The sequence below is a fragment of the Luteimonas sp. gir genome (assembly GCF_037198055.1).
Lineage (GTDB): Bacteria > Pseudomonadota > Gammaproteobacteria > Xanthomonadales > Xanthomonadaceae > Luteimonas > Luteimonas citri_A.
Map to the genome: position 1 here is coordinate 109,652 of NZ_JBBAXQ010000002.1, position 115,343 is coordinate 224,994.

The window sequence follows — 115,343 nt, forward strand, 5'->3', positions numbered from 1 at the left end:
GACCATGACCCACGCCCTGGTTGCCAACAGCCTGCCGATCCCCAGCCCGCTCGGTTCGCTCGATGCCTATATCGGCGCCGTGCACCAGATTCCGGTGCTGACGGTCGAAGAGGAGCAGGCGCTGGCGCAGCGGTATCGCGATCATGACGATCTCGATGCCGCGCGCGAGTTGGTCCATTCGCACCTGCGCTTCGTCGTCCATGTGGCCCGCGGTTACAACGGCTACGGATTGCCGCTGGGCGACCTGATCCAGGAAGGCAACATCGGCCTGATGAAGGCGGTCAAGCGCTTCGATCCGGACGTCGGTGTGCGCCTGGTGAGCTTTGCCGTGCACTGGATCCGCGCCGAGATGCACGAGTTCATCCTCAAGAACTGGCGCATCGTGAAGGTCGCCACGACCAAGGCGCAGCGCAAGCTGTTCTTCAACCTGCGCAAGAGCAAGACCCGTCTGGGCTGGCTCAATGCCGAGGAAGTGCGCACCGTTGCCGCCGATCTCAACGTCTCCGAGCGCGAAGTGCTGGAGATGGAATCGCGCCTGTCGGGCCGCGACATCGGTTTCGATGCGCCCGCGGGCGAGGACGACGACAATGCGCCACCGGCGCCGGTCGCCTACCTCGTCGCGCAGGACGAGGACCCGGCGCAGGCCTACGAGCGCAGCGACAGCGAGGCCGACCAGCTCGAACTGCTGCGCGAAGGCATGGCCAAGCTCGACGCCCGCTCGCGCGACATCATCCGTCGCCGCTGGCTCGACGACGAGCACAAGGTGACGCTGCAGGAACTGGCCGACGAGTACGGCGTGTCCGCCGAGCGGATCCGCCAGGTCGAGGCCAACGCGTTGAAGAAGATGAAGGCGTTGTTCGCGGCCTGAGTGCCGCAGTAGCCACCGCTGGATACAGACCGGCGGCCCGCGCAAGCGGGCCGTTCCGTTTAGCTAACGTCTTCAGTATCCGACGCGCTTGGTTAGGACACAGGCGACATTTCTGAAATTAGTTCCTTCAGCATATTCATAGCCTGTGTACACGTCGGAGCCGTTGCAGATACTTCGACGCCCGTGCCCCCAGGAATGGAGACGGTGGCGGTAACAGTGCACGATTCGCTATTTATGCCTGCTTCGAGGCCCGCCGCGCTTTTGCGAGAAACTTTGATATCCCTCAATGTCAGATTGCGGACTTCTGCATAGTTCTGCAAGTCTTGAACTATCATGGATGCGCTCTCGACCGAAGGACTTGCAGAAGCAATCGGAGCTCCAGAAAACGCCATTGCGAGAATCGCGGAACACAGAATCTTCGACGTCATGTCTCACCTCTTCCTTGCGAATGAAGCTTGAACATGGACTGGGGACGCGAAGCTCGATGTGAAAAAAAGGTTAGGCGATCGTGAGCCATAACGATGCCCGGCTTTCTGGGCATCGGGTTTTCACGCGGCATGTGTGAGTCACCACTTGAACAGCACCAGGCTCAACGCCAGGGCGGCCATGCCGGTGACCAGCCCGTAGACGGTTTCGTGGCCCTTGGCGTAGCGCTTGGCGGCGGGCAGCAGTTCGTCGAGTGCGAGGAAGACCATGACGCCGGCGATGAGGCCGAACACGGTGCCGAACACCGGTTCGGACAGGAACGGGCGCAGCAGGGCGTAGCCGATCAGCGCGCCCAGCGGCTCGGCCAGGCCCGACAGCAGGCAGGCCAGGAAAGCGTAGGTCTTGTTGTTGGTCGCGAAGTACACCGGCACCGCGATCGCGATGCCTTCGGGGATGTTGTGGATCGCGATGGCGAACGCCAACGGCAGGCCGACGCCGGGGTTCTCCAGCGTCGCGAAGAACGTCGCCAGGCCTTCGGGAAAGTTGTGCGCGGTGATCGCGATCGCTGTCAGCAGGCCGACGCGTTTGACGTAGCTGGCGTTGTGCTCGCGGAAGTAGGGGTCGTCGACTTCGAGCCGCTCGTGCGGGTTGGGCACCAGCTTGTCGATGGCGACGATGAAGAGCAGGCCACCGAGGAACGCGAACGTCCCCCAGGTGAAACCGAGCTGCGGACCGTAGGCGTCGGTGAAGGCGAGGATCGACTTGTCGAGGATCTCGGTCAGCGACACATAGACCATCGCACCGGCCGCGAATGCGAGCCCGAATGCGAGCAGCCGCGCATTGGGCTGCTTGGCGAAGATCACCAGCAGACTGCCCAGGCCGGTGGCCAGGCCCGCGGCGGTGGTGACCGCGAGTGCGATCAGGAAGTGCTGGCTGGAGATGTCGAGCATGGAAATGGCCGGATCGAAGAGGCTCAGTCCGGCGCCGTGTCGGGCGTCGACGGATGAGCGGCCATGCTATCCGAAGCCTGCAGCGAACGGTCCTGCACCGGCGCTTCGGGACCGACCTCCGGTGCCGGCCCGAAGATGATCCGCGCCGCGCGCCGGTGGGTCCAGTAGGCGAGCGTCCAGTTGAGCAGCACCACGACGCGGTTGCGGAAGCCGATCAGGAAGAACACGTGGGCGACCAGCCAGAACCACCAGGCGGGCGCGCCCGAGAGCTTGATGCGCCCCAGATGCGCGACGCCGGCCATACGGCCGATCGTGGCGAGGTTGCCGTAGTCGCGATAGAAGAACGGGGTCCTGGGCTGGTCGCGCAGGTCGGCGAGCAGATTGGTGGCTGCGTGCTCGCCCATCTGCTTGGCGGCGGGCGCCACGCCCGGCACCGTGCGTCCCTCGCTCTGGACCGCGACCATGTCGCCGATGGCGTAGATCTCGGGATGGCCGGGCACAGTGAGGTCGGGGGCCACCTGCACACGGCCGGCGCGATCGCGCGGTACGTCCAACAGCGTGCCCAGCGGCGAGGCCGCGACGCCGGCAGCCCAGATCACGGTCCGGGCGGCGATGCGACGCTCGCCGATCCGGTAGCCATCGGCATCGATCTGGGCGACGGGTTCGCCGGTGAGCACCTCCACGCCGAGCTTTTCCAACTGGCGACGGGCCTTGGCCGACAGGTCCTCGGGGAACGAGGCGAGCACGCGCGGCCCAGCTTCGATCAACCGGACCTTGGCCAGTGCCGGATCGATATGCCGGAACTCGCTGCGCAGGGTGTGGCGCGCGATTTCGGCCAGCGTCCCGGCCAGTTCGACGCCAGTCGGACCGCCGCCGACGATCGCGAAGCTCAGCCACGCGGCGCGGGCGTCGGGATCGGTTTCGGCCTCGGCGCGCTCGAAGGCGAGCAGCATGCGGCGGCGCAGGTGCAGCGCGTCGTCGAGCGTTTTCAGGCCTGGCGCGTGCGGCGCCCAGCGGTCATTGCCGAAATAAGCGTGGGTGGCGCCGGCGGCGAGGATCAGGCGGTCGTAGCCCAGTGTCATGCCGCCATCGAGGGTGAGCGTGCGGGTCTCGGGCTCGATGCCCTCGACCTCGGCCATGCGCACCTCGACATTGCGCTGGCGTCGCAGGATGTGACGCAACGGCGCGGCGATGTCCGGCGCCGACAGGCCGGCCGTGGCGACCTGGTAAAGCAGCGGCTGGAACAGGTGATGGTTGCCGCGGTCGATCAGGGTGATGCGCACCGGGGCGCTGGCCAGAGCGCGCGTGGCCCAGAGCCCGGCGAAGCCGCCGCCGACGATGACGACGCGAGGAAGGTCGGAAGCGGCGGGCATCGCGGCCTCTCGAAGCGGGGACGCTCGATTCTAGGTCGAACGCCGTGCACACACACAAACCCGGGGTCAGAGTCGAATTTTCAAGCAACCGGGGGCAGCGTCCACTGGATTCGCCGCGGCCTGATGGATGCGGGCGAATAATCGACTCTGACCCCGGTTTGGATCGCGCGAGTGCTTGCGGTCACAGGCGGGCGCGTTGTGCGGCGAGGGCGTCGCGTTGCGCGGTCCAGTCGGCCAGGCGTTGACGTTCCTGTTCGACCACCGTCATCGGCGCGTTCTTTACAAAGGTCTCATTCGACAGCTTGCCGTGGCATTTGGCCAGTTCGCCTTCGACGCGCTTGAGTTCCTTGTCCAGGCGCGTGCGTTCGGCATCGAGGTCGACCAGACCTTCGAGCGGGACGTACAGCGCGAACTCGCCGACCAGGGCCGTGGCTGCCGGCGGCGGGTCGCCTTCGAGGCGGTCGATGCGCTCCAGGCGGACGAGGGAGCGCAGCTGCGAGTCGAAGCGACGCAGCCGCTCGGTCGACAGCGGGTGGTCTTCCCGAGTCAGCAGCACGATCTGGCGCGACGGCGACACACCCAGTTCGCTGCGGATGCGGCGCAGGGCGCTGACCATCTGCTTGAGCCATTCGACATCGGCGTCGGCCTTCGAGTACGCGGCCACGGCCTGCGCGTCGGCCTGGGGATAGGGACGCAGCGAGATCGTCGTGTCCGCGATGCCCAGCCGCGGCGCGACCTGGCGCCACAGTTCCTCGGTGACGAACGGAATCAGCGGATGCAGCAGTCGCAGCAGCGATTCGAGCACGTGCAGCAGGGTGCGGCGGGTGCTGTCGGCGGCCGCTTGGTCGGTGCCCAGCAGCGCGGGCTTGGCGAGCTCGACGAACCAGTCGCAGAATTGGTTCCAGGCGAACTCGTAGAGCGTCTGCGCAAGCAGGTCGAAGCGGTAGCTCTCGAAATGCGTGCGGGCTTCGTTGGCGGCCTGATCGAGTCGCGACAGGATCCACTTCTCGGTGTCGGTCACCGGCCAGGCGGTATCGGCCGTGGCAGCGTCGAAGCCCTCGGTGTTCATCAGCACGAAGCGTGTGGCATTCCACAGCTTGTTGCAGAAGTTCTTGTAGCCTTCCGCGCGGCCGAGGTCGAACTTGATGTCGCGACCGGGGCCGGCGAGCGCAGCCATCGTGAAGCGCAGCGGATCGGCGCCGTGCGCGGCGATGCCGTCGGGAAATTCCTTGCGCGTGGCCTTTTCGATCTTCGGCGCATCCTTGGGCTTCATCAGCCCGGTGGTGCGCTTGGCGACCAGATCCTCGATCGTGATGCCGTCGATGATGTCCAGCGGGTCGAGCACATTGCCCTTGGACTTGGACATCTTCTGGCCGTCCTTGTCGCGGACCAGGCCGGTCATGTAGACATCGCGGAACGGCACCTGGCCGACCAGGTGATCGGTCAGCATGATCATCCGCGCGACCCAGAAGAAAATGATGTCGAAGCCGGTCACCAGCACGCTCGACGGCACGAAGTGCGCGAAGCCGCGCGCGTCCATTGCCGCCGCATCCGGCCAGCCCATCGTGCCGATCGGCCACAGCCCCGATGAGAACCAGGTCTCGAGCACGTCGCTGTCCTGGGTCAGCGCCACGTCCGGCCCCAGGCCCGCCTTCTCGCGCGCCTCGGCTTCGGTGCGGGCGACATAGATATTGCCGGCGGCGTCGTACCAAGCCGGGATGCGGTGTCCCCACCACAGCTGGCGGCTGATGCACCAATCCTGGATGTTCTCCATCCAGTGGCGATAGGTGTTGGTCCAGTTCGGCGGGACGAACTTGACGGCACCGCTTTCCACGAGCGCCAGGCCGCGCTGGGCCAGGCCGTCCATCGCGACGAACCATTGGTCGGTCAGATACGGCTCGATGACCTGGCCGGTGCGGTCGCCACGCGGCACCTGCAGCTTGTGCGGGCGCGCCTGCAGCATCAGCCCCTCGGCCTCGAGTTCGGCGAGCACGGCCTTGCGCGCCTCGAAGCGGTCCAGGCCGCGGAAGCGTTCGGGCGCGGCGTCGTTGAGCGCGGCGTCGGGCGTGAACAGGTTGATCGTCGGCAGGCCGTGGCGCTGGCCGACCTGGTAGTCGTTGAAGTCGTGCGCCGGGGTCACCTTGACCACGCCGGTGCCGAACGCACGGTCGACGTAGGCGTCGCCGATCACCGGGATCGTCCGGCCGGTCAACGGCAGGGCCACGGCCTTGCCGATCAGGGCTGCGTAACGCGGGTCCTCCGGGTGCACCATCACGGCGGTGTCGCCGAGCATCGTTTCCGGCCGCGTGGTGGCCACAACCAGGTGGTCGCGCGTCTCACGCAGTGTCTCGTGGCCGTCGGCGTCGATCTCGATGTGCTCGTAGGTCGCACCGTCGGCCAGCGGGTAGCGGATTTCCCACAGGAAGCCGTCTTCCTCTTCGCTGACGACCTCCAGGTCGGAGATCGCGGTCTTGAGCACGGGATCCCAGTTGACCAGACGCTGGCCACGGTAGATCAGGCCCTGCTCGTGCAGGCGCACAAAGGCCTCGACCACGGCCTGCGACGGTTGCGGGTCCATCGTGAACGTCGTGCGCGACCAGTCGCCCGAGGCGCCCAATCGGCGCATCTGGCGCTCGATCGTGCCGCCCGACTCGGCCTTCCATTCCCACACCTTCTCGATGAAACGCTCGCGCCCCAGCGAATCGCGGGTCTCGCTGCTGCCGGCCAGCTTGAGGTTGCGCGAGACCACCATTTCGGTCGCGATACCGGCGTGGTCGGTGCCCATCTGCCAGAGCGTGCGGTAGCCGCGCATCCGGTGATAGCGCACCAGGGCGTCCTGCAGCGTGTGCTGGAACGCATGCCCCATGTGCAGCGTGCCGGTGACGTTGGGCGGCGGCAGCAGGATCGTGTAAGCCGGGCCGTCACCCTGCGGCGCGAACACGCCGCCGGCCTCCCACTCGGCGTACAGGCGGGCTTCGAAGGAACCGGGGTCGTAGCTGGGGGCGAGAGGCATGGTGGGAGCGCCGTGATTCGTGATGGGTGATTCGTGATGGGAGCGCGGATACACAGGGCGGGGTGGGCGGCATCGCTCGACGCCCAAGCCCCGATCCCGATGTTCGGCCTTACCCTCACATGTCGTGCTTGGAGACCTCGAGTCCGGCGGCCTTGTAGTGGCGCCAGCGCTCGCGCAGAGGTTCACGGGCCGAGTCGTCGGCGGGGACGACTTCGAGTACGCGTTCGAAGCCGCCGTCGACCGCTGCATCGCGCAGGTTGATCACCAACGCGCGCATCGGGGTGTCGGTGTCGGGGGCTGCGATCAGCACCGGCGCCTCGTCGTCTTCGTCGTCGGTACCAGCGATCTGGTGCGGGATGTAGTCGTCCTCGCCCATGTCCCAGAGCATGTCGTCGAGCATCTCGGCTTGCGCCATGTCGCGCGCCAGCACCAGCGTCCACTGCTGCGCGGCATAGGCCTTGCGCACCAGTTCGCAGACCAGCCGGAGCGGCTCATCGCGGAAACGGGGCTTGGCGATCAGATAGAAGTCGGCGCGCATGGAAAAGGCAGAGAAAGAGGTCGTCTCAGCAGGGATCAGTCGAGCGGGCTAAACCGGGATCAGAGTGCAATTCGACGCGGGGTCAGAGTGAAATTTCGCCTTGCGAAATTGCACTCTGACCCCGGTTTTCATGCGGCAGTGCGATCGAGCAGCCACTGCGACAGCAGGCCGACGGGGCGGCCGGTGGCGTAGGCCATCTTGCCGCTGCCGCTGGCGCTGCCGGCGATGTCCAGATGGGCCCAGCGCTGTCCTTCGGTGAAGCGCGAGAGGAAGCAGCCGGCCGTGATCGCGCCGCCCCAGCGGCCGCCGATGTTGTAGACGTCGGCGAAGTTGGAATCGAGCATCGACTGGTACTCGTCCCACAGCGGCAGGCGCCAGGCGCGGTCGAAGACGTGCTCGCCGGCGGCCAGCAGTTCGGCGGCCAGGTCGTCGTGCTTGCTCATCAGGCCGGTGGCCTGTGTGCCGAGTGCGACCATGCAGGCGCCGGTCAGCGTGGCGACGTCGACCAGGGCGGCCGGCTCGAAACGCTCGGCGTAGGTCAGCGCGTCGCACAGGATCAGCCGGCCCTCGGCGTCGGTGTTACCGACCTCGATCGTCTTGCCCGACATGCTGGTGATGACGTCGGACGGGCGATAGCTGTTGCCGTCGATCGCGTTCTCGACCGCCGGCACCACGACGTGCAGATTGATCGGCAGGTCCAGGCCGACCGCGGACACGAACGTGCCCATGACCGTCGCCGCGCCGCACATGTCGAACTTCATTTCCTCGATGCCGCCCTGGGTCTTGAGGTTGACGCCGCCGGTGTCGAAGGTGATGCCCTTGCCGACCAGGACATAGGGCTTGGCGTCGCCGCCGTTCTTCCAGCTCAGCACGACCAGACGCGGGCGGTTGGCCGAGCCGCGGGCGACGGCCAGCAGCGAGCCCATGCCCAGCGCTTCCATCTGCGCTTCGTCGAGCACTTCGCACGAGGCCTTGTCGAAGCGGTCGGCGAACGTGCGCGCCTGCTCGGCGAGGTAGGCCGGGTTGCAGATGTTCGGCGGCAGGTTGCCCAGTTCGCGCGCGAACTTCACACCTGCCGCGATCGCCTTGCCCTGCGCCAGTGCCTGGTCGTCGTCGCCGACGATGGCGATCGAAGCCAGCTTCGCCGGCTCGCGCTTCTTGTTGCGCGCGCCCAGCGTGGCGACATAGCGATAGGCAGCGTGATCGGCGGCGATCACCGCCTGGCGGATCGTCCACGCGGTGTCGTGGCCGGCGACCTCGAGGTCGGCCAGTGCCAGCGCCGCGTTGGCGATGGTGCCGTCCTTGAGGGCGCGGATCGCATCGCCTACGGCGCGCAGGTACTGGGGCGCACCGAACTTGGCGCGCTCGCCCAGGCCGACGGCCAGCACGCGTGGTGCGGTCACGCCGGGCAGGTCGTGCAGCAGCGTGGTGCGCCCGGGCTTGCCGGGCAGGTCGCCGCGCTGGGCGAGCGCCGACAGGCGACCGCCGCTGGCGGTGTCGATGGCGGCCGCCGCGCCCGACAGCGGACCGTCGGCGAAGACGCCAACGACCAGGCAGTCGCTCGACAAAGTGGGGGGCGCGTCGCGGTTCAGGGAGAATTCGAGGGTCATCAACCAGATTCCATGGGGTGATCGGTACACTTCACGGTCCAGCGGGCGTGGCCTGTGACAGGCTCGCCATCGCAGATGCGTCGTGAAGGCGCGGCTGGACGAACCCCCAAGTCTAAAGCAAAGCCCCCGCGCCCGATGCCGAAGCTCGACCGCTACCTGTTCCGCGAATTTGCCCAGGCGACCTTCGCGGCGCTGGTGGTGCTGATGATCGTCAGCCTCGGTGGGGTGTTCGCCGATGTGCTCGGCGACATCGCGCGCGGCCGGGTGCCGGCCGGCCTGATGCTGGCCCAGCTGGGCCTGCAGGTCGTCAACTATCTGCCGTTGATCCTGCCGCTGGGCCTGATGCTGGGCCTGATGCTGGCGTTCGGACGCCTGTACCGCGATTCGGAAATGCCGGTGCTGACCTCGGTCGGCGTCGGCCCGGTGCGGCTGTTGCGGCCGCTGGCACTGGTCGTGGTGCCGATGACGCTGTTCATCGGCGCCTGCTCGCTGTGGCTCGGCCCGTGGGCTCGTGGCTACTCGCAGCAGATGATCGAAGCCGGCCAACGCAGCCTGCTGGTCTCGGGGCTGGAGGCCGGCCGGTTCGTCGAGTTCCCCGGCGGCAACGGCGTGGTGTACGTCAATGCGATGTCCGACGACGGCAGCCGCCTGGGTCGGGTCTTCGTCTATCGCCAGGACGACGGGCGCATGGACGTGACCACCGCGCTGAGCGGCGAATTGAGTGTCGAGGCGGCGGGGCGCTTTCTGCGGCTCGATGAGGGCTTCCGCGTCGAAGGCCCGCTCGATGCCGGGCTCGATTACCGGCTGATGCGCTATGCCAGCAACGAGATCCGGTTGCCGGCTGCCGATCTGGGCGCCGATGCCGATGATCCAGCGCTGCAGCCGACGCTGACGCTGTTGGGCGACGACCGCCGTGAGGCCCGCGCGCAGCTGCATTTCCGGCTGGCGCCGCCGCTGTTGGCGTTGGCTTTCGCGCTGCTCGCCGTGCCGCTGGCCCGCAGTCCGCCGCGCCAGGCCCGCTACGGCCGGATGATGATGGGCTTTTTGGCCTACGTCATGGGCATGAACCTGATGATGCTGGGTGCAGACTGGGTCGGTGAGGGCCGGATTCCGGTCGCCCTGGGCCTGTGGTGGCTGGTGCTGCCGTTGCTGGGCTTCGGCGCCTGGCTGTATTTCCGCGATGGCCGGGTGGTCGCGCCGAAGTGGAGGCGTGCGCGATGAGGCCGTTGGTGCGGATCCATGATCTCTACGTCGCCCGCATGGTCACCATCGCAGTGTTCGCGACCTGGGTGGTGCTGGTCGGGCTGGATGCGCTGATGGCCGGTGTCAACGAGATCGGCGCGGTCGGGCAGGGCAACTACACCTATATGTCGGCGGTGGCCTACATCCTGCAGACGCTGCCGCGCCGCGCCTATGTGATGTTCCCGACGGCGGCGGTGATCGGCTCGCTGATGGGCCTGGGGCAACTGGCCGCGACTTCGGAACTGATCGCGATGCGTGCGCTGGGCCTGTCGCGCACACGTCTGGCCATCTCGGTCGCTCTGCCGCTGCTGGTGCTGACGGCCCTGATGGTGGTCAACGGCGAGACCCTGGGGCCGATGGCCCAGCGCAGCGCCGACAGCATGAAATCGGCCCAGCGCTCGAACAACATGGTGGTCGGCCGGTATTCGGGCCTGTGGGCGCGCGAGGGCGACACCTTCCTCAATGCGCAGAACGGCAGCGAAGTCGCCGAGGCGGGCGGCAGCCGGATCCAGTTGCAGGACGTGCGCCTGTTCGAGTTCGCGAGCGACGGCCGCCTGGAGTCTGTCGCCCACGCCAAGACCGCCGAGCACGGCGCCGACGGCTGGCTGCTGCGCGACGTGCAGCGCACCTGGTTCGAGCCGCGCGCAGTGACGCGGACCGAGGCGCTGGAAGAGCACTGGGCCTCGCAACTCGACGCGTCCACGCTGGCGGCCAGCGCCAGCAGCATCTGGCGGCCGCGCTACATGCCGGCCAGCGAACTGCGCGCGGGCATCGAGTATCGCAAGCGCAACCAACTCGACGCCGGCGAGTTCGAGGAGCATTACTGGGGGCGCTGGTTCTACCCGCTCAATGTGCTCGCGCTGTGCCTGGCTGCGATTCCGTTCGCGTTCGGCTCGCTGCGCAGCGGCAATGCCGGTAAGCGGCTCTTCATCGGCGTGGTGTTCGCGCTCGGCTTCTGGCTCATGCAGATGCAGGTGGTGAAGTTCGCCGCCGTCTACCGGATCGATTTCCGCCTGGCCTACCTGCTGCCACCCAGCGTGATGCTGCTGGTGTCCTGGCTGCTGTTCCGTCGACGCAGCGCCTGACGGGCGGCGGCGTCGGGCGGCGCTTGCCGGGCCGCGAACAACGATGGCCGGCGGCGGGTGTGCACCGTCATTTTTCGACGTGGCATGCGGTCGGCTGCGCCCGTGGCGCCCCGGGCAGCGCAGGACCTCTCAGCGCGCAGACCGCTTGGGGTCGCGCACGATCCGGGTGCCGCTCGCCCGGTCGTGCCAGGTCAGGCGGTCGCGATCGAACCAGGCCCACCAGAACCCCAGGCCGCCGGCCAGCAGCGACACCGTCCCGATCGCGAAACGCAGCCACAACGCGCGTGCCGTCGGCTGGCCGCCATCGTGCCCGCGCACCCGGATGCGCCAGGGCCGCATGCCCAATGTCTGGCCGCCGTGGCGCCAACTCACGACCGCGTAGGCACCGGTCGCCAGCCAGCAGCACAGCCACAGCAGCCACTGCAGCGTGCTCAGCGGCGCGATGTTCTCGTGCGGGTCGTGATGCCCGGCGAAGGTATAGCCCGCGGTGAACAGGGCCGACAGCAACAGCCACAACGCGAGCGCCGGCCAAAGATCGTAGACCAGCGCCAGCAGTCGCCAGCCTATCCAGGGGCGGGCAGGGACGGCTGGACGGGAGGGCGATGCGGACATCGCGACAGGATAGCGTCAGCGCCCGGCGTTGCGCTGCGCAGGCGCGACGATGACGCCTGCGTTCGGCGGCGGATGTCAGGCCGACGGTGTGGGGTCGGCCGTCAGGCTCTAAGCTGCGCACGATATGCCGACCACCGCCACACCCGCCGAACGCCGCGCCCTCGTGGTCGGCCTGCCGCCGTTGCGCGACGATGACCGCGCTGCGATCGAAGGGTTTCTCGACGCATTCTGGGCCGAGACCGGCATCGCCACGCAGACCGGTACGGCCTACCGGCGCGATCTGGAAGGACTCGCGCGCTGGCGCGATGGTCGTGACGGCGGCATCGCCAACGCGGACCGTGCCGCGCTGTTCGACTACCTAGCATGGCGCACCCGCCACGGCTGGTCGCCGCGCAGCAATGCGCGGCTGTTGTCGGCGCTGCGCGCGTTCTACGCGGACCGGCAGCGGCGGCATGGCCGCGCCGACGACCCGACCGCCTTGCTCGAACCGCCGAAGCTGCCTCGGCCGCTGCCCAAGGCCTTGGGTGAATCGCAGATCGAGGCCTTGCTCGCCGCACCGGATGTGACCGCAGCCGATGGCCTGCGCGATCGCACGATGCTCGAGCTGATGTACGCCTGCGGCCTGCGGGTCAGCGAGCTGACCGGCCTGCCGGCCAATGGCGTCAATCTGCGCCAGGGCGCACTGCGGGTCACCGGCAAGGGCGAACGCACCCGCCTGGTGCCGCTGGGCGAGGAGGCGCAACACTGGTTGCAGCGGTATCTGGCCGAGGCCCGCCCGGTGCTGGCCGGCGGCAAGCCGCTGCCGGCCGACGCCCAGGGCGGTACGCCGCTGTTCCTGACCGCCCGGCGCCTACCGCTGTCCCGGCAGCAGTTCTGGGGCCTGGTCAAGCGCTATGCCGCGATCGCAGGCATCGACCCGGCCCGGATCAGCCCACACGGCCTGCGCCACAGTTTCGCCACCCATCTGCTCAACCACGGCGCCGACCTGCGCGCGCTGCAGATGCTGCTCGGCCACAGTTCCCTGTCGACGACCCAGATCTACACCCTCGTCGCCCGCGAACACCTCAAACGCCTCCACGCCACCCACCATCCGAGGGGGTGAGCCCCCGTCGCTCACGCGGCATGCCGCGTGACGGGGGCGAACGCCCCGCGCGCTGCGCGGGGCCGGGCGTGCGCCGAAACAAATAGCCGACACCAATCCGACGCCGACCGCGCGGGGGCGAACGCCTCGCGTGCTTCGCGAGGCCGGGCGTGCGCTGGAATCAATAGCCGATAGCAACCCGATGCCGACCGCGCATGCGCGAACGCCCTGCGTGCTACGCGGTGCCGGCCAGCCGGGCCGGGCCGGGCCGGGCCCTCATCGGGCGACCAAGCATCGCCATGGATGGCGGCGGGGTGTCGACGCCGAGACGGCACTGCCGCGCGGCTGGGCGAACGCCCCGCGCGCTGCGCGGGGCCGGACGTGCGCCGAAACAAATAGCCGACAGCAATCCGACGCCGACCGCGCATGCGCGACCGCCTCGCGTGCGGCGGAAGGGAACAGCGTGCCCGGTGGTCTCAATGCCCTCCCCGCGAGGAGGTCGGCGCCTTGGGCTTGCCGCTAAATGCGCCCCTATCCCAGCCTTCCACCCGTGAAGGGTGCAATGCCCCGCGGTGCGGGGAAGGGGCCGAACACGATCACTGCGGGAGATCGCCGCCCGCGTGTGGGTCGCGTGTTGGAAGTGATGCAGGGCAGGGCGTCGCGTCTGGCGCAGTCGCTGCGAGTCCCTCCCCCGCTTGCGGGGGAGGTCGGCGCCATCGGCGCCGGGTGGGGGCAGCGCGGATCTCCATGCGCTTCGCAGTCTATCGCCGTTGCCACAGTGCGTCCGAACGTTTGTCCTGGCGCCACCGACCCTGGTCCGGGAAGGCGCTCCCAGCATCCGCGCACCGCACCCAGCCCCAGCCTCATGCGCCTGCCCGCCGCCGTGAACGAGAACGGGCCCGTGAAGGCGGTCGGGGGCGTTCCGGTCCCGGCTTCGTGCCAGAATCGCCGGTCCTGGAGTTTCTCCGTCCGCGGTAGCCCGATGCGATGAAGCGATACCTGTTCGCCCTGTTGAGCGCCTTCAGCCTGTCCGCCTGTGCCCAGGGCACGAGCACCCCTGATGCGGCGGCCAACCCGGCCGCACCGACCTCGGCCGCGAGCGCTGCCGCCAATGTCCCGCCGCCGCCCCCGGGCACGCCGGCCGCGATCGCGCGCAACGCGATCCTGTCGATCAACCCGCAGGTCTCGATCGAGAGCATCCACGACGCGCCGCTGCCGGGGTTCCAGGAGGTGATCGTTGCCGGCCAGGTGCTCTACGTCAGCAATGATGGCCGCTACGTCATGCAGGGCAGCCTGTTCGATGCGCAAGAGAAGCGCGACCTGAGCCAGTCCGGGCTGTCGCAGCTGCGCAAGCGCTTGCTGTCGGAGGTGCCCGAGGAGCAGCGGATCATCTTCGCGCCGGCCAACCCCAAGTACACCGTGTCGGTCTTCACCGACGTCGAATGCGGGTACTGCCGTCGTCTGCACGACGACATCGCCGAGTACAACAAGCGCGGCATTGCGATCGAATACCTGGCCTATCCGCGCATGGGGCCTGGCAGCGAGGATTTCCGGTTGATGGAGTCGGTGTGGTGCGCGGCCGATCGCCGCAAGGCGCTGACCGATGCCAAAGCCGGGCGCCGGGTGACCTCCCAGCCCTGCGCCAATCCGGTGGCGGCGCATTACGCGCTGGGCCAGCGCGTGGGTCTGACCGGCACCCCGATGATCGTGGCCGAGGACGGCACTCAGATGCCGGGCTACATGCCCCCCGACCAGTTGCTCGCCGCGCTGCAACGCCTGGCTGGCGCCGCCGGCGGCCGCTGAGCCGACAGTGAGTGCGTGGCCGGGCGGCAGGCCCGGCCATTGGCTACAATGGGCGGCCCTGAATCACGGTTTGCCCGGACATGATCGTCCTCGAGGGCCAGCAGGCCCTGTCGCCGTTCCGACGTGAGCGGCTTGAAGCGCGTCTGCAAGCGGTCTCGCCGGCGCTGCGCGTCGCCGATGCCTGGCACGTCTACTTCGTCGAGGCCGAACCGGGCCGCACGCCAGACGACGCCACGCTGCGTCGCCTGCTCGAAGTCGATGCCGGTCCGGGACCTGCGTCTGCGCCGGATACGGTGTCGCGCATTGTGTCGCCGCGGCTGGGCACGATGTCGCCTTGGGCGAGCAAGGCCGGCGAACTGCTGCGCGGTGCCGGGCTGCCGATCCACCGCGTCGAGCGCGGCCTGCGCATCGACCTGCTTGGCTGGTCCGATTCGGCCGTCGAGCGTGCGGCGGTGGACAAGCTGCTGCACGACCCGATGACCGAGTCGTTGCTCGACGACGTCGACGCGGCGCAGGCGCTGTTCGCCGTGCCGCAGCGGGGCGTGCTCGAGCGCATTCCTCTCGACGCGCTCGAGGCGGCGAATGCACGCTTGGGCCTGGCGCTGGCCGACGACGAGATCGCCTACCTGCGCGAGCGCTTCGGCGTGCTCGGACGGGCGCCCTCGGATGTCGAGTTGATGATGTTCGCGCAGGCCAATTCCGAGCACTGCCGACACAAGATCTTTAATGCCACGTGGACCATCGATGGTGAGGCGCAGCCGCAGTCGCTGTTCCGGATGATCCGCCATACGCATGCGCAGACGCCCGAGCACACGCTGTCGGCCTACAGCGACAACGCCGCGGTGGTAGAAGGCTATCCGGCGCGCCGCTTCCGACCCGATCCGGTGTCGTTCGAGTACCGCAGCGAGCCGCTGCTCGACAGCGCGTTCTGCATCAAGGTCGAAACCCACAACCACCCGACGGCGATCTCGCCGTTCGCCGGTGCGGCCACCGGTGCGGGCGGTGAGATCCGCGACGAGGGTGCGACCGGACGCGGCGGCAAGCCCAAAGCGGGCCTGACCGGCTTCACGGTCTCGCACCTGCGCATTCCGACGTTGCCGCAGCCGTGGGAGGGCGTGCGTGCGCTCAACCCGCGCATGGCGCCGGCGCTGGAGATCATGCTCGACGGGCCGCTCGGCGGCGCGGCGTTCAACAACGAATTCGGTCGGCCCAATCTGCTTGGCTATTTCCGCAGTTTCGAACTCGCCGAAGGCGATGACGGTCTGCAGCGTGGCTACGACAAGCCGATCATGCTGGCTGGCGGACTGGGCGCGATCGACCGCACGATGGTCGAGAAGAAGCGCCTGTCGCCCGGCGATGCGGTCGTGGTGCTGGGCGGACCGGCGATGTTGATCGGGCTGGGCGGCGGCGCCGCCAGTTCCGTGGCCTCGGGCGAAAGCGCCGAGGACCTGGATTTTGCCTCGGTGCAGCGCGACAACCCCGAGATGGAACGGCGCTGCCAGGAAGTGATCGACCGCTGCGTCGCGCTGGGCGAGCGCAATCCGATCCTGTGGTTCCACGACGTCGGCGCCGGCGGCTTGTCGAATGCGATTCCCGAGCTGCTGCACGACTCGGGCGTGGGCGGCATCATCGATCTGGATCGCGTCCCCAGTGACGACCCGTCGCTGTCGCCGATGCAACTGTGGTGCAACGAGTCGCAGGAGCGTTACGTCCTGGGCATTCCGCAGGACCGGGTCGACGAGTTCACTGCGATCTGCGCGCGCGAGCGCTGCCCGTTCGCAGTCGTCGGTGTGGCGACTGCCGAAGAACACCTGACTGTCGGTTATGGCGTGCTGCCGCAATCGCTTCCCCCGCATGCGGGGGAAGGTGCCCGAAGGGCGGAAGGGGGCGAGACCGCAAGTGGCGGCAATGCGTCGCAGCACCCGATCGATCTGCCGATGGATGTGCTGTTCGGCAAGGCGCCGAAGATGCACCGCGACAGCGCACGGCTGGCGCCGCATCGCTGGCCGGCCGTCGATACCCGCAGCATCGACCTGCACGAAGCCGGCCTGCGCGTGCTCGCGCATCCGACCGTCGCGGCCAAGCAGTTCCTGGTCACGATCGGCGACCGCTCGGTCGGCGGGCTGACCGCACGCGACCAGATGGTGGGGCCATGGCAACTGCCGGTGGCCGACTGCGCGATCACCCTATCGGACTTCGATGGCTTCACCGGCGAGGCGATGGCGATCGGCGAGCGCACGCCACTGGCGCTGATCGACGCCGCCGCCGCGGCGCGCATGGCCGTTGGCGAGGCGATCACCAACCTGTGCGCGGCGCCGGTGGAGACGCTCCACCGGGTCAAGCTGTCGGCCAACTGGATGGCCGCCGCTGGTCACCCTGGCGAGGACGCGCGTTTGTTCGATGCCGTGCGCGCGGTCGCGATGGAGTTGTGTCCGGCGCTCGACCTGTCGATTCCGGTCGGCAAGGACTCGCTGTCGATGCAGGCGCAGTGGCAGGAGACCGCCGGCGCTTCCGCGTCGTCGAGCGCCCCGTCGCAAAGCGCCGACGACGTGACCCACAAGGTCGTCTCGCCGGTCTCGTTGATTGTCAGCGCATTCGCGCCGGTGCCGGACGTGCGCACGCAGCTGACCCCGCTGCTGGCGCGCGCGCCGGGCAGCGAGCTGTGGCTGATTGGCCTGGGCGCTGGCAAGCAGCGGCTCGGCGGCTCGGTGCTGGCGCAGTGTTTCGATGCGTTCGGCGGCCCGTGCCCGGACGTTGACGATCCGGCCCGATTGAAGGCGTTCTTCGAGCTGATCTGCGAGGCTCGCGAGGCCGGCCTGCTGCTGGCCTACCACGACCGTTCCGACGGCGGCGCATTCGCCGCCCTGTGCGAGATGGCGTTCTGCTCGCGGCAGGGTCTGGACATCGATCTGGAGGGCTGGGGCGAGGCGCGTCAGCGCGATGCCGTGCGCACGCTGTTCTCCGAGGAGCTGGGCGCGGTGGTGCAGATCGCGTCGGAGAACCGGGCCGAATTCGCCGATCTGGTCGAACGGCACGGTCTGATCGAATGCGCGCAGCGCATCGCCCGACCGACGTCCTCGCCGACGATCCGTGTCGTCGATGGCGAGGACGCGTTGGCCGAGTGGAAGTGGGAGGCGCTGTTCGACGCGTGGTGGTCGGTGACGCATGCGATGCGGGCGCTGCGCGACAACCCCGAGTGCGCCGACGAGGAGCGGGCGTCCGCGCGCGACTTCGCCGCCCCCGGCCTGCGTCCCGTGCTGACCTTCGATCCGGCTTCGGCGCCCTCGATCGTTACCGGTGCGCGTCCGCGGGTGGCGATCCTGCGCGAGCAGGGCGTCAACGGCCAGATCGAGATGGCCGCGGCTTTTGATCGTGCTGGATTTGCTGCGATCGACGTCCATATGAGCGACCTCATCGAAGGACGCGTGGACCTGGCGACCATGCAGGGCCTGGCGGCCTGTGGCGGCTTCAGCTACGGCGACGTGCTCGGCGCGGGGCGTGGCTGGGCCACCTCGGTGCTCGAGCGGACGCAGCTGCGCGACGCGTTCGCAGCGTTCTTCGAGCGCGGCGACACCTTCTCGCTGGGCGTGTGCAACGGCTGCCAGATGCTCTCTCAGCTCAAGGCGATCATTCCGGGCGCAGCGCACTGGCCGCGATTGCTGCGCAACCGCAGCGAGCGCTTCGAAGGCCGGGTCGGCCTGCTCGAGGTCGTCGAATCGCCGTCACTGTTCCTCGCCGGCATGACCGGATCACGGATCCCCGTCGCGATCTCACACGGTGAAGGGCGCGTGCAGTTCGACGATGCACAGGCGCGCTCTTCGGCGCGCGTGGCACTGCGCTATGTCGAGGGCGATGGCACGCCGGCGGTGCGCTATCCCGCCAATCCCAACGGCTCGCAGGATGCGATCGCCGGGCTGTGCTCGGACGACGGGCGCGCGACGATCCTGATGCCGCACCCCGAGCGCACCCAGCGCGCCGTCAACTTCAGCTGGGCGCCTGCCGACTGGTCGGACGCCAGCCCATGGATGCGAATGTTCCACAACGCGCGCAGGTCCTTGGCCTGAACTGACGCGATTCGTCACTTTCGCGCAAACCTGTCCCGATCGGGACTTGGCCGGACGGCCAGGTCCCCTCTCCGTGTCCGTCATCCCGCTGTCGCCTAGCAGCGGGGGCTGCCTCCAAGTCCACAATCGGCTGTGAGAAAACCCAATCAATTCATTGGGTTGAAGCCGCATGCCGTGCCGGCATAGATGCGAGCACAAATCGTCAGCAAAAAGCACCCTTCGTTACCGTATTGACCTTCTGCGGCAGTGCCTCTTGACGCGGCGCGTCAGTCTGGAGAGAGTCGGCATCCGGTCGGTCGTTTGGGGACGATTCAAGTTGCGTACACTCGCCATTCATGAAATTCGCGCTGCCAAGCGCGTGTCCGCGCCCGGCGCGGGTTCCCAGCCCCACTGAATTCCATCGCAAAGCCGCTCGGTCGATCGTCGACCTGCGGCTTTTTTTTCGCCCGTATTCCATCAGCCCAAACAAGCACTCCGAGGGGAAGCCCATATGAACCGGATCTATCGCAAGGTGTGGAACAAGTCGCTCGGCCAGATCGTCGTCGCCTCCGAACTGGCGACCGGCGACGGCGTCGGCGCGACCGTCACCGTCGGTCGGAGTGCACGCCCCGCACTGCTGGCGCTGGCGCTACTGGCCGCCATGCCTGCTGCCTGGGCACAGGTCGCCATCGGCGAGCTCGCTGAGTGCACGGTTGGCGGCGTGACCTACGAATGCATCGTGCCGGGGGGCGCGAGTGCTGCGGTGGGGGCGGTCGCCATTGGTGGTGCAGCGCAGGCCGGCGGTGTGACGTCCACCGCCGTGGGCACGCAGACGGTCGCCACCGGGTTCGCCTCGGGTGCCTTCGGCGCGTCGGCGCGCGCCACGGCCCTCCAGGCGCTCGCACTCGGTGCGAATGCGCGCGCGATCGCCGCCGACAGTGTCGCGCTGGGTGCCAATTCGCGCGCGAACCGCGCCAATACGGTGTCCGTAGGTGCCGAAGGCGAGGAGCGCCAGATCGTCAACGTGGCCGCGGGCGTAGAGGCCACCGATGCCGTCAACCGCGCGCAGCTCGATGCCGTTGCCGCCGTCGCGGATGTGACCGCGCAGTACGTCGCGGGGACCGGAGAAGGTGCGGCGGCTGCCGACGGCGATGTCGCCTTCGCCGCCGGCTCGGATGCGACGGCCGGTGGTGATGGCAGCGTCGCCGTCGGCGCGGACAGCAGCGCTTCCGGGCTCGAAGCCACGGCGGTGGGCTATGGCAGCGATGCGTCGGGCGAACTCGCGAGCGCGATCGGTGCCGAAAGCATTGCCAGCGGCGGCATGTCGGCCGCACTTGGCTTCCAGGCGGCGGCCGAGGGCGAGTGGTCGACCGCAGTCGGCGCGCTGGCGTCTGCGAGTGCACAGGAAGCCACGGCGCTCGGCAATGGCAGCGCGGCCAGTGGTGTCGCCTCGACCGCCGCCGGCACCGGCGCTGTGGCGTCGGCTGACAACAGCGTCGCGCTGGGCGCGAACTCGGTGGCCGATCGCGAAGACAGCGTCTCGGTGGGCGCTGAAGGTGCTGAGCGCCAGATCACCAACGTTGCCGACGGTACCGAGACGACCGACGCCGTGAACCTGGGCCAGTTGCAGGAGGCGACCGCCTACACCCAGTACTTCCGCGCAACCGGCGATGGTGAAGCCTACGCCGAGGGCGAGCAGGCCACGGCCTCAGGCTCGAATGCGATTGCCGAAGCGGACTATTCGACTGCGGTCGGTTCGACCACCTACGCCTCGGGCGTCGGGTCGTCGGCCTTCGGCAGCGGCGCGAGCGCGAGTGGTCAGTACGCGACGGCCTCTGGTTACAACGCGGTTGCCGAAGGCGACTCGAGCACGGCAGTCGGTGGCTGGCTGTACTACGAGGATGAGAACGGCGACGTGCTGCTGGACCAGACCACGACCGCCAGCGAGGTCGGCGCGTCGGCACTGGGTGCGGGTGCGCAGGCGCGCGGTGCGTTCAGCACGGCGACCGGTGCGGCTGCCAACGCGACGGGCGTGCAGTCCACCGCGCTGGGCTACAGCAGCAGCGCGGTCACTGATAGGTCGAGCGCATTGGGCGCGTTTTCTGAAGCAACCGGTGGTTCCGCCACGGCGGTGGGCTACGGCAGCGTGGCCAGTGGCGACTACGGCCTGGCGGTCGGCGGCATCGCCGACTACGGCGCGCTGGTCTTCGGCTTCCCCGGCTTGATCCTGCAGGCGACCGAGGCCAGCGGCGTGGCCTCGACCGCGTTGGGCAACGGCGCCTTGGCGACCGATGTGGGCGCGACCGCGGTCGGCACGCTGGCCGAGGCGACCGGGGTGCAGGCGACCTCACTCGGCACGCTGGCCTACGCGACCGCGGACGGCGCGTCGGCGCTGGGCAGCGGCAGTTCGGCCAGCGGTGTCGATTCGTCCGCGATCGGCTTCCTGGCAGACGCGTCGGCCGACAATAGCGTGGCGCTGGGCGCGAACTCGGTGGCCGATCGGGCGGATAGCGTGTCGGTCGGTGCGGCGGGCAGCGAGCGGCAGATCACAAATGTCGCGGCGGGCGCCGAGGCGACTGACGCGGTCAACGTCGCGCAACTCGAGGAAGCGACCCAATACAACAAGTACTTCGCCGCATCGGGTGGCGAGGACAGCGACAACGGTGCCTATGCGGACGGCGACTACGCCACCGCCGCAGGTGAATCGGCACTGGCGTCGGCGCAGGGCGCTTCGGCGTTCGGCAGTGGGGCGTTTGCGCTTGCGGACAATGCGACGGCGGTCGGCTTCAACGCGGTGGCCGATGGGCAGAACAGTGCGGCCTTCGGCGCAGGCGCCGAGGCGCATGGGCCGGCAAGCGTGGCGGTCGGCGGCAATGCGGTCGACGAGAATGGCGAGCCGCTGCTGACCCTTGGTGGTCAACCGGTCGAGACCTCGGCCACCAGCGCAGGCGTTGCCGGCACCGCGGTCGGCGCGAGCGCGGAGGCCACGGGCTTCGCGTCATCGGCCTATGGCGTGGGCGCATCGGCGCTGGGCGCGCAGTCGTCGGCGTTCGGTGCAATCGCCACGGCCTCGGCGGACTACGCGACGGCCGTCGGCACGCAGGCGATTGCCAGCGGTGCGAGCAGCGTCGCGGTGGGCGGGCCGGCGGATCTGATTCCGGGCCTGGGCCTGTTGGTTTCCACTCGCGCCTCGGGCGACGGTGCGGCGGCCTTCGGTAGCGGTGCAGTGGCCTCGGGCACGAATGGCACCGCAGTCGGCACGCTGACCGAGGCCGAAGGCACAGGCAGCGTGGCGCTGGGCTACTTTGCCTATGCGCCCGGCACCAACGCCGCGGCACTGGGTGCCGAGTCTTGGGCCAGTGGCGAGAACAGCACCGCGGTGGGTTACTACAGCACGGCTCTGGCCGACAACAGCGTGGCGCTGGGTGCGAACTCCGAGGCCGACCGCGACAACACAGTGTCGGTCGGTTCAGTTGGTGAGGAACGTCAGATCACCAATGTCGCCGACGGTACCGAGACGACCGACGCAGTGAATCTGGGCCAGTTGCAGGAAGCGACGGCCTACAACCAGTACTTCCGCGCAACCGGTGACGGTGAAGCCTCCGCCGAGGGCGAAGATGCAACCGCGTCGGGCTCGAACGCGATTGCCGAAGCGGATTATTCGACCGCGGTCGGTTCGACCACCTACGCCTCCGGCGTCGGGTCTTCGGCCTTCGGCAGCGGCGCGAGCGCGAGTGGTCAGTACGCGACGGCCTCTGGTTACAACGCGGTCGCCGAAGGCAACTCGAGCACGGCCGTTGGTGGTTGGCTGTACTACGAGAACGAGAATGGCGAGGTCGTGCTCGATCAGACGACGACCGCCAGTGAAGTCGGCGCATCGGCCCTGGGCGCCGGTGCGCAGGCACTCGGTGCGTTCAGCACGGCCACTGGCGCGGCGGCCAGCGCGACGGGGGCGCAGTCGACCGCACTGGGCTACAGCAGCAGTGCCATGACGGATGGGTCGAGCGCGCTGGGCGCGTTCTCTGAGGCGACCGGTGGCTTTGCCACGGCCGTGGGCTACGGCAGCGTGGCCAGCGGCGAGTACGGCTTGTCGGTTGGCGGCATTGCCGACTACGGCGCGCTGGTCTTCGGCTTCCCCGGCTTGATCCTGCAGGCGACCGAGGCCAGCGGCGTGGCCTCGACCGCGTTGGGCAACGGCGCCTTGGCGACCGATGTGGGCGCGACCGCGGTCGGCACGCTGGCCGAGGCGACCGGGGTGCAGGCGACCTCACTCGGCACGCTGGCCTACGCGACCGCGGACGGCGCGTCGGCGCTGGGCAGCGGCAGTTCGGCCAGCGGTGTCGATTCGTCCGCGATCGGCTTCCTGGCAGACGCGTCGGCCGACAATAGCGTGGCGCTGGGCGCGAACTCGGTGGCCGATCGGGCGGATAGCGTGTCGGTCGGTGCGGCGGGCAGCGAGCGGCAAATCACCAATGTCGCGGCGGGCGCCGAGGCGACTGACGCGGTCAACGTCGCGCAACTCGAGGAAGCGACCCAGTACAACAAGTACTTCGCCGCATCGGGCGGTGAGGACAGCGACAACGGCGCCTATGCGGACGGCGACTATGCAACCGCGGCTGGCGAATCGGCACTGGCGTCGGCGCAGGGCGCTTCTGCGTTCGGCAGTGGGGCGCATGCGTCTGCGGTTAACAGTGTGGCCATCGGCTTCAACAGCTTCGCCGCAGCGGAGGGGGCCGTCGCAGTCGGTGGCCTTGGGCAGGCGTACGATGAGTTCAATTCGCCGATCTTCGATGAAAATGGTGATGCTGTCCTCGTCTCCACGCAAGCAGAGGCTGGCGGTACTGCCGTTGGTGCGGGGGCACTTGCGACAGGACAGAACGCCACAGCTTTGGGCAACGGGGCTCAGGCGCTTGGCGACGAAAGTTACGCCGGTGGCGTGAAGTCACGTGCGACTGGATCATGGAGTACAGCGATTGGTAGCAATGCGTGGGCTGGTGGCAGCGAAACCACCGCTGTAGGCGCGTACGCATGGGCCACCAAAGACGGCGCAACCGCGTTCGGGACATCGGCATGGGCAACCGAAACAAATGCGTCTGCATTCGGCTACGGTGCCTGGGCCGCCGGCTCGGGATCCATGGCACTGGGTATGGATTCCTGGGCAGATGGCGCTAACGCCATCGCAGTGGGACGTGGCGCTCTCAGTACTGATGACCGTGCCATTGCGATCGGTGCGACTTCACTCGCCGATGGCGCCAATGCAGTCGGTATTGGCCAAGGCTCGCTGAGTTTGGCGAGCGGTGCGGTGGCTTTTGGCGCTCGCGCCACTGTGGAAAGAGACGCGAATGGCGGTCTCGCGCTCGGCGCCAATGCAAGTGTTGCAGCCGAGAACAGCGTGGCCCTGGGTTCGGGCGCGCGTGCTGATCGAGCCAACACTGTATCTGTCGGCGCTTCGGCCGAATGGACTGACGAGTACGGGGTCACCCACCCGGCTAATGAGCGCCAGATCACTAATGTTGCTGCGGGCACCGAGGACACCGATGCGGTGAATCTCGCGCAGCTCAACGCCGCCGCGGACGGCGCGCTGCTCGCGGGTCGCTACTTCCGTGCCACCGGCGACGGCGAGGCGTATGTCGAGGGTGAGGACGCGATCGCGGCGGGCTCGAATGCGATTGCCGAAGCGGACTATGCGACCGCGATGGGCTCGACGACCTATGCGTCGGGCGTTGGGTCTTCGGCCTTCGGCAGCGGCGCGAATGCGAGTGGCCAGTACGCCACGGCATCGGGTTACAACGCGGTCGCCGAGGGCGATTCGAGCACGGCGGTTGGTGGCTGGCTGTACTACGAGAACGAGGACGGCGAGGTCGTGCTCGACCAGACGACGACCGCCAGCGAAGTGGGGGCATCGGCCTTTGGCGCGGGTGCGCAGGCACTCGGTGCGTTCAGCACCGCGACGGGCGCAGCGGCCAACGCGACGGGTGCGCAGTCGACTGCACTGGGTTACAGCAGCAGTGCCATGACGGATGGGTCGAGCGCGTTGGGCGCGTTCTCGGAAGCGACTGGTGGCTTCGCGACTGCGGTAGGTTACGGCAGCGTGGCCAGCGGCGAGTACGGCTTGTCGGTTGGCGGCATTGCCGACTACGGCGCGCTGGTCTTCGGCTTCCCCGGTTTGATCCTGCAGACGACCGAGGCCAGCGGCGTGGCGTCGACCGCGCTGGGCAACGGCGCTTGGGCAACGGATGTTGGCGCGACGGCAGTCGGCACATTGGCCGAGGCGACCGGCGTGCAGGCAACGTCCGTCGGCACGCTGGCGTACGCGACCGCGGACGGCGCGTCGGCGTTGGGCAGCGGCAGTTCGGCTAGTGGCGTCGACTCGACCGCGATCGGCTTCCTCTCCGGTGCGTCGGCCGATAACAGCGTCGCACTTGGCGCGAACTCGGTGGCCGACCGCGCGGACAGCGTCTCGGTCGGTTCGGAAGGCAGCGAGCGGCAGATCACCAACGTCGCGGCGGGTACACAGGCGACCGACGCGGTCAATGTCTCGCAGCTCGAGCAGGCAACCCAGTACAACAAGTACTTCGCCGCGTCGGGCGGTGAGGACAGCGAGAATGCAGCTTACGCGGATGGTGACTACGCGACCGCGGCGGGCGAATCGGCGCTGGCCTCGGAGCAGGGCGCTTCGGCATTCGGCAGCGGGGCGTTCGCACTTGCCGAGAACGCAACGGCGACGGGCTTCAATTCCGTGGCTAGCGCGGCCAACGCCTTGGCGGCCGGCGCATCGGCGGAAGCGTCGGGCGAGTATGCCGTCGCTGTGGGCGCCGAGAGCCTGGCTTCGGGCGAACTCGCCACTGCCACTGGTGCCGCCGCGGTCGCCAGTGGCGATGGCAGCCTCGCGTCCGGCGCACTGGCCGAAGCCGGCGGTGTCGAATCGACGGCGGTCGGCTTCTATGCAGCTGCGACCGGCGATGGCGCAACCGCGGTGGGTGCTGAGAGCGTTGCCGAGGGCGCGACCGCCGCGGCCTTCGGTTTCGGCGCAATGGCCGCTGCTGACTTCACGACAGCACTCGGTGCGCTAGCGACAGCTTCCGGCCTGAACAGCACCGCGGTGGGCAACTTCAGCTTTGCGAGCGGCGCCAACGCGCTGGCGGTAGGCGCCGACAGCGCAGCGACAGGCGCCGACAGCACCGCCGTGGGTCAGGGGGCGACCGCGTCTGGCATCAACAGCGTTGCATTGGGTTCGGGTTCGATCGCGGATCGCGAAGGCAGCGTGTCAGTCGGCTCGGCAGGCAATGAGCGCCAGATCACGAATGTCGCCGCCGGTACCGAGGACACCGATGCGGTGAACCTCGCGCAGTTGCGCAGCATGTCCGATGGCGTCGGCGGCAAGCTGCAGGACGCGATGCAATCGGCGGCCGACATCTTCGGCGGCGGCGTCACGATGACGGCCGCCGGCACGCTGAGCATGCCGAGCTACGCGATCCAGGGCGCCAGCTACACCTCGATCGGCGACACCTTCGCCGCACTCGACAATCAGATCACCGAGCTCAAGACGCGTGTGGGCCAGGTCGAGACGGTGATCGAGTCCGGTGCCGGCACCAACGACCAGGTGGCGGTGGGTGGCGATACGCCGGCGACGATCGCCGACGGCACCAACGGGGTCGCAGTCGGCGATGGTGCGCAGACGGGCGGTCAGAACGGCGTGGCCATGGGCGGCGACGCCTACGCGCATGGCCCCAACGACACCGCGGTCGGCGGCAACGCCAAGGTGTACGCGGACGGCAGCACGGCGCTCGGCGCCAACACGACGATCACCGCCGAGGCGACCAATGCAGTGGCCGTCGGTGAGGGGGCGAGTGTGAGTGCGGCCTCGGGCACGGCGTTGGGGCAGGGCGCTTCAGTCACTGCGGAAGGTGCGGTCGCACTGGGACAGGGCTCGGTCGCAGACCGCGCCAACACGGTCTCGGTCGGCAGCGCGGGCAGTGAGCGTCAGATCACCAACGTCGCGGCCGGTACTGCTGCGACCGACGCCGCCAACGTCGGCCAGGTCAATGCCGGTGTTACCGAAGCCAAGGCCTACGCCGATACCACAGCGACGCAGGCGGTGGCCACCTCCAAGGCCTACACCGACCAGAAGTTCGCCGCCTGGAACGACAACTTCGAGACGTTCAAGGGCGATGTCGATCGTCGGTTCTACGACACCGACCGCCGCATCGACCGTCAGGGCGCGATGGGGGCGGCGATGTTGAACATGGCCACCAGTGCCGCCGGCATCCGCACCCAGAACCGTGTCGGCGTCGGTGTCGGTTTCCAGGGCGGCGAAAGTGCGCTGTCGCTCGGCTACCAGCGTGCGATCAGCGAGCGCGCCACGATCACCGTGGGCGGCGCGCTCAGCGGCGATGAGAAATCCGTGGGTCTGGGTGCCGGCTTCGGCTGGTAATCCCGCAAGGACCGGCGGGCGCTGCCTGCCGGTCCGCGGTTCGATGGCACTGGGGCCGCCCGATGCCATCCATGCGACGTCCGTCGGAACGGTGGCCTTGTGCTGTCGTGCCGACGCTTCCGAGGTCCAATACTCCAACGAGGGTCCAAAATGAAGAACAGCATCATCCCCAGCGCCCTGGCCATCGCGGTCGGTGCGGTGCTCGCCACCGGCGCCGTCCATGCGGGCAAGACCCAGCGCCCGGCCGATAAGGTGGGGACCCAGGCGCCATTGCAGCAATCGGACGCGACCCCGATCCGGCGTTTCATCGTCGAGTACCGGGACGGCGCGCGGGAGCGGCAGGACCAGCAGGCAGCGGTTGCGGGCGTCCGCACCGCGCTCGCCCGCTCGGGCATCGTGCGCGGTGCCACCAAGGCGAACAACGTGCAGTACCTGCGCACGCTCGCGACCGGGCACCAGGTCATGCGCCTGGCCCAGGGTGTGGATCGCGTCTCGGCCGAAGCCCTGATGCGGCAGATCGCCGCCGATCCGAACGTCAAGTCGGTCGCACCTGACCGTCTGCGCCAGATCGCGGCGGTCCAGCCGCAGGCGGCCTACGTGCCCAACGATCCGGGTCTGGAATGGCAGTGGCACATGCTCGCACCCGACGGCACGGTGACCGGCGACGGCGGTCCCAACCGCGGCGGTATCAACGCGCCGGCCGCCTGGGACCTCACCGATGGCGACGGCATCACGATCGCGGTGCTCGATACCGGCATTACCGAGCATCCCGACATCGACAGCTCGCTCGGCGACGCCGGTTACGACTTCATCTCCGACAAGTTCGTGTCGGGTCGCGCCACCGATGACCGCGTCGCGGGCGGTTGGGACCTGGGTGACTGGACAATCGGCTACCCCGGTGCGGAAACCTGCCAGCAACGCCCGAGCAGCTGGCACGGCACCCACGTCGCTGGCACCGCAGGCGCGCAGCGTACCGACAACGGCATCGCGGTCACCGGTGTCGCCTATGGGGCCAAGATCCTACCGGTCCGTGTGCTTGGCCATTGCGGTGGCTACGATTCGGACATCGTCGACGCCATCATCTGGGCGGCCGGCGGCGACGTGGATGGCGTGCCGGCCAATGCCAACCCCGCGCAGGTCATCAACCTGAGCCTGGGCGGCACCGGCGCCTGTTCGGCAGCCGAGGCCGACGCCATCGCGCAGGCGAATGCGCTTGGCGCGACCGTGGTGATCGCGGCGGGCAACAGCAATGCCGACGTGGCGAACTTCTCGCCGGCCAACTGCCCAGGCGCGATCGCCGTCGCCTCCAACGGCATCACCAGCCGCCGTGCGTACTACTCCAACTATGGCACCGGCATCGATGTTTCGGCCCCGGGTGGCGGCGTTTACCCCAATGACGCGAGCTCAGGCTCGCAGATCGATGACGGCTTCGTGTGGCAGGCGGTGAATCCGAGCACGACTGCGCCCACGCCACTGGCCAGCTTCACCAACGTGCCGACTGGCGGTACCGCTGGCACCTCGCAGGCCTCGCCGCATGTCGCCGGCGTGGTCGCACTGATGCAGGGCGCACGCCTGGCCGCGGAGCTGCCGCTGCTCACCCCGGAGGAAGTGCTCGATGTGCTCAAGCGCACCGTCACGCCCTTCACGGTGGCGCCGTCGACCAGCCAACCGATCGGCCCGGGCATCGTCAATGCCGGCGCCGCGGTGATGAAGGCCATCGAGCCGCCTTGCGATCCCGAGGTCGAGACCTGCGCACCGGATTCGACGCCGATCGGCAATGGCGTGCCGATGCGCAGTCTGGCGGGTGCGGCGGGCAGTGAGACGCTGTACTCGATCGAAGTGCCGGCCGGTGTGACCGGCGCGCTGACGATCACCACCAGCGGCGGCAGCGGCGACGTCTCGCTCCATGTCAGCCTCGACGAGGCGCCGGCGCAGACCGGGACCTGGAACTCGACGCGTCCGGGCAACACCGAGACCGTCCGGATCAACCGGCCGGCCGCGGGCGTCTACTACATCAAGCTGGCCGGTACGCGCGCCTACAGCAACGTGACCCTGCAGGCCAAGTTCACGGCCCCGGCTCCGGGGGTCTAAGACCGCCGCCGCACCCGCAAGGACGCGGGTGCCGTCGCGTCTATTCGAGCCCGCGGCCAGCCGCGGGCTTTTTTTGCGGCCTTTCTCCCGATTCACATGCGGGAGTGGGCGTTCCACGCCGGATAGCCAGGAGAAACCGGGGTCAGAGTGCAATTTCGTCTCACGAAATTGCACTCTGACCCCGGTTCTGCGTAGTGGGTGGGGCGGCGCGGCTGAGCGGTACAGGCGGCATCTGGGATACTGTTGCGCCAGCTTCCCCGCCCAGATCGTCATGTCCAAACCTTCCGGTCCGCGCCGTTCCCCGGTCGAGAAAGCCGCCCGCCGCGCGCAGGGCACGCCGATCCATGCGCAGCTGCGCGACGGCGATGGTCGCGTGCTCGCCGGTGCGACGTTGGAAGACGGCGAATGGACAATGGTGCTGGCCGGCCGCCCCGTGGCGAGTACGCCGAGCGCCGCGATGCTGCTGGCGATGCTGCGTCACACCGCCGCGGTGCAGGGGCGGGCCGGTGTGCGGACCCGGCTGTCGGTCTCGAAGGTGCTCGACGCAGCCGCGTGCGCGGAGGCGCAGGCGGCCGGTCGCACGCTCGCCGCGCATCTGGACTGGCTCGAGGCCGAGCGGCGCACGCGCAATGATCCGGCCCCGGCACTGCACTGAGCCGGAGAGGTTGGGCACGGCCTGCTGAACGATGAACTGTGCAGGTGGCGTCGACGGTGTGGATGGCCACCGCCGTTATCATTCTCGGCTAGTCCAATCGATACGCCTGTGATGGTTCGCCTCCGTCTGATGCCCGCCCTGGTCCTGTTGCCGTTGGCCGCTGCGTTGCTGGTCGGCTGCGGGCGCAATGCGCGCGAGGACGTGCCGTTCATGGGCGAATCGTTCGACGCCGACGACATCTATTCGCGCACCTACGATCTGCCGCCGGCCCAGGCCTGCAGCGCCGCGCGCTTGGCGCTGCTGGGGCAGGGCTACGCAGTCGGCAAGGCAGGGGACGACGCGGTCGAGGCGACCAAGAACTTTCAGCCCGAGGACGAGGTGCACACCCAGCTGTCGGTGCGTGTGTCGTGTGTGCCGCGCGGCAGCGACCGGACGCTGTTGTTCGTCAGCGCGCTGCTCGACCGCTACGTGCTGCGCAAGAGTTCCAACTCGGCGAGCCTCGGCGTCGGCGCGCTCGGTTCGTTGTCGGTGCCGATCGGCAGTCGCGAGGATTCGCTGGTGCGCGTGGCCAGCAGCACCGTGCAGGATGCCGGCTTCTACCGCCGGTTCTTCGAGCGCGTCGGCTACTACGTGCCGAACTCGACGGACGGCGATCGGCGCTCGCCGACGCCTCAGGTCGGTGAGGATCCGCCGCCCGACGATCTGCACCGTCCGGCGCGGGACGACGCACCGCGCTGAGCCCCGGCTGCGAGCGAACTGCTACAGTCGCCCGGTCCATCGCCGCTGGGGTTGTGTCTGGTGAATGCCGTGCTGGAGGGGTCCGAAGCGTCGTCCGCTGCGCCGGAGCTGCGGGTCATCGCGCGGCTGCGCGACAACGGCCGGCTCAAGGACGTCGATCTCGCCCGTGCGCAACGCCTGCATGCCGAGGCGGGGGGCAGCCTGCTGGGGCTACTGGGCCGGCTGGGCCTGGTGTCCGAGCGCGACCATGCCGAAGCCTGTGCTGCGGAGTTCGAGCTGCCGCTGCTGGCCGGGCGCGAGCTGCCTGACGAACCGCCCGAAGCTGCCGAAGGCGCGACGCCGCTGTCGGTGCGCTTCCTGCGCCAGTTCCATGTACTGCCGATCGGCGAACAGGACGGCCGTCTGCGCCTGTGGATGTCCGATCCCTATGACGGCTACGCACTTGATGCCGTGCGCCTGGCGACCGGGCGCGAGCCGGTGCCGGCGGTGGGCCTGCGGTCGGAGATCGACGATGCGATCGAGCGCTGGCATGGCCAGGGTCGCAGCGCGATGGGCACGATCGTCGAGTCGGCCGACGGCGAGGGTGGCGGCGATGTCGACGATGTCGAGCACCTGCGCGATCTGGCATCCGAGGCGCCGGTGATCCGGCTGGTCAATCTGGTGATCCAGCGCGCGGTGGAACTGCGTGCCTCCGACATCCACATCGAACCGTTCGAGAGCCGGCTCAAGGTCCGCTACCGCGTCGACGGCGTGCTGATCGACGGCGAGAGCCCGCCGGTCAATCTGACGGCTGCGGTCATCAGCCGCATCAAGATCATGGCCCGGCTCAACATCGCCGAGCGTCGCCTGCCGCAGGACGGACGCATCATGCTGCGCGTGCAGGGCAAGGAGCTCGACCTGCGCGTGAGCAGCGTGCCGACCGCGCATGGCGAGAGTGTGGTGATGCGCCTGCTCGACCGCGAGACGGTGGTGTTCGACTTTCAGCGGCTGGGCTTCGACGGCGAATTCCTGCCGCAGTTCCAGAAGGTGCTCGACCAACCGCACGGCATTCTGCTGGTGACCGGCCCGACCGGCTCGGGCAAGACGACGACGCTCTACACCGCGCTGTCGCAGCTCAACACGCCGGACGTGAAGATCATTACGGTCGAGGACCCGGTCGAGTACCAGATCGAAGGCATCAACCAGATCCAGGCCAAGCCGCAGATCGGTCTGGACTTCGCCAATGCGCTGCGCTCGATCGTGCGCCAGGATCCGGACATCATCATGATCGGTGAGATGCGCGACCTGGAAACCGCGCGGATCGCAATCCAGTCGGCGCTGACCGGCCACTTGGTGCTCAGCACGCTGCACACCAACAACGCCGCCGGCGGCATCACCCGCATGCTCGACATGGGCGTGGAGGATTACCTGTTGACGTCCACGGTCAACGGTATCCTGGCCCAGCGCCTGGTGCGCCGGCTCGAGCCGACACACGCGGTGCGCTATGCGGCCTCGCCCGAAGAGATCGAGCGCTTCGAACTGCGCCGCCATCAGCCCGAGGGCGAGATCCACCTCTACCGCCCGGGCCCGTCGGCCGCGGCGCCGACCGGCTACCTCGGGCGCACGACGATCGTCGAGTTTCTGGTCATGAACGACGAGATGCGGCGCGCGGTGATGCGCCATGCGGGCATGGGCGAGCTCGAAGACCTCGCGCGCCGCGCTGGTATGCGCACGATGTACGAGGACGGCATCGCCAAGGCCCTGCGCGGGCTGACGACGATCGAGGAAGTGCTGCGGGTGACGGAGGAGGCGTGATCGAGACGCCGTGCTGGAATGGAATAGCCGGGGGGGAGGCATGAGCAGGACGGCGTGGGGTTGTCTGCTGGTCGCCCTTCTGGCGGCCTGTGGCGGGGAGCGCAAAGCGGGTGATGAGGCTGCACGCGCGACTCCCATAGAAGGCGTCGCGGAGCCGCCGGGGGTCGAACCCTCGGCCGCTGCGATCGGGACCTCGTCGGGACATGGGCTCGTTGCCGGTGAGAGCGGCGTACCGGGCAAGCGGACGGCGCCCGTCACGGTGCCCGGCGACCAAGCAGTGCGATCGGATGTCGAAGAGACGACTGGCCTGACCGCATCGTCAGAGTCGACGGCGCGTGTCCCAGACCCGGCGCCCTCGCCGGCGGAATCACGCTTCCTGCAAGGCGGCGCGTTGCGTGCCGATGCGTTTGAGGCGGCCAACGATGGGCCGGGATGGGATGCGGTCGTCCGCGATTTCGAGCGCGATGGGTTGGTGGATCCGGATGCGCGGGATCTTCATCTGCTGTTCGGTGAATGGCTTCGCAGTTCACTGGCGAGATACGATTTCGTGCCGGCTGGTTTTGGCTGCGGCCGAAGCCTTTGCGCCGCGACGATTGCGTTCGACGCACCGGACGCCCGCCAGCGCTACGATGCCTGGCGTGACGTCGGCTTCGATCCTCCGATGTCGGTTCCGGTGTTCGCGGATTCGCTTTTCATCTCGCCGGACGGTCGTCGAGAGATGCGGATTCTGTTCTCGACCGATCCCGCAACCTCAGCCATCAAGGTCCGTTGAAAAAGGCGGCAATGACCCTCTACCGCTACAAGGCCCTCAACACCCGCGGCGAAGTGCTCGACGGCACCATGGATGCCGCCAGCGAGGCCGAGGTCGCGCTGCGCCTGCAGGAGCAGGGGCATCTGCCGGTGGAGGCGCGCCCGGCGAGCGAGGCGCGTGGGCTCGGCGATTGGCGGGCGGCGTTCAAGCCCAAGCCGTTCTCCGGGCAGCGGCTGGTGCAGTTCACCCAGCAGCTGGCAACGTTGCTGCATGCCGGGCAGCCACTCGACCGCGCCCTGACGATCCTGCTCGATCTGCCCGAGGAACCGGAGGCCAAGCGCACGATCACCGAACTGCGCGACGCGGTGCGCGGCGGTGTATCGCTGTCGACGGCGCTCGAGCGCCAGCACGGCACCTTCTCGCGGCTGTACGTGAACATGGTGCGCGCGGGTGAGGCCGGTGGCAGCCTGGAGGACACGTTGCAGCGGCTGGCTGACTATCTCGAACGCGCGCGCGCCTTGCGCGGCCGGGTGGTCAATGCGCTGATCTATCCCGCGATCCTGATCGTCATGGTCGGCGCCTCGCTGATGTTCTTGCTGGGCTACGTCGTGCCGCAGTTCGCGGCGATGTACGACAGCCTCGATGCCGAACTCCCCGTATTCACGCGCCTGGTGCTCGGCGTTGGCAGCTTCGTGCGCGACTGGTGGATCGTGCTGTTGATCGTGCCGGTGGTCGCGGCCTACGCCTTCGCACTGAAGCTGCGCGACGCCCGGTTCCGCGCGCGCTTCGATGCCTGGCTGCTCGAGCGCCGTCTGGCCGGCCCGCTGGCCGCGCGCATCGAAACTGCGCGACTGGTGCGAACGCTGGGCACGTTGTTGCGCAACGGCGTGCCGCTGATCACGGCGCTGGGCATCGGCCGTAACGTGCTGGGCAACCTGGCGCTAGCGGCCGATGTCGAGGCGGCGGCTGCGGAGGTCAAGAACGGCGTCGGGCTGTCCTCGGCACTCGCGCGTGGCGGCCGGTTCCCGCGACTTGCGATCCAGATGGTCCAGGTCGGCGAGGAATCGGGCGCCCTCGATGCGATGCTGATGCGCACCGCCGACACCTTCGATCAACAGACCGGGCAGTCGCTCGACCGCATGCTCGCGGCCCTGGTGCCCGCGATCACGATGCTGCTTGCCCTGGTGGTGATGGTGGTGATCCTGGCGGTACTGGTGCCGATCTACGACCTGACCAGTGTGATCGGGTGAGACGCCGCCCGTCGTGATCGGCGATTCGTGAGCAGCGGATCCCCTCGTCCCTGAGATCTTCGCGCGTTCCGGCGACGGATCGCGCGGCGTCGATCACCGCGTGCTGCGTGGACGCGCAGTACGCGCAGGCTCGCGCCAGCGCAGCCACAGCAGCACGGTCGCGGCGCCTGCGCTCGCCACGCCCCACAGGCCGACGGCGCCGTGCGCCGGGCCCCAGACGTGCATGCACACCCAGGCCGCGAGCGTCAGCGCGAGTCCGCCTGCCCAGCGCAAGGCGCGCCGGCGCGCAGGCGTGGGCGTGCCGCCGAGCACTGCAGCGTGGTGGCGGTCCATCGCCAGCGCCAGCGCGGCGAAGCCGGCGGCCGCGAGCAGGATGGCCAGCACGAGCAGGGCGGCGCTCATGCCGGCACCTGCGCATCGCCGACGCGCGCGCGCCGTGGCGGTCGTACGGGGGCGCGGCGCGCGTGGCGATCGACTGCCCAAGCCATCCAGCCCAATATCGCGCCAAGGACCAGGAGGCCGATGTCCATCGTCGCCATCGCCGTGTCGCCAGCGGCGAGATTGGCGAACAGCCCATGGCGCGTCGCGATCAGGTTGTAGACCGGCAGCGCTGCGAACAGCAGGGCGCCGACCGCCAGTTGCTCGCGCCAGGCCGCGACCGGCCGGCGCACGCAGGCGTGCAGCACGCACGCCAGCCAGAACAGGAAGAACAAGTGGATCTCCCATTGCGCACGCTCGGCCATGCCGGTGGGCAGCAGCCGGTTGGCCCAGAAGAACACTGCCATCGCGGCCGGCAGGCCGGCGACGAAGCCGATGTTGAGCGATTCGACCAACCGGAAGCCGACGTGCGGGCGTGCCGGGTCGGGCAACTGCGCGCGCCGTTTCACCGTCCACAGCACCAGCCCACTGGCGACCATCAGCGTGCCGGCCAGGCTCGACAGGAAGAACAGCCAGCGCATGGTCATCGGTGCGAAGCGCGCCGCATGCAGCCCGACCATGCCGTCGCGGGTGTCGGCCGCCGCGCCTTGCGGCGGTGTGCGCCAGACGAGCTCGCCGCTGGTACCGGAGAACGCCATCGACTCGTAGTCATAGAGGATGCGGGCATCGGTACTGCGCGAGGCCACGACCTGCGCGGCGGCATCGCCGGGCAGGTCGATGCGCAGCGTGTCGACGCGATCGGGCTGCCAGCCTGCGGCGGCGCGGACGCGCATCGCCTCGACGTCGCCCAGCGGTGCCGGCGTGCCACTGCGCTCGACAGTCGGTGCCTGCGGGAACAGTTCGGCGTAGAACGCCTGCTCGTCGGCGTAGCGGGCATCGATGCCGAACGGCATGTACAGCGCCATCAGCGTGATCAGGCCGGTGTAGGTGATCATCAGATGGAACGGCAGCGCCAGCACCGCCAGTGCGTTGTGGCCGTCGAGCCAGCTGCGCTGGCCCTTGCCGCGGCGGAAGGTGAAGAAGTCGGCGAAGATCTTGCGGTGCGTGACCACGCCGCTGACGATCGCCACCAGCATGAACATCGCGCAGATGCCGGCCAGCCAGCGTCCCCACAGCACCGGCATGTAATGCATGTCGAAATGCAACCGGTAGAAGAAATCGCCGCCGCGGGTGTCGCGGACCGCGACCGCGTGGCCATTGGCATCCAGCCAGGTGCGCGAAGCGTATGCCTCGCGGAACGACTGCCCCGGCATGCGCCACGATACCTGGGTGCCGGTGGTGCGCGGCCCGGGCAACTGCACGGTCCACGCGTCCGCGCCCTGGGCGTGCGTTTCCAGCCAGGCCAGCGCCTGGCGAGTGGCGGTCGCGGCGTCGACCGGCGCGCCCAGTTCGGGCGTCATCCAGCGGGTGATTTCCTCGCGCCAATAGGCGCTGGTGCCGGTCAGGAACATCGCATAGAGCACCCAGCCCACCAGCAGACCGCTCCAGGTGTGCAGCCAGGCCTGCGACTGGCGAAAACCGCGGCTCATGCCGGTGCCCCGGTCAGCGCCACGACCGTGCCCGCCACGGCCGCGATACCCGCCAGCCACAGTCCGGCGCGCAAGCCGTCGCGCGCAGCGAACGTGGCCATCACACCGGCCGCGAACAGCGCGAACGACAGCAGTGTGGCGGTCACCGCGGCCGACAGTGCGCCACCGGGCAGCAGCCGTGCGATCGCCACGACGCACAGGGCCGTGGCCGCGTAGTTGCCGGGCACCGCGACCAGCACGCGGCACACCACATCCAGACGGACGGCGATCGGTGTCCGGGCGCGCTGGGCACGGGCGGTCAAAGGAGCGGGGGTGGGCATTGCGGGCGTCAGGCAGGGCGGCGGTGGCGATGATATCAAATGCGAATCATTTACAACTAGGTGATCGAGCAGGACGGCGGCTCCGATCGTGCTGATGCCGGGCTTCCCGGTCGGTCGTCCGTGCGGCATACAATCCGGACTCGATCCCAAGACGAGGCAGCGCCCCATGCACCACTCCCTCCGATCGCGTCGCGGGGTCCGCAAGACGCAACAGGGCGGTTTCAGCCTGATCGAGATCATCCTGGTCGTCGTGCTGATCGGCGGCATCGTCGCCTTCGCCGCGAGCCGGATCCTGGGCGGCGGAGACCGCGCGCGGGTCAACCTGGCCAAGGCCCAGGTGCAGACCCTGGCCGAGAAGGTCCACCAGTTCGAGATGGACACCGGCCGCTTGCCCAACGCTTTGAACGATCTGGTCGTCCAGCCCGGCGATGCTGGTGGCTGGCTCGGGCCGTACGCGAAGGAAGGCGAGCTCCGCGACCCCTGGAACACGCCCTACGAGTTCCGCGCGCCGGGCGACGGCCAGCCCTTCGAGATCGTCAGCTTCGGCGCCGACCGCAAGCCTGGCGGCGACAGCGTCAACGCCGATATCCGCTACGAATGATCCCGCGGCGGCCGCGACCGTCGGCGCCGCGGCCGCCCCCTGGCCGCGCGGCGCCGGGATGCCAGCGCGGCTTTTCGCTGTTGGAGGTCCTGCTGGTCGTCGGCCTGATCGCAGTGACCGGCGTGCTCGCCGCGGCCGCGATGAGCGGCGGCTTCGACCGCATCGCGCTGCAGTCGACCGCCAAGGAACTGGCCGCGCAGTTGCGATACACGCGGACCCAGGCGATCGTGACCGGTGAGCCGCAGCGCTTCGTGCTCGATCCCCAGGCGCGCACTTGGCGGGCGCCCAACGGCCGGCATGGCGAGATCCCGGCCAAGCTCGATGTCGAATTCACCGGCGCACGCGAATTGCAGACCTCACACAGCGAGGGCGCGATCGTGTTCTTCGCCGACGGTGCGGCCACTGGCGGCCGCATCCGGGTGATGCTGCGCGGCGCGGCCTGGCAGGTCGATGTCGCCTGGCTGACCGGCGAAGTCCGGCTGGGCCGAGGCGAGCAATGAATCGCCCGGGCGCAGGACGCGGCCAGGCCGGCTACACGCTGATCGAGGTCATCGTGGCCTTCGCCGTGCTGGGGTTGGGCCTAATGCTGTTGCTGGGTACCTTGTCCAACGGCACCCGGCAGGTTCGCTGGGCGGCCGATGCCGGGCGCGCTGCATTGCATGCACGTTCGCTGCTCGACGGCGTCGGCCTGTCGATCCCGGTCGTGCCGGGCCAGACCAATGGCGACTTCGAGGATGGCCGCTACCGCTGGACGCTCGCGATCGCGCCGTACGTCGATCCCGACCTGCCGCCCGCAGCGCCGCTCGCGCAGGGCGGACCGCAGTTGTACGAACTGACGCTGGCGATGGACTGGGGCGAGGCCGGCCCGCGTGAGCGCCTGCAGGTGCGTACGCTGCGGCTGCATGCGTCCGACCCGACTGGCCTGGCGGTGCCATGAGCCGTCCGATCCGCGGCTTCACGCTGATCGAAGTGCTGGTGGCGACCGCGTTGCTGGCCGCCGGCCTCGCGCTCGCACTCACTACGCTGCGCGCAGCGACTGCGACCGTCGAGCGCGGCGAGACGCTGGCCCAGCGCAGCGAGCGCATGCGCGCGGTCGAAGGTTTCCTGCGCCGCCGGATCGCCTCGGCGCTGCCGATCGGCTTCGAGGTCGACGACACCACGGGTGAGCCGCTGCGTTTTGTCGGCGAAGCGCAGCGGTTGCGCTTCGTCGCCGATCTTCCTGACTACCTGGGGCAGGGCGGGCCGCACCTGCATGACCTCGCGGTCGACGACGACGGCAAGCCGCAGCGCCTGACCGCGGCGTTCGCGATGGTGCTGGGCGGACGCACGGTCGAAGAGGCCGCGCCGCGCCCGCCCGAACCGCTGATCGACGATCTGACTGCACTGCGCCTGCGCTATCGCGGGTTCGATGCGACCGGCGCGCTCGGCGAATGGGGCGAGCGCTGGGGGCCGGCAACTTTGCCGTTGCAGGTCGAGATCGCGATCGAGACCGAACGCGATGGCGCCTGGCCGCTGCTGGTCGTCACCTTGCCGCAGGGTAGCGGGCAGCCCGCGCAGGAGGCCGTGCCATGAGCCGGAGCCGCGGCGCGGCCCTGCTGCTGGTGTTGTGGTTGATCGTGCTGTTGTCGGCGCTGGTCGGCGCCTTCGCGCTCACCGCCCGCATCGAGAACCAGCAGGGGCGCGTGCTGGCACGCGGCACCGTGGGCGATGCCGCCGCGCGTGCCGGGCTCGAGTACGCGCTGATGCGGCTCGCATTGCCGGACCAGGCCCTGCGCTGGCAGCCCGATGGCCGGCCCTATGCCTGGCAGTTCCACGACATGGCCGTGGAGATCCGGATCGTCGACGAAACCGGGAAGGTCGATCTCAACGCGGCTGGCGGCGACTTGCTGGCTGCGCTGTTGCATGCGGTGGGCGCCGAGCCCGATGTGGCGGCGCAGGTGGCCGGCGCGATCGTCGACTGGCGCGACGAGGACGACCTGGTGCAGCCGGTGGGCGGCGCCGAACGCGCCGAGTACGCGGCGCAGGGGCGCGCCTATGGCGCCAAGAACGCGCCGTTCGAAACCGTGGCCGAAGTCCAGCAGGTGCTCGGGATGACGCCGGCGCTGTTCGAGGCGGTGTCGCCGCACCTGACCGTCTACGGCCGCCTGCCGTCGCCCGATCCGCAATTCGCCGATGCGGTGGTGCTGCAGGCGATGGGCGTCGACGCCGACCCGATTCTGGCCGCGCGCGCGGCCACCGGTGCACTGCTGGCCGAGGCGGTGCTGGGCGGCGGCAGCGGCACGTATAGTATCGACAGCCGTGCGCGGCTCGAAGGGGGACGGAGCGCGCGGCTGCGGGCAGTGGTCAGGACCGGCGCTGGCGCCGTACCGGGCACGGCATATAGCGTGCTGCGTTGGGAGGAGGGAGCTTCACCACGATGATGTCCGCAACACCCGCATCACCGGGCGCGTCGGCGCCGCCGCGCCGTGGCTGGCGCCCGGACGGGCGAACCTGGGCCCGCGTCCGCAGCGCCTTGGCATGGTGGCGCACCGCGCTCGCGGCCTGGTTGCCGCCGCGCGTGCGCGACCTGTTCGGACTGTCCGGCCGCCGCCTCCTGCTGCAGCCGCAGGGCGACAGCCTGCGCCTGGTCCTGCATGAAGCGCGCGACACACGTGAGCTGGCGCAGGTGCCGCTTGCCGAACTGGCAGGGCGCGCTGGCGACCCGCTGGCGACATTGCTGGGCGAACGCCTGGCCGGGACGCCGCGCTGGCTGCTGCTGCCGGCCCAGGCAGGATTACGCAGGCGCATGCTGCTGCCCGAAGCCGCCGCCGATCGCCTGCACGACGTGCTGGGCTTCGAGATCGACCGGCAGACGCCGTTCGCCGCTGGTGACGTGCGGCATGGGCACCGTCTTTTGGGGCGTCGAGGCGATGGCCAACTCGAGGTCGAGTTGGTGGTAGTGCCGCGGGCGACGATCGAAGCCGAACTCGCGGCGCTCGGCAGCTTGGCGCCGACGCTCGCCGGCATCGACCTGGCCGAGGGCGACCGCCCGCTCGGGGTCGATCTGATCGACGCCGAGCGCAGGCGCCACCGCGAAGATCCCCAGCGCCGGCTGCAATGGCTGCTCGCGGCGATCGCCGTGTTGCTGACGGTGGCCGGCCTGTGGCAGATGCGCGAGAACCGCGCCGCCGCGGCCGATGCCTTGCAGGCGAAAGTCGAAACCGAGGCGATCCGCGCGCGTGCGGCGTCTGCGCAGCGCCAGCAACTGGCCGACCTGCGCGAGGGCATGGCGTTTCTGCAGGCCCAGCGGGCTGCGCGGCCGACCACGGTCGCTGTCCTCGACGAATTGAGCCGTCGGCTGCCCGACAGCACCTCGCTGGAAAAGGCGGCGATCGAGGGCGATCGGATTCTGCTGATTGGCCTGAGCACCGAGGCCTCGGCGCTGGTCGGACAACTGGAGGGGTCGCCGCTGTGGCATTCGCCGGCGCTCGCCGGGGCGTTGCAGAACGATCCGCGGACGCGCTCGGACCGCTTCACGTTGACCGCCGAACTTGCACCGCCGCCCGCGCCCACCGCGCCGCCACCGCAGGAGGCCGCCCGTGCCGACGATGCCCGATAGCCCGGAGCCCGCGCGCGACCGCTGGCTGGCGCTGGGGCTGCTGCTGGGCGCGCTGCTGCTCGCTTACCTGGTGCTGCTGCACCCCTGGTGGACGCAGCCGATGCAGGAACTGGGCGCGCGCATTGACTCGTTGCAGGAGCGCGAACTGCGGATTCGCCGTGAACTCGAGCAGGCGCCGCAGGTGCGCGCCGAACTTGAGCGCGCGCGCGAGGCGATGGCCGCGGCGCCCGGCTTCATGCCGCATGCGAGCGTGGAGCTGGCGACGGCCGCCCTGGTGCAGCGGCTCGAGAATGCGGTGCTCGAGGCCAGTCCCGGCAACCGCAGTTGTGCGATCAGCAACCGCTCGCCGCTGGCCGGCGGCCGCAACGACCGCTACCCGCGTGCGACCGTGCAAGTGCGGCTGCGCTGCGGTATGCCGGAGCTCGCCGCGGTGCTGCATTCGCTCGAAGCGGGAACGCCCCGATTGTTCGTCGACAACCTCAACATTCTCAGCCAGCGGCACACGCTGGCAGCGGGCGCCCCCAGCGGCGGCGTCGATGTGAGTTTCGATCTGTCGGGCTATGTGTTGCCGGGTCCATCCGCACCTGCGGCGGCGCCCAGCGCGGAGGCGGCGACCGATGCGGGTTGATCGGCTCAATCCCCGGACCTGGGTGATCGGCGCCGTCGCGGCGTGGGCGCTGCTGTTCCTGGTGCTGACCTTGGCCGGGCTGGGCGGGCGCATCGGCCAGCGCGAGGACGAGGGCGACCCGTCGGCGGTGACCGCGCCGGCGATGCCGGATGTCGCGCCCCAGCCACCGCTGTCGCAGTACGGGGAGATCGCGGCGCGGCCGCTGTTCTCGGCCGATCGCAAACCGCATCCCTTCTTCATCGACCCACAGGACGAAGGCGGCGAGGCCGCGCCGGGCTTCGACTTCGTGTTGACCAGCGTGTTGCTGACGCCCGATTTCGCGATGGCGATCCTGCAGCCCAGCGGAGGCGGCGAATCGATCCGCCTGCGCATCGGCGAGGCGCCACCGACCACGCCCGGCTGGGTGCTCGGCAGCGTGGACGCGCGCAGCGTCGTGTTCAACGGCCCCGAGGGCCCGCGCACGCTGGAACTGCGCGTGTTCGACGGCACCGGCGGCCAGCCGCCGACCCCGATGACCACGCCGGTCGCGCAGGACCGTGCTGTGCAGATGCCGCTGCGCCGGCCGCCACCCGCGACGGATCCGCCGCCTCCCGATGTTCCGCAGGCCGGCGATGCCGGACGCGCCCAGGCCCGGAACGCTGCGCGCAACCGCGCACCATCAGGTGGTGCGCAGACGGCCGGCAACGACGTGGCCGCGACGGCGGAGGCGCAGGTCGAGGCGATCCGTCGCCGGATCGAGGAGCGGCGCGCGCGCCTGCGCCAGGAACAACAACAGCAACAGCAGCAATCACCATCCTTCCGGCCGCCGGCCCCGCCGAAGCCGTCGCCCACCCCCGTCCAGGATCCGTAGACTCCAGTCGATGAAGCCTCTTTCGATGACTCCCGCCCTTCCGTCCAGGACGCTCGCGATCGGCATCTGCATCGCGTTGCTCGCCGGCTGCGCCACGGCGCCGCCGCCGACCGTTCGGCGCGACGCCGATCTTCGCCAGGGGGTGGAGGCGGATGCCACGGGCGTGGCCGACGGGCCGCGCGTGCAGTCGCTGGTCGACGACGACGACCGGCCGCGTCCGCAGATCCGTCGCGGCAGCGGCACGGTGATCAATCGCGGCGCCGCAGCGGCGCCGCCGCCGACGCTCGGCGGCACCACCACCGGGCAGGCCTCGTTCAATTTCGAGGGCGAATCGGTGCATGCGGTCGCCAAGGCGATTCTCGGCGACATGCTCGGCCAGAACTATGTCATTGCGCCGGAAGTGCAGGGCACGGTCACGCTGGCGACGCCCAAGCCGGTGAGCGCGGCGCAGGCGCTGAGCCTGCTGGAAATGGTGCTGGGCTGGAACAACGCCCGGATGATCTACAGCGACGGCCGCTACAACATCGTGCCGGCCGACACCGCGCTCGCCACCGGCACGGTCGCGCCGCGTACCGGCGGCACCGGGGCTGCGCGCGGCTTCGAGGTGCGCACGGTGCCGCTGCGCTACATCTCGGCGACCGAGATGGAGAAGGTGCTCGAGCCCTACGCGCGCCCGAACGCGATCGTCGGCGCCGACAACGCGCGCAACGTCATCACGATCTCGGGCAGCCGCTCCGAACTCGACAACTACCTGCGCACGATCGAGATTTTCGACGTCGACTGGCTCTCGGGCATGTCGGTCGGCGTGTTCCCGCTGCAGTCGGGCAAGGCTACGCAAGTGGTCGCGGACCTCGAAAAGGTGTTCGGCCAGGACAGCGAATCGCCGGTCGCAGGCATGTTCCGATTCATGCCGCTTGAAGGCGCAAACGCGGTGCTGGTGATCACGCCGCAGGCCGATTACCTGGGCGAGATTCAGCAGTGGCTCGAGCGCATCGACAACGCCGGCCAGGAGCCGCGGTTGTTCTCGCTCGAACTGAAATTCATCAAGGCGCGCGAGCTTGCGCAACGCTTGTCGGAGGTGTTCGGCGGCAGTGGTGGCAGCAGCGGCCAGGACAGCGCCTCGTTGATGCCGGGCCTAAGCGGCAACACGCTGCGTAGTGGCGGTGTCGACAGCAGCACGTCGGGCGGCCGCGGCGGGCTCGATTCGTCGACGGGCGGCCTGGGCAGCAACTCCGGGATGGGCGGCGGCCGTGGGGGCATGCGCGGTGGCGGCGGCAGCGGGGGCGACATTGGCCAGATGCAGCTCGACGAGCGCCAGGAAGGCCCCAGCAGCGTGACGCTGGAGGTCGGCGGCGACCGCGTCGGCGTGTCGGCGGTCGACGAGACCAATACGCTGCTCGTGCGCACCACACCGGCTGCGTGGCGGTCGATTCGCGACGTCGTCGAACGGCTCGACGTGATGCCCGCGCAGGTGCACATCGAGGCGCAGGTGGTGGAGGTGCTGCTGCGCGGTGAGCTCGAGTACGGCGTCAACTGGTTCATCGAAAAGGGGATGTCCGACAACAGCATTGGACCCTTTGGTCCCAGAGGCGGCGTGTCGGGTGTCGGTGGCCCAACCCGCTGGAGCACACTGGGCGCCAGCGTCGGTGGCGTATCGGGACCTGGCCTGGCCTGGACGCTGGTCAAGAACGACGCCGCTGCAGTCATTCGTGCGCTTGACGATGTCACCGACGTCAACATCCTGCAGTCGCCATCGGTGTTCGTGCGCAACAACGCGATGGCCGAGTTCAACGTCGGCGCGAGCATTCCGATCTCGTCGAGCAGCATCAATCCGATCCTCGGCGACAGCAGCTACACCAATGTGCAGTACCTGGAGACCGGCACAATCTTGAAGGTGCGGCCGCGCGTGACCCGCGACGGCATGGTGTTCCTGGACATCGTGCAGGAGGTCAGCTCGCCGCAGCCGCAGAACACTGCCGATGAGCTGGGCAATGTGCGAATCGATACTCGTCGGCTGAAGACCGAGGCGGCTGTGCAGGCCGGCGATACGGTGATGCTGGCCGGCCTGATCCGCGACGAGGTGTCGAAGTCGTCCTCGGGGATTCCCGGCCTGAGCCGGATTCCGGTGATCGGCAGCCTGTTCGGCTCGCAGGCGACGAGCAACGAGCGCAGCGAAGTCATCGTCCTGCTGACGCCGACGATCGTGCGCAATCCGCAGGAAGCGCGCCAGCTGACCGACGAGTACGGCCGCCGCTTCCGCGCGCTGCAGCCGCTGCAGCCGCGCAACTGATATGACTGGGGACGCGCGCCGATGACGGCGTTGCCGGTTGTGTTGCTGCCGGTTGGGCACGACGACGATGCGCTCGACGCCTGCCTGGCCGCGCTCGACGCCGGCACGCCTGCCGGCACGCAGGTGTGGCTGGCCGACGATGCGCGCATCGGGCCGCGCGGCGCGCAGATCGTGCAGCGCTGGCTGGCCAGCACGCCGTTGCAGGCTGATTACACCTGCCGTCAGCGCGGCGTCGGCGAGGTCGCGCACCTGGACGACGTGCTGCGCGCCTGCGGCGATGCCGATGTCGTCGTGCTCGCGCCCGATGCCGTGCCGCTGCCCGGCTGGCTGGTCGAGTTGGCCGCGTGCTTCGCGCGTGACGCCTCGATCGCGACCGCGACGCCCTGGTGCAATGCCGGCGAGGCGGCGTCGTGGCCCCGCATCGGCGAGATCGCGCCGGTACCGGACGATCCGCTGCGCCTCGCGCGTGCCTGCCAGCAGTTGCCGCCCATGCATCCCGAACTGCCGGCTGCGATCGACCACGCAGTGCTGCTGCGCGGCAACGCCCGGCGCAAGGCGGGCGGGCTGGACGCCGCGAGTTACGGGTCCTGGTATGCCGCGCTGATCGACCTGTCGCTGCGCATGGCCGGCCTGGGCTGGCGCAACGCGTTGTGCGAGACCGCGTTCGTCGCGCGCGGCGGCGAGGGCGGTCCGCGCGAGGGCGACATGGACGCGCTCGCGGCCCGCTGGCCCGCCTGGCATGCGCGGCTGGCGACGTATCTGATGGATGACCCGCTGCATGCCTGCCGCGCGCAGCTGCAGCGAGGCTATGCCGCACTCGAAAATGCACCGACCCAGCAGGGGTTGTTCGCCGCGCACGACCTCACCGAAATGGGTGATGGGCCAGCAGGCGACGACGCAACCTCAAGCCGGCATACCGCATCCGGGGCGCCGGACGGCACGGCTTCGCCCAAGGACGCAGCGGCCACGCAGACCGAGGCCGGGGCCTCCCCTCGATGAGCGCATCTTCGACTCCGATACGTGCGCCCGATGTGGTCGCCGTGGTCGTCACCCACCAGAGCGCGAGCACGATCGATGCCTGCCTGCGCCGCCTGCGTGAGGCCGATGGGGTGGCGCAGATCCGGATCGTCGACAACGGGTCGATCGACGAGACCTTGGCGATCGTGCAGCGGCACGCCTCGCTCGATCCGCGTGTGCATTTCATCGGCAATCCGGACAATCCCGGTTTTGCGGTCGCCTGCAACCAAGGCGCGCGCGATGCCGATGCGCCGTGGATCGCCTTCATCAATCCCGATTGCCTGGTCGAGGTGGACGCGCTGACGCGGCTGCGCGCGCATGCCGACGCGCTTGGCAATGATTGTCTGCTGGGCAGCGAACTGCTCGGCGAGGACGGCGTGGCCGATCCGGCCGCCCGGCGCCGGGATCCCGATTTCGTCGCGATGCTGCGCACCGCATCCGCTCGCGATCTGTCACTGCCGCGCGCGCCGCAGCCGCTGCAGCGCGTGGACGCGGTATCGGGCGCGCTGATGCTGCTGCCGCGCACGCTGTTCGATCGCATCGACGGGTTCGACACCGGCTACCGGTTGCATGCCGAGGACCTCGACCTATGCCGCCGCGCCCGCGAGGCGGGCGCTACGGTCGCGGTCGCCAATGACGTCGCGGTGCTGCACGTGCGCGGCGTCTCCAGCCGCGCGCGACCGCTGTTCGTCGAGTGGCACAAGCACCGCGGCCTGTGGCGCTACTTCCGCCGCTTCGAGGCGCCACACCGCAGTCTCGCCCAGCGCGTTGGCGTGTGGTTGGCGATCTGGCTGCGCTTCCCGCTGGCCGTGTTGCGCCGGCTGTAGCCGTGGACCGAAGCGTTCCGCGGCCGGTGAGCGATGCAGGCGCTTTCGCCACCGCCCACGCGCTAGGCTAGCCGGGCTCTTTTCGCGGACCGCCCCATGCCGATCATCCAGTCCCTGCTCGACACCGACCTGTACAAGTTCACGATGATGCAGGCGGTGCTGCACCAGCACCCCGGTGCGCACGTCGAGTACCGGTTCAAGTGCAGGACCCCGGGCATCGACCTGGCGCGCTATCTGGACCAGATCGAGCAGGAGATCGACGCGCTGTGCGCGCTGCGCTTCACCGATGACGAACTGGCCTATGTGCGCGGCCTGCGCTTCATCAAGCCCGACTTCGCCGACTTCCTCGGGCTGTTCCGGCTCGACCGCAAGTACATCGAACTGCGGTCGTCGGCATCGGTGCCGGGCGAGATCGAACTCGACATCCGCGGCCCCTGGCTGCACACGATCCTGTTCGAAGTGCCGCTGCTGGCGATCGTCAACGAGGTCTGGTTTCGCAACACCTCGGCGCCGGATTTCGCCGAGGGCGAGCGCCGGTTGCAGGCAAAGGCTGCGCTGTTGCGCGATACGCCCGGCTTCGACGATTGCAAGGTCGCCGACTACGGCACGCGGCGCCGCTACTCGCGGCAGTGGCACGGCCACATGCTGCCGTTGTTGCGCGACGCACTGGGTGCGCAGTTCGTCGGCACCAGCAACGTCGATTTCGCGCGCCGCTACGGCATGACGCCGCTGGGCACGATGGCGCACGAGTACCTGCAGGCGTTCCAGGCGCTCGGGCCGCGGTTGCGCGACTCGCAGGTCGCGGCGCTCGAGGCCTGGGCGCACGAGTATCGCGGCGACCTGGGCATCGCGCTGTCGGACGTGGTCGGTCTGGACGCGTTTCTGCGCGATTTCGACATGTACTTCTGCAAGCTGTTCGACGGCGTGCGCCACGATTCGGGCGACCCCTTCGTCTGGGGCGACCGCATGCTTGCGCATTTCCAGCACAACCGCGTCGATCCGGCGAGCAAGACCCTGGTCTTCAGTGACGGCCTGGATTTTGCCAAAGTGATGCGGCTCCACGACCACTTCCGCGGCCGCTGCCAGGTCGCGTTCGGGGTGGGCACGCACCTGACCAACGACCTCGGCCCGACGCCGCTGAACATCGTCATCAAGATGGTCCGCTGCAACGGCCAGCCAGTGGCCAAGCTCAGTGATTCGCCGGGCAAGAGCATGTGCGACGACCCCGGTTACCTGAGCTATCTGCGCCAGGTGTTCGGGGTGGCCAAGACGTTGGACTGACCGGCTGCGCCAGCTTCCGCGGCGGGTGTTTCCAGGTGCGATACTCCCGGGCACGCGAGGCAGCGTAGGGGGCAACGCATGCAGCAGACGGGGTGGGATCGGCAGCCGCAGGCGCTGGAGTCCGGGGACATGGACGCGGTCTGTCCGCGTTGCGCGAACACGGACGGGCAGCGCATCGACTGGCGCTTCATCGGCGACGCGCTGCGCCGGGACGTCTTCAGCCTCGAGCACGGCATCGTGCACACGCTGGTCTGGCTGCTGCTGCGGCCCGGCAGGGTGATTGGTGACTATCTGGCTGGCCGGCGCGCCGGGTACGCCAAGCCGCTGTGGCTGCTGGTGTCCACGGCCGCGCTGGTGGTGCTGCTCAACCGCCTGTTGCCGGGGACAGGCACGATGGCCGACTTCAATGCCGGCGCGCAGGCCGCCATCGGTGCCCAACCCGCCGCGCCCGACAACGCCGAACGGGCAGTGGCACTGCTGCGTGGGCTCGGCACGTGGGCGGCGGCGAATCTGAGCATCCTGACCCTGCTGCTGGTGCCGCTCGAAGCGGCCGCCTTGAAGCTGGCGTTCTGGCGTGCCGCCCGGCTGAACTATCCCGAGTGGCTGACGATCACCGCATTCCTGACCGCACAGACATTCCTGCTTTGGTCGATCGGCATCGCGTTGCGTGGGGTGTTCCCGCACGCGGAACTGTGGGCGACGCGACTGGCGATGGGCTGGTTCCTCTACAGCCTGATCCGCAGTTTCGACGGCCTGCCGTGGTGGAACGCGCTGTTGCGCGGCGCGGTCGGGCTTGCGCTGTATGTCGCCGGTGCGTCTGTGGCGGTCGGTCTGGTGGTCCTCGCTGTGGTCCTGGTCGTGTCGGCGGGCTGACGCCGCGCGATCAGCGGACGCTGCGGATCTGGTCGCGCAACTGACGCGCGCTCCGCGCCGCGGCCTCGGCGTAGTCGTCGCCGCTCGACGCGTAGAGGATCGCGCGCGAGGAGCTGACCATCAATCCGGTGCCGTCGGCGCTCCTGGCGTGGGTCACGACCGCCTCGACATCGCCGCCCTGTGCGCCGACGCCCGGCACCAGGAACGGCAGATCGCCGACGATCGCCCGGACCTCGCGCAACTGGGCCGGCCAGGTCGCGCCGACGACCAGGGCGCAGTTGCCGTGCGCGTTCCAGTCACGCGCGATCGTCTCGGCGACATGCTGGTACAGCGGGCGCGTGGCGCCGCCCTGCGCGACCGGCAGATCCTGCAGATCGGTGGCGCCGGGATTGGAGGTGCGGCACAGGATCACCACGCCCTTGTCTTCGCGGTCGAGGAACGGCTGCACCGAGTCGCGGCCCAGATACGGATTCACCGTAACCGCATCGGCGGCGTAGCGCTCGAAGGCCTCGCCCACGTACTGCTGGGCGGTGCTGCCGATATCGCCGCGCTTGGCGTCGAGAATCACCGGCACGTCGGGATGCTGGGCATGCAGGTGCGCGATCAGCCGCTGGAGTGCAGCCTCGGCGCCGAGCGCGGCGAAGTGCGCGATCTGCGGCTTGAACGCGCAGGCGTACTCGGCCGTCGCATCGGCGATGTCGCGGCAGAAGGCGAACACCGCATCCGGGTCGCCGGAAAACCGGGCCGGAAACTTCGCAGGTTCGGGGTCCAGCCCCACGCAGACCAGCGTATCGGCGGCCTGCCAGCGCGCGCGCAGCGCCTGCATGAAAGAGCGGGGCATGGTGGTCCTCAGGTCACGATGATCGGGGCGTCGTGGGTGACCACGACCGTATGCTCGAACTGCGCGCCGACGCCCTTCGGGCAGACCAGCGACCAGCCGTCGCCCTGCGCGTCGGTGCGGGTGCTGTGCGTGGCCAGGAACGGCTCGACCGTGATCACCATGCCGGCGTGCAGCCGGCGGGTGTCGCGTCGGTCGTAGTAACCCGGAATCGAGCCCGGTTCCTCGTGCAGCGCGCGCCCGACGCCGTGGCTCTGCAGGTCGCGGATGACCCGGAAGCCGCGACGCGCGGCGACCATCTCGATAGTCCGGCCGATGCTGTTGATCAGTCCGCCCGCACGCAACTGTGCGATCGCCGCATCGCGCGCCTCACGGGTCGCATCGAGCAGGCGCTGCTGCGCCGCATTGGCCGTGCCGACGACGAAGCTCGCCCCGGTGTCGGCGAAGAAGCCGTCGAGCTCGGCCGAGACATCGATGTTGACCAGGTCGCCGTCGCACAGCGGCGTGCCATCCGGAATGCCATGCGCGACCACCCGATTGACGCTGATGCAGGTCGCCGCCGGAAAGCCGTAGGTCAGCACCGGCGCCGACTGCGCGCCGGCCTCGCGCAGCATCTGGGCGCCGACCGCATCGAGCGCGCGCGGCGTGACGCCCGCGATCGCCTGATCCCGCATCGTGGACAGGATGCCGGCGACCAGCGCACCTGCGCGCCGCAGGCCTTCGAGCTCATCAGGCGTCTGGATCGTCATGGAAAACCGGGGTCAGAGTCGAATTTCATGGCTGTGCGCCGAAGGGCGTGCGGGTGACGGGGTCAGGGAAAAATCGACTCTGACCCCGGTTTTGGGAGTTGGGCGATGATCGCATCGGCCAGCGCCTGAGGCGACTGCCGGCTGTCGAGCGTCATGACCGGGCAGTGCAGGGTTTGCCGCCAGCGGTCGTGCATCGCCCGGCTGCGGATTTCCGGGCCGCCCGTCTCGTACTGGGCGGCCCAGTCCATGAAGGCGCGATGGTGGCCGACCATATCGCCGCCAGGTGCGATGCGGTCGCCGTAGCGGGTCCGTTCGCGGGCGAGGAGGCGATGCATGCGCTCAGTGTCGTCGAGCGAGAGGAAAACGGCCAATGTGCATCGCGCGACGAGGCTGCTTCCCCAGCTCACCAGCGAACCGGTCAGGATCCACCCGTCATGACCGGTCAGACGTTGTTCGATCGCCGCGATGCGCTCGTCCGGCGTCGTCTTCTCGGTATAAGGAGGGTCGGTCGGCTTCCAGTAGACCTCGTCGACATCCACGTGCGGCAGCGCAAGGCGTGCGGCCAGTGCGGCGCCCAGCGTGGTGGTCCCGCTGCCGGACGCGCCGAAGATGTGGATGCGATGGGGCGGCGTCATGGCCGGATCGGGACCCGCGGTGCGCGGGTCCTCACGGGTCACTTCAGCGCCTTGAACCGCAGGCGCTTGGGACCGGCGTCGTCGCCGAGGCGGCGCTTCTTGTCTTCCTCGTACTCGCGGTAGTTGCCCTGGAAGAACTCGACGTGGCTGTCGCCCTCGAACGCGAGGATGTGCGTGGCGATGCGGTCGAGGAACCAGCGATCGTGCGAAATCACGAAGGTGTTGCCCGGGAACTCCAGCAGCGCGTCTTCCAGCGCGCGCAGCGTTTCGATGTCCAGGTCGTTCGACGGTTCGTCGAGCAGCAGCACGTTGCCGCCCTGCAGCAGCGTCTTGGCCATGTGCAGGCGACCGCGCTCACCACCGGACAGCGAGCCGACCAGCTTCTGCTGATCCTGACCCTTGAAGTTGAAGCGGCCGATGTAGGCGCGCGACTGGATCTCCACGCCATTGATGTTGAGGATGTCCAGACCGCCGGCGATCTCCTGGAAGACGTTGTGGTTGCCTTCGAGCTTGTCGCGGCTCTGGTCGACGTAGGACAGCTGCACGGTCGGTCCGACGATGATCTCGCCCGAGTCCGGCTTTTCCTGCCCGGTGATCATCTTGAACAACGTCGACTTGCCGGCGCCGTTGGGGCCGATGATGCCGACGATCGCGCCCGGCGGCACGATCATCGACAGGTTGTCGATCAGCAGCCGGTCGCCGAACTTCTTGCTGACGTTCTTGAACTCCATCACCGAGTTGCCCAGGCGCTCGCCCGGCGGAATGAAGATCTCGTTGGTCTCGTTGCGCTTCTGATAGTCCTGCGACTGCAGTTCTTCCAGGCGGGCCAGGCGCGCCTTGCCCTTGGAGCGGCCGCCCTTGGCGTTCTGCCGCGACCACTCGAGTTCCTTCTGGATCGCCTTCTGGCGCGCCTTCTCCTGGTTCTCTTCCTGCTTCAGGCGCTCATCCTTCTGCGTCAGCCAGTCGGTGTAGTTGCCCTTCCACGGAATGCCGCGGCCGCGGTCGAGCTCGAGGATCCACTCGGCAGCGTTGTCGAGGAAGTAGCGATCGTGGGTGACGGCCACGACGGTGCCGGTGTAGCGAGCGAGGAACTGCTCCAGCCACTCCACCGACTCGGCGTCGAGGTGGTTGGTCGGTTCGTCGAGCAACAGCATGTCGGGCTTCTGCAACAGCAGGCGGCACAGCGCCACGCGGCGCTTCTCGCCGCCCGAGAGGTTGCCGATCTTCGCGTCCCACGGCGGCAGACGCAGCGCGTCGGCGGCGACGTCGAGCTGGTTCTCCAGCGTGTGCGCATCCCCCGCGGCCAGGATCGCCTCCAGGCGCTCCTGTTCCTTGGCGAGCGCATCGAAATCGGCGCCTTCCTCGGCGTAGGCGGCGTAGACCGCCTCGAGCGCGGCCTGGGCCTGCAGCACCTCACCGACCCCTTCCTCGACCGCCTCGCGGACCGTCTGCTCGGGGTTCAGGCGCGGCTCCTGCTCCAGGTAGCCCACCTTGATGCCGGGCTGCGGGCGGGCCTCGCCCTCGAAGTCGGTGTCCACGCCGGCCATGATCTTGAGCACCGTCGACTTGCCGGCGCCGTTGAGGCCCAGCAGGCCGATCTTGGCGCCGGGATAGAACGACAGCGAGATGTCCTTGATGATCTGCCGCTTCGGCGGGACCACCTTGGACACGCGGTTCATGGTGTAGATGTATTGCGAGGACATGGGGGCTCCGGTTGCGCCTGCCCGCGCCGGGGCCCGGTCGGGCGGCGTCAGGCGGGAGAAGAATGCCCGCGATTATAGCCCGCATCCCAAGGGACGCGTCCGCGGCTGCGCGCGCCGGGACCACGGTCGCGCCTGTGCGGAGGGCGCCTCCGACCTGAGGCCGCGGCGCGCACTTGCGCATCGTCGGGCGAGCCCGGCACCGCCGCGCCCTCCGGCTGCAGAGCCGTGGCAGGGCGTCCGGCCGGGCTTCGCCCCGCGCGGCCGGCTACAATGGCCGGCCACGCCCGATCCTGGAGTCCTCGATGTTCCCGCGCGACGCCCGTCTCGACAGCTTCGATCCCGAACTCGCCCAGGCCATCGCCGCGGAGGTCCGCCGGCAGGAGGATCACGTCGAGCTGATCGCATCGGAAAACTACTGCAGCGCATTGGTCATGGCGGCCCAGGGCAGCCAGCTGACCAACAAGTACGCCGAGGGCTATCCGGGCAAGCGTTACTACGGTGGCTGCGAGTACGTCGACGTCGCCGAGCAACTGGCGATCGATCGGCTCAAGCAGTTGTTCGATGCCGACTACGCCAACGTGCAGCCGCATTCGGGCTCGCAGGCCAACCAGGCGGTCTACTTCGCGCTGCTGCAGCCCGGCGACAAGATCCTGGGCATGAGTCTGGCGCACGGCGGCCATCTGACCCACGGTGCCAAGGTCAACGCCTCGGGCAAGCTGTTCGACGCGGTGCAGTACGGCGTGGACGATGCCGGGCTGATCGATTACGACGAGGTCGAGCGGCTCGCGCTCGAGCACAAGCCGAAGATGGTTGTCGCCGGGTTCTCGGCGTACTCGCAGAAGATCGACTGGGCGCGCTTCCGCGCGATCGCCGACAAGGTCGGCGCGCTGCTGTTCGTCGACATGGCCCATGTCGCGGGTCTGGTCGCGGCCGGCGTGTACCCCAGCCCGCTGCCGCATGCGCATGTCGTGACTTCGACCACGCACAAGACCCTGCGCGGTCCGCGCGGCGGCATCATCGTTGCCAGCCGCGAAGGTGCGGGCGACCTGTTCGACGACATGAGCAAGAAGCTGCAGTCGATCGTGTTCCCCGGCATTCAGGGCGGTCCGCTGATGCACGTGATCGCCGCCAAGGCGGTTGCGTTCAAGGAAGCGCTGGACCCGGCGTTCAAGACCTACCAGCAGCAGGTGGTGAAGAACGCGCAGGCGATGGCGAAGGTCATCATCGAGCGTGGCTACAAGATCGTCTCCGGCGGCACCGAGAACCACCTGATGCTCGTCGACATGATCGGCAAGGATGTCAGTGGCAAGGAGGCCGAGGAAGCTCTGGGCCGCGCCCACATCACGGTCAACAAGAACTCCGTGCCCAACGACCCGCGCAAGCCGTTCGTGACCTCGGGCCTGCGCCTGGGCACGCCGGCGGTGACCACGCGCGGCTACACCGAGGCCGACTGCACCGACCTGGCCCACTGGATCTGCGACGTACTCGACGCACCGGCCGACGACACCGTCATCGCCGCGGTGCGCGAGAAGGTCGCCGCGCAGTGCGCCAAGTACCCGGTCTACGGCTGATGTGGGCGGCATCTCTGCTCGCCGTGCTGGCGGCTGCGTCGTCGCCGGCGCAGGAGGGCAACGTCGTGCGCGATGCTGCCGTCGATCCGATTTATGCCGAGGCAGGGCCTGAGGAGCTGTTGCTCTGCCCGGCCGGCACGACGCCTCGAATGACGGAAGACCAATTGCGCGAGCGTCTCGAAGCCTGGTACGGCGACCTCGTCGATCAGGATATCTCGGCCGCCGTGGATCCCATCTTGCGCGAGGCGCCCCGAGAGCTGCGCTATCCCAGGCGGGCGCTGCGCGCCTATGGCGCTGGCCATGTTGTGGTACTGATCCTGATCGAGAAGGATGGCTCTGTGCCCGAGGCGCTGGTGACCTGCAGTTCCGACCCGCTCTATGAGTCCAGCGCTGTGGAGTTCGCGCTCGGGTACCGTTTCGCGCCATCCACACTGCATGGCCAGCCGATCCGCTCGCTGGTCCGCCAGCCGGTCGAGTTCGGTACCCCCTAGCGCTGCATTTCTTCCGGACCCGGTATGCACTGCCCCTTCTGCCAGCACATCGACACCCGGGTGATCGATTCGCGCGCGTCCGAGGACGGCGCAACGATCCGTCGGCGTCGCGAGTGCGAGGCCTGCGGCGAGCGGTTCAGCACGCTCGAGACGATCGAGCTCAAGCTGCCGGCGATCATCAAGGGCGACGGCCGGCGCGAGCCGTTCGACGCGCGCAAGCTGCGCCTGAGCATGGATCGCGCGCTGCACAAACGCCCGGTGTCGGAGGAGCAGATTGAGGCCACGGTGCGGGCTGTGGTGCACCAGTTGCGCATGACCGCCGAGCGCGAGGTCTCGTCACGACGGGTCGGTGAATTCGTCATCGCCGAACTGCGCAAGCTCGACCATGTCGGCTTCGTGCGTTTCGCCTCGGTCTACCGGGCGTTCGAGGACGTGGCCGATTTCCGCGAGGAGCTCGACCGGCTCGAACGCGACCTGCCGGCCGATGCGCAACTGCCGCTGCTCGGCGGCGAGACCCTGCCACCCGGTCGCGGCGCGCGCAAGCGCTGACCGGCCGCGCGAGCGCGCGGTTGGCGGGATCCGAATTGCGCGCCGGCTGATGGCGAGTTGCGCAGGCGTGCGCTCAAGCACATGGCGCAAGCCCCCTGATCATCTGGAAATGCCGCATATGACCGACTTCGATACCGACGACCACCGCCACATGGCGCATGCACTGGCGCTGGCCGAGCGTGGCGCCTGGACGGCGCGGCCCAATCCGATGGTCGGCTGCGTGTTGGTGCAAGGCGGTGCGGTCGTCGGCGAAGGCTGGCACGCGCGCAAGGGGGGGGCGCACGCCGAGGTGGTCGCGCTGCAGGCCGCCGGTGAGCGGGCAAGGGGGGCGACCGCCTATGTCACCCTCGAACCGTGCGCGCACGTCGGCAGCACCGGGCCCTGCGCCAATGCCTTGATCGAGGCCGGCGTGGCGCGCGTGGTCGCGGCGATGCGCGACCCGTTCCCGCAGGTCGACGGCGCCGGCTTCGCCCGGCTGCGTGCGGCCGGGATCACGGTCCAGGCCGGCCTGCTGGAAGCGCAGGCGCGCGCGCTCAACGTGGGCTTCCTGTCGCGGGTCGAGCGCGGCCGCCCGTGGGCCCGGGTCAAGCTCGCCTGCAGCCTCGACGGGCGCACGGCCATGGCCGACGGCACGTCGAAGTGGATCAGCGGTCCGCAGTCGCGCGCCGACGTCATGCGCTGGCGTGCGCGCAGCGGCGCGATCCTGACCGGCAGCGGCACCGTGCTCGCCGACGACCCGGCGCTCACCGTGCGGCTCGAGGATGCGGCGCCGTTCTTGCCGCCGCTGCGCGTCGTGCTCGATGCCGGGCTCGCTTCGCTGTCGCGCCGACAGGTCCGCGACGCGGCCGCGCCCACGCTCTATCTGCACGCCGCCGATGCCGCGGTGCCGGCGGATCTTGGCTGCGAACACGCCGCGGTGCCGCAGCGCGACGGCCGGCTGGACTTGGCGGCGGCGCTGACGCTACTGGCCGCTCGCGGCATCAACGAGGTCCAGGTCGAGGCCGGCGCGGTGCTCTCGGGTGCGTTGCTGCGGGCGGGCCTGGTCGACGAACTGCTGCTCTATGTCGCCCCGGTGCTGCTCGGCGAGCGCGCCCGGCCGCTGTTCGACGGCCTGGGCATCGACACGATGGCGCAACGGCTGCAGTTGGAGACCGTCGAGGTTGCGCGCCTCGGCGACGACCTCCGGCTGCGGCTGCGGCCGGCTGCCACCGGCTGAGCCCGCTGCCCCCGACCCAAGGCCCCCGAGCGCGGTGCCTGCCGGGGCGCGGCATCGGCCGGCGCGCTCACGCAAGCGCGTAAATCCGGGCTCGGTGCAATGAAGCGTCCCGCCAAGCGGGGCGGGGTGACGGGCACGGCGCTGCTAGAATGCCCGCGCCGGCCCGTCCGGCATCCAATCGAATGTCTTCAGGGCGGGGTGGAAGTCCCCACCGGCGGTAGGCGCGGCGACGCGCGAGCCCGCGAGCGCTGCCGGCGACGTGCGAGATCCTCGCATCGGCCCGGCAGGTCAGCAGACCCGGTCGAAGTCCGGGGCCGACGGTCATAGTCCGGATGCAAGAAGACGACGTCCTGCGTGGCCTGTGGCCGCGCGCGCTGTCGCGTCCCGAACCGTTCCCATTCGGCACACCGTGCGGGCGATCCGCACGGACGGAGGCAGCGACATGTTCACCGGATTGATCGAAGGCGTCGGACGCCTGGTTTCCAACGAGGCCCGCGGCGGCGACGCGCGGCTGCGCATCGCGGTCGGCACGCTGCCGTTCGCGGACGTGACGCTGGGCGAGAGCATCGCGGTCAATGGCGTTTGCCTGACGGTCGTCGCGCACGACGACGCGCACTTCGAGGCCGATGCCTCGACCGAGACGCTGGCGTTGACCACGCTCGGCGCGCTGGCCGCGGGCCGACCGCTGAACCTCGAACGCGCGATGCGCCCGACCGATCGGCTTGGCGGCCACCTGGTCAGCGGCCATGTCGATGGCGTCGGCCGCGTGGCCTCGGTGCACGACGATGCCCGCGCGCAGCGCTGGCGCTTCGAGGCGCCGGCGGCATTGCTGCGCTACGTCGCGCACAAGGGCTCGATCTGCGTCGATGGTGTCAGCCTGACGGTCAACGCGGTCGATGCCGACGGCTTCGAAGTGGCCCTGGTGCCGCACACCGTCGCGCACACGGCGTTCGGCGCCACCGCGGTGGGCGAGGCGGTCAACCTCGAGGTGGACCTGGTCGCGCGCTACGTCGAGCGCCTGCTGGCCAGCGGCGCGGTGCCGCCGGGAGCGCATGCATGAACTTCGCGCCGATTCCCGAACTGCTCGAAGAGATCCGTGCCGGCCGGATGGTCGTGGTCGTCGACGACGAGGACCGCGAGAACGAGGGTGACCTGATCATGGCCGCCGAGCTGGTCCGGCCGGCCGACATCAACTTCATGGTCACCCACGGCCGCGGTCTGGTCTGCCTGCCGCTGACCGCGGACCGCGCGGCCCAGTTGGGCCTGGCGCCGATGGTGCGGGCCAACACCGCGCAGTTCCAGACCAACTTCACGGTCAGCATCGAGGCCGCCGAGGGCGTGACCACCGGCATCTCGGCGCACGACCGCGCGCATACCATTCGCACCGCGGTCCGGCCCAACGCGCGGCCCGAGGACCTGCACCAGCCCGGCCACATCTTCCCGCTGATCGCCCAGCCCGGCGGCGTGCTGACGCGCGCCGGCCACACCGAGGCCGGTGTGGACCTGGCGATGCTGGCGGGACTGGAGCCGGCGGGCGTGCTGGTGGAGATCCTCAACCCCGACGGCAGCATGGCCCGCCGCCCGGAGCTGGAGGCGTTCGCACGCGAGCACGGGCTGAAGATGGGCTCGATCGCCGACCTGATCGCCTACCGCTTGAGCACCGAACGCACCGTCGAGCGCATCGACGAGTGCGACATCGACACCGAGTTCGGCCCGTTCCGGCTGGTGACCTACCGCGACCGGATCGCGCACGAACTGCATTTCGCGCTGGTCCGCGGCACGCCCGATGCGGCGACCCCGACGCTGGTCCGTGTCCAGGTCGAGAACCCGCTGGCCGACCTGCTGCACTGGCGCCGCGATGATTTCGGCGTCGCCGCCACCGACGCGCTGCGTGCGATCGCGGCCGAAGGGCAGGGCGTGATGGTCGTGCTGTCTGCGCCGCGCGATGCCGACGGTCTGCTGGCGCGGTTGCGGCAAGAACCGGTCGTGCGCCCGCCGGGCAAGGACAAGGATGTCGGCCAGTGGCGGCGCAATGGCGCCGGCGCGCAGATCCTGGCCGATCTGGGCCTGGGCCGGCTGCGCGTGCTGGGCACGCCGCGCCGGCAGATCGGCCTGGCCGGCTACGGGCTGGAGGTCGTGGAGACCGTTCCGGCATGACGCGCGCTAAACTGGCCGGCCTGAGCGAGGCCCCATGCCCATGAGTCACATCGAAGGCGACCTGCGCGCCCCGGCCGGCGCGCGCTATGCGATCGTCGCCAGCCGCTGGAATCCCAAGATCACCGACGCGCTCGTCGCCGGCGCGCGCAAGGCGTTCGCCGACCACGGCGTCGCCGACGACGCGGTCGACGTGGTGCGCGTGCCCGGCGCCTGGGAGATCCCGTTGGCGTGCGCGCGCCTCGCCGCGGCCGGCGGCCATGCCGCGCTGTTGGCACTGGGCTGCGTGGTGCGCGGCGACACCCGCCACTACGAGCAAGTGGCCGACGGCTGCAGCGATGCGCTGATGCGCGTCGCGCTCGATGCCGGCGTGCCGGTCGCCAACGGCGTGCTCGCGGTCGAGGACTATGGCGACGCCGAGAAGCGGGCCGGCGGCAGTCACGGCAACAAGGGCGAGGAGGCGGCGCTGGTCGCCATCGAAATGAGCAATCTGCTGGACAAGATCGGATGACCCAGACCCGCAAACCCCATGGCGTCGACCCGGTGCTGCGCTCGCGCGCGCGCCGCCGCGCGCTGCAGGCCGTCTACGCGATGCAGATGTCCGGCGCGCAGGCGCGCGAGATCGTCGCGCAGTTCGCCCACGAACAGGCCAATGAAGTCGCCGATCTGGCGTACTTCGAAGATCTGGTGCACGGCGTGGGCAGCCGCTACCGCGAGCTCGATGCTGCGCTGGCGCCGTTCCTCGACCGCGAGATCGACGAGGTCGACCCGATCGAGCGCGCGATGCTGCGCATCGCCGCCTACGAGCTGCAGCACCGCGTCGACGTGCCCTACCGCGTGGTCATCGACGAGGCCCTGCGTACGGTCAAGCGCTTCGGTTCCGAACACGGCCACACCTACGTCAACGGCGTACTCGACCGTGCCGCCGCGCAGTGGCGCGCGCCCGAGGTCGGGGCCTTGCGCGGCCGCTGAGCGTCATCGCGCCCGCGCACCGATGGCCGGCGAATTCGCGCTGATCGACCGCATCCGCGCCCGCGTGGTGCAGCGGGGCGATGTGGTGCTGGGCATCGGCGACGATGCCGCGCTGCTGGCGCCCGAACCGGGCGCGCAGCTCGTGGTCGCGATGGACACGCTCAATAGCGGCGTGCATTTTCCAGACGACACCGGCGCCGCCGACATCGGCTGGAAGGCGCTGGCGGTCAATCTGTCGGACCTGGCCGCGATGGCCGCACGCCCGGCCTGGTGCACCTTGTCGCTGTCGCTGCCGACCCCCGATGCCGCCTGGATCGATGCCTTCCTCGACGGCTTCGACGCGCTGGCGCGTCCGCACGCGGTCGCGCTGGTCGGCGGCGACACCACGCGCGGCCCGCTGTCGGTCTGCGTCACGGTGCACGGCCTTGTTGCGCCCGGCCAGGCGCTGCGGCGCGACAGTGCCCGGGTCGGCGACGACGTCTGGGTCAGCGGCACCCTGGGCGATGCGGCAGCCGCACTTGCGCAGTGGACGCAGGGCGGGGCGCGCGATGCCGAACTGCGTCGTCGGCTCGATCGCCCGGACCCGCGGCTTGCGCTGGGCGGGGCGCTGGCGGCGCATGCGCATGCCGCGATCGATGTGTCCGACGGTCTGCTGGCCGACCTCGGCCATGTCTGCCGGGCGAGTGGGGTGGGGGCGCAGATCGATGTCGATGCGCTGCCGGCCTCCGAGGCGCTGCGGCGCGCGATCGCCGATCCCGAACAGCGGCGTGCGCTGCAGGCCGCGGGCGGCGACGATTACGAGCTGTGTTTCACCGCCCCCGCGCATGCGCGCGCGGCGATCGACGCGGTCGCATGCGCCAGCGGCACGCCGGTCACCCGGATCGGGCACATCGTGGCCGGCGACGGCGTCGTTGCGCACACCGGCGATGGGGTCGCCTGGACGCCGGCGCGCGCTGGCTGGGACCATTTCCCCGGCTGACTCAGCGCGCTGCGGTGTCGGATACCGGGCGCGTGCGCACCTCCTCGGGCAGCAGGCTCAGCACTTCGTCGATGATGCCGGGCAGGGATTGCTCGCTGTAGCCGCGATGGGTGAAGGCCACGCGGCCTTCGCGATCGAGCATGAACATGTGCGGCAGCGTCCGCACGCCGTACAGATCGCTGATGCGGCCGCGCGGGTCGGCAATCCAGGTCAGGTCGATGTCGCGGTTCTGGCGGACCACATTGTTGAACTCGGCGCGCGGTTCCTTGTAGTTGACCGCGATGACCTCGAGCGCATCGCGGCCCACCACGCGCTGGAACTGCCCCAGCACCGGCAGTTCCTTGCGGCAGGGCGGACACCAGGAGGCCCAGAACGTCACGATCACGACCTTGCCGCGCAGCGCGGCGAGATCGACGTCGCGGCCTGCGCGGTCCTTGCCGAGCAACGGTGGCGGCAGGCTGCCGACCGCCGGTGGCGTCGCGTCCTGGGCGGACGCGCTGCCCATCGCAGTGGTGAACAGCAGGCAGGCCAGCACGCAGCTGGCGATCGATCGCCTCATCCCTGAATCCCCTGTAGTGCCCCGTGCCGATCTTCGCATGCGGCACCACCGGATGCGCATCGGACCCTGATCTGGCATGGGTCCAGGCGATGGTCATGCGGCGGCAGATGCGCGCGTCGACAAACGCCGCGTGCACGTCGCGAACAGACGCTCAATCGTCCGCGCGGAACGCGTCCTCGATCCAACGCAGCGTCGGCGCGGCGACATCGCCGCTGGTTTCGACGACATCGAAGCGACAGGGCAGGTCACGCAGCCGAGGCTGGCGCGACAGGAACAGCTGCGCCGCCAGCACGAGCCGGCGGCGCTTGCCGGCATCGATCGAGGCCGCGCCGCCGCCGAAGCGCAGGTTGCGACGATGTCGCACCTCGACGAACACGACCGTTGCAGTCGCACCGCGCGTATCGCGCATGACCAGGTCCAGTTCGCCGCCGCGATAGCCGACGTTGGCGGCCAGCAGGGTCAGTCCGGCCGCCTGCAGGTGGGCCAGTGCCGCCCGCTCGGCGGCCTGGCCGTCGCTGCGGCGATCGTTCAACCGCCGGCGTCCGCCTGCGCGACCACGCGACCGTCGCGCCAGGTCGCCCACGCCGGCTGGCGCACGACCTGGCCACCGGGGCCGATGCGCAGCATGCCGGTGGCGCCGCCGATCCCGGCCTCCGCATTGCGGCTCAGGTGTTCGAGGTAGCCGCTCAGCAGCCAGGCATCGAAGCCGAACGCGAACAGCCGCGCCGCGCCGCCGCGCGCGGTCGGCAGGTCGCGGGCGATCGTCGCCTGCGGCGGCAGCGAGCGCGCGCTGGCCCCGGTCGACCAGCTTTCGGTCGGGAACACGATGCCGTCCAGGATCTGGTCTTCTTCCGGCTTGCCGGTGCCCGCGGTGAGCTGCGAGGTGCCCAGGCGCAACCGGCTGCCGAGCCCGGCAACCGACAGCTGCGGCGCGATCACGCGCGCCTGGTTGCCGCGGATCGCGAGGAACACCGCGTCCACGCCCGCACCGGCGGTCACCGCGTTGCGGAAGACAGCGGTCTGGTCGACCGGCGTGTCGCCGACGACCGCGATCGTGCCGACGATGTTGCCGCCGGCCTGGGTCAGGCGTGCGCGCAGCGCGTCGACGCTGCGCCGCGCATTGTCGTCGCCATTGCTGAGCACCAGCACATTGCGCGCGTTGCGGTTCAGCAGGTACTGCGCGGCCGCATCGCCTTCGTCCTCCGGTGCCAGCGAGAACGCCGCCGAGTTCTCGGGCGGTGTGGTCGCGCCGCGGTTGAGCGCGAGCAGCGGCACTGCCGGCGCCGACTGCATGACCGCGTCGACCTCGTCGCGGCCCAGCGGCCCGACGATCTGGTCGGCGCCCTCGGCGACCGCGCGGGCATAGGCGCCAGCGGCGCCGGCCGGGGTGCCGGCGGTGTCGTAGAAGGCCAGTTCCGGCCGCGTGCGGCGCTCGCCGTAGTAGCCGGCCAGCAGGCCGTCGCGGACCGGGCCGGCCGCGGTTGCCAGCGCGCCGCTCATCGGCAGCAGCACCGCGAGCTTGCGCGGCGGACGGTAGCCATCGGACTCGGCGGGCGGGCGGGCGTTGTCGAACTGCCAGCGTCCCGGCTCGGCGGGGGCGACGTCGCCGGCGCCGGGCCCGGCGGTGCCGGTGGTGCGCACGGTCGCGCACCCGGCGATCAGCGCCACCAGAGCCACGGCCACCATCGGGCGGGTGGCGCTGCCGGGACGGAGGACGCGCGGGGTCGCGTGCGCGGTCTGGGCCTGGGTTGCTGTCATGTCGCGGTTCCGCTGCGGGATAATGGCCGCATTCTAGCGTTCCGCTGTGGAGACGATGACTGCATCCGCCCGCCCCACGCCCGCGCCGGGCGTCCTGCACGTCGTCGCCACGCCGATCGGCAATCTCGGCGACCTGTCGCCCCGCGCGCAGCAGGTGCTGCGCGATGTCGATGCGATCTGCGCCGAGGACACCCGGCACACCCGCCAGTTGCTTGGTCATTTCGGCATCGAGCGGCCGCTGGTCGCGCTGCACGAGCACAACGAGGATGGCCTGGCGGCGCGCCTGGTGGAGCGCCTGCGCAGCGGCGAGGCGCTGGCGTTGGTCAGCGATGCCGGCACCCCGCTGGTCAGCGATCCGGGCTTCCGGCTGGTTGCGGCCGCGCGTGCGGCCGGCCTGCGGGTGTCGCCGGTGCCGGGCGCCAGCGCGCTGATCGCCGCGCTGAGCGTGGCCGGCCTGCCCAGCGACCGCTTCGTATTCGAGGGCTTCCTGCCGGCGAAGGCCGGCGCGCGCCGCGAGCGGCTGCAGATGCTCGCCGCCGAGCCGCGCACCTTGCTGTTCTACGAATCCTCGCACCGGATCGACGCGATGCTCGCCGATGCCGTCGCGGCATTCGGTCCCACGCGCCGCGCGGTCGTTGCGCGCGAGCTGACCAAGTTGTTCGAGACCGTGCTCGACGGCGACCTGGCGACCTTGCACGCGCGCGTCGTCGCCGATGCCGACCAGCGCAAGGGCGAATTTGTCGTGCTCGTCGAAGGCGCCCCTGCGTCCGAGGACGCGGCGCTGGCGGAAGGCCGGCGGCTCTACGCCGCGCTCGCGCGTCACCTGCCGCCGTCGACCGCCGCCAAGGTCGCCGCCGACCTCAGCGGCGCGCCGCGCAAGGCGTTGTACGGGCAGGGAACTCCCGACGCCTGAGCGGGTCGAACGGCATCCATTGCAAGGATGCTGTTCGCATGTCTCGACCCCTACGCCGTCTGGCGACCGTCGTGTGCTGTCTCGTGCTGGCCGGTTGTGCCTTGCGCGTGCAGGAATCACATCTTGTCCGGCCGATGCCGGCACCGCCCACCGACCTCGCCGCGCTGCGTGCCGAGTACCCTGCATACACCGCGACCGAGACGCGGATCGCAACGCCCGACGGCGCTTCGCTGTATCAACTGCGGTTGCAGCGGCCCGATGCCCGGGCGACGGTGCTGTACTTCGGCGGCAACGGCTATCGCATCGGTCTGTATGCCAAGTACGCGCTGCGGGTCTACGACGCCTTGCCGGTGGACCTGGTGCTGGTCGACCACCGCGGCTACGGCGGCAGCACCGGCACGCCGACGATCGCCGCGCTGCAGGCCGATGCCCTGCAGGTCTACGACGCGCTGCGCAGCGACACCGCGGCGTCGGGCCGGCCGCTGATCGTGCACGGGCAATCGTTGGGGAGCTTCCTCGCCGGCCATGTCGCCGATGCGCGCACGCTCGATGGGCTGGTGCTCGAAAGTTCGATGACCACGGCCGAGGACTGGGCCGCGGCGATGCGCGCGCGTTCTGGGTTCTGGACGCGGCTGACGGTACGCCGCTTCGACATCGCACCGGCGTTGCAGCAGGCCGGCAACCTCGAGGTCGCCAAGCGGCTGGACGAGCCGGTGCTGTTCGTCGTCGGCGAACGCGATGTCGTCACCGCACCGCGGTTTTCGCAGGCGCTGTTCGACGCGGTGCCGCTGCCGGCCCAGGACAAGCGCCTGGAAATCGTGCCCGAGCGCGGCCACAACGACGCGTCGTTCTCGCCGCAGTTCCGCGCCGCCATGCTGGCAATGCTGGACCGGGTCGAGCGCGACTGAGCTGGCATCGCCGGGTGCTGTGCAGGCGACAAGCTGCATGGACGCGCGGCGTTGATGGCGATCGCACTGGCCAAAGGCTGCCACGCCCGGAGCGGCGTGCGACAATGTGCACCGGCGGAGTCGGCCGGACAGTCGCGTCGTCGGCCTTCACTTCGGTGGAGACCGGCGCCGAGGAAAGTCCGGGCTCCACAGGGCACGGTGCCAGGTAACGCCTGGGCGGCGCGAGTCGACGGAAAGTGCAACAGAAAGATACCGCCAGCGGCCCGGTCGTCTCCGGACGGCCAGGTGCGGGCAAGGGTGAAATGGTGCGGTAAGAGCGCACCGCGAGCCTGGTAACAGGCCGGCACGGCAAACCCCACCGGGAGCAAGACCAAATAGGGACCTCATGACGCGGCCCGCGTCGGGTCCGGGTAGGTTGCTCGAGCGTATCGGTGACGATGCGCCTAGAGGAATGACTGTCCACGACAGAACCCGGCTTACAGGCCGGCTCCGCCACCTTCTAAAAACGCGGCTGATCTCCCCTGCAGTGCAGGGGAGGTCGGCATGTGTTGCGGATCTATGTGCCGGCATGGGGAGGAGTGAGGAGGCAACGCGCCGCGATCCTGCGAGCGTCCGCCCCCACCCCAACCCTCCCCCGCATGGCGGGGGAGGGAGCAGACATCTGCCCCCACACCAACCCTCTCCGCATGGCTGGGGGAGCAGGCGTCTGCGCCCCCACCCCAGCCCTCCCCCGCGTGGCGGGGGAGGGAGCAGACATCTGCCCCCACCCCAACCCTCCCCCGCATGGCGGGGGAGGGAGCAGGCATCTGCCCCCACACCATCCCTCTCCGCATGGCGGGGGGGCAGGCCTCTGCGCCCCACCCCAGCTCTCCCCCGCATAGCGGAGGAGGGAGCAGGGCGGCCCCCGCGATCGTTTCCCCACGGCGCCGCATGCTTCAGTCATCTCCGCGTCGCGGGAATGGAATCGCGCGCCGTGCGCCCAGATCACCTCCCCTGCATGCGGGGGAGGTCGCGCGCGCAGCGCGCGGGTGGGGGCGGGGCTTTCGTCGCCGGGGGCGCCCGCACGCGACATTTCTGCGCGTCAACCCGTCGCACCTGGCCACTCGGCCTGCATCTGCTGCATTGCAACATGACGATTCCGTAAAGGCCGCGTGACGCTGCCGTTCAGGTCCAAAAGTGACGCATTCTCAAAATTTGAGACGAAACAGATGGTTGTGGATAAAGCTTGAACAAGTCTCTGAAGAGTGCCGCAAGTCATTGACCGGACAGGTGAAAAGCGCCGTACAAAGCTGTTGACAACCCGTAGGCGCACTCCTAAGGTGGCGACACGTGGGGAAACCTGGGATTTCGTGGTTTTCCGGCGCACAAGCCCGCCTAAGACGGGCGCCACGAGGTAGGACGGACGTGTTCCAGGGCGAAACCGCCATCACCATCGACGACAAGGGCCGACTGGCGATTCCCACCGCCTATCGGGACGTCGTCGCGCGTGAGTGCGACAACCGCCTCGTGCTGACCTACAACCCCTTCGACGCCGGCAGCCTCTATCTCTACCCCTACAAGGTGTGGGAAGACGTCCGCGACAAGATCAACGCGTTGCCGCGCACCCGCTCCACCAACCGCACCCTCCAGCTCAAGCTGGTCGGCGCGGCGATGGTCGTCGAGCCCGACGGCAACGGCCGCATCAGCATCCCCGCCAGCCAACGCACGACCGTCGGCATTGAGCGCAAGGCGGTGCTGGTGGGCATGGGGGACAAATTCGAACTCTGGAGCGAGCAGGCGCACCAGGCCCAGATCCGGCAGACGCTCAGCGACGCGGACATGGACGGTGACGACCTGGTCGGACTGCAGTTGTGACGGGCGGTGGTGCGGATGCCACGTCCGGCCACCTCCCGGTGTTGTATGCGCAAGTCCTCGAGGGCCTGCGTGTACGTGAAGACGGGCGGTACCTGGACGGCACGTTCGGACGCGGCGGTCACGCCGGCGGCGTCCTCGAACGCCTTGGCCCCGGAGGTCGACTGCTGCTGATGGACAAGGATCCCGACGCGATCGCAGTGGCCCAGGCGCGCTTCGGCGCCGACGCGCGCGTGGCCATCCGCCGCGGCAGCTTCGCTGCGCTCTCCGAGTGGGACGCCGTGGTGCAGGCGCCGCTTGACGGCGTGCTGTTCGACCTGGGCGTGTCGTCGCCGCAGCTCGATGTCGCCGATCGCGGCTTCAGCTTCGGCAAGGACGGCCCGCTGGACATGCGCATGGATCCGGACGCTGGCGAAAGCGCTGCGCAGTGGGTGGCGCGGGCCGCCGAGGCCGAGATCGCCGACGTGCTGTGGACCTACGGCGAGGAGCGCATGAGCCGGCGCATCGCGCGCGCGCTCGTCGCCCGGCGCACGCAGACCCCATTCGAGCGCACCGCGGACCTGGCGGCGGTCATCGCCGCGAACGTGCCGCGCGCCAAGCCGCAGCGCGGCCAGCGCGAGACCCATCCGGCGACGCGCTCGTTCCAGGCGATCCGAATTCACGTCAATCGCGAACTGGCCGATCTCGAGACGGGTCTGGATGCCGCGCTCGACGCGCTGGCACCGGGCGGGCGGCTGGCGGTGATCAGCTTCCATTCGCTCGAGGACCGCATCGTCAAGCGCTTCATCGCACGCCATGCCAAGGCGCCGGCCGGCAATCGCCGCCTGCCCGAAGCGCAGGCCTTCGTGCCGGCGCTGCGCATCGTTGCCGATGCCACCAAGGCCGACGCCGCCGAGCTGCACGACAACCCGCGCGCGCGCAGCGCCGTGCTGCGCGTGGCCGAGAAGCTTCCGACCGTGCACGGGGAGGCCGCATGAAGCTGCGCCACCTCGTCGTCGCCCTGCTGCTGGCTGCCAACGTGATCACCGCGATCGGCGTGGTGCACGCGCGTCACGACTATCGCCAGCTGTACATCCAGCTGACCCGGCTCGAGCGCGCGCGCGACGAACTCAACGTCGATTTCGGCCGTCTGCAGCTCGAGCAGGCCACCTGGGCGATGAGCAACCGCGTCGACCAGGTCGCGCGCGAGCGCCTGGGCATGCGCTTCCCCGAGACCGCCGAAATCGTGGTGGTGCGGCCATGAAACTCGGCAGGTTCATCAAGGCCGGCGACGGCCACGCCAAAAAGCCGCGCAAGCGCGCGCAGTTCGACCTGCGTCTGCGGCTGATGCTGGTCGGCGGTGCGCTGGGCCTGGGCGCGGTGGCGCTGGTCGGCCGCGCAGTCGACCTGCAACTGATCGACAACGCCTTCTATCAGCAGAAGGCCGACGCGCGCTTCCGCCGCGAAATCCCGATCCCGGCCTCGCGCGGCATGATCACCGACCGCAACGGCGAGCCGCTGGCGATTTCCTCGCCGGTCGAGTCGCTGTGGATCAACCCGCAGGAACTGAGCAAGCATCCCGACCGCCTGCCCGAACTGGCCGAGGCGACCGGCCTGCCGCTCGAAGAGCTGTCGCGCGCGGTCTCGCAGCGGGCCGACAAGGAGTTCATGTACGTGCCGCGCCATCGCCGGATCAGTCCGTCGACGGCCAAGCGCGTGCTCGACCTCGGCATTCCCGGTGTGTTCTCGCAGCGCGAATACCGCCGCTTCTACCCGCAGGGCGAGGCGGTCTCGCACGTGCTCGGCTTCACCAATATCGACGACCGCGGCCAGGAAGGCATCGAGCTGGCGTTCGACGACTGGTTGACCGGCACCCCTGGCGCGCAGAACGTGATCCGCGACCGGCACGGCCGCATCGTCGAGCACGTGAACCTGGTCCGCGCCGCCGAGCCGGGCAAGGACCTGGTGCTGAGCATCGACCGCCGCATCCAGTTCCTGGCCCATCGCGAGCTGCGGCGCGCGATTGAGGAAACCGGCGCCAGTGCCGGTTCGATCGTGATCCTCGAAGTGGCGACCGGCGAGGTGCTGGCGATGGCCAACCTGCCGACCTACAACAATAACCGCGTGACCGGCGAAAACCGCGACGCCCACCGCAACCGCGCGGTGACCGACCTGCTCGAGCCCGGCTCGACGATGAAGCCGATCACGATCGCCGCGGCGCTGGAGAAGGGTGTCATCACGCCGACCAGCACCTTCAACACCAGCCCGGGCTGGATTCCCAACGGGCGCTTCAAGACCAGCGACTTCCGCAATTACGGTGTGCTCGACACCACCGGCATCATCACCAAGAGCTCCAACGTGGGCTCGGCGATGGTCGTGCACAAGCTCGACAGCCAGTACTTCTACGATTTCGTGCGCAGCTTCGGCTACGGCCGCAGCACCGGTAGCGGCTTCCCCGGCGAGGCGGCCGGCCTGTTCCCGGACCCTTCGCGCTGGAGCGGCACCACCAAGCAGGGCATGTCCTACGGCTATGGCCTGTCGGTGACGCCGATGCAGATCGCGCACGCCTACGCCACGCTGGGCAACCACGGCCGCGCGCTGCCGCCGACCTTCGTCAAGGGCGGTGCCGGCGAGCCGCGCCAGGTGCTGTCGGCGAAGGTCGCCGACGAAGTGGTGCGGATGATGCAGACGGTCACCGAGCCCGGCGGCACCGGCACCCGCGCGGCGATCCTGGGCTACCACGTCGCCGGCAAGTCGGGCACCGCGCGCAAGGCCAGCGGCGGCGGGTACGCCCGGCGCTATCTCGCGTTCTTCGCCGGCCTGGTGCCGGTGGCCGATCCGCGCTTTGCAATGGTCGTGGTCATCGACGATCCCGACACCTCCAAGGGCGGATCGACCTACGGCGGCGGCTACGTCTCCGCGCCGGTGTTCAAGCGGGTCATGGATGGTGCATTGCGGCTGATGGACGTGCCGCCCGACGACATCGAGACCTGGTTGGCCGCGCAGGCCGCCAACGAGGCCAAGCTCGCACGCGAGCACGGGCGCACGCCGGCCGCTGCGCAGGCGACGACGACGGGGACGCCGCGATGAGCCGCGCGATGCCGTTGTCCGAACTGCTGCCCGACGTCGCCACCGTGCCGGCCGACACCGTCATCACCGGCCTGGTGCAGGACAGCCGCGCGCTGCGGCCGGGCGATGCCTTCGTCGCGATCGGCGGCTTCGGCACGCACGGCCTGCATTTCGCCGCCCAGGCCAAGGCCGCGGGCGCCAACGCGGTGCTGTTCGAGCCGCCGGTCCCGGCCGAGATCGAGACGCTGCCGGCCGATGCGATCGCCGTGGCGGGCCTGCGCGACCGCATGGGCGCGATGGCCGATACCTTCCACGGTCAGCCCTCGCGGGCGATGACGATGGTCGGCGTCACAGGTACCAGCGGCAAGACCTCCACGGTGCAGCTGCTGGCGCAGGCGCTGGAGGCCTCGGGCACGCGCGCCGGCACCATCGGCACGCTCGGCGCCGGCCTGCACGGCGCGGTCGCCCCGACTGGCTTCACCACGCCGCTGGTGCTGCAGACCCATGCGTTGCTGGCGCAGTTGCGCGACGACGGTGCGCAGGCGGTGGCGATGGAAGTCAGCTCGCACGCGCTCGACCAGGGCCGTGTCGATGCAGTGCATTTCGATGTCGCGGTGTTCACCAACCTCACCCGCGACCACCTCGACTACCACGGCGACATGGCCGGCTACGGCGAGGCGAAGGCCAAGCTGTTCATGCGTCCGGGCCTCAAGGCCGCGGTAATCAATGTCGACGATCCGTTCGGCGCCACGCTGCCGGCGCGGCTCGATACTGCCGTACGCGCGATCCGCGTCAGCGCCGCCGGCGCGGCCGATGCCGACATCGCCGCGTCCGATGTCGCGCTCGATGCCGACGGCATCGCGTTCTCGCTGCGCATCGGTGGCGAACGGCTGACGGTGCGCTCGCCGCTGCTGGGCCGCTTCAATGTCGACAACCTGCTGGCCGTCGCCGGCGTGCTCGCCGCGCTCGGCCAGGCGCCGGCGCAGATCGTGCGCGCGCTCGGCGTGCTGCAGCCCATCGCCGGCCGCATGAACCGCTTCGGTGGCGGCGATACGCAGCCGCTGGTGGTCGTCGACTACTCGCACAAGCCCGATCCGCTGCAGCAGGCGTTGCAGTCGCTGCGCGGTCATCTGCGCGGCCGACTGACCTGCGTGTTCGGCTGCGGTGGCGAACGCGACACCGGCAAGCGCGCGCAGATGGCGGCGATCGCCGAGGCCCATGCCGATCGGGTGATCGTCACCGACGACAATCCGCGCCGCGAGAATGGCGATGCCATCGTCGCCGACATCCTCGCCGGTTTCGAACGCGCCGACACGGTCCGTGTGCAGCGCGACCGCGGCCGCGCGATCGCGCAGGCGATCGCCGAGGCCGAGCCCGGTGACATCGTGTTGATCGCCGGCAAGGGACACGAGCCCTACCAGGAGATCGACGGCGTGCAGCATCCCTTCGACGACCGGCAGGTCGCGCAGGCCGCGCTGGCTGCGCGCGGGACGGAGGGCGCACGATGACGCCGCTGTCGCTCACCCGGATCGCCGCGCTGGTCAACGGCCGCCTGCAGGGCGCCGACGACGGCGTGCAGATCAAGGCCGTCGTCACCGACACCCGCCGGCTCGACGCCACGGACCCGCGTGCGCGTCTGTTCGTCGCGCTGCGCGGCGAGAACTTCGATGGCCACGCGCACGTCGCGCGCGCTGCCGAGCTGGGTGTGCGCGCCGCGCTCGTCGCCCGTCCGCTCGACCTGGCGCTGCCGCAGATCGTCGTCGCCGACCCGCAGACCGCGCTCGGCGCACTGGCCACGGCGGTCCAGCGTGCGCGGGTCGCGCAGGTCGTCGCGATCACCGGCAGCAACGGCAAGACCAGCGTCAAGCAGCTGACGGTCGAGATCCTGCGCCGGCATGCCGCGACCTGCTTCAATCCCGGCAACCTCAACAACGAGATCGGCCTGCCGCTGTCGATCCTCGATGCGCCCGAGGACGCCATGTTCGCCGTCTACGAAATGGGCGCCGGGCAGCCGGGCGACATCGCCTATCTGACCGCGATCGCGCGCCCGCGCATTGCCCTGGTCAACAACGTCGCGCCGGCGCACCTGGAGCGCATGGGCAGCCTGCTGGGCATCGCCGACACCAAGGCCGCGGTCTACGACGCGCTGCCTGCCGACGGCACCGCGGTCATCAATGCCGACGATGCGTTCGCGCCGTATTTCGCGCAGCGCGCCCACGGGCGCCGCCTGCTGCGCTTCGGCATCGAGGCCACGGCCGACGTGGTCGCCCGCGCCATCCGTCCCGACGCGGCCGGCACCCGCTTCCAGCTGATCACGCCCGCTGGCGAGGCGCCGGTTGCGCTGCCGTTGGCCGGCCGCCACAACGTGCGCAATGCGCTGGCTGCGGCCGCGATCGCGCTGGCGGCCGGCGTGCCGCTGGCGACGATCGTCGATGGGCTGCAAGCAGCGCAGGCGGTGTCCGGCCGGCTGGCCCTACATCGCCTGTCCAGTGGCGCGGCCCTGATCGACGACAGCTACAACGCCAATCCCGGCTCGCTGCACGCCGCGATCGAGACCCTGACGACCATGCCGGGCACGCGCTGGCTGGTACTGGGCGACATGCGCGAACTCGGCGCCGACGGCGCTGCGATGCATGCGCAGGCCGGGCTGCGCGCCAAGGCTGCCGGCATCGCTGCGCTCTACGCACTCGGACCGTTGGCCGCGCACGCGGCCGACGCCTTCGGCGACGGCGCGCAGCGCTTCGACACCCACGCTGCGCTCGCCCAGGCCCTGGTCCGCGACCTGGATGCCAGCGCCTCGGCTCACGACACGCGGTCTTCCACGGACGACCGACCGGCCCTCACGATCCTGGTCAAGGGATCCCGGGGCAGTGCGATGGACCGGACGGTCGCCGCACTGCTCGACGCGCAAGGAACCCACGATGCTGCTTGAACTCGCCCGCTGGCTGCAGGGGTTCGAGGACTTCTTCGGTCTGTTCGAATACCTCACCTTCCGCGGCATCCTGGCGGCGCTGACCTCGCTGTCGTTGTCGTTGTGGCTGGGCCCGGCGGTGATCCGCAAGCTGGCGCAGTACAAGGGGGGGCAGCCGATCCGCCAGGACGGTCCGCAGACGCACTTCTCCAAGGCCGGTACGCCGACGATGGGCGGTGCGCTGATCCTGATCACCGTGCTGGCGGCGGTGTTGCTGTGGGGCGACCTGCGCAACAAGTACGTGTGGCTGGTGATGGCGGTGATGGTCGCCTTCGGCGCGATTGGCTGGTACGACGACTGGATCAAGATCGTGCATCGCGATCCCAACGGCCTGAAGTCGCGCTGGAAGTACCTGCTGCAGTCGGTGTTCGGCCTGGCGGCCGGCCTGTACTTGTATCTGTACGCGGACGTGCCGGCGGCGACCACGTTCTACCTGCCGCTGTTCAAGTCGATCGCGCTGCCGCTGGCGGGTATCAGCTTTGTGGCGATCGCCTACTTCTGGATCGTCGGCTTCTCCAACGCGGTCAATCTGACCGACGGCCTCGATGGGCTGGCGATCATGCCAACGGTGCTGGTCGCTTGCGGCATGGGCGTGTTCGCCTACGCCTCCGGCAACGCGGTGTTCTCCAGCTATCTGCAGATCCCGCAGGTCCCCGGCGCCGGCGAGCTGGTGATCATCTGCGCGGCGATCGCCGGCGCGGGCCTGGGCTTTCTGTGGTTCAACACCTATCCGGCGATGGTGTTCATGGGCGACATCGGCGCGCTCGCGCTCGGCGCGGTGCTCGGCACGATGGCGGTGATCGTGCGTCAGGAACTGGTGCTGGTGATCATGGGCGGCATCTTCGTCATCGAGACGCTGTCGGTGATGATCCAGGTCGCCAGCTTCAAGCTGACCGGCAAGCGCGTGTTCCGCATGGCGCCGATCCATCACCACTTCGAGCTCAAGGGCTGGCCCGAGCCGCGGGTGATCGTCCGCTTCTGGATCATCTCGGTGATCCTGGTCCTCGTCGGTCTCGCCACGTTGAAGGTGCGCTGATGGCCCGCGTCCACGACACCGCACTCCACGACGCCTTTGGCGCCCGCCAGGCGACCCGGCTCGACGAGATCCACGGTCGGTTCGACCCGTGGCTGGTCGGGATCATGGTCGCGATCGCGACCCTGGGCGTGATCATGGTCGCGTCGAGCTCGATCGCCGTCGGCGAGGACATGGGGGTGGGGCGGTACTACTTCCTCAGCCGCCACTTCATGTTCATCGGCTTGGGGCTGGGCCTGGCGTTCGCAGTGATGCGCACCGAGCTCAAGACCATCGAGAAGTACGACCGTTTCGTGCTGTTGATGTGCGCGGGCCTGCTGCTGCTGGTGTTCGTGCCGGGGTTGGGGCGTTCGGTCAACGGCGCGCACCGCTGGATCAACCTGGGCATTTCCAACTTCCAGGTCGTCGAGGCGGTCAAGGTCATCTACATCGTCTGGCTGGCGAGCTACCTGGTGCGCTTCCGAGACGAGGTCAACGCCACCTGGGGCGCGATGCTCAAGCCGATCGGCGTGGCCGTGGTGCTGGTCGGCCTGCTGCTGCTGCAGCCCGACTTCGGCTCGTCGATGCTGCTGCTGGGCGTGACCGCCGGCATGCTGGTGCTCGGCGGCGGCCACCTCAAGCGCATGATGCTGCCGGTGCTGCTGCTGCTGCCGGCGGTGGTCGCGGTCGCGGTCATGGAGCCTTACCGGTTGCGCCGCATCACCTCGTTCATGAATCCCTGGGAAGACCAGCTCGGTGCGGGCTACCAGCTCAGCAATGCGCTGATGGCGGTCGGCCGCGGCGAGTTCTCCGGTGTCGGCCTGGGCGCGTCGGTGCAGAAGCTCTCCTACCTGCCCGAAGCGCATACCGACTTCATCTTCTCGGTGTTGGCCGAGGAACTGGGCTTTGTCGGCGTGTGCCTGGTCGTCGGCCTGTTCGTCGCGCTGGTCGGCCGCGCGCTGTGGGTGGGTCTGAAGTGCGTGGAGATGCGCCGCCACTTCGCCGGCTACTGCGCGTTCGGTGTCGCGTTGATGATCGGCCTGCAGAGCCTGGTCTCGATCGGCGTGAACCTCGGCCTGTTGCCGACCAAGGGCCTGACGCTGCCGCTGGTGTCCTCGGGCGGTTCGAGCGTGATGATGACCTGCGTCGCGTTCGGGCTGCTGCTGCGCGTGTCCTACGAACTCGACCGCGCCCAGCGCCAGGTCGCCCGGCTGCGCGGCGATGCCGCCGCGCCAGCACCGACGCCGGCCGGCCCGATGCCCCCCACCCATCAACCGCCGCTGCCCGTGCCGCCGGCGACCGCCAAGCGCGGCACCAGCCGTCTGCAGCAGCGCGTCGAGCCGAGCTTCGGCGGCAGGAGCCACGCATGATCCGTCGCCTGCACCAGACCCGTGGCCTGTCGAAGGAAGACTTCGCGAAGGTCTTCTCGCGCGTGCATTTCGTCGGCATCGGCGGCACCGGCATGAGCGGCATCGCCGAGGTGCTGGTCACGCTCGGCTACAAGGTTTCGGGTTCGGACACCGCCGACAGCGCGGCGACCCGCCGGCTCGCCCGTCTGGGCGCGACCGTGCACCGCGGCCACGCGGCGGCCAACGTGTTGGGCACCGACTGCATCGTCGTGTCCAGTGCGATCCGCGCCGACAACCCGGAGCTGATGGAGGCGCGCGCCCAGCGCATCCCGATCGTGCCGCGCGCCGAAATGCTCGCCGAGTTGATGCGCTTCCGCCGCGGCATCGCGGTCGCCGGCACCCACGGCAAGACCACCACGACCTCGCTGACCGCCAGTGTGCTCGCCGAGGGCGGCCTGGACCCGACCTTCGTCGTCGGCGGGCAGTTGCTCGCCGCCGGGGCCAATGCCCGCCTGGGCAGCGGCGACTGGCTGGTCGCCGAGGCCGACGAGAGCGACGGCAGCTTCCTGCGGCTCAACCCGCTGGTCGCGATCGTCACCAATATCGATGCCGACCACCTGGAGAACTACGGTGGCGACTTCGCCCGCGTCCAGGAAGCCTTCACCGAGTTCCTGCACCGGCTGCCGTTCTACGGGCTGTCGGTGCTGTGCATCGACGATCCCGAAGTCGCCCGGCTCGCGCAGAGCGTGCCGCGGCACATGATGACCTACGGCCTGTCGGACGAGGCGGACGTGCGCGCCGAGAACGTCCGCCAGGACGGCGCGGCGATGCAGTTCACGCTGTGCCTGCCCGAGAACGTGCGTGTCGAAGCCCGGCTGGCCTTGCCCGGCCGCCACAACGTGCTCAACGCACTGGCCGCCGCTGCGGTGGGCTGGCAGCTCGGCGTCGCCCCCGAGGCGATCGTCGCCGCGCTGGGTCGCTTCGAGGGCATCGGCCGCCGCTTCAATCTGCTCGGCGAAGTGGTCACGCCGACCGGCGCCCGGGTGCAACTGGTCGACGACTATGGCCACCATCCGCGCGAACTGGCCGCGGTGTTCGCCGCCGCACGCGGTGGCTGGGGCGATCGCCGGCTGGTGGTCGCATTCCAGCCGCACCGCTACAGCCGCACCCGCGCGCTGTTCGACGATTTCGCCGGCGTGCTGTCGGATGTCGATGCGCTGGTGCTGACCGAGGTCTATCCGGCCGGCGAGGCGCCGATCGCCGGCGCCGACGCCAAGACACTGGCCCGCGCGATCCGTGCACGCGGCCGCATCGAGCCGGTCGTCGTCAATGCCGCCGACGACCTGATCGACGTGCTGCCCGACGTGCTGCGCGACGGCGACCTGTTGCTGATGATGGGCGCCGGCGACATCGGCGCGACCGTGCAGCGGCTGGCCCAGGACGGCTTTGCGGAGGTGACCGCATGAGCGCGACCGTGCCCGCGCCGCGCATCACCGATCCGGCCGCGTTCGGCCGGGTCGCCGTGCTGCTCGGCGGTCCTGGTTCGGAGCGCGAGGTCTCGCTGCAGTCCGGACAGGGCGTGCTCGACGCGCTGCGCTCGCGCGGTGTCGACGCGCACGCGGTCGATGGCGTGCCCGCGCTTGCCGAGGCGATCGTTGCCGGCCGCTTCGACCGCGTCTTCAACATCCTGCATGGCGGCGATGGCGAGAACGGCGTGGTGCAGGGCCTGCTCGACGCCTTCGGCGTGCCCTATACCGGCTCGCGCGTGCTCGGCTCGGCGCTGACCATGGACAAGATCCGCACCAAGCAGGTGTGGCTGAGCCTGGGCCTGCCGACGCCGCGCTATCGCCGCATCACAGCTGGTGAGGACGTGCACGCCGCGGCGCGCGAGCTCGGTCTGCCGGTCATCGTCAAGCCGTCGAAGGAAGGCTCGAGCGTCGGCGTCAGCCGGGTGTTTGCCGACGCCGATCTCGACGCCGCGGTCGCCCTGGCCGCGCGCTATCCCGGCGAGCTGCTGATGGAGCAGATGATCGAGGGCGACGAGCTCACGGTCGGCATTCTCGATGCCGGTGAGGGCCCGCGCGCGCTGCCGTCGATCCGCATCGTGCCCAAGGGCGCGTGGTACGACTACGAGGCCAAGTACGTCTCCGACGACACCCGCTATCTGTGCCCCGGCCAGGACGGCGACGACGAGGTGCGGCTCGGCGCGCTGGCGGTGGAGGCGTTCGTCGCCGCCGGCTGCAGCGGCTGGGGCCGCGTCGATGTGATGCGCGATCGCGCCACCGGCGCGCTGCACCTGTTGGAAGTGAACACCGCACCGGGCATGACCAGCCATTCGCTGGTGCCCAAGGCCGCCGCGCAGTTGGGCATGGACTATGCCGCGCTGTGCTGGTGCGTGCTCGAATCGACGCTGATGCCGGAGGCGGCCGCGCGATGAACCAGGCGCTTGCCACCACGACGCGGATCCTGGCCTGGCTGCTGGCGCTGGCGCTGGTGGCGTTGCCGGTCGTCGCCGTGATGCAGGGCTGGATCGGCGCCGAGCGCTGGCCGCTGCGCGTGCTGCGGATCAACGACGGCCTCGAGCAGGTCGATGTCGCCCGCGTGCGCGAGACGGTGCTGCCGCACGCACAGCGCGGCTTCTTCGCGGTCGATCTGGCGCAGGCGCGGCGCGACGTCGCGCGGCTGCCCTGGGTCGCCGGTGTCGAGGTGCGCAAGCACTGGCCCGATGTGTTGGAAGTGCGCATCGGCGAGCATGTCCCGTTCGCACGCTGGGGCGAGGACCGGCTGCTGTCGACCCGCGGCCGGCTGTTCTCGGCCGAAGGGGTCGAGGTGCCGGACGCGATGCCGCGCTTCGATGGGCCCGACGCGCGCGCCAACGAGGTCGTCGCGCTCTACAACGAGGCACGCGAGCTGTTCCGGCCCTCGGGCCAGCAGATCGAAGGCGTCGTGCTCGACGCGCGCGGCAGTTGGCTGATCCACCTGTCCAGCGGCACCGAGGTGTTGGTCGGCAGCCAGGACGCGGTGCCGCGTCTGGCGCGCTTCGCCCGGATGCTGCCGCGCTTGGTCGCCAACCGCGCCGAGCCGCTGGCACGCGCCGACCTGCGCTACACCAACGGCTTCGCCCTGGTCTGGGGGACGCCTGGCACCGACAGCGAGGCCGCGGGTACCGCGCCGGCAGCCGCCTCCGGCGGATCTCCGGCATTGGCGCTTGGCGCGCCGGGCATGCCCGCTCATCACGACTCACGACTCACGACTCACGGCCTCTCATGAACCGCAAAGGCGACAAGACCCTCATCGTCGGACTGGATATCGGCACCTCGAAAGTGGTGGCGCTGGTCGGCGAATATTCGCCCGGCAACCCGATCGAGGTGATCGGGATCGGTAGCCACGAGTCGCGCGGGCTCAAGCGCGGCGTGGTCGTGGACATCGAGTCGACGGTGCAGTCGATCCAGCGCGCGGTCGAAGAAGCCGAGCTGATGGCCGGCTGCGAGATCCGCTCGGTCTACGCCTCGATCTCCGGCAACCACGTGCAGTGCCGCAACTCGCCAGGCATCGTGCCGATCCGTGACAACGAAGTGACCTGGTCGGATCTCGATCGCGTGCTCGACGCGGCCAAGGCCGTCGCGATTCCGGCCGACCAGAAGATCCTGCATGCGATCCCGCGCGAGTACGTGCTCGACGACTCGCAGGAGGGCATCCGCAATCCGGTCGGCATGACCGGTGTGCGCCTGGAGGTGCATGCGCACCTGGTGGTGTGCGCGCAGTCGGCCGCGGCCAACATCAGCAAGTGCGTGCAGCGCTGCGGCCTGCAGATCGACGACCTGATCCTGTCGTCGCTGGCCTCCAGCACCGCAGTGCTGACCTCCGATGAACGCGAGTTGGGCGTGGTGCTGGTGGACATGGGCGCGGGCACGACCGACCTGGCGGTGTTCGTGCAGGGCGCGATCTGCCACACCGCATCGCTGCCGATCGCCGGCGACAAGGTCACCGAGGACATCGCGCACATGCTGCGCACGCCGACCCCGGAAGCCGAGCAGATCAAGGTCCGCTACGCCTGCGCGCTGGCGCAGCTGGCGACCAGCGAAGAATCGATCCAGGTGCCCAGCGTCGGCGACCGGCCGCCGCGGCGGCTGCCGCGCCAGTCGCTGGCGCAGGCGGTGCAGGCGCGCTACGAGGAGATCTTCGAGATGGTGCAGGCCGAACTGCGCCGCTCGGGCTTCGAGCAGCATGTGCGCGCCGGCATGGTGCTCACCGGTGGCGCGGCGAAGATGGAAGGCGTCGTCGAACTGGCCGAGGAAATGCTGCAGATGCCGGTGCGCGTGGGGATTCCCCAGCACGTCACCGGACTGGGTGAGGTCGTCGGCAATCCGGTGCACGCCAGCGGCGTGGGCCTGCTGCTGATGGGCAGCCAGATCGAGCACCCCCGACGCCCGGTGATCTCCGCCGGTCGCGCGGGCGGGCTGCTGAAGAAACTCAAGACGTGGTTCAACGGCGAGTTCTGACGGACCCGCCACGCGCTGCGTCTTGCGCAATGGGCGTTTCAAAAAGCGACAAAGAAGGGCAGAGGGCAGGGCGGCGACGAAGACAGCGGTAAGCGGTAACCAGCACATTCGACAACAACATAAATACCGGATGGCGGTGTGGCACACGGGGTTCGGCGGTTTCGAATCGCGCATCGCGCATCACCAATCACGGCTCCAAACCGAGGACAACGGACATGGCACATTTCGAATTGGTCGAGAAGATGGCTCCAAACGCGGTGATCAAGGTCATCGGCGTCGGCGGTGGCGGCGGCAACGCGGTCGCGCACATGGTCAACAACAGCGTCGATGGCGTGGAGTTCATCACCGCCAACACCGACGCGCAGGCAATCAAGAATTGCGGCGCCAAGCTGCAGCTGCAGCTCGGCAGCAGCGTCACCAAGGGCCTGGGCGCAGGCGCCAACCCCGAAGTCGGTCGCCAGGCCGCACTCGAGGACCGCGAGATCATCATGGACGCGCTGCAGGGCGCCGACATGGTGTTCATCACCGCCGGCATGGGCGGCGGCACCGGCACCGGTGCGGCGCCGGTCGTGGCCCAGCTCGCCAAGGAAATGGGCATCCTGACGGTGGCCGTGGTCACCAAGCCGTTCCCGTTCGAGGGCCGCCGGCGCATGCAGGTCGCGCTCAAGGGCATCGAGGAGATGTCGGCGCACTGCGACTCGCTGATCACCATCCCCAATGAAAAGCTGATCACCGTGCTCGGCCGCAATGCCACGATGATCCAGGCATTCCGGGCCGCCAACGACGTGCTGCTGGGCGCGGTGCAGGGCATCGCGGACCTGATCGTGCGTCCGGGCCTGATCAACGTCGACTTCGCCGACGTGCGCACCGTTATGGCCGAAATGGGCCTGGCGATGATGGGCACGGGCCTGGCCCGGGGCGACGATCGCGCGCAGGCCGCCGCCGAGGCCGCGATCCAGAACCCGCTGCTCGACGACGTCAACCTGGCCGGCGCCAACGGCATCCTGGTCAACATCACCGCCGGCGCCGACTTCACGATGGCCGAGTTCGACGAGGTCGGCCGCACGGTCGAGAACTTCGCCAGCGAGGACGCGACCATCGTCATCGGCACCGTCCTCGACCCGGACATGCAGGACGAAGTCCGCGTGACCGTGGTCGCCACCGGCCTCAACCGGGCGCCGGCACGTGGCACCGGGCACGACAGCGCCGGTCGCGGCAAGCCGCAGGTGCAGTTGATCAGCAACAACCAGCGTGGCGTCCGCGACGGCACCACCGGCCTGTTGATCGACGACGGCGACGCCGTGGCCCCGTACAGCCCGGGCCACAGCATCGCGGCCTCGCTGCGCGGCAATGGTGGTGCGGCGGCGTCGACCGCGTCGCGCTCGGCCGGGCAGGGCGCCGCACGCAGCGATACGGGCGATGCGCCGAAGGTCGCCGATTTCGGCAGCGACAGCAGCTACCTGGACATTCCGGCGTTTCTGCGTCGGCAGGCCGACTGAGCCTGCCGATGGCGTCGTCGACCGACACCGCGCAGGCCGGCCCGGCCTGTCGGGGTCGAGCCGACTGACGCCGCTGTCTGTGCCCGCATCGCACTTGCCCGGTGCGGCGGCGCGCAGTGTGTTGTCCTCGCAAGCATCGGCGCGCTGTTGTCCGCAGCGCGCCGTTTTGGCCCGCCGGGTACGCCCGGCGGGCCGGTTTGTTGCCCGTTGTTCCCGCCGGCGCATCGCGTCGGCCTGCATGCCGGATTCCGGTCCCGGATGCATCTTGACCGCCTCGAATCGCTTCGTTCAGGTTCAGCGGTCTCCGTGATAATCTGCCCCGGTTGCCTGCCGCGTCCGCGGCTGGCGCTTCTTTCCCCCGGACTTTCGATGCCCCGCCAACGCACCATCAAGAACGTGATCCGCGCAACGGGCGTCGGCCTGCACAGCGGCGAGAAAGTGTTCCTGACCCTGCGCCCGGCCGCCCCGGATACCGGCATCGTCTTCCGGCGTGTCGATCTCGACCCCGTGGTCGACATTCCCGCCCAGGGCGGGCTCGTCACCGAGACCACGCTGTGTACCGGCCTGAGCCTGGGCACGGCCCACGTGCAGACGGTCGAACATCTGATGTCCGCGCTTGCCGGACTCGGCGTGGACAATCTGTACGTCGAACTGTCCGCGGCCGAGGTGCCGATCATGGACGGCTCGTCGGGGCCGTTCGTGTTCCTGCTGCAGTCGGCAGGCGTGGTCGAGCAGGCCGCGCCCAAGCGTTTCATCCGGATCCTGGCGCCGATCGAAGTGCGCGAGGGCGACAAGATTGCGCGGTTCGAGCCCTATGACGGCTTCCGCCTGGATTTCACCATCGCCTTCGACCACCCGGCCATCCCGCTGGCGCAGTCGCGGGCCGAGGTGGAGTTCTCGACCGAGGCCTACATCCGCGAGGTCAGCCGCGCCCGCACCTTCGGGTTCATGCGCGACCTGGAGTACATGCGCGAGCGCAACCTGGGGCTCGGCGGTTCGATGGACAACGCCATCGTGCTCGACGAGTTCCGCGTGCTCAACGACGATGGCCTGCGCTACGCCAACGAGTTCGTGCGCCACAAGATCCTCGACGCGGTCGGCGACCTCTATCTGGCCGGCCATCCGATCCTGGGCCTGTTCAAGGGCTACAAGTCCGGGCACGCGCTGAACAACAAGCTTGTGCGCGCGTTGCTCGAAACCCGCTCGGCCTGGGAAATCGTCAGCTTTGCCGAGGACGATGCGGCGCCGGTTGCCTACGGCGCCCCAGTCGCTGCCTGAATCGCCCGGTCGCATGCTGCGACCCGATATCGACCGCCCGCTTCGGGCGATGGTCCGAGTACGTCCCAACGCGAGGACCGACCTACAGCACCGTCGGCACGCGCGGATCGCGATTCCGATCGCCAGCGTTCAGGTCGGGCGCTTTGTCTAACGGATTTTTAACCTTGGCTTTCTGAAAAGTTAGCTTCTTGTTAACGCCCCAGATGGCGATGCCCGGTAGGATGCCCCCTCTCCTTCACCTGGCCTTGATGCCGATGAAGGGGGCAGGCGGGACCCACAGACTTCACACCTCCTCGTCCTTGCCGCCTTCCGGCGGTCGGAGCGAGGCCAGAACCGACCGCAGCGTGTCGCGTGCGACCGCCGACGGTGGGGTGGCCAGCGCACCGCGGACCTCTGGGGGTGCGGGTCGCAGGGGTTGGGTCGACGTCCTGACGACGATGTCGTCGACATCCAGTCCGATGGAGCGGGCAGCGTCGAGCAGCGTATCGGCCGACAGGCGCAGCCTGGCGTGCCAGATAGGCGAATCGACGAGGAACACCAGCCTGCGGCGATCGACATTGGCCAGCCGCGCATGCGGCGCCAGTGCCGGCGGCAGCAGGGGAACGAGGCGGCGATCCAACGCGTCGAGCCACATGGCCCGACGGATCGGATCGGCCGACGTGCCATCCAGGGCCGCGTCCAGCGCGGCGGTCGGGGCTCCGATGCGGGATGGCTTGGATCTGGACCGGAAATCAGACATTGGCACCATGACCGTCAAAACCTTGTTGAATGATATGCGCGGCGTTGCCGCACAGGTGGCCCGCAGGGCCCGCATCCTGGCCCGTCGCCGGCCGGTCTCGATGGCGATCGTGGTCGCCGCGGCCGGCATGTGCGCCGCCGGCGCGATGAACTCGGCCGAGATCGCCCGCCTGCACGGCGTGGCCGCCGCGCACGAGCGCAGCCTGGATGAGACCCGCCGCGAGGCGCAGCGCGAGGTCAATGCGCTCGCCGCCCGGCTCAGCGAACTGCAGGCCCAGGCCAACCGTCTCAACGCGCTTGGCGACCGGCTTGCCCGCGGCGCCGGCATGGAGGACGGCGAGTTCGACTTCGACCGGACCGTGGGCGTCGGCGGTCCCGAGCCGGCGCAGGACATGCCGGCCGGTAAGCTGCTCGGTGGCCTGGAGGCGCTCGAAGGCGACCTGACCCACTCCGGTCAGCAGCTCTCGGTGCTCGAGGCGCTGTTGCTCGACCGCAAGCTCCAGCGCGACGCGCTGCCGTCGCGCTCGCCGGTAGGCCGCAGCTTCGTGACCTCATCCTATGGGTACCGCGCCGACCCCTTCGGCCGCGGCGGCCAGTTCCACAAGGGCATCGACTTCGATGCGCGCACTGGCGACCCGGTGATGACCGTCGCCGACGGCGTGGTCAGCTATTCGGGCGTGCGCCGCGGCTACGGCAATGTCGTCGAGGTCGACCACGGCAACGGCTACGTCACCCGCTACGCGCACAACTCGCGCAACGTGGTGAAAGTCGGCGATCTTGTGCGCATCGGCGACGAGATCGCCAAGGCCGGCTCCACCGGCCGTTCGACTGGCGCTCACGTGCATTTCGAGGTCTGGGAGAACGGGCAGGTGCAGAACCCACGCAAGTTCCTCGGCGCCATGGGCGTGAGCCGGCAGTAACCGGTTGGGGGCCCGCCCCCACCCAATTGGAGCGCCCTCCATCCCAACCCTCCCCCGCAGGCGGGGGAGGGCTGATGCGCGGCATAGCCGCCGGGCCGGTCGCTCGAGGTCGCAGGACGCCGCACCTCCCCCACGCGCGGGGAGGGCTGATGCGCGGCATAGCCGTCGGGTCGGGCGCTTGCGAGGTTGCAGGGCGCCGCACCTCCCCCGCGTGCGGGGGAGGTCGACGCCGTTAGGCGTCGGGTGGGGGCACGGGCTCGGGCGGCCAAGACGGAAGGCCGCGACATCGCCTGCGGCCGCCCCCACCCAACCCTCCCCCGCAGGCGGGGGAGGGCTAAAGCGCGGCGCAGTCGCCGGGCCGGTCGCTCGCGAGGTCAGGACGCTACACCTCCCCCGCGTGCGGGGGAGGGCTGATGCGCGGCGCAGCCGCCGGGTCGGGCGCTTGCGAGGTCGCCGGACGCCACACCTCCCCCGCGTGCGGGGGAGGTCGACGCCGTTAGGCGTCGGGTGGGGGTACGGGCTTGGGCGGCCAAGACGGAAGGCCGCGGCATCGCCTGCGGCCGCTCCCACCCAACCCTCCCCCGCAGGCGGGGGAGGGCTAAAGCGCGGCATAGCCGCTCCGGCGCTCGTCGGCGCGCAAGCCAGTGGCTTGCAAACGCGCCTCCTCGCCCCGAGCTACAATGCGCGTTGCCATCAAAGGGCGCCTGGCGCCCTTTTCTGTTTGCGGCTTCTGGGGAATCCGCCTCGGTCCCGCGCTCCGATTCCAGACTTCGGTACTCCAATGCTCAATCGCTTGCTCACCAGTGTCTTCGGCAGTCGCAACGACCGCTTCGTCAAACAGCTCGAGAAGGTCGTCGTCAAGATCAACGCGCTCGAGCCGGAGATGGAGGCGCTGTCCGACGACGCCCTGCAGGCCAAGACCCCGGAGTTCAAGCAGCGCATCGCCAACGGCGAGACGCTCGACAAGCTGCTGCCCGAGGCCTTCGCGGTCTGCCGCGAGGCCAGCAAGCGCGTGCTGGGCATGCGCCCCTACGACGTCCAGCTGATCGGCGGCATGGTCCTGCATATGGGCAAGATCGCCGAGATGCGCACCGGTGAAGGCAAGACCCTGGTCGGCACGCTGCCGACCTACCTCAATGCACTCGAGGGCAAGGGCGTCCACGTCGTCACCGTCAACGACTACCTGGCCCGCCGCGACGCGGCGCAGATGGGCAAGCTCTACAACTGGCTGGGCCTGTCGGTCGGCGTCATCTGGCCGGGCATGCCGCACGGCGAGGCCAAGCGCGAGGCTTACCGCGCCGACATCACCTACGGCACCAACAACGAGTTCGGCTTCGACTACCTGCGCGACAACATGGCGCTGTCGAAGGCCGACCGCTATCAGCGCACGCTCAACTACGCGATCATCGACGAGGTCGACTCGATCCTGATCGACGAGGCGCGCACGCCGCTGATCATCTCCGGCCCGGCCGACGATTCCCCCGAGCTCTACATCAAGGTCAACCGCATCGTCCCGTCGCTGGTCCGCCAGGAGACCGAGGACGGCGAAGGCGACTTCTGGGTCGATGAGAAGGCCAAGCAGGTCCATCTGTCGGAGGAAGGCCAGGAGCACGCCGAAGCGCTGCTGCGCGGCGCGGGCATTCTCGGCGAGGACGAAAGTCTGTACGCGCCGCAGAACATCCACGTCGTGCACCACCTCAACGCCGGGCTGCGCGCGCACGCGATCTATCAGCGCGACGATCACTACATCGTCCGCGACGGCGAGGTCATCATCGTCGACGAATTCACCGGCCGTACGCTGCCGGGTCGTCGCTGGTCCGACGGCCTGCACCAGGCGGTCGAGGCGAAGGAAGGCGTACCGGTCCAGCGCGAGAACCAGACGCTGGCCAGCATCACCTTCCAGAACCTGTTCCGCATGTACGGCAAGCTCTCGGGCATGACCGGCACGGCCGATACCGAGGCCTTCGAGTTCGAGAGCATCTACGGCCTGGAGGTCGTGGTGATCCCGACCCATCGGCCGATGATCCGCAAGGACGCGCCCGATGCGGTGTTCCTCAATCGCGCCGGCAAGTACCGCGCCGTGGCGCGCGAGATCCAGGCCGCGCACGAACGCGGCCAGCCGGTGCTGGTCGGCACGACCTCGATCGAGGTCTCCGAGCTGCTCAGCGAGCACCTGCGCAAGGAAGGCATCGCGCATGAAGTGCTCAACGCCAAGCAGCACGAGCGCGAGGCACAGATCGTCGCCCAGGCCGGTCGTCCGGGTGCGGTGACCATCGCCACCAACATGGCCGGTCGCGGTACCGACATCGTGCTCGGCGGTTCGCTCGAGACGGAGCTCGCGCTGCTCGAGGCCGAGTCCGGCGTGCCGGTCGACGACGCCACCAAGGCGCGCCTGCGCGCGGAATGGCAGCAGCGCCACGACGCCGTCGTCGCCGCCGGCGGCCTGCACATCATCGGCACCGAGCGCCACGAGTCGCGGCGTATCGACAACCAGCTGCGCGGCCGCTCCGGTCGCCAGGGCGACCCGGGGTCCTCGCGCTTCTACCTGTCGCTCGAAGACAACCTCATGCGCATCTTCGCCGCCGACTGGGTGCAGAAAGTCATGGCGCGGATGGGCCTGCAGGAAGACGACATCATCGAAAGCCCGCTGGTGACGCGTCAGATCGCCAACGCGCAGCGCAAGGTCGAGGCCCACAACTTCGACATCCGCAAGAACCTGCTCGATTTCGACGACGTCAACAACGACCAGCGCAAGGTCATCTATGGCCAGCGCGACGAGCTGCTGGACGCCGAGAGCGTCAAGGACAATGTCGACGGCATCCGCGCCGACGTCGTCGCCGGCATCGTCGGCCGCTATGTGCCGCCGCAGTCGATCGACGAGCAGTGGGACCTGCCGGGCCTGGAGGCCGAGATCGAGCGCGAGTTCGGCCTGCGCCTGGAGCTGGTGTCGCTGGCCAAGGCCCGCGACGAACTCGACGCCGAGCAGATCGCCGAGCATGTGCAGCAGTCGGTCGATGCGCTGTTCGCCGACAAGGAAGCGCAGCTGGGCGGCGAGACCATGCGCATGCTCGAAAAGCACATCATGCTCAACGTGCTCGACCAGGGCTGGAAGGAGCATCTGGCGCGCATGGACTACCTGCGCCAGGGTATCCACCTGCGTGGCTACGCGCAGAAGCAGCCCAAGCAGGAGTACAAGCGCGAAGCGTTCGAGCTGTTCTCCGAGATGCTCGACAAGGTCAAGCACGAGGTCGTGACGATGCTCGCGCGAGTGCGTGTGCGCAGCGAGGACGAGATCGCCGCGCTCGAGGCGGAGGAACGCCGCCAGGTCGAGGCCAAGCTCAACCAGGCCCAGTTCCAGCATGCCGATGCCGGCGGCTACGGTGCCGACGAGGAAGCCGAGGACGTGCGCGCTGCCCAGGCCGAGGCGGCCGGGCCGCAGGCCCAAATCGTCCGCGACGGCGCCAAGGTCGGCCGCAACGATCCCTGCCCCTGCGGCAGCGGCAAGAAGTACAAGCACTGCCACGGTCAGCTGAGCTGACCTGTCCGGCCCCGCCATCGCGCGGGGCCGGTGCCAGAGGCGCTCCCGACGCGCAGTCCTGAGCGCTTCGCGTCGCTGGGCCCAGGGCTCGGCTGCCGCGTGGGGCAGGCGATCGCGGTGGAGTGGATCCGTCACAGATTTCGATGTGCCAGCGGTCCATGCCGGGCGTCGAGGCTGACATGCCCCGGCGAGACCAGCCGCCTCGACCGCTTGGCAAGCCGCCGTCGCCTCCCTAATCTCGACCCCCTGTACGTCGAAATCAGAGGCATGAGCGAACGCGTCGTCGAAGTCGTCGCCGGGGTCATCACCGACAAGCGCGGCCGCATCCTGCTGTCCCGGCGCACGCCGGGTCGCGACATGCCGGGCTTGTGGGAGTTTCCCGGCGGCAAATGCGAGCCGGGCGAGACCCCGGAAGCGGCGCTGGCGCGCGAACTCGATGAAGAGCTCGGCATCCAGATCGTCGTCGGCGCGCCACTGGTGGTGGTGCCACAGCGCTATCCCAGTAAGCGCCTGCGGCTCGACGTCCGCCATGTCGCCCAATGGCAGGGCACCCCCAAGGGCCGCGAAGGCCAGGCGTTGACCTGGGTCGCGCCCGACAAGCTCGGTCGCTACTCGATGCCGCCCGCCGACCTGCCCGTTGTGGCCGCCCTGCAGGCCCCCGATCGCTACCTCGTCACCCCGCCGCCCGGCGACGACGATGCCGCCTGGCTACGCAGCCTCGACGAGGCCTTGCGCAACGGCATCCGCCGCGTGCAACTGCGCCTGCCGGGTATCGATCCGGACCGGCAGGCCCGCCTGCTCTCCGAGGCGGCCACACGCTGCCGCCGGCGCGGCGCCGAACTGCTGTTCAACGGCCCGCCGACGCTGGCCCAGGCTGCGGGCGTCGGCCTGCATCTCAAGGCCGCTGCGTTGCGCGACCACGCGATACGTCCGATCGCCCCTGGCCTGCCGCTCGCCGCCTCCTGCCACGACGCCGACGACCTCGGGCACGCTGCTCGTCTGGGCTGCGACTTCGTCGTGCTGGGACCCGTCTCGGAGACTGCCACTCACCCCGGCCAGTCCGGCATCGGCTGGCCGGCCTTCGCCAGCCTGCGCGAACACAGCGCCCTGCCGATCTACGCCATCGGCGGCATGACCCCCGCCGACATCCAAACCGCCCGACGCCACGGCGCCCAAGGCATCGCCGCCATCCGCAGCCTCTGGCCCGGGATCCCTTGAGACGCGGCCCCCATCCCAACCTTCCACCCGTGAAGGGCGCAATGCCCCGTAGAACGGGGGAAGGAGCAAAGCAAATGTCCGCGCGTGCGGGGGGAAGGGGCAAGAGCAAATGTCGGCGCGAGCGGGATTTGGCCGCGCGCTGCGTGCTGAAGTCGCCTCCCCCGCCTGCGGGGGAGGCCGGTGCCCTGGCGCCGGGTGGGGGCGGGGCATGTCGCGGGAAAGCGCCCCCATCCCAGCCTTCCCCCGTAAAACGGGGGAAGGAGCAGAGCAGTATCCGTGCGCGCTGTATTCGAACCGCGCGCTGCGTGCTGAAGTCGCCTCCCCCGCCTGCGGGGGAGGCCGGCGCCCCTGGCGCCGGGTGGGGGCGGGGCTTGTCGCGGGAAAGCGCCCCCATCCCAGCCTTCCACCCGTGAAGGGCGCAATGCCCCGTAGAACGGGGGAAGGAGCAAAGCAGTGTCTCCGCGCGCGGGGTTGGCCGCGCGCTGTGTGCTGGAGTCGCCTCCCCCGCCTGCGGGGGAGGCCGGCGCCCTGGCGCCGGGTGGGGGCGGGGCTTGTCGCGGGAAAGGCGCCCCCATCCCAACCTTCCCCCGCGTGCGGGGGAAGGAGCAAAGCAGTGTCCGCGCGGGGTTGGCTGCGTGCTGCGTGCTCGGGTCGCCTCCCCCGCGTGCGGGGGAGGCCGGCGCCCTAGCGCCGGGTGGGGGGAGGGGGCTTGTTGCGGGAAAGGCGCCCCCATCCCAACCTTCCCCCGCGTGCGGGGGAAGGAGCAAAGCAGTGTCCGCGCGGGGTTGGCTGCGTGCTGCGTGCTCGGGTCGCCTCCCCCGGGTGCGGGGGAGGCCGGCGCCCTGGCGCCGGGTGGGGGGAGGGGGCTTGTTGCGGCGGCCCTGCAGCGCGCAGCGCGTCGTCGATCAGCCTGCCGCCAATCCCCCCGCGCGCGTCGCGGCGAGGGCGCGGTAGCGGGTGTCGAGCTCGCCGATGCGGGCGTCCAGGTCGGCCAGGCTGCCGTCGTTGACGATGACATCGTCGGCGATCGCCAGACGCGCCTCGCGGGTCGCCTGGGCGGCGATCATCTCCTGGGCCAGCGTTTCGTCGATGCCGTCGCGGCGGAGCAGGCGGGCCAATTGGACCGCCACCGGCACGTCGATCACCAGCACGCGATCGAGCCACGGGTAGTGGGCGCGTCCGCCTTCGGCGAGCAGCGGGATCGCCGCGATCACATACGGACCCGTGGCGGCCTCGCAAGCGGTCTGCAGAGCGAGCCGGATGCGCGGATGGAGGATGGCTTCCAGGCGCTTACGGGCGTCGGAGTCGGCGAAGATCCGTCGCCGCATCGCAGGGCGATCAAGGCTGCCGTCGGCGGCCAGGGCCTCGGCGCCGAAGGCCGCGACGACCTCTGCCAGGCCTTCGCTGCCGCGTGCGACCGCTGCATGCGCGGCGAGGTCGGCGTCGGCGACGACAATGCCACGCGCTTCGAACGCCGCCGTGGCCGCGGACTTGCCCGAGGCGATGCCGCCGGTGAGACCGATGACCAGCGCGCCCATCGTGGCAGTGCGCTACTTCAGCCCGGACACGCGCAGGTAGAACGCGGTCAGGTCGTGGCCCCACATGAAGGTCACCCAGCCGGCCACCGCCAGATACGGTCCGAACGGGATCGGCGTGGCCCGGTCGCGTCCGCGCACCGCGAGAATGATCGAGCCGACGATCGCGCCGGTCACCGCCGACAGCAGGATGATCGGCAGCAGCCCGGCCAGCCCGCACCAGGCGCCGAGCGCAGCCAAGAGCTTGAAGTCGCCGTGGCCCATGCCCTCCTTGCCGGTCGCCTGCTTGAACAGCCACCACACCGACCACAGGCTGGCGTAGCCGACCACCGCGCCCAGCAGGGCGGGCTTGGCCGGCATGTACAGATTGTCGAGGCTGGCGATGAGCCCCAGCCACATCAGCGGCAAAGTCAAGGAGTCGGGCAACAGTTGGGTGCGCGCATCGATACCGGACAGGGCCACCAGAAAGCCGGTCAGCACCAGCGCGCCGAAGCCCTGCCAGCCGAAGCCGAACCGCCACACGCAGGCCGTGAACAGCAGCATCGTCAGCAGTTCGATCGCCGGGTACTGGACCGAGATCGGCGCCTTGCAGCTGCGGCAGCGCCCGCGCAGCGCCAGCCAGCTGACCACCGGGATGTTCTCGTACCACGACAACTGATGCCCGCAATGCGGGCAATGCGAGCGTTCGACGACGATGCCGGGGGGCGGCGGGTCGTAGAGGTCGGGCTCGCCGAGGATCTCGCGGCTGTCGCGCTTCCACTGCCATTCCAGGCGCCTGGGCAGACGCAGGATCACCACGTTGAGGAAGCTGCCCACCAGCAGGCCGAGGCCGGCGGCGAGGGGATAGCCCAGGGCCGGGTTGTGATCGAGAAAAGCCATGCGTCAGCCGGTCGCCGCCATCGCGAGTTTGAAGATCGGCAGGTACATCGCGATCACGATCGCGCCGACCAGGGTGCCGATGATGACCATCACGAACGGTTCGATCAGGCTCGAGATCGCATCGACGGCGTTATTGACCTCTTCTTCGTAGAACTCGGCCACCTTGAACAGCATCGTGTCCAGCGCGCCCGCCTCCTCGCCGATTGCGGTCATCTGCACCACCATGTGCGGGAACAGGGCCGTCTGCCGCATCGCCATGTTGAGCTGATAGCCCACGGCCACATCGTCACGCATGCGCAGCACTGCGTGCTCGTAGACCGAGCTGCCGGTCGCGCCCGACACCGAATCCAGCGCCTCGACCAGCGGCACGCCGGCCTTGAAGGTCACGCCCAGCGTGCGCGCGAAGCGCGCGATCGACGAGTTGTGCAACACCCGGCCGACCACAGGCAGACGCAGCAGCATGCGATCCACCCCGTGCTGCAGTGCTGGGGAGCGCTTGAACGCGAACATGAAACCGAACGCGGACGCAAACACGACGATCGCGATCAGCCACCACCACTTCACCATCATCGCCGAGATGCCGAACACCAGCTCGGTGAACGCCGGCAGGTCGGTGCCGAAGCTCTCGAAGGTCTCACGGAACGTCGGCACGACGAACACCATCAGGATCGCGCAGACCAGGATGGCCACGCCGATGATCGCGACCGGGTAGAACAGCGCCTTCTTGATCTTGCCCTTGATCGACTCGATGCTCTCTTTGTACGAGGCAATCGTGTCGAGCACGGTTTCCAGAGCGCCGGCCGACTCGCCCGCGCGCACCAGGTTGCGGTAGAGCTCGTCGAACTGCACCGGATACTTGCTCAGCGCCTCGAAGATCGACGCACCGCCCTCGATGTCGACGCGGATGCCGTCGACCATCTGCTTCATGCGCGGGTTCTTCTGGCCGTTGCCGATGATCTCCAGCGCCTGCACCACCGGCACACCGGACTTCATCATCGTCGCGGTCTGGCGACTGAAGATCGCGATGTCGCGCGCGGAAATCGCCTTGCCGGCGCCGCCGAACAGCGGCTGGCGCTTGGGCTGCACCAGCGTCGGCTGGATGCCCTGGCGACGCAGCTCGGCGCGCAACAGATTGGCACTCTTGGACTGCTGCTCGCCCTTCATCTTGATGCCGCGCTTGTCCGTGCCCTCCCAGGCGAACAGGCGCAGCGTCACCCCGGCTTGCGCCGGCGTCGCGTTCGAAGCGCGGACAGTCTTGCGGGCCGCGGTGCGTGAGGTCGACATGGAACGTTCCCCAGGGGTCGGCGTGTCCCTCGCCGGACGGATGGCCGCATGGTAGCGAAAACCGGCCCCTGGCGCTCGACGCCGCGGGCCCCGGGTGGGGATCAGTCCTTGGTGACGCGGTTGATCTCGGCCAGGCTGGTCAGGCCCTGACGGGCCTTCTCCAGCGCCGATTGGCGCAGGTCCTTGACCCCCGCGCGCTGCGCAGCCTCGGCGATCTGCATCGCGTTGCCGCCCTGAAGCACGATCGTCTGGATCTGCTCGCTCATCGGCATCACCTGGTACACGCCCACGCGTCCGCGGTAGCCGTTGGTGCATTCATCGCAGCCCACCGGCTCGTAGATCTCCACGCCCGCGCGGACCTGCTCCTCGGTGAAGCCTTCGGTGAGCAGCGCATGGTCGGGCAGCACAACGCGCTGCTTGCAGCGCGGACACAGCCGCCGCGCCAGTCGCTGGGCGATCACCAGCGTGACCGAGCTGACGATGTTGTACGGCGCGATGCCCATGTTCATCAGGCGCGCGATGGTCTGTGGCGCGTCGTTGGTGTGCAGCGTCGAGAGCACCATATGGCCGGTCTGCGCCGCCTTGATGCCGATCTCCGCGGTTTCCAGGTCGCGGATTTCGCCGACCATGATCACGTCCGGGTCCTGACGCAGGAACGCGCGCAGCGCCGCGGCGAACGTCATGCCCCGGCGCTCGTTCTGCTGCACCTGGTTCACGCCCGGCAAGCGGATCTCGACCGGGTCCTCGACGGTCGAGATATTGCGGGTCTCATCGTTGAGGATGCCCAGCGCCGTGTACAGCGAGACCGTCTTGCCCGAGCCGGTCGGGCCGGTGACCAGCACCATGCCGTAAGGCTTGTGGATCGCATCGAGGAACAGCTTCTGCTGGTCCGGCTCATAGCCCAGCTTGTCGATGCCCAGCTTCGCGGCGCTGGCATCGAGAATACGCAGCACCACCTTCTCGCCGAACAACGTCGGCAGCGTGCTCACGCGGAAGTCGATCTGTCGTGTCTTGGACAGGTTCAATTTGATGCGCCCGTCCTGCGGCGCCCGCTTCTCGGCGATGTCGAGCTGCGCCATCACCTTCAGGCGCGCGGCGATGCGCTGGTTGAGCTTGACCGGCACCTTGGCCGCCAGCTTGAGCATGCCGTCGACGCGTAGCCGCACGCGGTAGTCGGTCTCGTAGGGCTCGAAGTGGATATCCGAGGCGCCGCGCTTGATCGCATCGACCAGCACCTTGTTGACGAAGCGCACGATCGGCGCATCGTCCTTGCCGTCGACGACGTTCTCGATCCGGCCGCCGTCCTCGTCGTTGCCCACATCCAGGCTCTCGAGACCTTCGGCATCGTCCAGCGCGCCGGCCAGCGAATCCGAGCTCGACAGCCACAACTCCAAGGTGCGGCGGATGCTGTCCTCATCAACCAGGATCGGCTCGACGGTGAGATTGGTCTGGAACTTGATGTCGTCCAGCGCCAGGGTGTTGGTCGGATCGGCGGTACCCACGAACAGGCGCGGCCCGCGCTGGAACAGCGGCAGCACCGCATGCTTGTTGAGCAGTTCCTCACTGACCAGCTTGACGGCGCTCGCCTGCGGCGCCATCGCCGCCGGGTCGAACAGCGGCATGCCGAACTCCACCGACAACGCCGCCGCCATCTGTGCCGCGCTGACCAGCTTGTGCTCGCGCAGGTAGCCTGCGACATTGCGTCGCGCCGCGGTGGCCTTGTCCAGTGCCTCACGCGCGGCCGCTTCGTCCAGCGCACCGTCCATGACTAGGCGGCGGGCGATGCCGGTGATGCCGACGAGATTGGGGCCGGGTTGGACGCTCATCTGATTGCTCTGCGGTGGACCGCGGGCACTCTACTGCAACCGGCGTCGCGGCGGCGCATCGTGGCCCGCCAGGTCGCTCGCCCATCGGCGAGGCCGATCTGTAGGGATGAGGCTTGGTCGCCAAAACCGGGGTCAGAGTGCAATTCGCCACGCGAAATTGCACTCTGACCCCGGTTTGGGTTGCGAGAATGCGTATCGGACGCTAGCGACGAGCGCGCGGCGACCGGTGGGTGTGTCTCAGCCACCGGCGCCGACACCAGCCGCCGAGTGCGGACGCCAACATCGCCGGCACGGCGAGCAGGGCGGCATACACCACGCCAGCTGCCAGCAGCGGGCCTACACCCGATACCGCGATCACCACCGGGACCTGCGCGAGCATCACCATCGCGCCCCAGCACCACGCGCGTATCGGGAAGGCCAGGCCGAGGGCCAGCGACAACGCAAGCGCCGCAGGGCAGGCAAGCGTCCAGTAGCGCTCCGCATCCCACGGCTCGCCGCCGCCCATCGACAGTGACACCACGCTCCAGAGTGCAAAACCGGCAAGCGCGGCGATGGATAAGGGCAGCCAGGACGGCTTCATTGGCGGCAGCTCAGGCGCGTGCGTCGCACGAAAGGCGACATCTTATCGATCCCGCGCTTTCCCCCGGAAGTTAATGCATGCAGCCGTGAAATAAATGCACGGACTTGGCGCTATCCGTGAAAATCACGCACACACCGGCATCGCCAGGGCGTCATGTCCCGGCTCTGCAGACGATCCCGTCGCGCGGCAGCGCTACCCGTCGGTGTCGTCGCGTGCCATCAACCGCGCGATCGTGCGTGGATGCACGTTGAAGCGCTGGGCCACCGTCCGGTGTGTCAGGTGATCGCACAGCACCAGCTTGCGGGCTTCCTCGCGCTGGTCCCGCGACAGCGAGCGGGCGCGTCCCATATGGCGTCCCCGTGCGCGCGCCGCGGCCATCCCGGCGCGCGTGCGTTCGCTGATCAACGAGCGCTCGAACTCCGACAGCGCCGCCATCATGTGGAAGACGAGCCGGCCGCCCGACGAGTCGGTGTCGATGTACTCGCACAGCGAGCGGAAGCGGACCTGTCGCTGCCCCAGGCTGGCCAGCAGGTCCACGAGGTGGGTCAACGACCGGCCCAGACGATCCAGCCGCCACACCACCAACGTGTCGCCGGCTTGGGCGTTGGCAAGCAGTTCATCGAGTCCGGGGCGCGACCGCAGGCCGCCGGACACGCCCTCATCAGTGAAGATCTCGGTACAGCCGGCGGCCTTCAAGGCGCTCAGCTGCAGGGTGACGTTCTGTTCGTCAGTCGAGACTCGCGCATAGCCTAGAAATCTCATGCCTACCGCGCAGCCTCCGTGTTCGCCAGTCCCCGTGGGCGACACTCCCTGTTGACACAAGGGAACCCTTTCCTCCCTGTGTCCATTTCGGCTGCGCCGAATCCTTAATGCGAACTACGCCCTTACTTTCGCCCGTCCATATTGCGGGCGATTTCAGTTTTGCACAAGGGTTCCCTTTCGCCGCAAAAGACTCGAAGTTTCACCAATTCTTGCATTTTATTTCCTTTCGAGTTGGGCGTTATAGATTAACAGAAGAGTAGTGCGAGAAGGGGCAAGTCCGCATTCATTTGCTTAGCAGGTCGGCATCTTGCGATGCGCCGCGGCATGAATCGACAGGACATACGAAGTGGCTCACGTCTTTCCCTGGAGAGGGCGACGGAGCGCATGCGTGTGTCTGCCCGAAAAAAAGCAAAAACGACCACTGCCCGCCAGAGCGCGTCGGCAGTCCTATGACGATTGTCTAAAAACAACAAGATGTGAGGACGCGAAATTGAACAGGATCTATCAGAAGAAATGGAGTCGCGCACTGCAACAAGTGGTCGTGACGTCCGAACTGGCCAGCGCTGAAGGCGCGGCCGCCGTGGTGACTGGTGTCGTCGGTGCCCCGTCCGACGCAAGGCTCACCACCGCACTGCGCTGCGCCCTGTGGGGATCGCAGGCGCTGTTGCTGACGGGTGCGATGTTTGCGGTGCCGCAGGCGGCGATGGCCGTCGATGCTTTCTGTCAGAACGCGACAGGGCAGGTTGTCGGTAGGGGTGGAAATTTCGGGAACGCAGTCGCATGTGGCAATGATGCCCTCGCGAATGGCAACGCTGGTGTCGCCATAGGTAGTGGTGCCCGTGCAACCGCCAACGCGACCACGGGTGTGGGCTACGCGGCCCAGGCCAATGGCCCGAACAGCAGCGCCTTCGGTGGGCAGGCTAGGGCAATGCGCGAAAGCGCCGTTGCTGTTGGTGCGCTCGCAGTCGTGGAAGGCAATGGCAATTACGGTGTCGCAATGGGCCGGGAGTCTTACGTCACTGGCGCCTACGGGATCGCGACCGGCTATCAGGCCAAGGCGTTGGGGAGTGGCGCGGTTGCGTTGGGTCAGCAGGCCAATGCAAGCGGCATCAGCTCCGTTGCGATTGGCCAGCAGGCTAATTCCTCGTTCAACAACGCTGTTTCGTTAGGCTATGCCGCCCAGGCGCTGGGTTCAGCAAATATCGCGCTAGGGGCTACTGCCAGGGCCGAGCAGACGGGTGCGATCGCCATGGGTTATGGCGCTCAGGCGATAGGATACAGCGCCGTGGCGCTTGGGGCGGGCGCCACTGCCAATGGAGACCGCCATGCCGCTGTGGGGTACATGTCGGAGGCAGCTCCCGCAGTTGCGACGAGTGCAATGGTGGTCGGCGGCACAGCGTATAGCTTCGCGGGTGGCGCACCAACTGCCAACTTTAGTGTGGGTAACACTCGAACTGATCAGTACGCCCAGAAACGTACCATTACCAATGTGGCGGCCGGCCGCGTCAACGCGGCCAGCACCGATGCGGTCAACGGCAGCCAGCTCAACGCCGCCTATCAAGGCATCAACCTGCTGTCGACCTCGACCTCGACCAGCATCAGCTCGCTGTCGACGGCGATCGGCAATGGCGGTACGGGCGGCGGCAACGCCGTGCAGTACAACGACGCGGCGCGCACGGCGGTCACGCTGGGCGGCGCGTCGGCCACCGCACCGGTGCGCCTGACCAATGTGGCGCCGGGCGCGCTTGCGACCACCAGCACCGATGCCGTCAACGGCAGCCAGTTGTTCTCGCTGTCGACCTCGGCCTCGACCGGTGTCGCGTCGCTGTCGACGGGCGTCGGCTCGCTTTCCACTGGCCTGAGCACCACCAACAGCACGGTCACCTCGCTGTCGAGCGGTGTGAGCACGACCAACAGCACGCTCGCGTCGCTGTCGAGCTCGACCTCCACGGGCCTGGGTTCGCTGTCCACCGGCATCGGCTCGCTGTCCACCGGCCTGAGCACGACCAACAGCTCGGTGACCTCGCTGTCGACCGTCGCCGCGAACGCGGTGCAGTACAACGATGCTTCGCATGGCCAGGTCACGCTCGGCGGTGTCGGCGCGACGACGCCGGTGAAGCTGAGCAACGTCGCGGCGGGTTCGCTGGCGGCGGGCAGCACGGACGCCGTCAACGGCGGCCAGCTCGGTCTGCTGTCGACCTCGACCTCGACTGGCCTGAGCTCGCTGTCCACCGGCCTGAGCTCGACCAACAGCACGATCGCCTCGCTGTCGACGCTGAGCGAAAACGTCGTGGTCTACAACGACGGCACGCACACCGCGGTCACCTTCGGTGGCACCAACGCGACCGCGCCGGTGCGGCTGACCAACGTGGCCGCCGGCTCGCTCGCCGCCGACAGCACGGATGCCGTCAACGGTAGCCAGCTCGGTTCGCTGTCCACCTCGACCTCTACCGGCCTGAGCACGACCCGCTTCGATCTGAACTCGCTGTCCACGTCGACCTCGACGGCGTTCGCGAACCTCCAGACCGGCGGCACCGAGAATGCCGTGCAGTACAACGACTTCTCGCGTTCGGCCGTCACCCTGGGTGGCACCACCGCGACCGCACCGGTCCGGCTGACCAACGTGGCCGCCGGCTCGCTCGCCGCCGACAGCACCGATGCGGTCAACGGCAGCCAGCTCGGTTCGCTGTCCACCTCGACCTCCACCGGCCTGAGCACGACCAACAGCACCGTGGCATCGCTGTCGACCTCGTCCTCGACCGGCCTGGGCTCGCTGTCCACCTCGACCTCGACGGCGTTTGCCTCGCTGTCCACGGTGGGTGCGAACGCAGTGCAGTACAACGACGCCTCGCACTCGTCGGTCACGCTGGGCGGCGCTTCGGCGACCGCGCCGGTGAAGCTGACCAATGTCGCGGACGGCTCGCTCGCGGCCGGCAGCACGGATGCGGTCAACGGCGGCCAGCTCGGCTCGCTGTCCACCTCGGCCTCGACCGGTCTGGGCTCGCTGTCCACCTCGACCTCGACGGCGTTCGCCAATCTGTCGACCGTGAGCGCCAACGCGGTGCAGTACAACGACGCGACGCGTACGGCGGTCACGCTGGGCGGCACGTCGGCCACGGCGCCGGTGCGGCTGACCAACGTCGCGGCCGGTTCGCTCGCCGCCGACAGCACCGATGCGGTCAATGGCAGCCAGCTTGGTTCGCTGTCGACCTCGACCTCGACCGGTCTGGGTTCGCTGTCCACCGGCCTGAGCTCGACCAACAGCACCGTGGCCGCGCTGTCGACCTCGGCCTCCACGGGTCTGGGCTCGCTGTCCACCTCGACCTCGACGGCGTTCGCCAACCTGTCGACCGGGGCCGCCAACGCGGTGCAGTACAACGACGCCTCGCGCTCGATCGTCACGCTGGGTGGCACGTCGGCCACGGCGCCGGTGCGGCTGACCAATGTGGCGGCCGGTGCGCTCACCGCCAACAGCACGGACGCGGTCAACGGCAGCCAGCTGTTCTCGCTGTCGACCTCGACCTCGACCGCCTTCGCCAATCTGTCGGCGGGCGGTAGCGGCTTCAACGCGGTGCAGTACAACGACGTCAACCACGACGCGGTCACCTTCGGCGGCGCCGCTGCCCAGGCCCCGGTGCGGTTGAACAACGTTGCGGCCGGTTCGCTGGCGGCCAACAGCACGGATGCGGTCAACGGCAGCCAGCTGGGCGCGCTGTCGACGAGCCTGAGCACGACCAACTTCAACCTCAACGTGCTGTCGACCTCGACCTCGACTGCGATCGCCAACCTGACGGTCAACGGGGGTGGTGCGGCGAACGCGGTGCAGTACGACGATGCCTCGCACACCAAGGCGACGCTCGGCGGCACGTCGGCGACCGGGACGGTCGGTCTGACCAACGTCTCCGACGGGTCGCTGGCGAGCGACAGCACCGATGCGGTCAATGGCCGTCAGCTGGGTTCGCTGTCGACCTCGACCTCGACCGGTCTGGCCTCGCTGTCCACGGCGCTGAGCAGTATCGGCACCGGCGGCGGCAGCCTGATCGGCGGCGGTGGCGACACCGGCGGCGGCGCCCCGCGTCCGCCGGCGAAGGCCGACGGCGACGGCAGCCTGGCGGCTGGCGGCGGCTCCAATGCCAACGGCAACGGCGCGACCGCGGTCGGTTCGGACTCCAACGCCAACGGCGACAAGACCACGGCCATCGGTTCGGGCTCGTCGGCCAGCAACCAGGGCACCGCGATCGGTGCGGGTGCGGTGGCCAGCGGCGCCAACTCGGTCGCGTTGGGGGCAGGGTCGATTGCCGACCAGCCCAACACCGTGTCGGTGGGTTCGCCTGGCCATGAGCGTCGCATCGTCAACGTGGCCGACGGTATCGCCGATACGGACGCGGCGAACATGCGTCAGTTGCGTGCGGTCGAACACCGTGTCGACCAGATCGAGCGCAACACCAACGCCGGCATCGCAGGTGCGATGGCGATGGCGATGATGCCGCAGCCCACCGACCCGGGTAAGAGCATGGTCTCGGCCTCGCTCGGCGGGTACGACGGCGAAGGCGCATTGGCCGTCGGCGTGTCGCGCGTCTCGGAAGACGGCGACTGGGTGTTCAAGGGCGGTGCCACCGTCAACACCCGCGACAAGACCGGTGCAGGCGTGAGCGTCGGCTATCAGTGGTGATGCGTTGACCGCGCACGGCCGCCTTCGGGCGGCCGTGTGTGGGCGGCATTCGCTCGACTGACAGGAGGTGGTGTGTGAAGTCGTTCCTGGCAAAGCTGGGCACCGTGGTGTTGCTGGTGCTGTTGATCCTCGCCCTGGCGTTGATCGTGTTGTTGTTTGCGGGCACGGGACGGGCGTCCCAACTGGCCCGCGGTATGACGGGAAGCAGTTCGCCGATCAGCGAGCTGCTGTTTCCCAACCTCGCCGCAGAAGAGCAGGCGAGACAAGGCATTTTCGTCTCCGAGGCCGAGCTGCGACGGCTGGTGCTCGGCATGACGCGGCGTCAGGTGCTGGCGCTGCTGGGCCCGCCGCAGTTCAGCGATGGACTGCCCGAGCCGCGCGAGTGGAGCTATGTCATCAAGCCCAGCCCGCGGGCGCCGGTGGCCGAGGCGTGTCGGGCGCGGATCTGGTTCGACAAGGAGAACCGGTCGAGCGGGATCGCGTTTCAGCCGGCCGGCTGCGCGCCGATGGCGCGTGACGATGTGCGCGACGGCGTGGCCGCGGCCCGCCGCCGCAGTGCCTGCGCACCGCCGCACGTGGAGGTGCGGATGCCGCCGGCCGAGCAGGCCAGCGGGGCGATGTCGGGCTCGCAGGGCCATCGGCAGTCGGCGTTCGTCTATCGGGCGCGTGCCGGGGCGCCGTTGCGCCCGGACACCCTGCATGCCGCGCCCATGGGCCCGCATGGAGACACGCATCGGGACTGGCCCAGTTGGTTCGCCGTCCGGCGCGCGCCTTCGACCACGCCGCAACCGCTGGCGCAGGTCGAGACCGCGGCCGCCGACCACGGCGGGCAAGGCGTCGCCGAGCAGGCGCGGCCCATGAAGTAGCGCACACCGAACAGAGCCATCGGGGCTGGCGGGATCGCCCCATCGCGTGACACCAGGGGGCCGCCCGGCGCGGCCATGGAATCGAGCGAGGACACAACGGAATGAGAATCGGACTTTCGATCAGCAGTGCGCATCCGCACGACGCCGCCGAAGCGGCGGCGCGTCGGCGCGCCCTGCACATGGCCCAGGCGCTGGCGGCCGTGGACACGGTCGAGCACGTGATGCTGGTCGATACCGCGCAGGTGCCGCAGGCCATGGACGAGGCCGATCCCGAGACGCTGCGCTTGCCGGTGGCCGGTCAACGCGAGGCCACCGAACAGCTGGACATGCTGATCGAGATCGGCGGCCAGCCCGACCTGGAATGGCTCGACTATCTGCGCGCCCGCGGCAAGCGCGTGGTGCTGCATCCGCCGCATCCGCCGTATGCACGGCTGATGGAGGCGACGATCTTCGACCGGCCGCGCGGCTTCGCCCGGCCGCGGCGTTGCGACGAAGTGTGGCTGCTGCCACGCGACGCCGCACTGGCGCCGACGATGCGGGCCTTGCACCGCTGCCCGGTGCAGGAAGTGCCGCTGCTGTGGGGGCCGGAGTTCGTCGATGCCCAGGCCCGGGTGCTGCAGGGGCAGGGCATCGAGTACGGGTCCCGGGCCGCGCGTCTGGCGCGCGAAGGCACCGATGCGCCCGACAGCGAGCTGCAGAGCCTGCGGATCGCCTGCATCGCCAGCAATACCTCCGTGCTCGATGTGGCCCTGCTGCCGATCCTGATCGCCAATCACGCCTACCGCATGGGCACGGTCGCGATCGAGCACGTCCACGTACTCGGCAGCCTGCACCTGCGCCAGCACCCGACCTTCGCCGCGCTCAGCCCGCATCTGCAGCTGGTGAGAGACGACCGTCTGCTGCTCACCGGCGCCCAGGGCTTTGCGCGCTACAGCGCCGAGCACCGGATCGACCTGGTCATCGCGCACCAGTGGTGCCGCGACCAGGACGCGGCCTGGCTCGACGTGCTGTACGGCGGCTTTGCGCTGGTCCACAACTCGCCCTGGCTGCACGCCGCAGGTGTGGGCGCCTATTACCCCGGCTTCGACATCGATGCCGGCGCCGACAGCCTGGCGCTGGCCGCGCACGACTGCCTGGCCGGTTTCGGCGCGGCGCGCTTGCGCGAGCTGGAATTTCTCGGCGGTCTGCATCCGCAGGTGCCGAGCAATGTCGCGGCGTTCGCGGCCGTGCTTGCCACTGCGCCAGCCCTTGCGGAGACGCTCGCATGAGCGGGGCCACCGGACGGCGCGGCGGCCTGCTCGAGGTCGGCATCACGCTGTATGTGCGGCGCGGGCAGCAGTCGATCTGGGAGAACGGCATCTTCCAGAACTGCTTCCTGCTGGCCACGCTGCTGCTGTGCGCGCCGCGCGTGGGCTCGGTGCGGCTGGTCAACGGCGGCGACGGCGACCCGACTCAGAGCGGCGACTTCCTGGCCGCCTCGCCAGTGCCGGTGATCGATCTGGCGACCGCGCTCGACGAACTCGACGTGGTCATCGAGCTCAGCGCCCAGCTCGACCCCACGTGGGCGCAGGCCTTCCGCGAGAAGGGCGGGCGGATCGTCGCGATGCACGTGGCCAACGACTACGTCATCGACATCGAGCGGATGATCTACGGCCTGGCACCGGGCATGCGCGCCTCGGGTGTGGTCTACGACAGCGTCTGGACGCTGCCGTCGTTCGAGGCCACCTGCGCCAGCTACTACCGCCACGTGCTCGGCGCCCCCGTACGCACAATGGGCCACCTGTGGAGCCCGGCGATGCTCGAGCACCGCGCCGCCGAGTCCGGTGTCGCATTCGAGTACGTGCCCGGCCGCACGCGTTGGCGGCTGGCGGTGTGCGAGCCGAACATCTGCTCGGTCAAGACCTGCCACATCCCGATGCTGGTATGCGATGTCGCCCATCGCCAGGCACCGGACGTCATCGTGCACCTGCGCGTGCACAACACGCTGCAGATGAAGGCCAACCCGGACTTCGTCGCCTTCGCGCGCAGCCTGGACCTGGTCAATCACGGCATCGCCACCTTCGAGCCGCGGCTGCCGATCGCCGACATCCTCGGCGTGAGCGCCGATGCGCTGGTGTCGCACCACTGGGAGAACGCCCAGAACTACCTCTACTACGAAGCGCTGTGGGGCGGCTTTCCGCTGATCCACAACTCGGCGCTGCTCGGCGGCTGCGGCTATCGCTACCGCGACTTCGACTGCGAAGACGGCGCCCGCGCCCTGCGGCAGGCCCACGCCATGCACGACGCCTCGCTGGCGAGCTACCGCCGCGACGCGCGCGCCTTTCTCGACACGCTCCACCCGGCCAATCCCGACAACGTCAGGCAGTACGAAGCGGCGCTGGAGGCGCTGTTCGCATGAGACGACATCAAGCCCGTGCCGCGCTCGCCGCCTGGTTCCTGGCGGCCTGTGTCGTGGCCCACATCCTCCTGGCCGCCGTGACCCAGGCCGCCGAAGCGCAACCGGTGGCGATGCCCGCCAGCCAGGAACTGCCCTTGCTCGCCAGCGCCGCCCGCCGTGCCGGCATCCGCACCTGCCTGCCGGCGCTGTCGGCGATCTCGGCCAGCGTCTCGCGCGATGTGCTGCGCCAGGACGTGCTGCTGGACTGGGATCGCGAGTCGCCCGACGACGGCGCGTTCTTCAGCCTGCTCGCCTCCGAGACCCGCGACCGCACGATGCTGCTGTCGGTCAACCGCGTGCCCGAGCGCAATGGCGGCTGTGCGTTCCTGGTCGAGAACATCCAGGCCGATCGCCGCGCCTGCAATGTGCTGGCCTCCGACGAACTCGTCGGCTACACCCGGGTGCCGTTCCTGCCGACGGTCGATGTCTACACCCTGGCCGAGCGGCCGCAGGAAACGGTGATGCTGGTGCGTGCCTCGCCCGGCTGCTTGATGGTCTGGCGGCACGTGCAGTACGGCATCGGCCGACCGACCCGCATCCCCGGCACCGCACCCGGCTATCAGGCCGGGGAGGGCGGGCAATGATCGAGTCCCTGCTCGGGCGGCTCACCGGCCGGCGCGCGGCCTATGTGCGCGACCTGACCGATGAAGGCGTGGTGCGCACGCCGCTGCGCATCGGCATCACGCTGGGCCTGCATGCGCCCGACGAAAGCCTGTGGACCAACGGCATCAAGCAGAACGCGCTGTACCTGGCCAAGCTGCTGCTGGGCAGCCCACACGGCCACCAGGTGCTGCTGGTCAACGTCACCGACGTGCCGATCACCGATCGGCTGCCGTGGGATTTGAAGCAGTTTCCGACCGTGTCGTTCGAGGCCTGCCGCGATCAGCTGGACGTGCTGATCGAGCTCGGCGGGCAGATCGACGCCGCGCAGACCCAGCACCTCAAGGCGCGCGGCACGCGCCTGGTGAGCTACTGCTGCGGCTTCGAGTACATCCACAACGCCCAGGCGATCCTGTTCGGGCGCCGACTGTGGGACACGATCTTCGTCAACACCCGCTACGACGCGGTGTGGGTGATTCCGCAGGTCGCCGAAAGCACGCTGCACTTCCTGCAGACGCTGCGCCGGGTGCCGGCCACGATCGTGCCGTTCGTCTGGGATCCGATGTTCCTCGAGCAGCGCACGCTCGCGTTGCCGCATGCCGGGCAATACCGCCCCACCGATGGCGCCAAGCGGCTGACGGTGATGGAGCCCAATCACGACATCACCAAGTTTTGTCTCTATCCGGTGCTGATCGCCGAAGAGGCCTGGCGGCGGGTGCCCGAATCGATCGGCCATCTGCACGTGACCAATGCGGCGCGCATCGCGGTGGAGAGCCCGGAGTTCATCGGGCTGATGGCCCAGCTCGACATCGTGCGTGCGGGCAAGGCGAGTTTTGTCGGGCGGTTCGAGACGCCCAACTTCCTGGCCGCGCACACCGACGTGGTGATCTCCCACCAGTGGGCGAATCCGCTCAACTACTTTTACTTCGATGTGTGCTGGCAGGGCTATGCGCTGGTGCACAACGCCTCGCTGTGTGCGGGCCTGGGCTACTACTACCCCGGCAATGACGTGCAGGCCGGCGCGCGGCAGCTGATCGAAGCGCTGACCCGGCATGACCTGCAGTGGGACAGCTATCGCACCACCCAGCGCGAGCGCATCGCGCCCTATCTGAGCACTGATCGCGCACTCATCAGCGCCTACGACGCGCTGCTCGCGAATCTATGCAACGCGGAGGCGCGGCCATGAGCCGGCGCTTGCTGTCGTACGTCTGCGCGCTTGCGGGCGACTGGGCCGCCGGCAGCCCCGTGTCACGCGCCGGCTGCGCGGCCACGCCACCGAATTCCTGTTTCACCCGTCCCATGGCCGTGTTGGCCGCAATGACCACCCCTGAGGAAGTATCTAAATGAATCGCATCTACGCACTCCGCTGGAACGCATCCATCCGTCGTTGGGTCGTGACCAGCGAACTGGCCAAGCGCACGCGCCCAGCCACTGGTGCGTCCGCAGGAAGCGGTCGCACGATTGGCGCCGCCGTACTTTCGATGGGCCTGCTCGGCGCAGGTCTGCCCGCGGCCTATGCCGCTGACTACACCGTGGCCAATGAGGCAGAACTGCGCAACGCGTTGGACGAGGCTGCGGCCGATGGCGACGCGGAGTCGACGATCACGTTGACCGCGAACATCGCGATGGCCGATGTCACACCGCTGCCAGCAATGCCCAAGCCGGTGGTGCTCAACACCGGCACGTTCGTGCTCTCCGAGCTACCGACCACAGGCAATATCCCGGGCCGCACGTTGACGGTGGGCAGTGGATCGCTGTTCGTCATCGGCAGCATCACCGGTGGCAACGCGGCGACGGTAACCACCAACAGTCCCGCCGGCGGTGCGGGCATCACCGTGCCAACCGGTTCGGTGCTCGAGAACAGGGGAGCCATCACAGGTGGCCGGGGAGGTGGGCGGAATTTCGCTGAGTCGCCTGCTATTTCCGGTACTGGTGGGGCTGGCGCCGCGATCACTGGAGGCAGCTTCGTCAACACTGCGTCCGGCGTCCTGACCGGTGGTGCAGGCGGTCAGTTGAATATGCAGAACAGTGCGAACAGTCAGTTGTACGTCACAGCGGGTGGGGCAGGCGGTGCCGGCATCGTCGTCAGCGGCGGTGGCAGCCTGAACAATGCCGGCCTCATTGTTGGTGGCGTCGGCGCCAGCCCCAGCAATCGGGCTAACGCCCAGGTGGCCTTCGGTGGCAATGGCGGCACCGGTGCGCGCCTGACGGCGGGTTCCCACGTCAATAGCGGCACCATCCGCGGCGGTCAAGGGGCAGTGGGCTACAACTACGGGTCATCCGGTCACGGCGTTGCTGGCATTGGCGTTGAGCTCTTGGGCGGTGCATCGCTGGTCAACACCAGCAGCGGGTCGATCGTTGGCGAGAATGGGCGCGCTGGAGGGGGTGGCAACACCGGCACCGGGCGGCCTGGCGCTGCCGGTGTCACGGTCACCGATTCCCGATTCGAGAATCTGGGCACTGTCGAGGGCGGACGTACAGGAATAAGCAGTGGTAGCGGAATTGGCGGCTCCGGTATCAGCGGTTCCAATGCCTATGTGATCAACGACGGCATCTTGCTCGGCGGCCTGGACGTTAATGGGACGACCCGGGGTATCGGACTGGCTTTTCTCGGCGGCACCAATACCTTGGAGCTGCGTTCAAATAGCGCAATTACTGGCAATGTAGGTGCGTTTAGTGCCGGTAATGACACGCTGGCGCTTGGCGGCTCGGTCGATGCCAGTTTCAATGCCGCTGAGATCGGCCCGTCGGCGAAGTATCGTCGTTTCGGCAAGTTCTCCAAGATCGGCACCAGCACCTGGACGCTGACCGGCACGAACACCACAACGACACCGTGGACGCTGACCCAAGGTGTGCTCGCGGTTTCGGCAGATGGCGCACTCGGTGCAAACGCCGGCGCACTGACCTTCAATGGCGGCACGCTGCGTGTGGACGGCACCGCGTTCAATACGACCACCCGCGCGATGCAGGTGACGTCTGCCGGCGGTGCGTTCGATATCGCCGACGCCGCCAACACCCTTACGCTCGGACAGGTGCTTGCAGGTGATGGCGCGATCGCCAAGCGCGGTGCCGGCACGCTGGTCTACGCCGGCAACAACACGTATGCCGGTGGCACGACCATCGAAGCCGGCACGCTGCAGCTCGGCAACGGCGGCACGGCCGGTGCGGTCGTCGGCAACATTGTCAACAACGCCGCGCTGGTGGTGAATCGCAGCAATGCAGCGACGCTGGCCGGCACGATCTCCGGCAGCGGTACCGTCACCCAGTCGGGTGCCGGCACCACGACGCTGACTGGCACCAACAGCTACACCGGTGCGACCAACGTCACCGCCGGTACGCTGTTGGTCAATGGCGATCAGCGCCTGGCGACCGGTGCAACCAGCGTTGCCAGTGGCGCGACGATCGGCGGTGCGGGCACGCTGGGCGGCGATGTCGCCGTGGCCAGCGGCGCGACCCTCGCCCCAGGTGCGACCGCGGGTGCACCGGGCACGCTGACCATCGCCGGTGATCTCTCGCTGGCCGATGGCGCGGTGCTGAACTACCAGTTCGGCCAAGCCGGCACGGTCGGTGGTCCGCTCAATGACCTGACCGCGGTCGAAGGCGACCTGGTGCTCGACGGCACCTTGAACGCGACCGCCTCGCCGGGTGGCAATTTCGGGGGCGGCCTGTACCGCGTCATCAGCTACAACGGGGCGCTGACCGACAACGGCCTGGCGCTGGGCACCGGGCTCGACCCGGCGACGTTCAACGTGCAGACCTCGGTGGCCAAACAGGTCAACTTGGTCAACACCGCTGGGCTGAGCCTGAACTTCTGGGACGGCGATGCCGGCGGCCGGAACGACGGTTTCATTGATGGCGGCAACGGCACCTGGCAGGCCCGCTCGGCCGGCGGCGACGACAACTGGACCGACGCCGATGGGTCGATCAATGCCACGTACTCCGATGGTGCCTTCGCGGTCTTCGCGGGCACCGGCGGCACCGTCGATGTGGACAACGACGCCGGTGCAGTGACCGCGAGCGGGATGCAGTTCGCGACCAATGGCTATGTGGTGCAGGGCGATGCGCTGACGCTGGTCGAGGACGGTACCAACGACGCGACGCTGCGCGTCGGTGACGGCACGACGGCAGGCGCTGGCTATACCGCGACCATCGATGCGGTACTGCAGGGCGACACGCCCGTCACCAAGACCGACGCCGGTACGCTGGTGCTGGGCGCGGACAACACCTATGTCGGCGGCACCACGATCGAAGGCGGCACGTTGCAGCTCGGTCACGGCGGTACGACCGGCAGCGTGCTTGGTGATATCGCCAACGAGGGTGCGCTGGTCATCAATCGCAGCAATACCGCCACGTTGGCGGGCACGATCTCCGGTACCGGCAAGGTGACCCAAGCCGGCACCGGCACGACGACGTTCACCGCCAACAACACCTACACCGGTGGTACCACGATCTCGGCCGGTACGCTGCAGTTGGGTACCGGCGGCACGACCGGCGGCTTGGTCGGTGATGTGGTCAACAACGGCGCCTTGGTGATCGACCGCAGCAACGCGGTCGCGATGGCGGGCACGATCTCGGGCACCGGCAAGGTCACGCAGGCCGGCACCGGCACCACGACGCTGACCGCCGACAACACTTACACCGGCGGCACGACGATCTCGGCTGGCACGCTGCAGCTGGGCAACGGTGGCACCACCGGTGGCGTGGTTGGCAATATCGTCAACGATGGCGCGCTGGTGATCGATCGCAGTAACGCCGTCGCGATGGCGGGCGTCATCTCCGGCAGTGGCACCGTGACCCAGGACGGGACCGGCACCACCACGTTGTCTGGTGCCAACACCTACACCGGCGCGACCACTGTTGCCAGCGGCACGTTGCTGGTCAACGGCAACCAGCGCGGTGCGACCGGCACGACCAGCGTCGCCAGCGGCGCGACGATCGGCGGCTCCGGCGTGATCGGCGGTGATGTCGCGGTGGCCAGCGGTGCGACACTCGCCCCGGGTGCGACCGCCGGTGCGCCGGGCACGCTGACCATTGCGGGCGACCTGTCGCTGGCCGACGGCGCGGTGCTCGACTACCAGTTCGGCCAGGCCGGCGTGGTGGGCGGTCCGCTCAACGACCTGACCCTGGTCGAAGGCGACCTGGTACTGGACGGCACCTTGAACGTCACGCAGTCGGCCGGCGGTGCGTTCGGCGGTGGTCTGTACCGTGTCATTGGCTACAACGGCGCGCTGACCAATAACGGCCTGGCCCTCGGTGCCGATCTCGACCCGGCGACGTTCAATGTGCAGACCTCGGTTGCGAACCAGGTCAACCTGGTCCACACCGCTGGGCTGAGCCTGAACTTCTGGGACGGCGAGGCGGGCGGGCGCAACGACGGCACGATCACCGGTGGCGACGGCACCTGGCAGGCACGCGCGTCGGACAGCAACGACAACTGGACGGACGCCGACGGTGCGATCAACGCCGCATACTCCGATGGGGCGTTCGCAATCTTTGCGGGCACCGGCGGTACGGTCGATGTGGACAACAGTGTCGGCGCGGTTACGGCGAGCGGTCTGCAGTTCGCAGCTGACGGCTATGTCGTGCAGGGCGATGCGATCACGCTGGTTGACGAGGCCGCGGACGGCACCGTGATTCGCGTGGGTGACGGTACGACCGCGGGTGCAGGATTCACGGCCACCATCGATTCGGTGCTGCAGGGCGACACCGGCTTGGTCAAGACCGATGCCGGCACGCTGGTGCTGGGCGGTGCCAACACCTACACCGGTGGCACGACCGTCACCGGTGGTGCGGTCGCGATCTCCGAAGATGCCAACCTCGGTGCAGCGACCAGCGGGATCACCCTCGACGGCGGCACGCTGCGGGCGCTGGCGGATCTGGACAGCGATCGCGCGATCGCTGCGCAGGCCGGTGGTGCCACGCTCGACACGCAGGCCCATGCGGTAACGCTGGGCGGTGCGATCGACGGTGCCGGTGCACTGACCAAGGCCGGCACCGGCACGCTGACGCTGACCGCCGACAACGGCTATGCCGGCGGCACGACGATCTCGGCGGGCACGCTGCAGCTGGGCAATGGCGGCACGACCGGTCATATCGTCGGCGACATCGTCAACAACGGCACGCTGGCAATCGACCGCAGTGACGCCGTGACGCTGGCGGGTGCGATGTCCGGCACCGGTCACCTGACCCAGATGGGCACGGGCACGACCGTGCTGACCGGCGCCAACACCCACACCGGCGGCACGACGATTGCAGCGGGGACGCTGCAGGTCGGCGACGGCGGCACCACGGGCAGCCTGGCCGGTGACATCGTCAACAACGCGGACCTGGTGATGAACCGCTCGGACGAGACGATGCTGACCGGGGTGATCTCCGGCACTGGCCATCTGACTCAGGCGGGCACCGGCACCACCGTATTGGTCGGCGACAACACCTACACCGGCGGTACGACGATCTCGGCCGGCACGCTGCAGGTCGGTAACGGGGGCGATACAGGCAGCCTGATCGGCAATGTCGACAATGCCGGGACGCTGGCCTTCGATCGTGCGGGCACGACCCGTTTCGACGGCACCATCACCGGCGCGGGTCGTGTGGTGCAGACCGGTCCGGGTGCGGTGCTGTTCGGCAATGCCAACATCTATGCCGGCGTGACCGAGGTGGCCAGCGGTTCACTGCAGGCGGGCATGGCCAATGCCTTCAGTGCCAACTCGCGGCATGACGTGGTCAAGGGCGGCATGCTGGATCTGGCCGGCTACGACCAGACCGTCGGTGGTCTGCGCAACAGCGGCATCGTGTCGCTGATGGGGGCCACCCCGGGCACGACGCTGACCGTGCGTGGCGATTACGTCGGCGATGGCGGCGTGCTGCGCATGAGCACGACGCTGGAGGATTCGTCCAGCCCGACCGACCGCCTGGTGATCGACGGCGGCGCGGTCAGCGGTCGTACGCTGATCGAGTTGACCAATCGTCAAGGCCTCGGCGCACAGACGACCGGCGACGGCATCGAGCTGGTCCGTGCGATCAACGGCGCAACGACCACCGCGCAGACGACAAAGGATGGCTTCGCCCTCGTCGGCGAGTACGTCGACGCCGGTGCCTACGAGTACCGCCTGCACGCGGCTGATGCTGCGGGTCTGGGCGAGAACTGGTACCTGCGCTCGACCAATCGCGGTGAGGTGCCGTTGTTTGCCTCGCTCAGCGGTCAGCTGCGCACATCGTCGGCCGGCATGCTCGGCAACCTGCATCAGCGCATGGGCGACGCGACGATGGGCAGCGGCTCGGAATCGGCGGGCTACCGCCAGTCCTGGGGCCGTCTGGTCAGCATCGATCGCAGCCTCAAGCAGGGCGGCGATGCGACACCGAGCAGCCGCGGGCGCCAGAACGGCCTGCAGATCGGCTCCGATGTCTGGGCCGGCGGCAACTGGCACGTGGGCGCGTACTTCGGCACGTTGGCCGGCGAGATGCAGGTGGAAGGTTCGGCCCGCGGCAGCACGAACCTGGCGGTGGGCCGCACCGATCTCGACAGCAAGTTCGTCGGTCTGTACGGGACGTACGAGGGCGAGAACGGTTTCTACGTCGACACGGTGCTGCAGGGCGGCCGCCTGCGCTACAAGCTCGTGCCCACGGCCAGCGACATGGTGTCGGGCAAGGGCGACAGCCGGACGGTGTCGGTGGAAATCGGCCAGGCGTTCCCGATCGGGCGCGACTGGCAGATCGAGCCGCAACTGCAGCTGATGCACCAGCGTCTGAGCAATGACGACGTGCAGATCGCGAACGCCTTGGTCCAGCAGGACACGGCCGACAGCCTGACCGCGCGCGTGGGCGTGCGGCTGAAGGGCGAGTTCGAGACCGGCGCGGGGCTGCTGCAGCCCTACACCCGGGTGAACTACTACCGCACGCGCTCGGACGAGGACGTGTCGCGCTTCATCGGCCCGTCGGCGACGGCGGACATCGTGACCCCGACCGGCGGGCGCAGCAGCGAGGCGGCCATGGGCATGACCTTGTCGGTGAACCGCGAGGTGAGCCTGTTCGGCGAGGTCAGCAAGTTGTGGGCGCACGGCGACCAGAGCCGAAGCCGCAGCGACGATCTGTCGGCAAGCGTGGGCGTGAAGGTGGGTTGGTGAGGCACCGCGGGCACGACGGATCTGCCGCCGTGCCCGCATCGCGCCCGATGCACTAGACCCAGACATCGGGCTTGTCAGGCACGCGCGGCGGTTGCCGCGCGTGCCTCCATCGTCTGTCGTGGATGCGGCCGTCGCTGGCCGCAGGTAAGGAGGCTGGTCCATGTCGTGTGCGGTCGATCCCCGCGCTGCGGGGCGAATGCAGGATGTCTGGCTGTTGGTCACCCTGCGCAATTACGGTCAACTCAACGCCACATTCGGCCCGGCGGCCGGCTATGGCGCCGATGGCATCGCGCCCAGCGTGCTGCGCGCATTGAGTTGGATCTGCGCCTTGCAAGGCGCGTTCATCGAATGGGTCGGACCGGACCGGCTGATTGTCCGGCTCGATTTCTCGGGTCCCGAGCTCAGCGAACAGGAAAAGCGCCAGTTGGTCGAGGACTGGCTGGTCCTGCTCAACCGTCGCTACGTGCTCGAGGACGACACCGAAGTCATGCCGGCCGTGTCGGTGCGACTGATCGAGGAGGTGTCCAATCTCGGCCCAGGCGCCGAAGGCGAGGCCGTGCTGTTGCAGGACCTGACCTGGCAGGCGGACTACCGGCGCGACATCGCGCTGGCGGTCGCGCTGCACGACCAGTTGGACAAGGGCCATATCGAGGTTGCCCGCTCGACCATCGTGCCCGGCGACGATCCCGACTGCGTCATCTATCACGAATTGGTGCTGCAGCTGTCCGCGGCCTCGCCATTTCCGGCGAGCGACCTGCCGTTATGGCTGTCGGCGCTACAGCGTCTGGGCATGACGCGCCTGCTCGACCACACGCTGTTGCACACCGCGCTCGACCAACTGGTCGCCGATCCCGAGCTCACGCTCGCCTGCAGCATCTCGCTGCAGAGCGCGGCCTGCGATATGTGGTGGAGTTCGTTGTTCGAGCGCCTGCAGGCCGACCCGCAACTCGCAACCCGGCTGGTGGTGCAGATCGCGATGCCGGTGCCGGTGCTCGACACCGCGCCAGCGGAGGCGTTCTGCCAGCGCCTGCGCGATGCCGGGTGCTCGATCGCGTTCGACGGCTTCGGCAGCGGCCGCTGCAACCTGGATTTCCTGCTTGCGGTCAAGCCCGCGATCGTGTGCATCGGCGAGCGCTACGCCTACCTCGACACGCGCAAGGAAACCCAGGAGACCTGGAGCGACGAAGTGCTCGACGCACTGCAATCGCTGTGCCGGGCCGCGATTCCGCACGTGGTGATCATCGAGCGGCGCGAAGCCACCAAGGCGGCGATGCATGCCGTGGACGGCAACTGGTCGCTCTATCGCGGACGCGCGGGCCAGCACCGCGCCAACGGACAACTGCGTTCCCGAGACCGCGCCCTGCAACGCGTTGCGTGCTGATTCCAGCCCGTCGCTCCAGCGGCTGACCCACCTCCCCCTTTCTCTCCCTTTCCCCCCGTTCCTCGGTGCTGTTCACCCCACGGCTGCAACGCCCATCTTTAAGGACATACCTCATGAACCGCATCTACGCACTTTGCTGGAACGCGTCCATTTCCCGTTGGGTCGTCACGAGTGAACTGGCCAGGCGCAGCCGTCCGGCCGCCGGCACGTCCGCAACGCGTCGGCGCACGATTGGGACCACCGTATTGTCGATGGGCATGCTCTGGGCCGGGCTGCCGGCGGCCTATGCCGCCGACTACACCGTGGCCAATGAGGTGGAACTGCGCAACGCGCTGGAGGAGGCTGCGACCGACGGCGACGCGGAGTCGACGATCACGTTGACCGCGAACATCGTGATGAGCGATGTCACGCCGTTGCCGGCAACGCCCAAACCGGTGGTGCTCGACACCGGCACATTCCTGATCTCCCACCCGGCGACGACAGGCAATACAACGGGCCGCACGTTGACGGTGGGCAGCGGGCCGCTGGTCATCGCCGGCCGCGTTGCCGGCGGCAATACCGCGACGACCGGCAGCAGCGCGAGGGGCGGCGCCGGCGTCACCGCGTCCGGCGCGTCCCTCGAGAACCGCGGCAACGTCGCCGGTGGGCGGGGTGGCGGTCAGGTCGCGGGCGAGACGGGTGTCACCGCAGGGCCTGGCGGTGCCGGCTACGCGTTGACGCAAAGCGACTTCGTCAACACAGCCTCGGGCGTGGTGACCGGCGGCGCTGGTGGCTCGGTGAACATTCAGTTCATCGATCTGACGAATTCCGGCGCAGTCGGCGGTGCAGGCGGCGCCGGCCTCGCCTTGACTGCGGGCCGGATGGACAACGCCGGGACGCTCATGGGCGGCCAGGGTGGAGGCTTCACCAACTACACCGCGGATGCCGACAACCAGTTCGGCGGTGCGGGTGGGGTCGGCGCTGCGCTGACCGGCGGCACGCATCGCAATCGCGGCCTCATCCAGGGTGGGCTGGCCGGCGTCGGGGCGAACATCGGCAGCGGCGGCACCGGCATCGCCGGTGTAGGTGCGGATCTGGCAGGTGACGCCGTTCTGGTGAACGAGGCGGCGGGCCGGATCGTCGGTGCCGATGGCTACGTGAGCACGACCCCGACGGTGGCAGGCGGTGGCGGCATCGGCGTGCGCTTGACCGGGTCCCGGTTCGAGAACCTGGGCACGGTGACCGGCGGAAACACCGGGGCGCGAACCGGAGCCGCCAACGGCGGCGTTGCGATCAGCGGTTCCAATGCATACGTGGTCAACGACGGCGCGGTGATCGCGGGCCTGGATGCGAACGCCACGACCCGCAGCAATGCGCTGGCGTTTCTGGGCGGCATCAATACGCTGGAGCTGCGTTCGAACAGTGCGATCACCGGCAACGTACGCGCATTCGGTGCCAGCGACACCCTGGCGCTCGGCGGGTCGGTCAATGCCAGCTTCGATGCCGCCGAGATCGGGCCTAGCGCGAAGTACATCCGCTTCGGTCGATTCGAAAAGATCGGCGCCAGCACCTGGACGCTGACCGGTACTAATACGACGACGACACCGTGGACGTTGACCCAGGGTGTGCTGGCGGCCTCCGCCGATGGCGCACTCGGCGCAACCGCGGGCGCGCTGACCTTCAACGGCGGCACGCTGCGGGTGGACGGTGCCGCGTTCAACACCACCACTCGTGCGATGCAGGTCACCGCTGCCGGCGGTGCGTTCGACATCGCCGATGCGGCCAATACCTTTACGGTGAGCCAAGCACTGACAGGTGACGGTGCCATCGCCAAGCGCGGTGCCGGCACGCTGGTCTACACTGGCAGCAACACCTATGCCGGTGGCACGAC

Annotated in this window: 86 protein-coding genes, 1 other RNA gene, 1 pseudogene and 1 riboswitch (2 of these 89 running past the window's edge); of the genes and pseudogenes, 64 read left to right on the forward strand and 24 right to left on the reverse strand. The window is 69.1% G+C overall.

The window, feature by feature from the left end; translation table 11 throughout:
* Positions 1 to 868: the 3' portion of an RNA polymerase sigma factor RpoH gene (gene rpoH, locus WAF18_RS04250; RefSeq protein WP_337244027.1), read on the forward strand. It extends 11 nt beyond the left edge of the window; the window shows 868 of its 879 coding nt (coding positions 12–879); its start codon lies beyond the left edge, outside the window; it ends in the stop codon at positions 866 to 868.
* Positions 869 to 960: 92 nt separating this feature from the next.
* On the opposite strand, the gene WAF18_RS04255 is transcribed toward rpoH, so the two are convergent.
* The 6 genes from WAF18_RS04255 to WAF18_RS04280 all read right to left on the reverse strand — a co-directional run bounded on the left by WAF18_RS04255 (position 961) and on the right by WAF18_RS04280 (position 8,778).
* On the reverse strand, positions 961 to 1,296 hold the full coding sequence (locus tag WAF18_RS04255; protein WP_337244028.1) for a hypothetical protein: 336 nt from the start codon (positions 1,294 to 1,296) through the stop codon (positions 961 to 963).
* Between the two features lie 138 nt (positions 1,297 to 1,434).
* Entirely contained in the window at positions 1,435 to 2,244 is an 810-nt protein-coding gene (zupT, locus tag WAF18_RS04260; RefSeq protein ID WP_337244029.1) for a zinc transporter ZupT, read from the reverse strand.
* 23 nt (positions 2,245 to 2,267) lie between these two features.
* Positions 2,268 to 3,617, reverse strand: a complete 1,350-nt coding sequence (locus WAF18_RS04265; RefSeq protein WP_337244030.1) for an NAD(P)/FAD-dependent oxidoreductase — start codon at positions 3,615 to 3,617, stop codon at positions 2,268 to 2,270.
* A gap of 181 nt (positions 3,618 to 3,798) precedes the next feature.
* Positions 3,799 to 6,630, reverse strand: coding sequence for a valine--tRNA ligase (locus tag WAF18_RS04270; protein ID WP_337244031.1), 2,832 nt, complete (start codon positions 6,628 to 6,630; stop codon positions 3,799 to 3,801).
* A 115-nt stretch (positions 6,631 to 6,745) separates the two neighbouring features.
* Complete coding sequence (locus WAF18_RS04275) at positions 6,746 to 7,168, reverse strand: DNA polymerase III subunit chi (RefSeq protein WP_337244032.1); 423 nt, start codon at positions 7,166 to 7,168, stop codon at positions 6,746 to 6,748.
* Between the two features lie 128 nt (positions 7,169 to 7,296).
* Positions 7,297 to 8,778, reverse strand: a complete 1,482-nt coding sequence (locus WAF18_RS04280) for a leucyl aminopeptidase (protein ID WP_337244033.1) — start codon at positions 8,776 to 8,778, stop codon at positions 7,297 to 7,299.
* A gap of 135 nt (positions 8,779 to 8,913) precedes the next feature.
* On the opposite strand from WAF18_RS04280, the gene lptF reads away from it, so the two are divergent.
* Together lptF and lptG are read left to right on the forward strand one after the other, a co-directional pair.
* Entirely contained in the window at positions 8,914 to 9,999 is a 1,086-nt protein-coding gene (gene lptF / locus WAF18_RS04285; protein ID WP_337244034.1) for an LPS export ABC transporter permease LptF, read from the forward strand.
* Positions 9,996 to 11,105, forward strand: coding sequence for an LPS export ABC transporter permease LptG (lptG, locus tag WAF18_RS04290; RefSeq protein WP_337244035.1), 1,110 nt, complete (start codon positions 9,996 to 9,998; stop codon positions 11,103 to 11,105). Before lptF ends, lptG begins: the two co-directional genes overlap by 4 nt.
* A gap of 129 nt (positions 11,106 to 11,234) precedes the next feature.
* Here the strand turns inward: lptG and WAF18_RS04295 are convergent, their stop codons facing one another.
* The gene (locus WAF18_RS04295) at positions 11,235 to 11,717 is read right to left on the reverse strand and encodes an RDD family protein (RefSeq protein ID WP_337244036.1); all 483 of its coding nucleotides are present in this window, start codon (positions 11,715 to 11,717) and stop codon (positions 11,235 to 11,237) included.
* 124 nt (positions 11,718 to 11,841) lie between these two features.
* On the opposite strand from WAF18_RS04295, the gene xerD reads away from it, so the two are divergent.
* The 10 genes from xerD (at position 11,842) to WAF18_RS04345 (ending at position 34,357) form a co-directional block, all read left to right on the forward strand.
* Positions 11,842 to 12,819 (forward strand): site-specific tyrosine recombinase XerD, encoded by a 978-nt coding sequence (gene xerD / locus WAF18_RS04300; RefSeq protein ID WP_337244037.1) that lies wholly within the window; start codon positions 11,842 to 11,844, stop codon positions 12,817 to 12,819.
* Between the two features lie 966 nt (positions 12,820 to 13,785).
* Positions 13,786 to 14,601: a DsbC family protein gene (locus WAF18_RS04305; RefSeq protein ID WP_337244038.1), complete on the forward strand. Its 816-nt coding sequence runs from the start codon at positions 13,786 to 13,788 to the stop codon at positions 14,599 to 14,601.
* Between the two features lie 80 nt (positions 14,602 to 14,681).
* On the forward strand, positions 14,682 to 18,665 hold the full coding sequence (purL, locus tag WAF18_RS04310; protein WP_337244039.1) for a phosphoribosylformylglycinamidine synthase: 3,984 nt from the start codon (positions 14,682 to 14,684) through the stop codon (positions 18,663 to 18,665).
* Positions 18,666 to 19,155: 490 nt separating this feature from the next.
* Positions 19,156 to 27,078, forward strand: a complete 7,923-nt coding sequence (locus WAF18_RS04315) for an ESPR-type extended signal peptide-containing protein (protein WP_337244040.1) — start codon at positions 19,156 to 19,158, stop codon at positions 27,076 to 27,078.
* Between the two features lie 150 nt (positions 27,079 to 27,228).
* A complete protein-coding gene (locus tag WAF18_RS04320; protein WP_337244041.1) occupies positions 27,229 to 29,169 on the forward strand; it encodes a S8 family serine peptidase in 1,941 nt (646 codons plus the stop codon).
* A gap of 271 nt (positions 29,170 to 29,440) precedes the next feature.
* Positions 29,441 to 29,824, forward strand: coding sequence for a hypothetical protein (locus WAF18_RS04325; RefSeq protein WP_337244042.1), 384 nt, complete (start codon positions 29,441 to 29,443; stop codon positions 29,822 to 29,824).
* 210 nt (positions 29,825 to 30,034) lie between these two features.
* Entirely contained in the window at positions 30,035 to 30,562 is a 528-nt protein-coding gene (locus WAF18_RS04330; RefSeq protein ID WP_183427952.1) for a DUF2242 domain-containing protein, read from the forward strand.
* A gap of 60 nt (positions 30,563 to 30,622) precedes the next feature.
* Complete coding sequence (gspE, locus tag WAF18_RS04335) at positions 30,623 to 32,356, forward strand: type II secretion system ATPase GspE (RefSeq protein ID WP_337244043.1); 1,734 nt, start codon at positions 30,623 to 30,625, stop codon at positions 32,354 to 32,356.
* Positions 32,357 to 32,396: 40 nt separating this feature from the next.
* Positions 32,397 to 33,128, forward strand: a complete 732-nt coding sequence (locus tag WAF18_RS04340) for a hypothetical protein (protein WP_337244044.1) — start codon at positions 32,397 to 32,399, stop codon at positions 33,126 to 33,128.
* An 11-nt stretch (positions 33,129 to 33,139) separates the two neighbouring features.
* On the forward strand, positions 33,140 to 34,357 hold the full coding sequence (locus WAF18_RS04345) for a type II secretion system F family protein (RefSeq protein WP_337244045.1): 1,218 nt from the start codon (positions 33,140 to 33,142) through the stop codon (positions 34,355 to 34,357).
* Positions 34,358 to 34,450: 93 nt separating this feature from the next.
* Here the strand turns inward: WAF18_RS04345 and WAF18_RS04350 are convergent, their stop codons facing one another.
* Genes WAF18_RS04350 through WAF18_RS04360 form a run of 3 tightly spaced genes read right to left on the reverse strand, consistent with a single transcriptional unit; the run spans position 34,451 to position 36,644 of the window.
* Positions 34,451 to 34,759, reverse strand: a complete 309-nt coding sequence (locus WAF18_RS04350) for a DUF3325 domain-containing protein (RefSeq protein WP_337244046.1) — start codon at positions 34,757 to 34,759, stop codon at positions 34,451 to 34,453.
* Positions 34,756 to 36,324 (reverse strand): PepSY-associated TM helix domain-containing protein, encoded by a 1,569-nt coding sequence (locus WAF18_RS04355; protein ID WP_337244047.1) that lies wholly within the window; start codon positions 36,322 to 36,324, stop codon positions 34,756 to 34,758. Before WAF18_RS04355 ends, WAF18_RS04350 begins: the two co-directional genes overlap by 4 nt.
* Entirely contained in the window at positions 36,321 to 36,644 is a 324-nt protein-coding gene (locus tag WAF18_RS04360; protein WP_337244048.1) for a hypothetical protein, read from the reverse strand. The genes WAF18_RS04355 and WAF18_RS04360 overlap by 4 nt, the downstream gene beginning before the upstream one ends.
* Positions 36,645 to 36,810: 166 nt before the next feature.
* On the opposite strand from WAF18_RS04360, the gene gspG reads away from it, so the two are divergent.
* From gspG to WAF18_RS04425, 13 genes and pseudogenes are all read left to right on the forward strand, one after another.
* Entirely contained in the window at positions 36,811 to 37,245 is a 435-nt protein-coding gene (gspG, locus tag WAF18_RS04365) for a type II secretion system major pseudopilin GspG (protein ID WP_337244049.1), read from the forward strand.
* Positions 37,242 to 37,745 (forward strand): GspH/FimT family pseudopilin, encoded by a 504-nt coding sequence (locus tag WAF18_RS04370; protein ID WP_337244050.1) that lies wholly within the window; start codon positions 37,242 to 37,244, stop codon positions 37,743 to 37,745. The genes gspG and WAF18_RS04370 overlap by 4 nt, the downstream gene beginning before the upstream one ends.
* Complete coding sequence (locus tag WAF18_RS04375; protein ID WP_337244051.1) at positions 37,742 to 38,182, forward strand: prepilin-type N-terminal cleavage/methylation domain-containing protein; 441 nt, start codon at positions 37,742 to 37,744, stop codon at positions 38,180 to 38,182. The genes WAF18_RS04370 and WAF18_RS04375 overlap by 4 nt, the downstream gene beginning before the upstream one ends.
* Positions 38,179 to 38,817: a prepilin-type N-terminal cleavage/methylation domain-containing protein gene (locus WAF18_RS04380; protein ID WP_337244052.1), complete on the forward strand. Its 639-nt coding sequence runs from the start codon at positions 38,179 to 38,181 to the stop codon at positions 38,815 to 38,817. Before WAF18_RS04375 ends, WAF18_RS04380 begins: the two co-directional genes overlap by 4 nt.
* A complete protein-coding gene (locus tag WAF18_RS04385) occupies positions 38,814 to 39,665 on the forward strand; it encodes a type II secretion system minor pseudopilin GspK (RefSeq protein WP_337244053.1) in 852 nt (283 codons plus the stop codon). Before WAF18_RS04380 ends, WAF18_RS04385 begins: the two co-directional genes overlap by 4 nt.
* A complete protein-coding gene (locus WAF18_RS04390; RefSeq protein ID WP_337244054.1) occupies positions 39,662 to 40,843 on the forward strand; it encodes a PilN domain-containing protein in 1,182 nt (393 codons plus the stop codon). Before WAF18_RS04385 ends, WAF18_RS04390 begins: the two co-directional genes overlap by 4 nt.
* Positions 40,833 to 41,471, forward strand: a complete 639-nt coding sequence (gene gspM, locus WAF18_RS04395) for a type II secretion system protein GspM (protein WP_337244055.1) — start codon at positions 40,833 to 40,835, stop codon at positions 41,469 to 41,471. The genes WAF18_RS04390 and gspM overlap by 11 nt, the downstream gene beginning before the upstream one ends.
* Positions 41,461 to 42,321, forward strand: a complete 861-nt coding sequence (locus tag WAF18_RS04400) for a hypothetical protein (RefSeq protein WP_337244056.1) — start codon at positions 41,461 to 41,463, stop codon at positions 42,319 to 42,321. The genes gspM and WAF18_RS04400 overlap by 11 nt, the downstream gene beginning before the upstream one ends.
* 25 nt (positions 42,322 to 42,346) lie before the next feature.
* Entirely contained in the window at positions 42,347 to 44,611 is a 2,265-nt protein-coding gene (gspD, locus tag WAF18_RS04405; RefSeq protein ID WP_337244057.1) for a type II secretion system secretin GspD, read from the forward strand.
* A gap of 21 nt (positions 44,612 to 44,632) precedes the next feature.
* Positions 44,633 to 45,415 (forward strand): annotated as a pseudogene (locus tag WAF18_RS04410) (glycosyltransferase); the annotation flags it as partial.
* A gap of 191 nt (positions 45,416 to 45,606) precedes the next feature.
* Positions 45,607 to 46,455: a glycosyltransferase family 2 protein gene (locus WAF18_RS04415; protein WP_337244058.1), complete on the forward strand. Its 849-nt coding sequence runs from the start codon at positions 45,607 to 45,609 to the stop codon at positions 46,453 to 46,455.
* Between the two features lie 96 nt (positions 46,456 to 46,551).
* Positions 46,552 to 47,736, forward strand: a complete 1,185-nt coding sequence (gene pncB, locus WAF18_RS04420) for a nicotinate phosphoribosyltransferase (protein WP_337244059.1) — start codon at positions 46,552 to 46,554, stop codon at positions 47,734 to 47,736.
* A gap of 129 nt (positions 47,737 to 47,865) precedes the next feature.
* The gene (locus WAF18_RS04425) at positions 47,866 to 48,609 is read left to right on the forward strand and encodes a DUF3667 domain-containing protein (RefSeq protein WP_337244060.1); all 744 of its coding nucleotides are present in this window, start codon (positions 47,866 to 47,868) and stop codon (positions 48,607 to 48,609) included.
* A 10-nt stretch (positions 48,610 to 48,619) separates the two neighbouring features.
* On the opposite strand, the gene pyrF is transcribed toward WAF18_RS04425, so the two are convergent.
* The 4 genes from pyrF to ettA all read right to left on the reverse strand — a co-directional run bounded on the left by pyrF (position 48,620) and on the right by ettA (position 52,534).
* The gene (gene pyrF / locus WAF18_RS04430; RefSeq protein ID WP_337244061.1) at positions 48,620 to 49,450 is read right to left on the reverse strand and encodes an orotidine-5'-phosphate decarboxylase; all 831 of its coding nucleotides are present in this window, start codon (positions 49,448 to 49,450) and stop codon (positions 48,620 to 48,622) included.
* 8 nt (positions 49,451 to 49,458) lie between these two features.
* Positions 49,459 to 50,196 carry a type I methionyl aminopeptidase gene (gene map / locus WAF18_RS04435; protein WP_337244062.1) on the reverse strand — a complete coding sequence of 246 codons (738 nt, stop codon included), beginning with the start codon at positions 50,194 to 50,196 and terminating at the stop codon, positions 49,459 to 49,461.
* A gap of 62 nt (positions 50,197 to 50,258) precedes the next feature.
* A complete protein-coding gene (locus tag WAF18_RS04440) occupies positions 50,259 to 50,831 on the reverse strand; it encodes an AAA family ATPase (RefSeq protein ID WP_337244063.1) in 573 nt (190 codons plus the stop codon).
* A gap of 38 nt (positions 50,832 to 50,869) precedes the next feature.
* Positions 50,870 to 52,534: an energy-dependent translational throttle protein EttA gene (gene ettA, locus WAF18_RS04445; RefSeq protein ID WP_183427919.1), complete on the reverse strand. Its 1,665-nt coding sequence runs from the start codon at positions 52,532 to 52,534 to the stop codon at positions 50,870 to 50,872.
* 302 nt (positions 52,535 to 52,836) lie between these two features.
* On the opposite strand from ettA, the gene glyA reads away from it, so the two are divergent.
* From glyA to thiL, 9 genes are all read left to right on the forward strand, one after another.
* A complete protein-coding gene (gene glyA / locus WAF18_RS04450; protein ID WP_337244064.1) occupies positions 52,837 to 54,105 on the forward strand; it encodes a serine hydroxymethyltransferase in 1,269 nt (422 codons plus the stop codon).
* Positions 54,105 to 54,596, forward strand: a complete 492-nt coding sequence (locus WAF18_RS04455) for an energy transducer TonB (protein ID WP_337244065.1) — start codon at positions 54,105 to 54,107, stop codon at positions 54,594 to 54,596. The genes glyA and WAF18_RS04455 overlap by 1 nt, the downstream gene beginning before the upstream one ends.
* Before the next feature lie 24 nt (positions 54,597 to 54,620).
* On the forward strand, positions 54,621 to 55,145 hold the full coding sequence (gene nrdR, locus WAF18_RS04460; protein WP_183427916.1) for a transcriptional regulator NrdR: 525 nt from the start codon (positions 54,621 to 54,623) through the stop codon (positions 55,143 to 55,145).
* A gap of 118 nt (positions 55,146 to 55,263) precedes the next feature.
* On the forward strand, positions 55,264 to 56,361 hold the full coding sequence (gene ribD, locus WAF18_RS04465) for a bifunctional diaminohydroxyphosphoribosylaminopyrimidine deaminase/5-amino-6-(5-phosphoribosylamino)uracil reductase RibD (protein ID WP_337244066.1): 1,098 nt from the start codon (positions 55,264 to 55,266) through the stop codon (positions 56,359 to 56,361).
* 180 nt (positions 56,362 to 56,541) lie between these two features.
* Positions 56,542 to 56,709, forward strand: a riboswitch (FMN riboswitch).
* 94 nt (positions 56,710 to 56,803) lie between these two features.
* A complete protein-coding gene (locus tag WAF18_RS04470) occupies positions 56,804 to 57,421 on the forward strand; it encodes a riboflavin synthase (protein WP_337244067.1) in 618 nt (205 codons plus the stop codon).
* The gene (ribB, locus tag WAF18_RS04475) at positions 57,418 to 58,518 is read left to right on the forward strand and encodes a 3,4-dihydroxy-2-butanone-4-phosphate synthase (RefSeq protein WP_337244068.1); all 1,101 of its coding nucleotides are present in this window, start codon (positions 57,418 to 57,420) and stop codon (positions 58,516 to 58,518) included. Before WAF18_RS04470 ends, ribB begins: the two co-directional genes overlap by 4 nt.
* Before the next feature lie 40 nt (positions 58,519 to 58,558).
* Positions 58,559 to 59,026 carry a 6,7-dimethyl-8-ribityllumazine synthase gene (gene ribH, locus WAF18_RS04480; RefSeq protein ID WP_337244069.1) on the forward strand — a complete coding sequence of 156 codons (468 nt, stop codon included), beginning with the start codon at positions 58,559 to 58,561 and terminating at the stop codon, positions 59,024 to 59,026.
* Complete coding sequence (gene nusB / locus WAF18_RS04485; protein ID WP_337244070.1) at positions 59,023 to 59,487, forward strand: transcription antitermination factor NusB; 465 nt, start codon at positions 59,023 to 59,025, stop codon at positions 59,485 to 59,487. The genes ribH and nusB overlap by 4 nt, the downstream gene beginning before the upstream one ends.
* Before the next feature lie 22 nt (positions 59,488 to 59,509).
* Entirely contained in the window at positions 59,510 to 60,466 is a 957-nt protein-coding gene (thiL, locus tag WAF18_RS04490; RefSeq protein WP_337244071.1) for a thiamine-phosphate kinase, read from the forward strand.
* 1 nt (position 60,467) lies between these two features.
* Here thiL and WAF18_RS04495 read toward each other — a convergent pair whose 3' ends face one another.
* From WAF18_RS04495 to WAF18_RS04505, 3 genes are all read right to left on the reverse strand, one after another.
* The gene (locus tag WAF18_RS04495; RefSeq protein ID WP_337244072.1) at positions 60,468 to 61,025 is read right to left on the reverse strand and encodes a TlpA disulfide reductase family protein; all 558 of its coding nucleotides are present in this window, start codon (positions 61,023 to 61,025) and stop codon (positions 60,468 to 60,470) included.
* Positions 61,026 to 61,176: 151 nt separating this feature from the next.
* Positions 61,177 to 61,557, reverse strand: a complete 381-nt coding sequence (locus tag WAF18_RS04500) for a YraN family protein (RefSeq protein ID WP_221187618.1) — start codon at positions 61,555 to 61,557, stop codon at positions 61,177 to 61,179.
* Complete coding sequence (locus WAF18_RS04505) at positions 61,554 to 62,783, reverse strand: penicillin-binding protein activator (RefSeq protein WP_337244073.1); 1,230 nt, start codon at positions 62,781 to 62,783, stop codon at positions 61,554 to 61,556. The genes WAF18_RS04500 and WAF18_RS04505 overlap by 4 nt, the downstream gene beginning before the upstream one ends.
* A 55-nt stretch (positions 62,784 to 62,838) precedes the next feature.
* Here WAF18_RS04505 and rsmI point away from each other — a divergent pair, with 55 nt between their 5' ends.
* From rsmI to lpxC, 17 genes are all read left to right on the forward strand, one after another.
* On the forward strand, positions 62,839 to 63,696 hold the full coding sequence (rsmI, locus tag WAF18_RS04510; protein WP_337244074.1) for a 16S rRNA (cytidine(1402)-2'-O)-methyltransferase: 858 nt from the start codon (positions 62,839 to 62,841) through the stop codon (positions 63,694 to 63,696).
* 38 nt (positions 63,697 to 63,734) lie between these two features.
* Positions 63,735 to 64,604: an alpha/beta hydrolase gene (locus tag WAF18_RS04515; protein ID WP_183427905.1), complete on the forward strand. Its 870-nt coding sequence runs from the start codon at positions 63,735 to 63,737 to the stop codon at positions 64,602 to 64,604.
* 116 nt (positions 64,605 to 64,720) lie between these two features.
* Positions 64,721 to 65,099: RNase P RNA component class A (gene rnpB, locus WAF18_RS04520), an RNA gene on the forward strand.
* A gap of 909 nt (positions 65,100 to 66,008) precedes the next feature.
* Complete coding sequence (mraZ, locus tag WAF18_RS04525) at positions 66,009 to 66,458, forward strand: division/cell wall cluster transcriptional repressor MraZ (RefSeq protein WP_337244075.1); 450 nt, start codon at positions 66,009 to 66,011, stop codon at positions 66,456 to 66,458.
* The gene (gene rsmH / locus WAF18_RS04530; protein WP_337244076.1) at positions 66,455 to 67,432 is read left to right on the forward strand and encodes a 16S rRNA (cytosine(1402)-N(4))-methyltransferase RsmH; all 978 of its coding nucleotides are present in this window, start codon (positions 66,455 to 66,457) and stop codon (positions 67,430 to 67,432) included. The genes mraZ and rsmH overlap by 4 nt, the downstream gene beginning before the upstream one ends.
* Before the next feature lie 2 nt (positions 67,433 to 67,434).
* The gene (gene ftsL, locus WAF18_RS04535; RefSeq protein WP_183427949.1) at positions 67,435 to 67,698 is read left to right on the forward strand and encodes a cell division protein FtsL; all 264 of its coding nucleotides are present in this window, start codon (positions 67,435 to 67,437) and stop codon (positions 67,696 to 67,698) included.
* Entirely contained in the window at positions 67,695 to 69,524 is a 1,830-nt protein-coding gene (locus tag WAF18_RS04540) for a penicillin-binding protein 2 (RefSeq protein ID WP_337244077.1), read from the forward strand. Before ftsL ends, WAF18_RS04540 begins: the two co-directional genes overlap by 4 nt.
* Positions 69,521 to 71,011, forward strand: a complete 1,491-nt coding sequence (locus WAF18_RS04545; protein WP_337244078.1) for a UDP-N-acetylmuramoyl-L-alanyl-D-glutamate--2,6-diaminopimelate ligase — start codon at positions 69,521 to 69,523, stop codon at positions 71,009 to 71,011. The genes WAF18_RS04540 and WAF18_RS04545 overlap by 4 nt, the downstream gene beginning before the upstream one ends.
* Positions 71,008 to 72,435, forward strand: coding sequence for a UDP-N-acetylmuramoyl-tripeptide--D-alanyl-D-alanine ligase (murF, locus tag WAF18_RS04550; protein ID WP_337244079.1), 1,428 nt, complete (start codon positions 71,008 to 71,010; stop codon positions 72,433 to 72,435). Before WAF18_RS04545 ends, murF begins: the two co-directional genes overlap by 4 nt.
* A complete protein-coding gene (gene mraY, locus WAF18_RS04555; RefSeq protein WP_337244080.1) occupies positions 72,425 to 73,510 on the forward strand; it encodes a phospho-N-acetylmuramoyl-pentapeptide-transferase in 1,086 nt (361 codons plus the stop codon). Before murF ends, mraY begins: the two co-directional genes overlap by 11 nt.
* Positions 73,510 to 74,856, forward strand: a complete 1,347-nt coding sequence (gene ftsW, locus WAF18_RS04560; protein WP_337244081.1) for a putative lipid II flippase FtsW — start codon at positions 73,510 to 73,512, stop codon at positions 74,854 to 74,856. Before mraY ends, ftsW begins: the two co-directional genes overlap by 1 nt.
* Positions 74,853 to 76,301: a UDP-N-acetylmuramate--L-alanine ligase gene (gene murC, locus WAF18_RS04565; protein WP_337244082.1), complete on the forward strand. Its 1,449-nt coding sequence runs from the start codon at positions 74,853 to 74,855 to the stop codon at positions 76,299 to 76,301. Before ftsW ends, murC begins: the two co-directional genes overlap by 4 nt.
* A complete protein-coding gene (locus WAF18_RS04570) occupies positions 76,298 to 77,272 on the forward strand; it encodes a D-alanine--D-alanine ligase (protein WP_337244083.1) in 975 nt (324 codons plus the stop codon). Before murC ends, WAF18_RS04570 begins: the two co-directional genes overlap by 4 nt.
* Complete coding sequence (locus tag WAF18_RS04575) at positions 77,269 to 78,105, forward strand: cell division protein FtsQ/DivIB (RefSeq protein ID WP_337244084.1); 837 nt, start codon at positions 77,269 to 77,271, stop codon at positions 78,103 to 78,105. The genes WAF18_RS04570 and WAF18_RS04575 overlap by 4 nt, the downstream gene beginning before the upstream one ends.
* On the forward strand, positions 78,102 to 79,337 hold the full coding sequence (gene ftsA, locus WAF18_RS04580; protein ID WP_183427894.1) for a cell division protein FtsA: 1,236 nt from the start codon (positions 78,102 to 78,104) through the stop codon (positions 79,335 to 79,337). The genes WAF18_RS04575 and ftsA overlap by 4 nt, the downstream gene beginning before the upstream one ends.
* A gap of 215 nt (positions 79,338 to 79,552) precedes the next feature.
* The gene (gene ftsZ / locus WAF18_RS04585) at positions 79,553 to 80,836 is read left to right on the forward strand and encodes a cell division protein FtsZ (protein ID WP_183427893.1); all 1,284 of its coding nucleotides are present in this window, start codon (positions 79,553 to 79,555) and stop codon (positions 80,834 to 80,836) included.
* 369 nt (positions 80,837 to 81,205) lie between these two features.
* On the forward strand, positions 81,206 to 82,114 hold the full coding sequence (gene lpxC / locus WAF18_RS04590) for a UDP-3-O-acyl-N-acetylglucosamine deacetylase (RefSeq protein ID WP_183427892.1): 909 nt from the start codon (positions 81,206 to 81,208) through the stop codon (positions 82,112 to 82,114).
* Between the two features lie 283 nt (positions 82,115 to 82,397).
* Here lpxC and WAF18_RS04595 read toward each other — a convergent pair whose 3' ends face one another.
* Entirely contained in the window at positions 82,398 to 82,982 is a 585-nt protein-coding gene (locus WAF18_RS04595) for a DciA family protein (RefSeq protein ID WP_337244085.1), read from the reverse strand.
* Here WAF18_RS04595 and WAF18_RS04600 point away from each other — a divergent pair.
* The 3 genes from WAF18_RS04600 (at position 82,954) to WAF18_RS04610 (ending at position 88,528) form a co-directional block, all read left to right on the forward strand.
* Entirely contained in the window at positions 82,954 to 83,772 is an 819-nt protein-coding gene (locus WAF18_RS04600; protein WP_337244086.1) for a M23 family metallopeptidase, read from the forward strand. The genes WAF18_RS04595 and WAF18_RS04600 overlap by 29 nt on opposite strands.
* 781 nt (positions 83,773 to 84,553) lie before the next feature.
* A complete protein-coding gene (secA, locus tag WAF18_RS04605; protein ID WP_337244087.1) occupies positions 84,554 to 87,310 on the forward strand; it encodes a preprotein translocase subunit SecA in 2,757 nt (918 codons plus the stop codon).
* Between the two features lie 267 nt (positions 87,311 to 87,577).
* Complete coding sequence (locus WAF18_RS04610) at positions 87,578 to 88,528, forward strand: Nudix family hydrolase (protein WP_337244088.1); 951 nt, start codon at positions 87,578 to 87,580, stop codon at positions 88,526 to 88,528.
* 905 nt (positions 88,529 to 89,433) lie between these two features.
* On the opposite strand, the gene coaE is transcribed toward WAF18_RS04610, so the two are convergent.
* The 6 genes from coaE to WAF18_RS04640 form a co-directional block, all read right to left on the reverse strand.
* A complete protein-coding gene (gene coaE, locus WAF18_RS04615) occupies positions 89,434 to 90,066 on the reverse strand; it encodes a dephospho-CoA kinase (RefSeq protein ID WP_337244089.1) in 633 nt (210 codons plus the stop codon).
* Between the two features lie 12 nt (positions 90,067 to 90,078).
* Positions 90,079 to 90,942, reverse strand: coding sequence for an A24 family peptidase (locus tag WAF18_RS04620; protein ID WP_337244090.1), 864 nt, complete (start codon positions 90,940 to 90,942; stop codon positions 90,079 to 90,081).
* 3 nt (positions 90,943 to 90,945) lie between these two features.
* Positions 90,946 to 92,106, reverse strand: a complete 1,161-nt coding sequence (locus WAF18_RS04625) for a type II secretion system F family protein (protein ID WP_337244369.1) — start codon at positions 92,104 to 92,106, stop codon at positions 90,946 to 90,948.
* Positions 92,107 to 92,327: 221 nt separating this feature from the next.
* Complete coding sequence (gene pilB, locus WAF18_RS04630; protein ID WP_337244091.1) at positions 92,328 to 94,052, reverse strand: type IV-A pilus assembly ATPase PilB; 1,725 nt, start codon at positions 94,050 to 94,052, stop codon at positions 92,328 to 92,330.
* A 202-nt stretch (positions 94,053 to 94,254) separates the two neighbouring features.
* Positions 94,255 to 94,632: a hypothetical protein gene (locus tag WAF18_RS04635; RefSeq protein ID WP_337244092.1), complete on the reverse strand. Its 378-nt coding sequence runs from the start codon at positions 94,630 to 94,632 to the stop codon at positions 94,255 to 94,257.
* A gap of 192 nt (positions 94,633 to 94,824) precedes the next feature.
* A complete protein-coding gene (locus WAF18_RS04640) occupies positions 94,825 to 95,394 on the reverse strand; it encodes a recombinase family protein (RefSeq protein ID WP_337244093.1) in 570 nt (189 codons plus the stop codon).
* A gap of 1,489 nt (positions 95,395 to 96,883) precedes the next feature.
* Here WAF18_RS04640 and WAF18_RS04645 point away from each other — a divergent pair.
* The 9 genes from WAF18_RS04645 to WAF18_RS04685 all read left to right on the forward strand — a co-directional run.
* Complete coding sequence (locus WAF18_RS04645) at positions 96,884 to 100,066, forward strand: YadA-like family protein (protein ID WP_337244094.1); 3,183 nt, start codon at positions 96,884 to 96,886, stop codon at positions 100,064 to 100,066.
* A 74-nt stretch (positions 100,067 to 100,140) separates the two neighbouring features.
* Complete coding sequence (bamE, locus tag WAF18_RS04650; RefSeq protein ID WP_337244095.1) at positions 100,141 to 100,932, forward strand: outer membrane protein assembly factor BamE; 792 nt, start codon at positions 100,141 to 100,143, stop codon at positions 100,930 to 100,932.
* Between the two features lie 101 nt (positions 100,933 to 101,033).
* Positions 101,034 to 102,200, forward strand: coding sequence for a DUF2827 family protein (locus tag WAF18_RS04655; protein ID WP_337244096.1), 1,167 nt, complete (start codon positions 101,034 to 101,036; stop codon positions 102,198 to 102,200).
* Positions 102,197 to 103,330: a DUF2827 domain-containing protein gene (locus tag WAF18_RS04660; protein ID WP_337244097.1), complete on the forward strand. Its 1,134-nt coding sequence runs from the start codon at positions 102,197 to 102,199 to the stop codon at positions 103,328 to 103,330. Before WAF18_RS04655 ends, WAF18_RS04660 begins: the two co-directional genes overlap by 4 nt.
* A complete protein-coding gene (locus WAF18_RS04665; protein ID WP_337244098.1) occupies positions 103,327 to 103,953 on the forward strand; it encodes a hypothetical protein in 627 nt (208 codons plus the stop codon). Before WAF18_RS04660 ends, WAF18_RS04665 begins: the two co-directional genes overlap by 4 nt.
* Positions 103,950 to 105,155 carry a DUF2827 domain-containing protein gene (locus WAF18_RS04670; protein ID WP_337244099.1) on the forward strand — a complete coding sequence of 402 codons (1,206 nt, stop codon included), beginning with the start codon at positions 103,950 to 103,952 and terminating at the stop codon, positions 105,153 to 105,155. Before WAF18_RS04665 ends, WAF18_RS04670 begins: the two co-directional genes overlap by 4 nt.
* A gap of 157 nt (positions 105,156 to 105,312) precedes the next feature.
* Positions 105,313 to 112,092 carry an autotransporter-associated beta strand repeat-containing protein gene (locus tag WAF18_RS04675; RefSeq protein ID WP_337244100.1) on the forward strand — a complete coding sequence of 2,260 codons (6,780 nt, stop codon included), beginning with the start codon at positions 105,313 to 105,315 and terminating at the stop codon, positions 112,090 to 112,092.
* 160 nt (positions 112,093 to 112,252) lie between these two features.
* Entirely contained in the window at positions 112,253 to 113,473 is a 1,221-nt protein-coding gene (locus WAF18_RS04680; RefSeq protein WP_337244101.1) for an EAL domain-containing protein, read from the forward strand.
* 113 nt (positions 113,474 to 113,586) lie between these two features.
* Positions 113,587 to 115,343, forward strand: the 5' end (the start) of a protein-coding gene (locus WAF18_RS04685) for an autotransporter-associated beta strand repeat-containing protein (RefSeq protein WP_337244102.1). The gene runs 5,029 nt beyond the window's last position; the window shows 1,757 of its 6,786 coding nt (coding positions 1–1,757); it begins with the start codon at positions 113,587 to 113,589; the stop codon falls past the right edge of the window.

Coding starts and splice junctions, on each gene's coding strand:
- WAF18_RS04255 (WP_337244028.1), bottom strand. CDS start 1,296: ATGACGTCGAAGATTCTGTGTTCCGCGATTCTCGCAATGGCGTTTTCT.
- zupT (WP_337244029.1), bottom strand. CDS start 2,244: ATGCTCGACATCTCCAGCCAGCACTTCCTGATCGCACTCGCGGTCACC.
- WAF18_RS04265 (WP_337244030.1), bottom strand. CDS start 3,617: ATGCCCGCCGCTTCCGACCTTCCTCGCGTCGTCATCGTCGGCGGCGGC.
- WAF18_RS04270 (WP_337244031.1), bottom strand. CDS start 6,630: ATGCCTCTCGCCCCCAGCTACGACCCCGGTTCCTTCGAAGCCCGCCTG.
- WAF18_RS04275 (WP_337244032.1), bottom strand. CDS start 7,168: ATGCGCGCCGACTTCTATCTGATCGCCAAGCCCCGTTTCCGCGATGAG.
- WAF18_RS04280 (WP_337244033.1), bottom strand. CDS start 8,778: ATGACCCTCGAATTCTCCCTGAACCGCGACGCGCCCCCCACTTTGTCG.
- lptF (WP_337244034.1), top strand. CDS start 8,914: ATGCCGAAGCTCGACCGCTACCTGTTCCGCGAATTTGCCCAGGCGACC.
- lptG (WP_337244035.1), top strand. CDS start 9,996: ATGAGGCCGTTGGTGCGGATCCATGATCTCTACGTCGCCCGCATGGTC.
- WAF18_RS04295 (WP_337244036.1), bottom strand. CDS start 11,717: ATGTCCGCATCGCCCTCCCGTCCAGCCGTCCCTGCCCGCCCCTGGATA.
- xerD (WP_337244037.1), top strand. CDS start 11,842: ATGCCGACCACCGCCACACCCGCCGAACGCCGCGCCCTCGTGGTCGGC.
- WAF18_RS04305 (WP_337244038.1), top strand. CDS start 13,786: ATGAAGCGATACCTGTTCGCCCTGTTGAGCGCCTTCAGCCTGTCCGCC.
- purL (WP_337244039.1), top strand. CDS start 14,682: ATGATCGTCCTCGAGGGCCAGCAGGCCCTGTCGCCGTTCCGACGTGAG.
- WAF18_RS04315 (WP_337244040.1), top strand. CDS start 19,156: ATGAACCGGATCTATCGCAAGGTGTGGAACAAGTCGCTCGGCCAGATC.
- WAF18_RS04320 (WP_337244041.1), top strand. CDS start 27,229: ATGAAGAACAGCATCATCCCCAGCGCCCTGGCCATCGCGGTCGGTGCG.
- WAF18_RS04325 (WP_337244042.1), top strand. CDS start 29,441: ATGTCCAAACCTTCCGGTCCGCGCCGTTCCCCGGTCGAGAAAGCCGCC.
- WAF18_RS04330 (WP_183427952.1), top strand. CDS start 30,035: ATGGGCGAATCGTTCGACGCCGACGACATCTATTCGCGCACCTACGAT.
- WAF18_RS04340 (WP_337244044.1), top strand. CDS start 32,397: ATGAGCAGGACGGCGTGGGGTTGTCTGCTGGTCGCCCTTCTGGCGGCC.
- WAF18_RS04345 (WP_337244045.1), top strand. CDS start 33,140: ATGACCCTCTACCGCTACAAGGCCCTCAACACCCGCGGCGAAGTGCTC.
- WAF18_RS04350 (WP_337244046.1), bottom strand. CDS start 34,759: ATGAGCGCCGCCCTGCTCGTGCTGGCCATCCTGCTCGCGGCCGCCGGC.
- WAF18_RS04355 (WP_337244047.1), bottom strand. CDS start 36,324: ATGAGCCGCGGTTTTCGCCAGTCGCAGGCCTGGCTGCACACCTGGAGC.
- WAF18_RS04360 (WP_337244048.1), bottom strand. CDS start 36,644: ATGCCCACCCCCGCTCCTTTGACCGCCCGTGCCCAGCGCGCCCGGACA.
- gspG (WP_337244049.1), top strand. CDS start 36,811: ATGCACCACTCCCTCCGATCGCGTCGCGGGGTCCGCAAGACGCAACAG.
- WAF18_RS04370 (WP_337244050.1), top strand. CDS start 37,242: ATGATCCCGCGGCGGCCGCGACCGTCGGCGCCGCGGCCGCCCCCTGGC.
- WAF18_RS04375 (WP_337244051.1), top strand. CDS start 37,742: ATGAATCGCCCGGGCGCAGGACGCGGCCAGGCCGGCTACACGCTGATC.
- WAF18_RS04380 (WP_337244052.1), top strand. CDS start 38,179: ATGAGCCGTCCGATCCGCGGCTTCACGCTGATCGAAGTGCTGGTGGCG.
- WAF18_RS04385 (WP_337244053.1), top strand. CDS start 38,814: ATGAGCCGGAGCCGCGGCGCGGCCCTGCTGCTGGTGTTGTGGTTGATC.
- WAF18_RS04390 (WP_337244054.1), top strand. CDS start 39,662: ATGATGTCCGCAACACCCGCATCACCGGGCGCGTCGGCGCCGCCGCGC.
- gspM (WP_337244055.1), top strand. CDS start 40,833: ATGCCCGATAGCCCGGAGCCCGCGCGCGACCGCTGGCTGGCGCTGGGG.
- WAF18_RS04400 (WP_337244056.1), top strand. CDS start 41,461: ATGCGGGTTGATCGGCTCAATCCCCGGACCTGGGTGATCGGCGCCGTC.
- gspD (WP_337244057.1), top strand. CDS start 42,347: ATGACTCCCGCCCTTCCGTCCAGGACGCTCGCGATCGGCATCTGCATC.
- WAF18_RS04415 (WP_337244058.1), top strand. CDS start 45,607: ATGAGCGCATCTTCGACTCCGATACGTGCGCCCGATGTGGTCGCCGTG.
- pncB (WP_337244059.1), top strand. CDS start 46,552: ATGCCGATCATCCAGTCCCTGCTCGACACCGACCTGTACAAGTTCACG.
- WAF18_RS04425 (WP_337244060.1), top strand. CDS start 47,866: ATGGACGCGGTCTGTCCGCGTTGCGCGAACACGGACGGGCAGCGCATC.
- pyrF (WP_337244061.1), bottom strand. CDS start 49,450: ATGCCCCGCTCTTTCATGCAGGCGCTGCGCGCGCGCTGGCAGGCCGCC.
- map (WP_337244062.1), bottom strand. CDS start 50,196: ATGACGATCCAGACGCCTGATGAGCTCGAAGGCCTGCGGCGCGCAGGT.
- WAF18_RS04440 (WP_337244063.1), bottom strand. CDS start 50,831: ATGACGCCGCCCCATCGCATCCACATCTTCGGCGCGTCCGGCAGCGGG.
- ettA (WP_183427919.1), bottom strand. CDS start 52,534: ATGTCCTCGCAATACATCTACACCATGAACCGCGTGTCCAAGGTGGTC.
- glyA (WP_337244064.1), top strand. CDS start 52,837: ATGTTCCCGCGCGACGCCCGTCTCGACAGCTTCGATCCCGAACTCGCC.
- WAF18_RS04455 (WP_337244065.1), top strand. CDS start 54,105: ATGTGGGCGGCATCTCTGCTCGCCGTGCTGGCGGCTGCGTCGTCGCCG.
- nrdR (WP_183427916.1), top strand. CDS start 54,621: ATGCACTGCCCCTTCTGCCAGCACATCGACACCCGGGTGATCGATTCG.
- ribD (WP_337244066.1), top strand. CDS start 55,264: ATGACCGACTTCGATACCGACGACCACCGCCACATGGCGCATGCACTG.
- WAF18_RS04470 (WP_337244067.1), top strand. CDS start 56,804: ATGTTCACCGGATTGATCGAAGGCGTCGGACGCCTGGTTTCCAACGAG.
- ribB (WP_337244068.1), top strand. CDS start 57,418: ATGAACTTCGCGCCGATTCCCGAACTGCTCGAAGAGATCCGTGCCGGC.
- ribH (WP_337244069.1), top strand. CDS start 58,559: ATGAGTCACATCGAAGGCGACCTGCGCGCCCCGGCCGGCGCGCGCTAT.
- nusB (WP_337244070.1), top strand. CDS start 59,023: ATGACCCAGACCCGCAAACCCCATGGCGTCGACCCGGTGCTGCGCTCG.
- thiL (WP_337244071.1), top strand. CDS start 59,510: ATGGCCGGCGAATTCGCGCTGATCGACCGCATCCGCGCCCGCGTGGTG.
- WAF18_RS04495 (WP_337244072.1), bottom strand. CDS start 61,025: ATGAGGCGATCGATCGCCAGCTGCGTGCTGGCCTGCCTGCTGTTCACC.
- WAF18_RS04505 (WP_337244073.1), bottom strand. CDS start 62,783: ATGACAGCAACCCAGGCCCAGACCGCGCACGCGACCCCGCGCGTCCTC.
- rsmI (WP_337244074.1), top strand. CDS start 62,839: ATGACTGCATCCGCCCGCCCCACGCCCGCGCCGGGCGTCCTGCACGTC.
- WAF18_RS04515 (WP_183427905.1), top strand. CDS start 63,735: ATGTCTCGACCCCTACGCCGTCTGGCGACCGTCGTGTGCTGTCTCGTG.
- WAF18_RS04540 (WP_337244077.1), top strand. CDS start 67,695: ATGAAACTCGGCAGGTTCATCAAGGCCGGCGACGGCCACGCCAAAAAG.
- WAF18_RS04545 (WP_337244078.1), top strand. CDS start 69,521: ATGAGCCGCGCGATGCCGTTGTCCGAACTGCTGCCCGACGTCGCCACC.
- murF (WP_337244079.1), top strand. CDS start 71,008: ATGACGCCGCTGTCGCTCACCCGGATCGCCGCGCTGGTCAACGGCCGC.
- mraY (WP_337244080.1), top strand. CDS start 72,425: ATGCTGCTTGAACTCGCCCGCTGGCTGCAGGGGTTCGAGGACTTCTTC.
- ftsW (WP_337244081.1), top strand. CDS start 73,510: ATGGCCCGCGTCCACGACACCGCACTCCACGACGCCTTTGGCGCCCGC.
- murC (WP_337244082.1), top strand. CDS start 74,853: ATGATCCGTCGCCTGCACCAGACCCGTGGCCTGTCGAAGGAAGACTTC.
- WAF18_RS04570 (WP_337244083.1), top strand. CDS start 76,298: ATGAGCGCGACCGTGCCCGCGCCGCGCATCACCGATCCGGCCGCGTTC.
- WAF18_RS04575 (WP_337244084.1), top strand. CDS start 77,269: ATGAACCAGGCGCTTGCCACCACGACGCGGATCCTGGCCTGGCTGCTG.
- ftsA (WP_183427894.1), top strand. CDS start 78,102: ATGAACCGCAAAGGCGACAAGACCCTCATCGTCGGACTGGATATCGGC.
- ftsZ (WP_183427893.1), top strand. CDS start 79,553: ATGGCACATTTCGAATTGGTCGAGAAGATGGCTCCAAACGCGGTGATC.
- lpxC (WP_183427892.1), top strand. CDS start 81,206: ATGCCCCGCCAACGCACCATCAAGAACGTGATCCGCGCAACGGGCGTC.
- WAF18_RS04600 (WP_337244086.1), top strand. CDS start 82,954: ATGGCGATCGTGGTCGCCGCGGCCGGCATGTGCGCCGCCGGCGCGATG.
- WAF18_RS04595 (WP_337244085.1), bottom strand. CDS start 82,982: ATGCCGGCCGCGGCGACCACGATCGCCATCGAGACCGGCCGGCGACGG.
- secA (WP_337244087.1), top strand. CDS start 84,554: ATGCTCAATCGCTTGCTCACCAGTGTCTTCGGCAGTCGCAACGACCGC.
- WAF18_RS04610 (WP_337244088.1), top strand. CDS start 87,578: ATGAGCGAACGCGTCGTCGAAGTCGTCGCCGGGGTCATCACCGACAAG.
- coaE (WP_337244089.1), bottom strand. CDS start 90,066: ATGGGCGCGCTGGTCATCGGTCTCACCGGCGGCATCGCCTCGGGCAAG.
- WAF18_RS04620 (WP_337244090.1), bottom strand. CDS start 90,942: ATGGCTTTTCTCGATCACAACCCGGCCCTGGGCTATCCCCTCGCCGCC.
- WAF18_RS04625 (WP_337244369.1), bottom strand. CDS start 92,106: ATGAAGGGCGAGCAGCAGTCCAAGAGTGCCAATCTGTTGCGCGCCGAG.
- pilB (WP_337244091.1), bottom strand. CDS start 94,052: ATGAGCGTCCAACCCGGCCCCAATCTCGTCGGCATCACCGGCATCGCC.
- WAF18_RS04635 (WP_337244092.1), bottom strand. CDS start 94,632: ATGAAGCCGTCCTGGCTGCCCTTATCCATCGCCGCGCTTGCCGGTTTT.
- WAF18_RS04640 (WP_337244093.1), bottom strand. CDS start 95,394: ATGAGATTTCTAGGCTATGCGCGAGTCTCGACTGACGAACAGAACGTC.
- WAF18_RS04655 (WP_337244096.1), top strand. CDS start 101,034: ATGAGAATCGGACTTTCGATCAGCAGTGCGCATCCGCACGACGCCGCC.
- WAF18_RS04660 (WP_337244097.1), top strand. CDS start 102,197: ATGAGCGGGGCCACCGGACGGCGCGGCGGCCTGCTCGAGGTCGGCATC.
- WAF18_RS04665 (WP_337244098.1), top strand. CDS start 103,327: ATGAGACGACATCAAGCCCGTGCCGCGCTCGCCGCCTGGTTCCTGGCG.
- WAF18_RS04670 (WP_337244099.1), top strand. CDS start 103,950: ATGATCGAGTCCCTGCTCGGGCGGCTCACCGGCCGGCGCGCGGCCTAT.
- WAF18_RS04675 (WP_337244100.1), top strand. CDS start 105,313: ATGAATCGCATCTACGCACTCCGCTGGAACGCATCCATCCGTCGTTGG.
- WAF18_RS04680 (WP_337244101.1), top strand. CDS start 112,253: ATGTCGTGTGCGGTCGATCCCCGCGCTGCGGGGCGAATGCAGGATGTC.